The organism is Scardovia inopinata JCM 12537 (genome assembly GCF_001042695.1).
In the GTDB taxonomy this organism is placed as follows: domain Bacteria; phylum Actinomycetota; class Actinomycetes; order Actinomycetales; family Bifidobacteriaceae; genus Scardovia; species Scardovia inopinata.
In genome coordinates this window covers 288,358-403,700 of sequence record NZ_AP012334.1, presented here as the reverse complement: position 1 = coordinate 403,700, position 115,343 = coordinate 288,358, and the positions used below count along the sequence as shown (strand labels likewise).

General features: G+C 49.6%; 82 protein-coding genes and 4 tRNA genes (1 of these 86 running past the window's edge). 21 read left to right on the top strand and 65 right to left on the bottom strand.

Going from position 1 to position 115,343, the window contains the following annotated elements; translation table 11 throughout:
* The 12 genes from SCIP_RS01575 to SCIP_RS01520 all read right to left on the bottom strand — a co-directional run.
* On the bottom strand, nt 1–870 hold the 5' portion of the coding sequence (locus SCIP_RS01575; RefSeq protein WP_040590445.1) for a glycoside hydrolase family 5 protein. Its footprint begins 261 nt before the window's first position; the window shows 870 of its 1,131 coding nt (coding positions 1–870); its start codon is at nt 868–870; its stop codon lies off the left edge, out of view.
* A gap of 48 nt (nt 871–918) precedes the next feature.
* Nucleotides 919–4,482 (bottom strand): DNA polymerase III subunit alpha, encoded by a 3,564-nt coding sequence (gene dnaE, locus SCIP_RS01570; protein ID WP_006292762.1) that lies wholly within the window; start codon nt 4,480–4,482, stop codon nt 919–921.
* A gap of 42 nt (nt 4,483–4,524) precedes the next feature.
* A complete protein-coding gene (locus tag SCIP_RS01565; RefSeq protein ID WP_006292761.1) occupies nt 4,525–5,460 on the bottom strand; it encodes an RluA family pseudouridine synthase in 936 nt (311 codons plus the stop codon).
* The gene (locus SCIP_RS01560; protein ID WP_048349315.1) at nt 5,453–5,980 is read right to left on the bottom strand and encodes a signal peptidase II; all 528 of its coding nucleotides are present in this window, start codon (nt 5,978–5,980) and stop codon (nt 5,453–5,455) included. Before SCIP_RS01560 ends, SCIP_RS01565 begins: the two co-directional genes overlap by 8 nt.
* A 42-nt stretch (nt 5,981–6,022) precedes the next feature.
* Nucleotides 6,023–7,480, bottom strand: a complete 1,458-nt coding sequence (locus SCIP_RS01555; protein ID WP_006292759.1) for a DivIVA domain-containing protein — start codon at nt 7,478–7,480, stop codon at nt 6,023–6,025.
* 94 nt (nt 7,481–7,574) lie between these two features.
* Nucleotides 7,575–7,859, bottom strand: coding sequence for a YggT family protein (locus SCIP_RS01550; RefSeq protein WP_006292758.1), 285 nt, complete (start codon nt 7,857–7,859; stop codon nt 7,575–7,577).
* Between the two features lie 32 nt (nt 7,860–7,891).
* Nucleotides 7,892–8,368: a cell division protein SepF gene (locus SCIP_RS01545; protein WP_006292757.1), complete on the bottom strand. Its 477-nt coding sequence runs from the start codon at nt 8,366–8,368 to the stop codon at nt 7,892–7,894.
* Nucleotides 8,369–8,435: 67 nt separating this feature from the next.
* Nucleotides 8,436–9,767: a cell division protein FtsZ gene (ftsZ, locus tag SCIP_RS01540; protein WP_006292756.1), complete on the bottom strand. Its 1,332-nt coding sequence runs from the start codon at nt 9,765–9,767 to the stop codon at nt 8,436–8,438.
* Nucleotides 9,768–9,930: 163 nt separating this feature from the next.
* Nucleotides 9,931–11,103: a tRNA dihydrouridine synthase DusB gene (gene dusB / locus SCIP_RS01535; protein ID WP_231287953.1), complete on the bottom strand. Its 1,173-nt coding sequence runs from the start codon at nt 11,101–11,103 to the stop codon at nt 9,931–9,933.
* 81 nt (nt 11,104–11,184) lie between these two features.
* Entirely contained in the window at nt 11,185–12,618 is a 1,434-nt protein-coding gene (locus SCIP_RS01530) for a glycine--tRNA ligase (RefSeq protein WP_040590442.1), read from the bottom strand.
* Nucleotides 12,619–12,770: 152 nt separating this feature from the next.
* Nucleotides 12,771–13,850: an ATP-binding protein gene (locus SCIP_RS01525; protein ID WP_006292753.1), complete on the bottom strand. Its 1,080-nt coding sequence runs from the start codon at nt 13,848–13,850 to the stop codon at nt 12,771–12,773.
* Between the two features lie 224 nt (nt 13,851–14,074).
* Nucleotides 14,075–15,409: a glutamate-cysteine ligase family protein gene (locus SCIP_RS01520; protein WP_006292752.1), complete on the bottom strand. Its 1,335-nt coding sequence runs from the start codon at nt 15,407–15,409 to the stop codon at nt 14,075–14,077.
* A gap of 98 nt (nt 15,410–15,507) precedes the next feature.
* On the opposite strand from SCIP_RS01520, the gene SCIP_RS01515 reads away from it, so the two are divergent.
* Nucleotides 15,508–17,502, top strand: a complete 1,995-nt coding sequence (locus tag SCIP_RS01515) for an aryl-sulfate sulfotransferase (RefSeq protein ID WP_006292751.1) — start codon at nt 15,508–15,510, stop codon at nt 17,500–17,502.
* 66 nt (nt 17,503–17,568) lie between these two features.
* Here SCIP_RS01515 and SCIP_RS01510 read toward each other — a convergent pair whose 3' ends face one another.
* From SCIP_RS01510 to SCIP_RS01465, 10 genes are all read right to left on the bottom strand, one after another.
* Nucleotides 17,569–18,261 carry a peptide deformylase gene (locus tag SCIP_RS01510; RefSeq protein WP_006292750.1) on the bottom strand — a complete coding sequence of 231 codons (693 nt, stop codon included), beginning with the start codon at nt 18,259–18,261 and terminating at the stop codon, nt 17,569–17,571.
* A gap of 23 nt (nt 18,262–18,284) precedes the next feature.
* Nucleotides 18,285–19,697: a phosphoglucosamine mutase gene (glmM, locus tag SCIP_RS01505; protein WP_006292749.1), complete on the bottom strand. Its 1,413-nt coding sequence runs from the start codon at nt 19,695–19,697 to the stop codon at nt 18,285–18,287.
* 50 nt (nt 19,698–19,747) lie between these two features.
* Complete coding sequence (pepN, locus tag SCIP_RS01500; protein ID WP_006292748.1) at nt 19,748–22,369, bottom strand: aminopeptidase N; 2,622 nt, start codon at nt 22,367–22,369, stop codon at nt 19,748–19,750.
* Nucleotides 22,370–22,528: 159 nt separating this feature from the next.
* Nucleotides 22,529–24,358: a ribonuclease J gene (locus SCIP_RS01495; RefSeq protein ID WP_040590439.1), complete on the bottom strand. Its 1,830-nt coding sequence runs from the start codon at nt 24,356–24,358 to the stop codon at nt 22,529–22,531.
* A gap of 128 nt (nt 24,359–24,486) precedes the next feature.
* Entirely contained in the window at nt 24,487–25,803 is a 1,317-nt protein-coding gene (locus tag SCIP_RS01490; RefSeq protein ID WP_006292746.1) for an MFS transporter, read from the bottom strand.
* A gap of 18 nt (nt 25,804–25,821) precedes the next feature.
* Nucleotides 25,822–26,619, bottom strand: coding sequence for a GNAT family N-acetyltransferase (locus SCIP_RS01485; protein WP_115672896.1), 798 nt, complete (start codon nt 26,617–26,619; stop codon nt 25,822–25,824).
* A gap of 186 nt (nt 26,620–26,805) precedes the next feature.
* Complete coding sequence (locus SCIP_RS01480; RefSeq protein ID WP_006292744.1) at nt 26,806–31,542, bottom strand: ATP-dependent DNA helicase; 4,737 nt, start codon at nt 31,540–31,542, stop codon at nt 26,806–26,808.
* A 32-nt stretch (nt 31,543–31,574) separates the two neighbouring features.
* Entirely contained in the window at nt 31,575–36,287 is a 4,713-nt protein-coding gene (locus tag SCIP_RS01475; RefSeq protein WP_050752357.1) for a PD-(D/E)XK nuclease family protein, read from the bottom strand.
* A 130-nt stretch (nt 36,288–36,417) separates the two neighbouring features.
* Nucleotides 36,418–37,140 carry an ABC transporter permease gene (locus SCIP_RS01470; RefSeq protein WP_231287952.1) on the bottom strand — a complete coding sequence of 241 codons (723 nt, stop codon included), beginning with the start codon at nt 37,138–37,140 and terminating at the stop codon, nt 36,418–36,420.
* Between the two features lie 27 nt (nt 37,141–37,167).
* Complete coding sequence (locus SCIP_RS01465) at nt 37,168–38,133, bottom strand: ABC transporter ATP-binding protein (RefSeq protein ID WP_048349252.1); 966 nt, start codon at nt 38,131–38,133, stop codon at nt 37,168–37,170.
* 376 nt (nt 38,134–38,509) lie between these two features.
* On the opposite strand from SCIP_RS01465, the gene SCIP_RS01460 reads away from it, so the two are divergent.
* The 3 genes from SCIP_RS01460 to SCIP_RS01450 all read left to right on the top strand — a co-directional run bounded on the left by SCIP_RS01460 (nt 38,510) and on the right by SCIP_RS01450 (nt 41,861).
* Nucleotides 38,510–39,151 (top strand): response regulator transcription factor, encoded by a 642-nt coding sequence (locus SCIP_RS01460; RefSeq protein WP_006292740.1) that lies wholly within the window; start codon nt 38,510–38,512, stop codon nt 39,149–39,151.
* Nucleotides 39,148–40,335: a sensor histidine kinase gene (locus SCIP_RS01455; protein WP_006292739.1), complete on the top strand. Its 1,188-nt coding sequence runs from the start codon at nt 39,148–39,150 to the stop codon at nt 40,333–40,335. The genes SCIP_RS01460 and SCIP_RS01455 overlap by 4 nt, the downstream gene beginning before the upstream one ends.
* 242 nt (nt 40,336–40,577) lie before the next feature.
* On the top strand, nt 40,578–41,861 hold the full coding sequence (locus tag SCIP_RS01450) for a PucR family transcriptional regulator (protein WP_081442794.1): 1,284 nt from the start codon (nt 40,578–40,580) through the stop codon (nt 41,859–41,861).
* Here SCIP_RS01450 and gmk read toward each other — a convergent pair.
* The 7 genes from gmk to SCIP_RS01415 form a co-directional block, all read right to left on the bottom strand.
* Entirely contained in the window at nt 41,836–42,483 is a 648-nt protein-coding gene (gmk, locus tag SCIP_RS01445) for a guanylate kinase (RefSeq protein WP_006292737.1), read from the bottom strand. The two genes, SCIP_RS01450 and gmk, sit on opposite strands and share 26 nt — an antisense overlap.
* Nucleotides 42,480–43,547, bottom strand: a complete 1,068-nt coding sequence (pyrF, locus tag SCIP_RS01440) for an orotidine-5'-phosphate decarboxylase (protein ID WP_006292736.1) — start codon at nt 43,545–43,547, stop codon at nt 42,480–42,482. The genes gmk and pyrF overlap by 4 nt, the downstream gene beginning before the upstream one ends.
* 46 nt (nt 43,548–43,593) lie before the next feature.
* Nucleotides 43,594–44,124, bottom strand: a complete 531-nt coding sequence (gene nusB / locus SCIP_RS01435; RefSeq protein WP_006292735.1) for a transcription antitermination factor NusB — start codon at nt 44,122–44,124, stop codon at nt 43,594–43,596.
* Between the two features lie 14 nt (nt 44,125–44,138).
* Nucleotides 44,139–44,702 (bottom strand): elongation factor P, encoded by a 564-nt coding sequence (gene efp / locus SCIP_RS01430; RefSeq protein WP_006292734.1) that lies wholly within the window; start codon nt 44,700–44,702, stop codon nt 44,139–44,141.
* A 180-nt stretch (nt 44,703–44,882) separates the two neighbouring features.
* Nucleotides 44,883–45,482, bottom strand: coding sequence for a methionine ABC transporter permease (locus SCIP_RS01425; RefSeq protein WP_231288010.1), 600 nt, complete (start codon nt 45,480–45,482; stop codon nt 44,883–44,885).
* 110 nt (nt 45,483–45,592) lie between these two features.
* The gene (locus tag SCIP_RS01420; protein WP_006292732.1) at nt 45,593–46,840 is read right to left on the bottom strand and encodes a methionine ABC transporter ATP-binding protein; all 1,248 of its coding nucleotides are present in this window, start codon (nt 46,838–46,840) and stop codon (nt 45,593–45,595) included.
* A 71-nt stretch (nt 46,841–46,911) separates the two neighbouring features.
* A complete protein-coding gene (locus tag SCIP_RS01415; protein WP_006292730.1) occupies nt 46,912–47,943 on the bottom strand; it encodes a MetQ/NlpA family ABC transporter substrate-binding protein in 1,032 nt (343 codons plus the stop codon).
* Between the two features lie 328 nt (nt 47,944–48,271).
* Here SCIP_RS01415 and SCIP_RS01410 point away from each other — a divergent pair, with 328 nt between their 5' ends.
* Complete coding sequence (locus tag SCIP_RS01410) at nt 48,272–49,414, top strand: C40 family peptidase (protein ID WP_081442829.1); 1,143 nt, start codon at nt 48,272–48,274, stop codon at nt 49,412–49,414.
* 160 nt (nt 49,415–49,574) lie between these two features.
* Here SCIP_RS01410 and ribF read toward each other — a convergent pair whose 3' ends face one another.
* Entirely contained in the window at nt 49,575–50,747 is a 1,173-nt protein-coding gene (ribF, locus tag SCIP_RS01405; RefSeq protein ID WP_048349251.1) for a bifunctional riboflavin kinase/FMN adenylyltransferase, read from the bottom strand.
* A gap of 295 nt (nt 50,748–51,042) precedes the next feature.
* Here ribF and SCIP_RS01400 point away from each other — a divergent pair.
* The 4 genes from SCIP_RS01400 (at nt 51,043) to SCIP_RS01385 (ending at nt 52,756) form a co-directional block, all read left to right on the top strand.
* A tRNA-Ser gene (locus tag SCIP_RS01400) sits at nt 51,043–51,129 on the top strand.
* A gap of 543 nt (nt 51,130–51,672) precedes the next feature.
* Entirely contained in the window at nt 51,673–51,912 is a 240-nt protein-coding gene (locus SCIP_RS01395; RefSeq protein WP_006292727.1) for a type II toxin-antitoxin system HicA family toxin, read from the top strand.
* 8 nt (nt 51,913–51,920) lie between these two features.
* Nucleotides 51,921–52,259 carry a type II toxin-antitoxin system HicB family antitoxin gene (locus SCIP_RS01390; protein WP_006292726.1) on the top strand — a complete coding sequence of 113 codons (339 nt, stop codon included), beginning with the start codon at nt 51,921–51,923 and terminating at the stop codon, nt 52,257–52,259.
* Complete coding sequence (locus tag SCIP_RS01385; RefSeq protein ID WP_006292725.1) at nt 52,259–52,756, top strand: hypothetical protein; 498 nt, start codon at nt 52,259–52,261, stop codon at nt 52,754–52,756. Before SCIP_RS01390 ends, SCIP_RS01385 begins: the two co-directional genes overlap by 1 nt.
* A 598-nt stretch (nt 52,757–53,354) precedes the next feature.
* On the opposite strand, the gene SCIP_RS01380 is transcribed toward SCIP_RS01385, so the two are convergent.
* From SCIP_RS01380 to SCIP_RS07480, 6 genes are all read right to left on the bottom strand, one after another.
* Nucleotides 53,355–54,080 (bottom strand): 3'-5' exonuclease, encoded by a 726-nt coding sequence (locus SCIP_RS01380; protein WP_006292722.1) that lies wholly within the window; start codon nt 54,078–54,080, stop codon nt 53,355–53,357.
* Between the two features lie 517 nt (nt 54,081–54,597).
* Nucleotides 54,598–55,110 carry a holo-ACP synthase gene (locus SCIP_RS01375; RefSeq protein WP_006292721.1) on the bottom strand — a complete coding sequence of 171 codons (513 nt, stop codon included), beginning with the start codon at nt 55,108–55,110 and terminating at the stop codon, nt 54,598–54,600.
* Between the two features lie 201 nt (nt 55,111–55,311).
* On the bottom strand, nt 55,312–64,803 hold the full coding sequence (locus SCIP_RS01370) for a type I polyketide synthase (RefSeq protein WP_006292720.1): 9,492 nt from the start codon (nt 64,801–64,803) through the stop codon (nt 55,312–55,314).
* Nucleotides 64,804–64,991: 188 nt separating this feature from the next.
* Nucleotides 64,992–66,569: an acyl-CoA carboxylase subunit beta gene (locus SCIP_RS01365; RefSeq protein WP_006292719.1), complete on the bottom strand. Its 1,578-nt coding sequence runs from the start codon at nt 66,567–66,569 to the stop codon at nt 64,992–64,994.
* Nucleotides 66,570–66,679: 110 nt separating this feature from the next.
* Nucleotides 66,680–68,599 carry an ATP-binding protein gene (locus SCIP_RS01360; RefSeq protein ID WP_006292718.1) on the bottom strand — a complete coding sequence of 640 codons (1,920 nt, stop codon included), beginning with the start codon at nt 68,597–68,599 and terminating at the stop codon, nt 66,680–66,682.
* Between the two features lie 17 nt (nt 68,600–68,616).
* Nucleotides 68,617–69,645, bottom strand: a complete 1,029-nt coding sequence (locus SCIP_RS07480) for a biotin--[acetyl-CoA-carboxylase] ligase (RefSeq protein ID WP_006292717.1) — start codon at nt 69,643–69,645, stop codon at nt 68,617–68,619.
* Nucleotides 69,646–69,926: 281 nt separating this feature from the next.
* Between SCIP_RS07480 and dinB the strand changes: the two genes are divergently transcribed.
* A complete protein-coding gene (gene dinB, locus SCIP_RS01350) occupies nt 69,927–71,318 on the top strand; it encodes a DNA polymerase IV (protein ID WP_006292716.1) in 1,392 nt (463 codons plus the stop codon).
* Between the two features lie 147 nt (nt 71,319–71,465).
* Here dinB and fdxA read toward each other — a convergent pair whose 3' ends face one another.
* On the bottom strand, nt 71,466–71,801 hold the full coding sequence (fdxA, locus tag SCIP_RS01345) for a ferredoxin (RefSeq protein WP_006292715.1): 336 nt from the start codon (nt 71,799–71,801) through the stop codon (nt 71,466–71,468).
* A gap of 522 nt (nt 71,802–72,323) precedes the next feature.
* Here fdxA and SCIP_RS07925 point away from each other — a divergent pair.
* Nucleotides 72,324–72,572, top strand: coding sequence for a hypothetical protein (locus tag SCIP_RS07925; RefSeq protein ID WP_144427344.1), 249 nt, complete (start codon nt 72,324–72,326; stop codon nt 72,570–72,572).
* Nucleotides 72,573–72,657: 85 nt separating this feature from the next.
* Entirely contained in the window at nt 72,658–73,089 is a 432-nt protein-coding gene (locus SCIP_RS01340) for a hypothetical protein (RefSeq protein ID WP_115672864.1), read from the top strand.
* A gap of 16 nt (nt 73,090–73,105) precedes the next feature.
* On the opposite strand, the gene SCIP_RS01335 is transcribed toward SCIP_RS01340, so the two are convergent.
* Nucleotides 73,106–74,332 (bottom strand): FAD-binding protein, encoded by a 1,227-nt coding sequence (locus SCIP_RS01335; RefSeq protein WP_006292713.1) that lies wholly within the window; start codon nt 74,330–74,332, stop codon nt 73,106–73,108.
* Nucleotides 74,333–74,629: 297 nt separating this feature from the next.
* On the opposite strand from SCIP_RS01335, the gene SCIP_RS01330 reads away from it, so the two are divergent.
* Both SCIP_RS01330 and SCIP_RS01325 read left to right on the top strand, forming a co-directional pair.
* A complete protein-coding gene (locus tag SCIP_RS01330; protein ID WP_006292712.1) occupies nt 74,630–75,241 on the top strand; it encodes a DUF4854 domain-containing protein in 612 nt (203 codons plus the stop codon).
* Between the two features lie 81 nt (nt 75,242–75,322).
* The gene (locus SCIP_RS01325) at nt 75,323–75,799 is read left to right on the top strand and encodes a GNAT family N-acetyltransferase (RefSeq protein WP_196792685.1); all 477 of its coding nucleotides are present in this window, start codon (nt 75,323–75,325) and stop codon (nt 75,797–75,799) included.
* A 2-nt stretch (nt 75,800–75,801) separates the two neighbouring features.
* On the opposite strand, the gene SCIP_RS01320 is transcribed toward SCIP_RS01325, so the two are convergent.
* The 5 genes from SCIP_RS01320 to SCIP_RS01300 form a co-directional block, all read right to left on the bottom strand.
* A complete protein-coding gene (locus SCIP_RS01320; RefSeq protein ID WP_006292710.1) occupies nt 75,802–76,860 on the bottom strand; it encodes a LacI family DNA-binding transcriptional regulator in 1,059 nt (352 codons plus the stop codon).
* A 126-nt stretch (nt 76,861–76,986) separates the two neighbouring features.
* Entirely contained in the window at nt 76,987–79,284 is a 2,298-nt protein-coding gene (locus tag SCIP_RS01315) for a beta-galactosidase (protein WP_081442791.1), read from the bottom strand.
* Between the two features lie 38 nt (nt 79,285–79,322).
* Nucleotides 79,323–80,282: a carbohydrate ABC transporter permease gene (locus SCIP_RS01310; RefSeq protein WP_006292708.1), complete on the bottom strand. Its 960-nt coding sequence runs from the start codon at nt 80,280–80,282 to the stop codon at nt 79,323–79,325.
* A gap of 46 nt (nt 80,283–80,328) precedes the next feature.
* Nucleotides 80,329–81,258, bottom strand: coding sequence for a carbohydrate ABC transporter permease (locus SCIP_RS01305; RefSeq protein ID WP_006292707.1), 930 nt, complete (start codon nt 81,256–81,258; stop codon nt 80,329–80,331).
* A 50-nt stretch (nt 81,259–81,308) separates the two neighbouring features.
* A complete protein-coding gene (locus SCIP_RS01300; RefSeq protein ID WP_006292706.1) occupies nt 81,309–82,664 on the bottom strand; it encodes an ABC transporter substrate-binding protein in 1,356 nt (451 codons plus the stop codon).
* 943 nt (nt 82,665–83,607) lie between these two features.
* On the opposite strand from SCIP_RS01300, the gene SCIP_RS01295 reads away from it, so the two are divergent.
* Nucleotides 83,608–84,651: a zinc-dependent alcohol dehydrogenase family protein gene (locus SCIP_RS01295; protein ID WP_006292705.1), complete on the top strand. Its 1,044-nt coding sequence runs from the start codon at nt 83,608–83,610 to the stop codon at nt 84,649–84,651.
* A gap of 169 nt (nt 84,652–84,820) precedes the next feature.
* Here the strand turns inward: SCIP_RS01295 and rpmG are convergent, their stop codons facing one another.
* The 8 genes from rpmG to SCIP_RS01255 form a co-directional block, all read right to left on the bottom strand.
* The gene (gene rpmG / locus SCIP_RS01290) at nt 84,821–84,991 is read right to left on the bottom strand and encodes a 50S ribosomal protein L33 (RefSeq protein ID WP_006292704.1); all 171 of its coding nucleotides are present in this window, start codon (nt 84,989–84,991) and stop codon (nt 84,821–84,823) included.
* Between the two features lie 81 nt (nt 84,992–85,072).
* A tRNA-Met gene (locus SCIP_RS01285) sits at nt 85,073–85,146 on the bottom strand.
* Between the two features lie 4 nt (nt 85,147–85,150).
* Nucleotides 85,151–85,222: transfer RNA gene (locus SCIP_RS01280), tRNA-Thr, on the bottom strand.
* Between the two features lies 1 nt (nt 85,223).
* Nucleotides 85,224–85,306: transfer RNA gene (locus SCIP_RS01275), tRNA-Tyr, on the bottom strand.
* Nucleotides 85,307–85,492: 186 nt separating this feature from the next.
* A complete protein-coding gene (gene hisC, locus SCIP_RS01270; protein ID WP_006292703.1) occupies nt 85,493–86,587 on the bottom strand; it encodes a histidinol-phosphate transaminase in 1,095 nt (364 codons plus the stop codon).
* Nucleotides 86,588–86,834: 247 nt separating this feature from the next.
* Nucleotides 86,835–87,128 carry a co-chaperone GroES gene (gene groES, locus SCIP_RS01265; protein WP_006292702.1) on the bottom strand — a complete coding sequence of 98 codons (294 nt, stop codon included), beginning with the start codon at nt 87,126–87,128 and terminating at the stop codon, nt 86,835–86,837.
* Nucleotides 87,129–87,325: 197 nt separating this feature from the next.
* Entirely contained in the window at nt 87,326–88,426 is a 1,101-nt protein-coding gene (locus tag SCIP_RS01260; RefSeq protein WP_006292700.1) for a hypothetical protein, read from the bottom strand.
* Nucleotides 88,427–88,460: 34 nt separating this feature from the next.
* Entirely contained in the window at nt 88,461–89,285 is an 825-nt protein-coding gene (locus SCIP_RS01255) for a GNAT family N-acetyltransferase (protein WP_040590432.1), read from the bottom strand.
* Nucleotides 89,286–89,307: 22 nt separating this feature from the next.
* On the opposite strand from SCIP_RS01255, the gene SCIP_RS07475 reads away from it, so the two are divergent.
* Complete coding sequence (locus tag SCIP_RS07475; RefSeq protein WP_050752356.1) at nt 89,308–90,057, top strand: 5-formyltetrahydrofolate cyclo-ligase; 750 nt, start codon at nt 89,308–89,310, stop codon at nt 90,055–90,057.
* A gap of 160 nt (nt 90,058–90,217) precedes the next feature.
* Nucleotides 90,218–90,427, top strand: coding sequence for an FmdB family zinc ribbon protein (locus SCIP_RS01245; protein WP_006292694.1), 210 nt, complete (start codon nt 90,218–90,220; stop codon nt 90,425–90,427).
* 363 nt (nt 90,428–90,790) lie between these two features.
* Here SCIP_RS01245 and SCIP_RS08025 read toward each other — a convergent pair whose 3' ends face one another.
* On the bottom strand, nt 90,791–90,970 hold the full coding sequence (locus SCIP_RS08025; RefSeq protein WP_171821025.1) for a hypothetical protein: 180 nt from the start codon (nt 90,968–90,970) through the stop codon (nt 90,791–90,793).
* A gap of 1 nt (nt 90,971) precedes the next feature.
* Between SCIP_RS08025 and SCIP_RS01240 the strand changes: the two genes are divergently transcribed.
* Nucleotides 90,972–91,571 (top strand): SAF domain-containing protein, encoded by a 600-nt coding sequence (locus SCIP_RS01240; protein ID WP_040590430.1) that lies wholly within the window; start codon nt 90,972–90,974, stop codon nt 91,569–91,571.
* Between the two features lie 21 nt (nt 91,572–91,592).
* Here SCIP_RS01240 and SCIP_RS01235 read toward each other — a convergent pair whose 3' ends face one another.
* The 12 genes from SCIP_RS01235 to SCIP_RS01180 all read right to left on the bottom strand — a co-directional run bounded on the left by SCIP_RS01235 (nt 91,593) and on the right by SCIP_RS01180 (nt 106,086).
* On the bottom strand, nt 91,593–91,874 hold the full coding sequence (locus SCIP_RS01235; RefSeq protein WP_006292690.1) for a hypothetical protein: 282 nt from the start codon (nt 91,872–91,874) through the stop codon (nt 91,593–91,595).
* Nucleotides 91,874–95,473: a helicase gene (locus tag SCIP_RS01230; protein WP_231288008.1), complete on the bottom strand. Its 3,600-nt coding sequence runs from the start codon at nt 95,471–95,473 to the stop codon at nt 91,874–91,876. The genes SCIP_RS01235 and SCIP_RS01230 overlap by 1 nt, the downstream gene beginning before the upstream one ends.
* 276 nt (nt 95,474–95,749) lie before the next feature.
* The gene (locus SCIP_RS01225; RefSeq protein WP_006292685.1) at nt 95,750–96,916 is read right to left on the bottom strand and encodes an FHA domain-containing protein; all 1,167 of its coding nucleotides are present in this window, start codon (nt 96,914–96,916) and stop codon (nt 95,750–95,752) included.
* Nucleotides 96,917–97,108: 192 nt separating this feature from the next.
* Nucleotides 97,109–97,489: a 50S ribosomal protein L7/L12 gene (rplL, locus tag SCIP_RS01220; protein ID WP_006292683.1), complete on the bottom strand. Its 381-nt coding sequence runs from the start codon at nt 97,487–97,489 to the stop codon at nt 97,109–97,111.
* Nucleotides 97,490–97,655: 166 nt separating this feature from the next.
* Entirely contained in the window at nt 97,656–98,177 is a 522-nt protein-coding gene (gene rplJ, locus SCIP_RS01215; RefSeq protein WP_006292681.1) for a 50S ribosomal protein L10, read from the bottom strand.
* A gap of 339 nt (nt 98,178–98,516) precedes the next feature.
* Nucleotides 98,517–99,278: a 5'-methylthioadenosine/S-adenosylhomocysteine nucleosidase gene (gene mtnN / locus SCIP_RS01210; protein WP_006292673.1), complete on the bottom strand. Its 762-nt coding sequence runs from the start codon at nt 99,276–99,278 to the stop codon at nt 98,517–98,519.
* A complete protein-coding gene (locus SCIP_RS01205) occupies nt 99,275–100,438 on the bottom strand; it encodes a 3-deoxy-7-phosphoheptulonate synthase (RefSeq protein ID WP_006292671.1) in 1,164 nt (387 codons plus the stop codon). Before SCIP_RS01205 ends, mtnN begins: the two co-directional genes overlap by 4 nt.
* A 41-nt stretch (nt 100,439–100,479) precedes the next feature.
* Nucleotides 100,480–101,811 carry a C1 family peptidase gene (locus SCIP_RS01200; RefSeq protein WP_040590853.1) on the bottom strand — a complete coding sequence of 444 codons (1,332 nt, stop codon included), beginning with the start codon at nt 101,809–101,811 and terminating at the stop codon, nt 100,480–100,482.
* A gap of 247 nt (nt 101,812–102,058) precedes the next feature.
* Entirely contained in the window at nt 102,059–103,420 is a 1,362-nt protein-coding gene (locus SCIP_RS01195) for a coiled-coil domain-containing protein (protein ID WP_006292667.1), read from the bottom strand.
* A 119-nt stretch (nt 103,421–103,539) separates the two neighbouring features.
* A complete protein-coding gene (locus tag SCIP_RS01190; RefSeq protein WP_006292665.1) occupies nt 103,540–104,199 on the bottom strand; it encodes a pyroglutamyl-peptidase I in 660 nt (219 codons plus the stop codon).
* A 6-nt stretch (nt 104,200–104,205) separates the two neighbouring features.
* Nucleotides 104,206–105,144, bottom strand: coding sequence for a polyphenol oxidase family protein (locus tag SCIP_RS01185; protein ID WP_006292664.1), 939 nt, complete (start codon nt 105,142–105,144; stop codon nt 104,206–104,208).
* Between the two features lie 72 nt (nt 105,145–105,216).
* Nucleotides 105,217–106,086, bottom strand: coding sequence for an aldo/keto reductase (locus SCIP_RS01180; RefSeq protein ID WP_006292663.1), 870 nt, complete (start codon nt 106,084–106,086; stop codon nt 105,217–105,219).
* A gap of 224 nt (nt 106,087–106,310) precedes the next feature.
* On the opposite strand from SCIP_RS01180, the gene SCIP_RS07920 reads away from it, so the two are divergent.
* The 3 genes from SCIP_RS07920 to SCIP_RS01165 are packed head-to-tail and all read left to right on the top strand — an operon-like array spanning nt 106,311 to nt 109,373.
* Entirely contained in the window at nt 106,311–107,123 is an 813-nt protein-coding gene (locus SCIP_RS07920) for a MarR family winged helix-turn-helix transcriptional regulator (protein WP_006292662.1), read from the top strand.
* Nucleotides 107,116–107,853: an ABC transporter ATP-binding protein gene (locus tag SCIP_RS01170; protein WP_006292661.1), complete on the top strand. Its 738-nt coding sequence runs from the start codon at nt 107,116–107,118 to the stop codon at nt 107,851–107,853. The genes SCIP_RS07920 and SCIP_RS01170 overlap by 8 nt, the downstream gene beginning before the upstream one ends.
* A complete protein-coding gene (locus SCIP_RS01165) occupies nt 107,850–109,373 on the top strand; it encodes an ABC transporter permease/substrate-binding protein (protein WP_006292660.1) in 1,524 nt (507 codons plus the stop codon). Before SCIP_RS01170 ends, SCIP_RS01165 begins: the two co-directional genes overlap by 4 nt.
* 239 nt (nt 109,374–109,612) lie before the next feature.
* Here the strand turns inward: SCIP_RS01165 and pulA are convergent, their stop codons facing one another.
* A complete protein-coding gene (gene pulA, locus SCIP_RS01160) occupies nt 109,613–115,057 on the bottom strand; it encodes a type I pullulanase (RefSeq protein ID WP_048349249.1) in 5,445 nt (1,814 codons plus the stop codon).
* Nucleotides 115,058–115,343: the final 286 nt, after the last annotated feature.

Sequence of the window (115,343 nt, the reverse complement as noted above, 5' to 3'; positions counted from 1 at the left end):
CCGGTGATCAACCAGGCGGATAAAGGCGCCGGCCAAACGAATTCCCCAGGAATAAAAAAGCCTCCGCCTGCGCAGGCTGGGTTGATGCCGGTCAGGGGTATGCCTAAAAGCTTTTTCCAGACCCTGCTCAGCAAAAGTTAAGTAGAGATGAGTATCCAGATAAACGTTGGTCATGGAACGCATACGGGGATGGAGAGCAAAGATCCATGCCATGCCAAGCAGATTAAACCCGTCATGAAAAACCAGGGCCTTATCGGCTGGCAGACGGCGGCGCAGACGTCTGTAAGCGGTCAGGTAGAAGCGCTCAAGAAAGGACAGGGGGAGCTTGGGCTCATTGAGGACTTCTATCCCAAAGAGGGCGGGATTATTCCCATACCGGTCGGCCAAACGCTCCAAAACCGAGAGGGCAAACGATATCTGCGAGGCGGATTTATGCCAGGCAACAGGCCCAATCCTGCCGCTGGAATCATAACCGTTCTGACTGCCCGGGACCGTATGAAGATCCAGAAGAATTGTCATCTTATGCTCGCCAGCCCAGGAAAAAGCCTTATCTACATACTCAATGCAGCCGATAAAAGGAGGGCAGTCGCCAAAGACAAAATGAGGAACCGGCAAACGAACCATGTTTATTCCCTGCCGGGCCATATAGGCAAAATCTTCCTCAGTCAGATAAGTCTGCCTGTGCTCCTGAAGCCTGCGAGCCAACTGGTGGCTGGGGAGGGTATGAGCCAGGGTGTATTCGTCCTGACTGCCGCTCGAATGGGCAAAAAGTCCGGGCTCCATCCACTTTTCCAGCACCAGCCAGTTGCCCAGGTTGACTCCAACGATGGAATCAACCGGAGCAGGGCTGCCAGAACGTTTCTGCTGCATATGCGCCCTTCCCAGGTAAAGACTATCTTATGGACACTTTAGCACTTCTCAGTTTTCAATACAGCGGGGGCCAAAAAGAGACTTGATTTCCCCAAAGAGAGAGGTATCGCGGGCGACCCGGAATTTATCTCCCACATAGATGGTGCTGACCTTATTCCCCGGCTGGCTGATGATCAGGCGAACTTCGCAGTAGCCTGGGTGCCGGCTCAGGATAGAAGACAGGCTCTGCATCCGGCCCCGGTCTAAGGCCCGGCCAGGCAGGCTGATCAGCACCGGCTGTACGTCTGCCGAGTCCACAGAAGGAACCTCAACCTCGCGGCCATAAATGCTGACCCCGTCATCACGGACAGACACACTCCCCTTAACCTGAACGACCGTATCCACCACCAGCTTGTCCTGGTTGCTGGTATAAGCCTTGCCAAAGAAAAGGCATTGAATGCTGCCTTCCAAATCCTCCAGGGTAACAATGGCCCAGGGCTTGCCCTGCTTGGAAACCCTGCGATCAACTGCGGTAATAAGGGCGGCGATGGTTACCTGATTGCGGTCAGGCATGGTGGATGCCTTGTTCAGAAGCTGTGGAATGGACATATCGCTCAGGTTGGCCAAAACAGAAGCTAAGCCGCTCAGAGGATGGTCAGACACATAGAGCCCCAACATTTCCCGCTCAAAATTGAGTTTGGTTTTCTTGTCCCATTCATCAATCTGAGGAACACTGATATTGGCATCTCCCAAGGCATCGGCAGAAGATGATGAAGGGTCACCGGCATCGGCAAAAAGGTCAAACTGGCCTTCTGCTTCCTTCCGCTTGAGTGGAACCACCTGATCAATGGCTGCCTCATGAATAGTGAAAAGAGCTCGGCGATTGGGATCGATGCTGTCAAAGGCTCCGCCCTTGATCAAGGACTCCACCGTCCTCTTGTTCAAAACCGACACCGGCATCCGGTTGATCCAGTCCAGGAAACTGAGGAACTTCCCCTTGCCCCCGCTCTTTTCCCTCTCGTGTACAATAGCGTCAACAATCTTGTCTCCCACGTTGCGAACGGCTCCCAGGCCAAAACGGATGTCGTTGCCCACAGCTGAGTAGTGAGAAACAGACTCATTCACATCAGGAGGCAGGACCTGAATATTCATTCGCCTGCATTCGCCCAGGTAGAGGGCTGTCTTGTCTTTATTCGTCCGTTCACCCTGAAGGAGGGCAGCCATAAATTCTACCGGGTAATGAGTTTTCAGATAGGCGGTCCAATAAGAAATCAGCCCATAAGCAGCAGAATGAGCCTTGTTGAAAGCATAACCGGCAAAAGGAACCAGCACATCCCAAACTGCCTGGGCAGCTTCCTGCGAGTATCCATGCTCTTTCATGCCTTCAAAGAAGGGCACCTTTTCCTTAGCCAGAACCTCGGGCTTCTTCTTTCCCATAGCCCTTCGCAAAACGTCTGCCCTGCCCAGGGAATATCCGGCTAAAATACGGGCAGCAGACTGAACCTGCTCCTGATAGACAATAAGGCCATAGGTTTCGTCCAGAACAGACGCCAAGGGCTTCTCCAACTCAGGATGAATGGGTTTTATCTCCTGAAGTCCGTTCTTGCGCTTGGCATAATTGTTATGGGAATCCACATCCATAGGACCAGGCCTATAGAGGGCGATCAGAGCCGAAATATCGTTGAAATTGTCAGGCTTCAGTTGTTTGAGCAGGCTCTGCATGCCGTCAGAATCCAGCTGGAAGACGCCCAGGGTATGGCCGGAAGACAGCAGATCATATGTAGGCTTATCATCAATGGGAATTTTCTCCAGATCTACTGCCGGTTTGCCGTTGGCTTTAATGTTGTTCAAGGTCTCTTTAATGACTGTCAAGTTAGCCAAACCCAGGAAATCCATTTTAACGAGGCCTAAGGTTTCACATGTATGATATTCAAAGGTCGTGGTAATGGTTCCATCAGTGCGCTTGAGCAGGGGGGAGGTGTTGGCGATGGGCTGGGAAGCCATGATAGTGGCACAGGCATGCACTCCAGTCTGCCGGATCAGACCTTCAATACCCTTGGCTTCCTCGGTGATTTTCTGAACATCGGGATTATCATTATACAGATCGCGGAATTCCTGAGCTTCCGCATACCGTTTGGCATGAGGATCAAAAATATCATGGAGACTGATGTCTTTGCCGCCCACAGAACCTGGGAGGGCTTTGGTAATCGTCTCCCCCATCTGGAATTCATAATCCAGAATGCGGGCTGAATCTTTTAGGGCCTGCTTAGTTTTGATGGTCCCATAAGTGACACATTGGGCCACCTTGTCTGCCCCATACTTGTGGGTAACATACTGAAGAACTTTTTCACGGCCTGCGGGATCGAAATCCACATCAATATCTGGCAGGGAAACTCGCTCAGGATTAAGAAAACGCTCAAAAATAAGCCCATGCTTGAGCGGGTCCAGCTCAGTGATCCCCATAGCGTAGGAAACCATACTTCCTGCTGCGGAACCACGTCCGGGACCGACCATGACCCCATGGGTTTTTGCCCAGTTGATATAGTCAGCAACCACCAAAAAGTAGCCGCAGAACTGCATCTGGCAAATTACGCCACATTCATAGTCAGCTTGACGGGCAACCTGGGCAGGAACTCCGTCCGGATACCGGCGCTCCAGGCCCTGCTCTACATCATGCAAAAAGAGTGATGTAGCATCCCAGCCCTGGGGGCAGTCAAACTCAGGCATGAAAGCTCCGTCTTCATGATCATCAAACATAACATTGCAGCGTTCTGCAATTTCCAGGGTGTTGTCGCAGGCCTGGGGAAAGTCCTTGAACAATTCCCTCATTTGCTGGGCAGACTTAATGTAGTAACCACTGCCATCAAAATGGAAACGGTTGGGGTCAGTCAGGCGGGAACCGGAGTTAATACACAGGAGGGCATCCTGAGCCTTAGCATCCTCCTCCAAACCGTAATGGGAATCGTTTGTAGCCACCAGAGGAGCCCCTATATTGTCAGCAATCCTGATGAGGTCATTGATAACCCGCTTTTCAATTGTCAGGCCATGATCCATGATCTCCACATAAAAGTTTTCTTTTCCATAAATGTCCTGCAGTTCCCTGGCTTCCCGCAGAGCCTGCTCATACTGCCCCAAACGCAAACGGGTCTGGACGGCTCCTGAGGGACATCCAGTTGTAGCAATAATCCCCTGGTGGTAGGTATTCAGCACATCCCTGTCCATTCGGGGATTGCGGCCCATCAGTCCTTCCAGATTGGCAACCGACGAAGCCTTGAGCAGGTTAACCAGGCCTTGGTCATTCTGAGCCCACAAGGTCATGTGGGTATAGGATCCATTAGCGGAAACATCATCGGCATGCTGCTCCTTGGTACCCCAGTGAACCCTGGTCTTATCCCCCCGGGCAGTACCAGGGGTTATATAGGCTTCAATGCCAATAATAGGTTTAATTCCCTGGTCTACTGCTGTTCTCCATAGTTCATAGGCACCATGCATATTACCGTGATCGGTAATGCCCACTGCTTTCTGCCCCTGGTCCTTAACTACCTGGACCAGCTTTTTAACGGGAACAGCTCCGTCCAGAGTGGAATAATCAGTATGATTATGCAGATGCACAAAATCTGAGGAGGAAGTCATGCCTTCCAATCTAACGCCACACCTGGTCCGGTTGTCTCTCAGCTAATCCTGCTTATCTCTCTTTGCCGTCCTCAGACGGAGTGTCTCCAAAGCTGTAGCTAAATCTGTTGGCAGGGTGGATTCCAGATGGACCGGGCAGTGAGTACGGGGATGGCGGAAATCCAACTTCATGGAGTGCAGCCACTGCCGGGACAGGCCCAGCTGCTCAGCCAGAACCGGATTAGCCCCGTACATGCTGTCTCCTACCAAAGGATGCCCCAAGGAAGACATATGGACCCGAATCTGATGAGTCCGTCCAGTCTCCAGATTGACGCTGATATACGTAGCCTGACCGAAACGTTCTATCACATCCCAATGAGTGATAGCCGGTTTGCCTGCAGGAGTGATAGTAAAGCGAAAGTCAGCAGCTGAATCCCTGCCAATTGGAGCATCAACCGTAGCCTTGTCCTCTTTCAGATTGCCCTGGGCCAGGGCATAATAGGTTTTTTTAACTTCATGCTGGGAAAATTGCCGCCTCATCTCTTTATAAGCCATCTGCGACTTACAAACTAGCATAAGACCGCTGGTGCCCACATCCAGACGGGAAACAATCCCCTGTCGGCCCTGGGGACCGTAATCAGTAATATGCACTCCCCTGGCTTTCAAACTGCCCAAAACGGTGGATCCGGTCCATCCCACCGACTGGTGGGCTGCCATGCCCACAGGTTTGTCTACCACAACCAGATCACCATCTTCATAGACAATTCCCATGTCGTAGTCAATGGGTTCTGGGGCCTTCTCACTTGTAGTCAGACTAACCCGAATGGAATCTCCTGACTGCAACTTCTCAGACTTCAGGCCGCAGCGACCGATCAGGGAAATCTGCCCCTGATCAATCAGATTGGCCGCCTTTGAGCGGGACAGACCCATCATTCGGGAAACAGCAAGATCAAAGCGGACACCAACCAGATCCTCCGGGACCATGGTTACCTTATTCATGGCGGGCACTTTCTGCAGGGGGTGTACGCAGAGGATGGCCGCTGACAATGAGGACCACAAAGACAAGAGCGGCAAGGGTAAGGAACACATCGGCCACGTTGCCAATGGACCAGCCATAATCAATGAAGTCTACCACTTTCCCATTCATGAAGCCGGTGGAATAGATCAGACGGTCAATCAGATTTCCGTCTGCCCCGGCAAATGCCAGGCCCAGAGCCAGGGACCACCAAGGAGAGTCAGTCCGGATAGCAGCCACAACCAGGGCTGCACAGGCAAGGAGGGCCAGGATCGCTATTGCTGACGTTGCTGCGGATGCGAAGCCCAGGGAAGCGCCGGAATTTCGGTAAAGCTGCAAAAATATAGCCCCATCCAGAACAGGGATTCTCCTCCCATCCGACAGATATTTTAGAGCCACAGCCTTGGTGAGCTGGTCGATAATCAGACCAGCAACTGATACAGATACAAAGACGGCTATACAGCCCCAAGAGCCATATAACCGTCTATTTTTCGTCTCTTTCACGGGTTCAAACACCTAATAATTAATGCAAACTTACCTGAGACTTTACTGCTGGTTGCTCTGACCGTTGCCAGATCCATTCTGGCCCTGTCCCTGCTGAGCACCGGGTAAGGTTACAGTGTTGTTGATCTGATCTGTCAACTGTTTAAGGAAGGTAGTCAGGCGGCCGCGGTAATCAGACTCAAACTGCTTGAGGTTGTCAATATTGCCCTCAATAACCTTGGAATCTGCATAGAGCTTATCCTTGACCTGACGGGAGTAAGTGTCAGCATCTTCCCGGGTTTTGCTGCTATAGGCATCAGCATTTGTCCTTACCTGGTCGGCGTAGGATTCGCCTTCTGCCTTCTTCTGACGGCTGTATTCGTCTGCTTCACTGCGGGTAACGGAAGAATAGTTGTCAGCATCGTTGCGGGTTTTAGCAGAATAGGCGTCAGCAGAGTCGTGAGCTTCCTTGGAATACTTATCTGCCTCATTCCGAGTTTGTGCCGAGTAGGCATCAGCAGAATCATGGACCTGCTTGGAATACTGGTCGGCCTCGGTGCGAGTCTGCTCAGAATAGGCATCAGCTTCCTGCACTTTTTTATCGTGCTGAGCCTGGCCATCGCTGACCAGCTGGGCTGCCTCATCTTTGCCCTTGTTCACATACTTGTCATGCAGCTCCATGGCCATAGCAAGCATTTGGGCTGCCTTCTCAGACGTGGTCTTGCGCTCATCCCCGCCCGCACTGGCAATCTTCTCCAGACTTCCGGTCTCTGTACTGGGCTCATTAGCAGCCACCTGCTGGCGGAGGGTTTCCTCGCGCTGAGACGAAGCGGTCAGCTCACCCTGGACTTTTTCCAGTTCAGCGCGAAGGTCCTGAACCTGAGACTGTGATTCTTGGGCCTGCTTTTCAGCATCGGCCAGCTTTTCCTTGGTTTCCTGCAGGGCCAGCTCGGAATTCTGCAGTTCCTGGGTCAGTTTTTCACCCCGATTCAGATACTCATCACGCTCGTTGCGCAAACCGGTCAACTGCTGCTGCAGGGCTTCAGAAGCAGAATCACCCTGAGCAGCCTGAGCAGTCAGCTGGTTCAGCTGCTCATTGAGCTGATCCACCTGAGACTTAAGCTGTTCGTTCTGCTGATTTATGGTATCCATCTGGATTTTGGCCTGATCGGCCTGGGAAGTAAGGGCCTTCACCTTTTCATTGGCTGCGTCCAGATCTTCCTTGGCAGATGCGTTTTCTCCAGCTTTGGCAGAAGCCTGCTGAATCTGTTCCTGAGCGGAACTAAGCTCGTTACGGAGCTTTGTGTTTTCACTTGTCAGCTGAGAGACCTTGGTATTCAAGGTCGCAATATCTGGGCCTAAAGACTGCGTCTGGTTTGCATACTGCTTGCCTAACTCATCAACAGTCTGAGCACATTCCTCCAGGAAATCATCAACCTCATTGAGGTTGTATCCCTGCTGGAAGCGGCCGGCAAGCGGGATCTGCTTATGGCGAATATCGCCAGGTGTCAAAAGTGCCATAATATCTCCGATTTGTAATCGTTCGGTAAACACTGCCGCTACTCATGGTAGCACAGTTGCGGTAAAACAACGCTTTCAAGGGTTCACGAAGGGCTCAAGGAAGAATCGCAATCAAAAAAGAGACTGCAAAGTACAGGACCATGAATCCCAGATCCAGAGCCACTAATCCCATCCTCAAAGGAGGAATAATCTTTCTCATCAGGCGTAGAGGAGGCTCAGTCACCGTATACACAGCATTGACCAGGGGATACATGATTTTGCCTGGCTGCCAGCGGGTTAAAAGAGCTACCCAGTCCAGAATCATCCGGACTGTGAGAATAAAGAGGAAAGCAGACAGGAAAATCCGCAGGATTCTTAAGATAACGGTTACCAGAAGCATAGTAGCCTATTATATATCACCTCAAGCCTGATTTAGTCGAAAAGGCCGGCAGCTGAATTTTCAGGAGCTGACTGTTCTACTTTGATGTTGACCTGGGCGGGAGAAAGGAGGAAAACGCGGGGAGTTACCCTCTCGATGGATCCGCGTACCCCAAAAACAACGCCAGCAGAAAAATCAACAATCCTATAAGCAGTCGCCTCAGGAACTCCAGTCAGATTAAGAACAACAGGAACTCCGTCCCGGATAGCTCTGCCAACCAGCTGGGCTTCTTCATAAGACTTAGGATGAATGGTAGTAATTCTGTTCATGCGTGACCTCACCGGAGCTGAGGATGGTGATGCTGCTGAAAGACTCGCAGAAGTGAAAGCAGGCTGAGGAGCTACGGCTTCATCATCGTCGAAAGTGGACGACTGGGAAGAGGAATCGTCATATTCCTCGATGTCCTGGTCTTCCTCATCTGTACTAGACAATCCGAAGAATGACATAGCCCCCTTAAATGGATTCGCCATGGTAACTCCTTATCTTAAAGTTTTGTCTCAGCTGTCAGTCGGGCTTCTTCTGCATAGAGGCTTTCCCTTAGCGCAGGAAGTCAGGAATAATCAGTCCGTCATCGGGATCTGCCGGCGGAATCTCCGGCTGCACGGACTGGCGGGTCGGCTGGGACTGGGCAGGCTGTACCTGAGGTTGCTGTTGCTGTGAAGGCTGAACCTGGGGGGAGGGGGAAGTCTCCGGGCCCTGCTCCTCCTGGGAAACCCGGCGGCTTTGACCGGTGGCATCAGATGCCTCCTGTCTTCCGGCAGATCCGTTCTGCCGGGTCACTACTGCCTGCTCCGAGGTGCTGTCAGCAGCGGCCTCTTCTGCTGCTTGCGCAGCCTCCTGGTCCTGAGTCTGGTCGGCAATCAGTTTGCCCGAAACCACCGATTCGTCAGAATCCTGCCGGCGAGCATTGCCATCAAAACCAGTAGCTATTACAGATACGACAACTTCATCCCCGTAAGCGTCATCATTCACCAGACCGATGATGATGTTGGCTCCCTTGGCAGCATAGCGGTTAACCAGATCGGATGCCTGGGTGAACTCTTCAAAGCCCATGTCTGTAGGGCCAGCAATATTGACCAGGAGACTGGTCGCTCCATCGATGGGGGTATCGAGCAGAGGAGAATTGACAGCGATTTCTGCTGCTTGAACGGCCCTATCCTCACCCCTGGCCCGGCCAATACCAAACATGGCAGTTCCGGCGTTTTGCAAAACAGAGCTGACATCCTGAAAATCTACGTTAATGGTGGGATTGGTGCTGGAAATCAGGTCGGTAATGCAGCGGACTCCCGACATAAGGGAGGTATCTGCCATCTGGAAAACTTCCCGGATATTCATTCCCTTAATATCCATGTTCCGCAGACGATCATTGGGAATAACAATCAGGGCATCAACTTCTTTGCGCAACTTTTCAATGCCGTCTTCAGCTGAAGCAGCTCGGCGGCCGCCTTCAAAGCTGAAAGGCTTGGTAACCACGCCAATAGTTACAGCTCCTTGCTGGCGGGCCGCCCTGGCCACAATGGGGCTGGCTCCCGTTCCGGTGCCGCCCCCTTCGCCTGCTGTGACGAAAACCATATCGGCCCCTTTAAGGACCTGCTCAATTTCACTTTGATGATCCTGGGCAGCTTTAGCCCCCCGCTCGGGATCAGCTCCGGCCCCCAGTCCGCGGCTGGAAGAATCTGTCAGTGCAATGCGGACATCGGCGTCACTTTTGTTTAGATCCTTCATATCGGTGTTGACTGCTACGAATTCGACGCCGGCGATACCTTCGTCAATCATGCGGTTCACAGCATTGCCGCCGCCGCCACCAACGCCAACAACCTTAATGATTGTCTTGCTGTTTATCTCTTCGTTCGGGTCGAGGTCGGTCATATCGCTCCTGTCGTTATGCATTTTCATGCTATACACAACTGTAACGCAAAAAAGTAATTACACCTATGATACTTGCAAAAAATATAGACATTTTGTGAAATTTGTGTGTCTGGAACGTGAAACAGGGGTAAGAAGGGAAGGTGTCCAGAATATCAAAGGAAAATCAGTAGGAAGCGTCTTCAACATCACTTTCATAAAGACTTTGTCTTTCCTGATTGTTTAGCCTCCGCGAATCCAGCCATCCATAGGGCAGATGAACTTTTTTCGCATAGCGGGTCCGGCCCCGAGGCTTGTCTGATAGGGCATCAGGGAAGGGGATCTGGGGGTCTAAAGCATCCAGCTGCCGCTGAAGATCAGCCAAATTCTGGCAAGACATGAAGGCAGCCCTGGTATGGCCTCCCACGGGGAAACCCTTCAGATACCAAGCAATATGCTTGCGCAGATCATGAACCGCCATGGTTTCATCTCCATCATAAAAATCAACCAGAAGGCGGGCATGACGCATGATGACTTGGCATACCTGGCCCAGGGAAGGACTGACCCGCTGGCAACTGCCGGCGAAGGCATTCTTCAGGTCAGCAAAGAGCCAGGGCCGGCCCTGACAGCCACGACCCACTGCTACCCCATCACAGCCTGTCTGCTCAACCATGGCAAGGGCATCTTCGGCTGACCAGATGTCCCCGTTGCCAATCACAGGAATAGATACCAGCTGTTTCAACTCGGCAATCTTGCTCCAGTCAGAATGACCCCCGTAATACTGGGCCGTTGTCCTGGCATGGAGAGTCACACAGGCACATCCTTCCCCCTCTATGATCGTAGCTGCCTCCCTCATGGTGCTGTGATCATCATCAATACCTGTACGGATTTTGGCAGTCACCGGAATTCCTGCCGGCTGGCAGACTGCAACTACTCGATGAATAATGTCCTGCAGGAGATCAGTCTTCCAGGGGAGGGCCGACCCTCCTCCCCGCCTAGTTACCTTGGGAACAGGGCAGCCAAAGTTGAGATCCAGGTGGTCGGCCAGGTTGCCATCCACTATCATGGCAGCAGCCTGCTGAACAATAGCTGGATTTACCCCATAGAGCTGCAAAGAACGAAATTTTTCTGAAGGAGCAAAGCGGGTCAGACGGAAAGCCTTGGGATTCCCAGCAACCAGAGCCCGGGCGGTGATCATCTCAGCCACATAGAGACCATCGGGGCCATAATCTTCGCACAAGACCCTAAAAGGCCAGTTGGTTACTCCAGCCATTGGCGAAAGAATAACCGGGGTGGTTACCCGGTGATTGCCCAGCATAAAACCGGACAGGATGGGAGTGTGATGGTCCTGGTTCATCATGGCTAGAAGTTTACCTGTATACACATATTTGTATACATATACTATTGATTGATATAAATATAAGCACGAGCAGGAGCAGCACTAGGCCTGGCTGGCAGCACGAGCTGCCTGGGGGGTACGGGGGTAAGTATTGCGTTTATCTTTGATAAAAGAGCCTACATAAGAGGCAACCTGATCCAGGGCAACACGGTCCTGCTTCATAGTATCCCTCTCTCTAATGGTAACCGCCTGGTCATCCAGAGTATCGAAATCAACGGTCACACACAAGGGGGTGCCAATTTCATCCTGACGGCGATACCGGCGGCCAATGGCACCGGCCTCGTCATAGTCCACATCCCAATCATCCTCACGCAGCTCATCAGCAAGATTGTGAGCTATGGTCTGCAACTGGGGTTTCTTCGACAGGGGCAGTACTGCTGCTTTCACCGGGGCCAGGCGGGGATCAAGCCGTAACACTGTTCGGGTATCCACGCCCCCCTTAGTGTTAGGGGCTTCATCCACATCATACGCATCCACCAAAAAAGCCATCAGGGACCTGGTCAAACCGGCAGCGGGCTCAATTACGTAAGGAGTATACCGTTCACCGCTGGCCTGATCAAAATAACTCAAGTCTTTGCCTGAATGCCGGGAATGAGCACTGAGATCATAATCTGTCCGGTTGGCAATGCCTTCCAGCTCTCCCCAGTCAGATCCCTGGAAACCAAATTTATATTCAATATCAACCGTTCGCTTGGAGTAGTGAGACAGTTTTTCCTTGGGATGCTCGTACAGGCGCAGATTATCGGGGTTGACTCCCAGATCTACATACCACTGGCGGCGGGCATCAATCCAATACTGATGCCAGTCTTCATCCTCCCCGGGCTTGACAAAGAACTCCATCTCCATCTGCTCGAATTCGCGGGTGCGAAAAATAAAGTTGCCGGGAGTAATCTCATTGCGGAAGGATTTGCCCATATTGGCAATGCCAAAAGGAGGTTTCTGCCGAGAAGTAGTGAGGACTTCAGCAAAATCAACGAAAATTCCCTGGGCTGTTTCAGGACGCAGATAATGCAGAGAATTCTCATCTTCTACCGGACCCAGATGGGTTCTGAGCATCATATTGAAGTCACGGGGTTCGGTCCACTTTCCCACTGTTCCGCAATCAGGGCAGGGAATGTCACTCATTCCCTCAGGCTTCCGCCCATGTTTGGCCTCGAAATGCTCCTCCAGATGATCTGCCCGGAAACGCTTATGGCAGTTCAGGCACTCCACTAAAGGATCGTTGAAAACAGTCACATGTCCGGAAGCAACCCACACCTGGCTGGGAAGGATAACCGATGTATCAACACCGACCACATCTCCCCTGGTGGTGACCATGGATCTCCACCATTCATGCTTGATATTATCTTTCAGAGCGACTCCCAAAGGACCGTAATCCCAAGCAGACCTGGTTCCACCGTAAATCTCACCTGCCGGGAATACAAAACCACGGCGCTTAGCCAATTGGGTAACAGCTTCAAGCTTTGATACAGACACGACTGATCTCCTAACATCCTGCAGGCAAGATTCCTGGTCTTCGCCCGGCAAGGCTGATTATCAAACATTACCAAGATAGCCAAGGCCCCCGATATAAGGGCCATGTCACTTCTGAGGATGTGCTGCGGGTCAGAAGGAAAAGAGTCATAATGCTATATATCGAGGCTATCAGGATCCTTTAAGAACTGCCTGATTCCCATGGTAAGTATTCCATTGCTGTCTCTGACAGGTTTTGTATACGTTCCCACAATGATAATTTTTTTAAAAGAATCATCAATCTTCAGTAAAGGTTTTATTTCCTGTTGCCGTTTTGCCCTGTCGGGAATAACAAAAGCAGATTGAATATAATATTTTTTACTGCCTTTGGTTGCTATAAAATCAATCTCCAACCGTTTACGTTCATATTTTGATTGGTAGCCTTCCTTTTCCTTGTCTCCGGCTGATAATTCACGAATATCCACCACCCCTACATCAACCGAAAAGCTTCGCCTCTTGAGCTCAGTAAAAATAATATTTTCCATAAGATGAGTCTCCTCGATCTGCCTAAAACCTAAGCGGGCATTGCGCAGGCCAGGATCAACAAAATAATATTTGAGAGGAGATCCAATATAGTGTTTCCCCTTAATGTCATAGCGTGAAGCGGATTCTATAAGAAAAGAGTCTTCCAGGTAATCAAGATAAGTCTTAATGGTCTTGTCACTAATATCGCTGTGCAGCCTGGTGCGGAAAGTTCGTTGTAATTTGGCAGGATTTGTTAAAGAGCCAACCGAAGATGCCAAAACGTTAACCAGATCTTCCAGCTCAGAAGTGTTGCGAATATGGTTGTGCTCAATAATATCCTTCAGGTAGGTCTCAGCAAAAAGAGCAGACAGATAGGCAGCTTTCCTATCATCGCCGGGGAAAGAAAGAATTCTGGGCAATCCCCCATAAATCATATAGTCATTAAAAGCATCTTCCTCTGACCCTTTGAAAGCAGATAAATACTCGGAAAAAGACAAAGGATAGACACGTATTTCGTCTCCCCTGCCTCTGAACTCAGTCACCATGTCAGAAGACAGAAATTTCGAGTTGCTCCCGGTAACATAAATATCGACATTATTCAAGCGCAGTAAACTATTCAGGACTTCAGGGAAACGATCAACAAACTGAATTTCATCCAGGAAAACATAATACTGGTCTGAATCCTTAATTTCGCTGCGGATAAAATTATAGAGAGTATGGGGGTCACGCAGGTAGTCATTCCTGCACCGATAATTCGTCCATATTCCTATTAAAAAATCTATTACGAGAAAATGGTAATTTTACCAGTTTCCCGTAATAGAGCATAGCACAGTATTTATAATCATTGCAATTTAGCCATTCTTTCTATTACGAGAAATTGGTAATTTTACCACTTTCTCGTAATAGAAAAAGTAAAGGATTTCAGTTGAATCCCAATTGACTAAAAATCCTGTCCTTACTCCTGAAAAATATCAGGATGAAGGCTGTCGCCTGGGATTGCACAGGTTGCAGAGGGCAAAGGACTATCAGGATCGTAGGGGCCCATAACCTGCTTGCAGCCCAGGAATTCCCACCAAAAATCAAGGGGACGGCCATAGGGATGAGACTGTCTTCCATAGACCTGCATATTCAGCTTGGCCTCTTCCACATCCAGCCGGGACAGGCCGGAAAAATACCTGGAGCAATCAGCAAGCTTAGATGGGTTATAGAAAAGCCCCTGAACCAGGTCGACCAGATGGGCTACCCGACCGATGGGGAGAGAATCCCAATGCCTCAGTTCCAGGAAATTCTTCAGGCGCACATCGTTGAAATGAGTTGAAATAATATGAGTAATTTCATACTTATTAAGCGGGCGGTCGGGGTAAATATCAGCGGCATTGGCAAAAGAAGCCATGAAGACCTGGCTGTCATGAGGACAGTCAGCATCCGGGGTATGAGTCAGGTCTGCCACCATTAAGGGAGAAGCCAACACATTATAGGCAGCCTGCTCAAAGCCAAAATCATCATCATACAAGCCAGGTGTAATTCCTGTCCTGTTCTGGTCCAGCTGCCCCCACAAATGTTGTCTCAGCAGTGGGTAGGGATTTTTCTTCCCCTCAAAATAAGGAGAATTCCTGAAAAAGAATCCCAGAATGGGATCGACAGCAGTCGCAACCCGCATCTTAGTCACAGCATCAGCCTGACTTGCATAATCGATACTGATCTGAGTAGAAGCCGAAGCTCTCATCATATTCCAACCAAAACTGGAGATACGGCCAAAGAACCGGTTCATACAGTCATATCGGCGCTCAGGAATAATTTCTATATCTCGCGCCTTACTGACTGGCTGATAGCCATAAGTAATCAGGCGGATTCCATGTCTGGCCAGGACAGGATCCACATCCGCCCGGAAAATCCTATACAGATCTGCCAATTCCTGGGAGGTATGAACCGGATCCAAAGAAAATTCCAACTGTCCCCCCGGTTCCAGAGAAAGCGTTCCCCCCGGCCGGCCCAAACCCAGTAAAGATTCCTTGTCCCAGAACTCTCTGTCAGGATCAAAAAGCGGCCGCAGATCATGCAAAACATCCTTCATGCCATGCTCTTCCCCATAGGTCACAGCCTGGCCTGCCGGAGCTGACAGGGAATTATCCTTTGTCCGAACTGTCAGATGTTCTATCTCCACTCCAAAAGCTGGCTGATAACCTGGACTGCTTTTGATTCCAGACCTATGAAAGTCAAGAATCGATTCCAGATGCCGAGGATTAACCTGCCTGTCTTGATGCCAAAATTCGAAGTCATTGATAACCATAGTCTCAGTGTAGCGGGAAGCAGAAACGAGAACAGAAAAAGCAGGACACCGTTTATCCCGGCCTGGATACCCGATAGAATGGCAGGAAGAGGTAGTTTATGACCACAAAAGACAAAAAACCATCAGCAGGCAAGAAGAGGAGCACAGTAGTTGTTGCTCCCGACCGCGGAACCAGGGCCAGGGGAACTAATCAGGCATTTGCCCGGGCCCAGAGCGTGCGCGCCCGTCAAAAAGAGCTGATTGCCAACAGTCCCCGCCACACAAGAGCCAAGTGGGTCATTATCCTTGTCATCATTGCCCTCCTGGCCTGCCTGGGAATCTGGACTACCCGCCTGTATTACCAGGCTAAAAACAACCTGCAAACCACCACTGTTCTTGCCGACAAAATCAAGCAAATCTACAGTACGGATTATCAGGATTCAGCCCAGAAAAAAATTGACAAGAAAAAGAAGGCAAAAGCCTATAGTCCGGACAAAATGCTGCTCATGGACAATCCTTACGGGACCAACACTATGTCCCTCTATGCCTATTTCACTACCAGTTCTCCAGCAGCAGTGACCTATTCCATCAGCACTCCTGATGACAAATCCTACCCTACCTTTACCCGGGCAGTCCATCAAAATCAAAGCTACCAGACCAGTCATGAATTCAGCATTATTGGGCTGATACCGGCGACAAAGAATCTGATTACCTTTACCATTTCTTACGAAGATGGGCACAGAGAAACCCACACCTACACCCAAATCATGGGAAATCTGTGGGGAACAGAGCCCAGCCGCCTGTCCACCACAGTCACCCGCAGAATGACGGCAGAATCGAAATCCCTGTCAGGACAGCTAGATCAAGGCCTGTATTTTGTATCAGGAACCGGGGTCAATGCGAGAAATTATACCTATCTCTACGATTCCTCGGGCGTGCTCAGAGCTGAACTTCCTATGCCCAACAATCATGGAACATCCCTGAAAATACGAAATGGTCTCCTTTACTTTGTCAGCGATTACACCCAGGTATGCGCTATGAACAATCTGGGGAAACTAGTGTCTATTTCGACTACTCCCAGTACGTACCAGATCAATAATGATTTTGATTTCGACAATCAGGGCAACATCCTGGTAATCGCTTCAGATAAATCCCAAGCGGACACCAACAATCTGATCCTGAAAATTAATCCGGTTACAGGGGTAAGCAGGGAATATATAAATTTCAGCACTCTCTTGAAAGACTACCGCAAGAATGCGCGGTCATACTCTCTTTCCGACGGCAGCAGCAAAAATTCCACTTCTGCTTCCGAGAACCTGTGGTCGTGGCTGGAGCTCAATTCCATCCAGTATATTCCAGGCGGATCTTTGCTGGTCAGTTCGCGGGAAACATCGACCATTATGAAAATTTCTCTGGGAAAGGGGCAGAAAGACAATTCGGCTCATCTGCTCTACCTTCTCGGCCCTCATCAGATATGGGACACCACTACCTACGCCGATTTTGTCTATTCCCGGGACGGATCTTTCAGCTCTCATGCCGGACAACACAGCGTCTTTCAGATGGATGACGGATGGGCCAAGGCATGGATCAGCAATCAGAATACAAGCGCAGCCTCGGCAGATAAAAAAATCAAATCTCTGTCCAACTCTGACCATCTGGTAGGCATGTTCAACAACAATTATGGTTACAGCCCCACAATTCCAGACCTGGATTGGGCTGAAACTGTTCCTGGTGTCTCTACGGCTTCAAAGGGGAATTTCAGCAAATACAGATCGTACTTCACCCTCTACCGGGTTAGCGAGAAAGCAAAAACCTACAGCCAAATCATGCGCTTTTCTGTTCCCTACTCCCCCCTCTACTCTAACGCTCAGATTATTACACTCGATACGGCCCAGCGGGCATCCTCCAACACAGGCACAGTTTCCAGCACAGTAAGTGACTCCAGTGGTCCGCTGGTTATTCTCATGAACTCTGCCCAGCAGAAGACCTGGGGTCTGTATGATTCCAGGGGCAGACTCCTGCAGCGGTTTACAGCTGGTGGAGATATAAAAATGACCGGTGAAGTTACTTTCTTCACCGGTAACAATTTCTATTTTGATCTGCACGAAGGCTGAAGGCTAACAAGTCTGAAGGCTAACGAGTCAAAAGCATGACAGTCAGAAAACCCGAAAATCTCTGTATCAGATCTTAAACCCCAGAACTTTGGAAGCTTCCTGGGGAACTGGATCATAAGCCCAGTACTCATCCAGATTATCGTAGGAGGTCAAGCTGCGAATTTCTGCTTTGTCGATGTAGACTTCACCCTTGAGATGATCAGTCTCATGCTGAAAAATACGGGCGGGCCACTGATGCAGTTCAGCCTCATGCTCTACCGCATCTTCATCAAACCAGTGGGCCTTAATGTTGAGCCACCGCTTGCGAACAGCCTGATATCCGTCAAAAGACAGACAGCCTTCAAAAAAGCTGGCACTCGCATCATCCATAGGTTCATACCAGGGATTGATAATAATGTGGAAAGGGAAGTCGGCAATACCCCGGGGATCTGCACTGGCAGCCGCTTCATCCGCCTCTGCCTGCTCATCATCGGACAGATCACGAATATGATCTTCCACCACAGCTAAGGAAAGGCCGAGTCCAATCTGAGGACCCGCCAGCCCAACGCCGGGAGCATTTAGCATGGTCCTGCGCATTACTTTTTTCAGCTGCTCCAGAGTTTTGGGCTTAAGCTGGCCACAGTAGGCAACTGTTTTCAGCCGCAAAACCGGCTCTCCCATCTGGACTATAGGCAAGGTGCCATCTCCATCAACCTGAGAGAGGAGTTCCCTCACCTCAGCATCCAGGTGAGAATCAAAATTTTTTTCGTCCCATGCCATCTGAGAATCTCCTTAGAGCTGGTTTACAGAGCCAGTTGAGAAGCCACTACATCAGCCAAGCGGCGGCACACCTGATTGGCCTGTTCCTGGGTAGTCGCCTCTACCATAACCCTGACCAGGGGCTCAGTGCCAGAAGCACGCAGAAGCACCCGGCCCGTATCTCCCAGGACCTTTTCTTCCCGCTTGACAGCTGCCTGAACCGTAGGATCAGTGCCGACCGCAAGCTTATCAACATGAGGAACATTAATCAGCTGTTGAGGCAGCTGGGGGAAATCGGCAGCCAGCTGCTTAAGGCTGCGGCCGGACTGAACAACTTCGTAGCAGAGACGGAGGGCAGTCAAAGTACCGTCCCCTGTTGTGGCGAATTCCCGATTAATCACATGGCCTGACTGTTCTCCTCCCAGAGTGTAATCGCCCTTGAGCATTTCCTCCAGAACATAACGGTCTCCCACGCCTGTCTGTACGGTTTTAATTCCCATATCTTTCAAAGCCAGGATGAGACCCAGATTGCTCATAACAGTGATGACCAGGGTGTCATTCTTCAGCTTGCCTTCACGCTTGTAGGCCCGAGCCAGAATACCCATAATCTGGTCCCCGTTTACCATGTTCCCGTCTTCATCCACAGCCAGGCAGCGGTCAGCATCACCATCAAAGGCAACCCCCATCTGGGCGTCTGAGGCCTTGACCATAGCCTGCAACTGTTCCGGATGAGTGGATCCAGCATGATCATTGATGTTATAACCATCCGGGGATGCATTAATGACCACCACATCAGCCCCGGCCTGACGCAGGGCCTCTGGAGCCACAACTGAGGTTGCTCCATTTGCGCAGTCCATTACCAGGCGGAGACCTTTTAAGGGCTGGGGACGGCCATTGTCAGGTCCTACCGGGGCTATGGAGCTGACCAGATGATCGATGTACATGGTGGTTGCAGTCACCGTATCATGAGAAATCCTGCCGACTCCGACCCCGGTTGGATGATCCCAGTCAGTGCCCATAATGGCTTCAATCTCATCTTCTTTAGCATCAGGCAGCTTAAAACCACCGCGGGCAAAGAATTTAATTCCATTGTCAGGCATGGGATTATGGGAAGCAGAGATAACAGCTCCCATCTCTACGTTCAAAACAGAAGTCAGGTAGGCAACACCAGGAGTAGGAATAATCCCCACATCCAGCACGTCGAATCCAGCTGAACTCATACCTGCTGACAGGGCAGCTGCCAGGAAGTCGCCGGACACACGGGTATCTCTGCCTACCAGAGCCCTGCGACGGCCATGCCTATCAGATGTATCAGATGAGGAACGATTCTCTTCCTGATGGTCAGCTGTGCTGCCCAGCACTCTGGCCGCTGCGTCACCCATATCCAAGGCCAGCTTCGGGGTCAGAAAATCATTGGCTAAGCCTCGAGCACCATCAGTTCCAAAAAGACGCGGCATATGTTCTCCTTACCTATTGCTGCTTGTTTCTGTTTTCAGTTTATGTCAGCTTATTTCTGCAGACTGGCGTTATAATTCTGAACGCGCAGAGTACGCTGAGATGAATCCACGTTAGCCTGAATCAAGTGGCGCAGAGCCTTGTCAGCATCCGGGTGGGAATCCAGCCAGGCTTGCCCGGCTTCAACCAGGTCTGCTGCTTTAGCGTAAACAGGGTACAGACCATAGCCGCTCAGGGATCCCAAGAGGGTTTCACTCATATGGAAGGTCTTATTCTTCCAAATCCAATCAATCATGTCGAAGAAGCGGGCCACATAGCCGGCAAAAAGCTCGGGTCTGTTGTTGGAACTAAAGCCGTTAGCTACTGCCTCAATTTGAGAATTAGTCAGGTTATTATTGTGCAGAGCCTGATCAAAAGCCCACTGTTTGGCATCAGTAGTAGGAATAGACGCCTTGGCCATATAAGAGAATTCCCGGTTTTCCGTAGTTTCCCTCTTGGCAAGTTCGGCATCAATCTCAGCATTTCCAATGACCCCAGCCCTGGCCCGGTCAATAGTGACAACCCAGCGAAGGTTATTATCCATATCAAGCCCCGGCAAAACCACGCTGCCATCCAGCAGACCCGCAGTCCGGCGGGCATACTCAGATCCAACTCCATAGTGCAGGTAAGCAGTCAGAAGCTGATACTGCTCATCAGACCCGGGAGCAGCTGACTGAGCCAGGTGCCAGAGCGTATCAGAGATATGATTAATTACAGTCTGCCTGCGGCTGGGAGCTACATACAGATTGGCGCTGGTCTGAACCTGACCGAGAGCATAACGGAAGGTGGTCGACTCCTCTTCTGTTGCCAGTGCCTTCAGAGACGTCTCAATAAAGGACTCAGCCGGAAGCTCTGCACTCCGGGTCATATCCCACAGGCTCAGCCAAGTGATGGCTCGGGCCAAAGGATCGACAAAGTGATCTAAATTCTCCAAGGCAAAAGCCAGAGACTTGCTATCCAAGCGAATCTTGGTATAGGTCAGATCATTATCATTTATCAGAATGAAGTCAGGGCGTGCCTTGCCCCTGGCCTCTTCCACCACGGTGTTTTCCCCGTCAACATCCAGCTCGAAGGAGTCAGTGCGGACAACCTTCCCATTTTCATCACTGGAATAAAAACCAACAGCCAAACGGTGAGGACGCATAACCGGGTGCTCTGCAGGCGCTGTCTGTTTCAAGACCAGGTTAGAAATTGTTCCATCTTCGCCCTCCTGCACATCAGCAGCTATAGTGTTAATGCCTGATTGTTCCAGCCAGAGGGAAGACCAGGTCTTCATATCCCGACCGGAAGTGGCTTCCAATTCAGACAGGAGGCCATCCAGAGTAGCATTACCATACTTATTCTTCTCCAGGTAGTTGTGAATGCCCTGGAAGAACCGTTCACGGCCCACATAGGCAACCAGCTGCTTGAGAACAGAAGCGCCCTTCGCATATGTGATGCCATCAAAATTGACGTAGGTGTCGTTCAGATCGTTGATAGGGGCAACAATAGGATGAGTGGTAGGCTTTTCATCTTCAGCCTGACCCCAGCTCTTTTCTCCTGAGCAGAAGGTAGCCCAGGCATCTTTCCATTCTGTTACCTCAGCTGTTGCCAGAGTAGAGGTAAACTCAGCGAAGGATTCATTCAGCCACAAATCGTTCCACCACTTCATCGTGACCAAATCACCAAACCACATGTGGGCGAGCTCATGCAAAACCGTGACAACCCGGCGCTCCTTGTTGGCGTCAGTTGTCTTGGATTCATAAATATAAGAGTCGCGGATAGTCACGCAGCCAATATTTTCCATGGCTCCGGCATTATATTCAGGAACAAATACCTGATCGTATTTCTCATACGGATATTCAACGCCCCAGGTCTGATTGTAAAAATCCATCCCTTTGGCTGTGATGTCAAAAAGATAGTCCACATCGGCGGAAGCAGCATCCTTCAAGGCCTGACGGGTATAAATCCCCAGAGGAACCTGACGGCCGGAAGCCAGGGTGTGGCTGCTGGTCCACTGGGCATAGGGACCGGCACAGAAAGCAGTTAAGTAGGAAGACATCACAGGAGTAGGCTTAAACTTCCATATCCGGACTTCCTCATCATCGGCCTGGACCTGAGGCTGCTCAGCAGTCGGTTGATTAGAAATGACAACCCAATCTTTGGGAGCGGACAGGCTGAAATCAAAAACAGCCTTGATATCGGGCTGATCAAAGACAGCATAGACCCTGCGGGCATCTGGAACCTCAAACTGAAAGTAGAGGTAAATGTTGCCGTCTGAAGGATCCAGACTGCGATGCAGGCCTTCGCCCGTGTGCGAATACTGGCAGAGTGCCTCAACGGTAACAGTATTATGCTCCTGCAGGTTGTCCAGCTGAACCCGAGAATCAGAATAGACCTGGGCAGGATCTACCTGATTGTCATTGATCGTGACTGACACAACCTTGTTGGCAATCAAATCCAGGTAAGTGGATGAACCAGACTGGGCATCAAAAGTAACGGTGCTGACTGACAGGAAATTATTCTGGTCTCCCTTATCAGCTGATGCATGCGAAGGAATATTCCCAGTCAGATCAAGATGAACCTGATAGTGGGTCTGCCCTATTACGGCCTTGCGGTCAGCTGCTTCCTGGCGGGTAAGATTAGCTCCCGGCATTGTACCTCCATTATTTTGTGGAACATATGACGGTAACGATTTGGCTATGTTCCTGATTTTCTTTTATTGTGCTTATATCTGCATGGTATACAAAAGGTGCATTTTCAGCAATTTTCAGTGGTTTTCAGCGATTTTTCCCCAGCGAATTATGAGCTGCTCTCAAACCTGGGGAGCTACGTCTGTTGCCAGGTCGGCAACAACCGGAACAATCATGGGGCGGCGGCGTCTGAGCTTGCGGCCAATCCAGCTGCCCAAGGTTCTGCGCATTCTCTGCTGAAGCTGATAAGAATCTTTAGTTCCTTCCAGCATAGCGTTTTCCAGATCGCGAACAATCTGAACTTGGACTTCAGCAAAGTCGCTTTCAGCCTCAGCAACGGCATTAAGGAATATCTTGGGCCCGGACACCACCTCATTCTTACTGCTGTCAACCACCACAAAGCTGGATACGAAGCCTTCCTCACTGAGAATCCGGCGCTTTTCCAACTCATCCTCGGTGATTTCACCTACGGACGTTCCATCCACATAAACATATCCGCAGGGAACAGAGCCTACAATGGCAGCCTGACCGTGATAGAGATCCACCACATCTCCATCTTCAGCAAGGACCACATTGGCAGGGTCTACCCCAGTTTTAACGGCAATCAGGCCATTGGCAATCAGGTGCCTGTTTTCACCATGAATCGGCATGGCTGCCTTGGGCTGAACAATGTTGTAGAAGTAAAGGAGCTCGCCCTCATTGCTGTGACCGGACACATGAATAGCGGCATTATCCCGGTTGACCACCCGGGCTCCCAGCCTGGCCAGCTTGTTGATGACCTTGTAAACCTCGTGCTCATTGCCGGGGATCAGGGAGCTGGCCAAAATCACCGTATCAAACTCATGAATGGTGATATCCTGATGATTTCCATCGGCAATGCGGCCCAGGGCTGCCATAGGCTCTCCCTGGGAACCAGTGCACATATAAACCAGCTTGTCATCCTGGATATCGCGGGCTTCCTTCAGATCCACTACAGTGTTCTCGGGAAGATGCAGATAACCCAGATCAGCAGCAATTCCCATGTTGCGAACCATGGACCTGCCTACAAAAACCACCTTGCGGCCATACTTATGAGCTGCATCCACCACCTGCTGAACCCGATGAACATGGCTGGAGAAGCTGGCAACAATAATTTTGCGCTTAGCTTCAGCAAAGGCCTTATCCAAGGCGGGGCCAATGGTTGTTTCCGGCTTGACAAAACCGGGGACCTCGGCGTTGGTAGAATCTGCCATCAGGAGGTCTACCCCCTGCTCACCCAGGCGGGCGAATTCTCTGAGGTCAGTGATTTTATGATCCAGAGGAAGCTGATCCAGCTTCATATCTCCGGTATCAATAATGTGACCCGCCGGAGTTTTCACTGACACAGCCAGGGCATCAGGAATGGAGTGGGTAACGGTAATAAATTCCAGGTTAAAGGGGCCGACTTTCATTTTGTCCCTGCCCTGAACCGGATTCATAATGGGATCAATATGATGTTCCCGGCACTTTGCTTCCACAAAAGCTAAAGTCAGCTTAGAACCAATCAGGGGAATATCCGGCCTCTCCCGCAACAAATATGGAACAGCTCCAATATGATCCTCATGACCGTGGGTTAAGACCAGAGCCTCGACCTTATCAAGCCGGCTGCGGATATAGGAGAAATCGGGGAGGATTAAATCAACCCCCGGCTGCTCTTCTTCCGGGAAAAGAACACCGCAGTCAATCAGAAGGATGTGACCGTTGTACTCAATAACGTTCATATTACGGCCAATTTCGCCCAGACCTCCTAGGGGAACAATCCTCATGGATCCCTTGTGATACTTGGGAGGAGCTACGAGTTTACCCTCTTGGGCCACTGTCTGTGCAGCAGCTGGGGCCGTTTTGCGGCCACCATGGGAACGGCCATTCCCCTTACGGGAACGGCCGGCAGAAGTAGAGGACTTCTTGCTTGTACGTCTTGCTGTTTGTTCCATTATTATCAGTCTTTATTATCCTTAACATTATCCTTAACACTATATTCATGGTGAGCTCAGGGCCTTGGATCCGCCAGCAGCGCTCACTATCCGTCTCTATTCTACTCACTCCCCAAGCTTTTATGCTGTCAGGGTGTGTGCCCTCCCATACCTGACCTGACCAACCAGAATGAGCAGGCAGGCAACTGCAACCAAAATCCACAAGGATGACAGACCCCAAACGCTCCCCAGGAATCCAGAATTCGTCCGCTGAAAGCCGACCCCAGGGCTGATCCGATGGTACCCGCAGTGGACAGCCAGGACAAGCCCTCAGTCAAAGAAGACGCGGGAACGATTTGCTTAACCATCAGGTTTCCTGTGGCAAAAAGCGGAGCAATACTCAACCCGGACACTAGTTCCACCACCCCTATAGCCGCCAGGCTGTGCATCTGAGAAAAGAGAGCAATGAGGAGGAAGCCGGCAGCAAGATAGGTCATAAGGATGATGAGCCGTCTCCAAGGGTTCCCCCTATGAGGGCGGGAGCCGAAGATCAAAGCCCCTATACAGGAACCTACAGCAAACAGAGCCAGCTGAAGACCCAGAAGACTGTCTTTTTCCATGGACCGCATGAGGGCAGTCATGGTCACATCGAAAGCAGAAAAGCTGGCGTTAAAAAAGACGAAAATCAGGCAGAGGATAATCATTCCCGGGTAGAGGAAAGCTAATCTCTTGGCATGATCAGTCTGGCTGACCGAGCTCAGATCATTTTCCTGCTTGCTTTCCCCTTCTACTGGCTGGTCTGTTGACAGGTTGATGGAAGTCAGGGTATGAATGGCTCTGCCGTGGGCAGAAGGCAAACAGAAGAAAATCAGTCCTCCGATTCCCTCCAAGAGGGCACACACATAAAAAGGCAGGACCGGAGAGGCTGCTGTTGCCAGAGAAGCCACCAGAATAGGGCCAAAAATAAAAGCGATTTCATCGATGGCAGATTCCAAGGAATAGGCGGTGTCCAGGAGGGATCCGTCTTCCCCTCCGTCAGCCATTGCCCGAGCCCAGCGAGTTCTGACCAGGGCACCAACAGAGAAAGAAGTCAGTCCCAGGAAAATGGCCAAGGCATACAGAAAGACCAGGGAAACATGAGCCTGGGCGCAGAGCGCTAAAGAAACAAAGCCTACAGCTTGCAAAATAATCAGAGGAAGACCTACTGTTCTTTGCCCATAACGATCGAAAAGACGGGCATAGACAGGAGTAACGGCAGCAGAAGCCAGCACATAAGCGGCAGTCATAAAGCCGGGAGTGGTCCAGTCCCCATAAATATGGTTAAGGGTAAGAACCATACCTAGACTGACCATTGCCATGGGCATACGGGTCACAGCTGCGGATGAAGAAAATGCCAGAGCCCCAGGTAGGGTAAAAATTCTGACGTATGGAGACGGTGCGCCGGCAGAAGAGGGAGCGCCTGTCATGGGTTTGTTTCCTTTCGACTATTTCTCCTGCTGTGAATTTTCAGGTTGGAAATTTTTTCTCAGCCTCGGTTCCCCAGCAGACCCTTGATAAATAAACTTATCCAGGGGCTCCCCTACAGGACCGGAAGCATTCAGCTGTTCAGTCACCCGGGTCAGACCCTGATACTCATAAAACATAAAATTACATTCTGTATCGGTATAGAGGTAATAATTATCCACACCGTGCGTGGACAAAAACTGTATCATTGCCTGCCAGAGAGTTTTGCCCACGCCCTGGCCTCTGACAGTGTCATCGACAATAAAAAGAACGATTTCAGCCTGACTGTCTCGACGAACAGCTTCCGCCAGGTGGTTGGTTTTGAGATCATCCTCCTGGATGCTTGTCGCAATCTTGCTCCCATCGGGCACAGCAGTTTTTATCCACTTATCGTACTGTTCAAAAAGCCTGTCCTGCCCGCTCAGCGCCTGGATCCCATCTTCATGACCGGCAAAAAGGTCCGTCAGAATGACCCCGCTGACCCTGCCGGCAATATCGGCCACCAGGGCATGTGTGCACTTGTTAAGATACCAAAGAAAGTCATACTTTGCAGCAAAAAATCTCCGGTGGCCCTGGGCATCCTGCCAGCCTTCGTCCGCTCTGTGGCCATTCACCAGGCTGCTGGGTATGCGGGGTTTGAACCAGGCCTTCTGCGTAATCGCAGCCAGGCGGTCAATGTCTGTTTCCCTCAAAGAGCGCAGAGTGATAGGGCTTGCAAAAGCAGTCGGTAGGCTGATGCTGTCGATTACCGGCCTATCCAGGGCTTGCGCGGTCCGCATGGTCTGTTCACTCCGTCCATTGTGTCTATTATCGCTCTGTCCATTTTGCATAATAATCCAGCATAATATAACCTCTTCCTTTAGTAAAATTGCTTATAGATAAGCGCATAATCGCGGAATGAAAGGGCAAGTATCAAGCAAATTAATATTGTATATTTATACTATGCTTATAGTCCTTCAGCCGCTTTACTCTTCTTCATCTGACCAGTCTTCATCTGACCAGGTTTTCAGGTTGGAATCGGGATCAACCATATCGTCAGCATCATCCAAAATTCCAGTGGCAAGTCTGTCTTTCAGAGTTTGCTGGAGAGAAGAAAGAATGAGATTTCGAGACCGCATAGGGCAGGTGATGGGCCGGTCTTCCTGCCTATCTTCATCCAGGTAGTAGAGCTGAGCCTCAATCTGATCGATGCCAATTCCCAGCAAATCACTGAGCATGAGGCGGTAAATATCAAGCTGGGCCAGCTTCTCCGCCTTCTCAGCCGGCCTGCCGGGTTTATGCCCTGTCTTCCAGTCAACGATTGTATAAAAATTCTCAGTAGGATTATTGGGATCATCATTAAGACGGCCATAAAAGACCGCGTCCAGGGAACCTCGAAGATGATAAATGCTGCCGTCCCCTCCTTCAATCGTATCGGTGATAGACTGCTCCGCAGCCCATGCCTCCCTGCCGGCCCAGACCGAATGAAGAAGGTTATTTTTCCACCGTAGAAGCTGAGGCACATCTGTCTGTCCACCCTCGGCAGGGGCCGACATTAGATTTGTTATCCGGCTTACCTCCTGTGCAACCTCGCGGCTTATTTTCTGCCTGTATTCCTTCCAGGCTTGTCCGCTGAGGTGCTCTCCTTGCGAAGACAAGGATGAAGGCAGGATGAACTCCTGTGCCCATTCATGAAATTCTGTTCCATGCTGCGCTTGCAAGGAGCTGGCTCGGGGCATGGGCCGGTAAATCAGATCGTGGCTGGACTGATAAGACTGCCCCGAAGTCTGCTTCTTCTTTTTCTGAGCAGATCCAGATCCTAGGCTCATGCTGCTCCTCAGGCTCTTCTGGTCCTTGCCCCCGTCTGACTGTGTCTGAAGATGAGCAGCAAAGCTTTTCTGAATAGCAGTCACATAGACGATTCCTGTCTGCTGTGCAGAGGTGAAGATCTGACCGGCTGGCGAAACCCGATTGGGCTGGAGAGACCTTGCCCGGGTCTGAGCCCGGTCAGCAACAAGACGTCGTGCTGCAGCTGTCAGTGTCTGCTCCTGCCGACTCTGCCGATCATCCGGAACCTGGTCAGCGGAATTCGCATTTGTCAGTTCCCTTATCCTCTGCTGGACCAGGCCAGCGCTGGCCGCCAGGACCTTATCAACCAAGTCGTCAGAGGCTGATCCCTGAGGCCATACCACATCAGGATCTTTAATCCGAGCTTGTTCAGACTCCCTGAGAGCCTGGTCCACTACCTGCGAGCGAAAAAGTTCGGCCCGGCCGCCAAGAAACAGTCCCATAGGCAACTGGCTATAGGAATCATTGCTATAAAAAGGATCCTCAGCCGGACACACCGCATAATCTTCTGGACAGGTTTCAGGATTGGAATACCTGCTGAAAAGTTCCAGCCAGAATACCGAGGCTGTCGACTCCAGTTTCAGGGCCTGATTATCAACCCACTTGCGCATGGAAGAGATGGAAGCACCATCCCCCAGAGCCTGGCCGGCCTGGGCAAAATGAACCCGATCGTACTCGTGAGGATCGAAAGGATCAGTCTGGTGCTCAGAAAAAGTCAGAAAGAGATCATGCTCAGTCCTGGTGAGAGCTACATAAGCCAGGCGGCGCTCATCTTCCAAAAGCTGACCGGAGATTTCCCTTGCCAGGCTCATTCTCTCCCCCTTGTTCTCTGAGGAGCTGGTTTCTTCCCTCCCCCGACCGTATAAGGCGCTCAAAGCTTCAGCTACTGCCCCTTCAGCCACAGTCAAGGTATCTTTTGTCGGTTTCTTCTTCCCGGCTTCATCCCTGTTCAGAATAAAGTTCACAGCATCTGTGTCTTTCCTGGCTACCGCCTGATAGAGGTTATCAACAACGGCCCTATAGCTCTGTTTTCCTTTAGACAAAGCCTGGTTTGCCTTTTTCACCTGCTGGGCCTGGGAAGAATCAAAAACAGCTCTTTCTAAATCTGTCCAGGTGGGAAAGGCTTCAGCCAGATTAGCAGCATCAGGAAAAGCAGGAAGAAGATCCCGGTCAGATCTGACCGGGGCAGGAACAGCCGTGGCAGCAGTCAGCCAGGTGTAGGATTGAGTAAAGTAGTCAGGATCCCTGTAGGCCCTGGTAGCCCTGTCATAAGTTTTTTGCCTGCCGGTCATAAAAGATCCATCCCAAACCCCAGGCTTAAGAACATAATCTGAAGACTGCCTGCTGCTGGTGACCAACTCAGATGCATAATCACAATCAGTCGGTTTGCCCTGAGAGTCACAGTGAGGAAGGAGACTGACCGCCAACCTGTCTCCCTGGTTGGAGGGAAAAGTCTGAGCCCCCATGCCTCCCACGGCAACTGCATCCCATTGCAGACCTTTCGCCTGATGGACGGTCATCACAACCACATCAGGATTGTCACTGAGAACAGATCCGCCGACAAACTCATCGGTTGGATTCTCCTTATTGGCCGTCAGCCAGGCAACGAAACCGGTCAAAGTGGCAGATTGTCCGTCTGCAATCTCCCGGGCGTAAGTCTGGGCCAGATCCTGGAAAGCTGATAGGCAGGATCGGGAGGGAGTATCGGCAGCCCAACCCTGTGCTATGGCCTGACTAACTGAAGCATCAATATCCAGAGTCAGAAGTTTGCTGGCATACGAGACGACATCTTCGATAGGTTGGTCCAGATGGGCATCAAGATCACGGATCATAGCCGATGCTTTGGCAATTTGCTGAAGCCCCACCTGGCTGATGGCTTGTGTCTCCCGATGACTGTCGGCCCACTGCCGGTAAGAGTCAGGAAAATCGTCCCATTCCAGCAGATCTGTCAGGTAAACTCCTGTCGGCAGCTGTCCCCGAAGCTGGCGAAACTCCCTGTCACTAACCTCCTGACCTGTCCCGTTTCCTTCCTGTCTTTTCTGGTCTGTCAGCTGCTGCAGGGCCTGACGTTTATAATCATTATCCAGGCTTTGGGCCATATAAGACAGGACTGACAAATCATTCTTAGACAGGCCGAACCTATCGGTAGCCAACAGCCTCAGGGCTGAGGCCGAATCAGTATGATCGGTTACCAGGCTGAGCAGGGCCAGCAAATCCTGCGAATCCGGCCGGTCCCATAATGACTGATCACCGGCAATCTCATAGGTCAGTCCCAGGCGGGACAGGGCCTGGCAGTAAATATTTCGATGAGTTTTAGCCCTCAAGAGAAGGGCCACATGCGTCTTGCCATATTCAGCCCAATACTCTTCTTCGTTCTTGAACCCGTGTGCTGCCTTCCTGGCATCCACCCGCTGATGAGCCTGCTTGATTGCCTCGTGTGCAAAACGGGCAATACCATCTGCCTCCTGGGCAACAGTAGGATAGCCCATGAGGCCCACAGTGGCATCATCTTTGCTGTCAATGTAAGACAACTGATCTACCGATACTTCTTGACGGGTAATAGCTGACGCCTGCCTTAAGGGATCTGCCTGGTCCGACCGAATGGGATTGGTCAGCCGGTTGGCAGCATCCAGGACCAGGGCAGGATTTCTCCAGGTATAGCTCATCCTTTCGATCTCTTCCTCCTTCATCCCATAATCTTTCAGGAAAAGGCTGAATGCGCCAGGACTGGCCCCCCGCCAGGCATAAATAGACTGATAAGGATCCCCCACAGCCGTCACATAGGTAGGTGCAGATTCAGCGCCGGGAAGAGGATCATGAAAGAGGAGGGTCAGAAGTTTGGCCTGCGTGGTGGACGTATCCTGGTATTCATCAAGAAAAACATGGGAAAATTTCTCCCTGTATTCTGACCGAATCCAAGGGTAACGCAGGGCCAACTGAAAGGCTGCTATGGTAAAGTCACTGAATTCAGCCAAAGATTGGTCTTTCTTTGCCTGATCATATGCCAAGACCATTTCCAGCAGCATCTGCCGCCGCCGGGTGGCCTTCTGCATGTCGAGCAGGCGGGAGTCAAGCGGTTTTTTATCTTCCTCCCGGCCAGTCCCCGAGTCAGCCTCCGAGTCAGCCTGGGCTGCATACCGGTCTACAAGATCCAGAAAAGCCTGATCCCACCTGCTAACCTGGTCCACAGCCTCCTTTATTCCAGGACAATCAGGGCTGATCATAGAGTTGGACAGCTCGGCAGAGAGGGCAAGCACATCCTTAACGAGGGCGGCGTAAGATCCCTGGTCATCAGCCTGAGAAGAGTCAGCTTCCTGCCCCTGACCGCCTGAAGAGGATGAAGCCGAAGAAGAGGCATCATTGTCATTGTCTTCGGCAATCATATCGGCAATATACGGTCTGATATGAGTGCTGACAACCTCAGATGCCAGCTGGTAGCGACCGGCCTGACTCAGAGGAACAATGTCCGAGCTCATACCTACCAAAGCCCCGTACTGACGGACGATGGACTGGAAAAAAGCATCATAGGTAAAAACCTGAGGATGCATAAAACCCCGGTCAACTGAGCTGTCATAAGGATCTGCCGCAGCGGCAACTTCCTTGGTAACCCTGGAAAGCAGTTCTGCCGCCGCTTTGCGGGTAAAAGTCAGCCCTAGAATCCGGTTGGGATCTATGTGATCCCTCTTAATAAGAGTGATAATTCTTTCAGTCATGGCATGAGTTTTGCCTGATCCGGCCCCGGCGACAATCAGCAAATCTTGATTGGCGGGAGCGAAAATAATCCTGTTTTGCTGCTGACTGGCCTCATCTTTCCGGGCCTTATTTTTCGCGGTCTTAGTCTGTCTTTCCGATGATGATTCAGATCCGGCAGGCATTGATAATTCCCCCTGTAGCAACTTCACAGATCTCACCTATCCCTTCTCATAACTGTCTCCATCTCTGCTGCGCACAAGGGGCAGAGGGTCTGATGACCGGCTGAACCATCCTTATACCTGCAGTATGCAAGATGATCCTTATTAGGTACCAGAGCACCAAGATGGACAGAATCTGTCAAAGACAGGGAAGCGGCAAAGAAAATCCTCGATATCATAGACAGGGCCCAGGTAGTGGCCGGTCCATTGCTGCTGTGGTTAGCATAGGATTTATCAGGGTGGCTGATGGACTGTTCCCGCTTGATTCGCTCCCACTCCTGGTCGCTGGCCGAGCTGGGACGAACCAGGCTGACAGGATTACGCTGATTACTGGTAAACAGTTTGTCCCAGTTGGTCAGGTAGGGCCTGGCCGGCCCACCGCTCAGGGAGAAAGTCTTCTTCCCCTTGACAGATGTTCCCTGCCAGGAAGTAATATGGCCCTGCTCAAACAAAGGACTTTGATAATAAAGCTCAGGAATTAGCGATGTGGCTGACCGACTTGCAGCCACATCCAAGACTCCCTGGTCCCCTATCACTTCTTTTCCGCGGGCAGCTGGCAAAGGCGAGGTCATCAGGGTAAAAAGACTGGCCTCAGAAATCTGGGGAGCCTGACCGAAAAGAAGCTGACGGTCAGCGTCAGTTCTGTTAGCTGCCCGGCGGGCACTATCCTCCTCAGAATTCCCTGACTGCTTAGGATCTTCACAGGGATCTTCAAAGATGAGTCCCAGCTGGTAGCAGGCCAACTGCAGATCAGTAAATGTACTGGAAGCCTTAAGACTGCGACCGGTTTTATAGTCAATAATCCGCTGATACTCCTTAATCTGGCCATTCTGGTTGAAACGTCGTGTTTCCAACCGATCGATGCTTCCTTTAAGGGCTATGACACAGTGATAGAAATCATCCTGGCTAATCTCCTGGGGAAAGCCTCCTGCCAGCTGATCCATCATATGGAAGAAGGTTGTTTGACTGACCGGAGCAGCCTCATCAATCCTGTTATAAGCGTACCGAATGTCTTCCATAGTGAAATGGGAGCTGAACTCATATTCTGCCTGAGTCTTGACCAAAGTCCCCATAGGAGGAGTGAAATCCAGCCCCGTTTTGCCGCCGGCCTGAGCATAATCATGCCGTTGGGATTCCAGGAAATAAAAAGCCAAACGCTGAAGAACCAGGTCGGTTTGAGAGTCATTCCTTACAGCCCTGTACACATCTTCAGTCATGATGCTGGTATCGATTTCTATTTTTTTCTGCCCGTATATTTCCTTCAGCTTGCCCGTCAGACTGACCAGGATTTCCTGCTGTTTGCTGTCAGCAGCCTGGGCGTATTCCTGTCCGTACAGCAGGTCCAAGCCTTGTTCTGTCGCTTCCTGGGCGACGGCATGAATGAGGGTTCCATAGCTGGTAGCTAAGGAGGAATCCGAAGGACCGTGGAGTTTGCGGTCCAAAAGATAACAAATAGGGCAATCCCAGGCGGCATCTACAGCTGAGGGAGACAGGGTGATTGTCCGATTGCTCTGGGCTGATTTGTCAGGTAGATCCTGATTCTGCTGCATAGGATTGGCTTTGTCCTGATAAAAAGCCCAATGATCCGGCTGGGCTATATCAAGACCATCCCGGGCAAGAAGGGCCAGGCAATCTACAGCATCCTGAGACCTGGCAGATAAATTCTGATAGGAAACTTGGCTGTCAGCCTGATCCTGATGATCGTCCCTTTTATCCGTCTTGCCGGCCGTCTGAACGGGGCTGGTGCCAGGAGCACCAGGAGCGCCAGAAGCACCGGAGACAAGACGCTGTGCCAGCTCGGCAGAAACCAAACTGCGAGCGCGGGCCACCAGGCCGCGATCAGAAACTGGACAATCAGAGACCGGATAGGACACACTGTCGGCTTCTGACCCTGCCTTTTCGCTTCTTTGGGAACTTTCTGATCTGTGGGCAGGGACGATTCCTTGTGGCATATAGACTGCAAAGAAATCCGACGGGCTGTCCTTGTCGTTGGCTACAGCGCTGATGGACAAAGCCTTCCTGGCTCTGGTAACGGCAATAAGGAAACTCTTCTTTTCATTCTGTAAAACAGCAGAAACATGCTCCCTGTAGCGCTGATCCTGCTCAAAAATTCGCCCTTGAAGCATGGCATCAGTCAAATCATCAGCAGCAAAAAGCTGATCACGCAGGGTCAGATTAGGCCAGATCCCATCCTGAACGTGAACCAGCCAGACATAATCCCAGTGTTCTCCGGCAGCTGCAGCCGGAGTTAAGACGGTGACCGCGTTCTCTACAGGAGCTTTCCTTGCCAGGGAGTCGGCAGCAATGTCCTGTCCACTGACGTGATCCATGAAATCATCGATCGAGGTTAGAGACTTCTGCGTAGCCTCAGCCTCAGTAAAGAGACGAACCAAAGTGTCCAGCCACTCATTGGCTCCGGCTCTGGCAGTCTGTTCTTCCGACTGCCGGGCCAGATTTTTCCACCGATCTGCCTGACCGGATTGAGTCCAAGCTGACTGCACAATATCTATCACTCTCAGGCGTGGATTCAGGGAAATTCTTCTGCAGCGGTCAATTAAATCAAGGAAATCACTGCAACTGTGCTTGGCTGTACGACTGCTGGTATTGCGAATAAAGGAAGAGAGGGCTGTGAATTCTTTCTGCCCTGTTGTTAGCAAAATCAGCAAAAGAAGGGAAGGGTCAGAATCCACGGAGGTCTCTGAGGAGCTGCTGGGGTCGACAGTTTCAGACAAGGCTGTGTACCCCAGAGAAGACTGTTTTTGCGCTCGAATCGGTGCCAATTGATTGGATAAATCAGACAAGGTTTTTACTTGCTCCTGTATCCAGTCCAAGGGATTCGAGACAAGATCAGCCTGACGGTAATCAGATGTCTGGCGCTCTGAAGTCTCATGAGTCTCATGGCTTAAAGCAGTGCTATCTGTCCCAGCCTGCCGGCTATGACTGGCGAAATTCACCATATCACTGACAGCAGTAAGCACAGTACACACCGATCCAGCCCGAATTTTTCTTCCAGAAGATCCAGCCGCATAGGCATACGGTCCATCCAGGAGAGCAGTTGCCAGAGACTGCACCCGACGTGACAAACGGTTCAGGGAAAGTGCAGACAATTGTTCTTCCATAGGCTTTTTGCTAATCTGGCAAAGACGAATCATGGAAAACAAACCATTGACTGCCGGACTTTGAGCCAGCGGGGTTCCCACCTGGGTCACACGGGCAGCAACTCCCCTCTGCCTAAGGGCGGCCGCATAAGTATCAACGTCTGCACTGTCATGGGCAATAATGGCCATATTGTCATAGGGGATTTTGTCCCGGCCCAGATGCCGTTCCATGAGAGAATCAATAACAGCCTGACTTTCATCTTCAGCTGTTGGGTACCACAAAGCAGCAAAAGAGGAATCCGGCACAGGAAGAGGGCAGTCAGGATCCCTGCTTATTTTCCAGGGTCTGGATGCCACTGATTCCTCCAACTGCACTGGCGAGATGATAGACAAGCTGATGGCTGCCGCCAGGGCATCAAGAGACCGGTTGGACTGGCTGCCGCCGACAGAGGGAGTGGTCAGAGTCTGTTCTTGAGCAAAGAAGGGCTCTTTTTTAAGGATTGTGCTCAAGTATTCAGGATACGAGCCACGGAAGGTTTGGGCAGCCTCATCCGGACATGTTAGCAGAATCAGGCTGGCCCCAGACGCCTGTAGCTGCCCCAGGAAGGCGGCAGCTGCCAGGGTTAAATCCTGGGCGTCATCCACAATCACGACCTGAGGAAGAAACTGTTGAATCCTATCCAACTGACCAGCTTCCTGCAGGCGCATCAGAGATCGCTGAGCTTGAATCAGCAGATAGGAGCTGTCAACATTGAATTTTCCCCGGCGCTCATTTAACTCTTCCACTGCCTGGGCATACTCCTGTCTGAGGGCAAAAGCCACTTCCCAAGCATAGCGCAGGCGCAGATTGGAGCCGTTTCCAGCCAAATTCACAATCGTTTTCTGGACTCCATGATGAGCACCGACTTCATTCATACGGGCAAAAAGAGAGCGGAGAGCATCAGCAAAATCATCATTAAGCTGGCGGGAAAAAAGGTCACTCGTTGTTTGGCCGGAATCCGTGTAGGCTAAATTTGCGTCTGTTGGACTCACAGAATCAGCAAAGTCACCAAAACCGTCTGCCTGCACTCCTGACTGGTAGGATGTTTCCTTCAGAAATTCCTGCAAAAGCATGCAGGTAGAGCATAAATCGCCACTCTGCGCATGTGATTTATGTACCTCCATGAGATGGTGCAGAAGAGCATCCTGATCCGCCGCATCCAGGTACTTGGGAGGAGTAAGACCCTGGCTGGAACGAACAGCAGACAGCAGACCAAAGGCTAAAGCATTGATAGTCTGAGCAATTCTGGGTTTAGCAGAAACAGCAATGTTATCCAGGAGAACTTGGTTGGCTTCCTTGGTATGTCGGCCTGTTGACGTGACCAGGGCCACAGACTGGGCGTGACGGGAGGACACTGCTAACCGTTCCTGCTGTCCCCTTCCCTCCTGACTGCTGAGAATTTTCAGCGCATCCAGGGAAAGCCTCAGAGCAAGGCTGGTTTTTGAACTGTTGGGAGGGCCATAAATTACCAGAGCTTGTCCTGATTCGCTTCCCGGCTGCCGGGAGCAGGCATCCTGAATCAGGGCATAAGCATCCTGATATGCCTGCCCCTGAGTGACTTTTATACCCACAGCCGCCCCTTTGCCTCAATTTTCCAGTCCGGTCATCTTTCCTTCCGGAACAGAAAAGCATATCACGGTAAAGATACAAGGCAGCTGCCCGTAGTCAGAGAATAGTCACAGTCACAGGCACACACGGCCTTCATTTTCTCCTGTACAGTCCGGCCATGCAAATAGAGAAGCAGAGCAGGAACCAGAGGGCAACAATCAGGCAGTCCATTCTCTGAACAGTTCCCGTTTCCGGAAAAGCGAGTGCACTAATAATCCTATGCATAGGAACAAAAGGAAGACAGTTATGAAATTTCACAATCGCCGGGGGAAGCTTATCCGCCGAATAAAGAATAGGGGAGAAAAGCATTGCTATGAACATGATGGCCTGGCCTAGAATCGTTACTGTATCTTTGGAAAACCATAAAGCAACTGTATAACCAAAGGCAAGGTTGCTGATCATACAGCAGATCAGGGCCACTGCAAGAAGAAAAATATGATGAGGAACAAGACGGAACCTCAGCCATCCAGCCAAAATTGCCACCACAACTCCTGGTGCAGAAACCAGTGTCCAAATAACCCAATCAGATAGGAGAATTCCCAGTCTGGATACCGGCAGATTCCTTTGATACTCCATAAAACCTTCCTCTATAGAGCCTGCCATCATCTGAGGAGCAAGATTACAGCCAATAGTTATAAGACAAAGCTGCCATACCCCGGTATTGATGTCTGCCATAGAATTACTTCCGGTCATGTCAATCATAATGGTCAGCCCGTAAACGATCGCCAGGGCAAACATAGTCTGCAAAAGAGTGAAAGACACAAAAAGAAACCTATGCCTAAGAAAACTCCATCTGGTCAGTGACCAACTTCTCATTAACCGCATTGCACATCTCCCTTCAATTTATACCATTAATTTATTTATATTACTTTCGGTTTCTTTCCCGACAAGCTGTTCATAAGCTTCTTGAATGGTTCCTTGAGAGACAGAGAAAGTCAGCGATTTGTCTTCTCTGAAGGCCTCAGCTAAATGCTGCATTATTATTCCTCCCTCGCTCTTGGGACAGCTGAGAACCATATCATTCCCGTTATGCTGAATATTCACCAAGGGCAAACGAAGCAGTCGTTCACGAGGATAATTCCCATTGACCGTAAAATAAGTCAGTTCAGATAAGGCAGCAAAATCCTGCGGAGTTGAGTTTACCAATAAATGGCCTTGATCAAACACGAGAAGAGTATCTGCAACTGCCTGTATTTCTTCAAGGTTATGAGTAACAACAAGTATAGAACTCCCCTGATCTGCAAGCTGCCTGAGCAAAGTCCACAACAACTTTCTGCGAATGGGATCCACATCATTGGTAGGTTCGTCCAGGAGAATTACTTTGGAGTGCTGGACAACCGCCATTCCCAGAGACACCAGCCTGTGGCACCCTCCAGACAGCTTGTCGCCAGGGATATCCATGTATTCAGAAATATCGAGAGCTTCCATAAACTCGTGCACATAGGCTTCCCCTCTGGAAGAAGGCAGTCCCCTCATACCGGTCACACAGCTTAATGCTTCTGCAGGAGTAACCCCCGTCAGAGGAACATATGACTGCGGCATAAAAGCGCATATCTCTCTTGCACGTCGGGGAGACTCAGTGAGATTTTCACCACCATAGTCAACCCTGCCGGAAGATACTTTTACACTGCCTACAATCGAGCCCAAAAGTGTAGATTTACCAGCTCCATTATGGCCCAGAACCCCTGTTATGGTACCTGGGGAAAGCGAAAAAGTGACATCCTCCAAAGCATATTTTTTACTACCTCTATAACGTTTATACAGAGATGAAACAGATAAATTATTCAGGCTTGTAGCTCTCGTTGCCATTATTTCACATTCTTTTTCTATCGTTATAATAATTAAAGATCTCCCAGTCGTGATAGTTTCCATTTCCACTTCATAGGAAATCTAGAACTTATTATTTTAGTAATCCCTAAAATACAGCCCATGAAACGTGAGCAGCATCAATTGGGACACGTTGTACTTGTACGTTCATTTCATCTCCTTTCATAAATGAATACTTTCACGCCTTACAGCATGTTCTTGTAGTATAACTAGGATTATTTTTTATGTATATCTTTATCCTCAAAAGTGAGGATAACGCACTCTTCTTATCTTCTTGCTGAGTAGAATAAGCAGTATGGCTAAGGACGCGAATTAAAAGGAATCTACTGATATGAGTCTTAACAAGACAATCCTGATTATGGATAACGATCATCTCGCCTTAGCAATACTTTCTGCCGGATTACAAAAAATTCTTGATAAGTTTGAAATTCTTAAACCAGTCGACTCAGGTTCTTCAGCAATAAAATTATGCACTTCTCACCACCCGCCTTCTGTACTCCTGGCAGATATTTCCATGACAGACATCAATGGTTTGACTGTTTGCAAAGAAATTCGTCAAGAAAATTTTACGACCACCATTATTATGATGAGCTCGTTTCCCATTGATCGTTTCATGCGTCCTGCCTATTATTCAGGAGCTCAGGGCCTGATTCATAAAAACAGTCTGCAGGAAATAGCAAGGGCGATAGAATCAGTTTCCTCAGGAAGGCCCCTACCCTGTAGTTTCGCAGATAATAAGAATGAACACTTCCTCACGGCTTCGCAGGCTTTCCACTTATTAAAAGAGAATCAAGCAAGTGATTTGTCTCCGCGTGAAGCAGAAGTTGTTGATCTGTGGTCACAGGGCATACCGATGTCTGCTATTGCCGATCAGCTTGATATCAGTCGTACTACGGTCCGTACTCATTTGTTACATGCTGCAGACAAGTTGAAAGCACCAAATAATAGGGCTCTTATTGCTGCCTGGCTATCCTACAAACAAGGGGATTTCCCTCTATGACTATGCATCATTTCAAAACAATATTTATTGAAAAATATACACAGCATAATTGGGTTATCACTTTATCTATCCTGTCAATCATTCTTTCCGTCATTGAAATTATACAAATTGCATCACCGTATATCATTTTCTGGTGCCTCTATCCTTGTTATTTTCTTGCTCTTTTATTCCTTCCTGCTTTCCCCAGACAGGCTTCATGGATAATTCTGGTCCTGGCCTGTATGGCACCTTTTGCTGAAGGCAATAACCAGCCATTCCTTCTGTCTGCAGAAATGGTTGCCCTGGGAATTCTTGCCTACATGTGCTCTCTGGCCGAATCAGCTTTTGCCCTTGCTGCAACTGTTCTGGCTCACAGCGGCATCGAGTTGATTACTCAAAGATGGGAATTTATATACTGGATTACAGCAGTCATTCTGTGCATAACTTGTTTCCTTTCCGGCATTGCTCTTAAACAGCATCAGGAAGCAATTGCAGCTCAGCAGCGCAGGAGCAGAGAGTTACTCGACCTGGAAAGACTCAAAAATCTGGAAACACGCAATAAATTTGCCATTCGCCTTCATGACTCCCTGACAAACGCTCTCTCTGATATTTCTCTTCTGGCAAATAGTCACATTACCGGCGACAAAGGAGGACCAGAGATTAACCACACCGACCGGTCTGTATCTGATTGGCAGTTAGTGGCTTCACGGACAGATGACGCTTTTCGCCATATCCACGAAATTATTTCCCTCCTTTCTCACACAGATTCGCAAAAAGAATCGGACAATAGTGAAAAACCACCATGCGGCAATGATTTAAAAACCTATCTTGCTTGCCTGCAGGCACATCATGCGAAGCTGGGATATAAGGGAAATATTCAGATTACAGAGCTGGAGCCGTCATTCCGGAAAGAAACATACGACGCTCTTCAATCACTGCTGGCAGAAATATTTACAAACATTCAGAGGCATGCAGTGCCAGGGCCTCACTCCTTCGATTTATTTGTGACTTTTGACGAGCAGGGGGTCCAAATCCGCCAGCTAAACGATGCCCACGAAACCGTAGCTCTGCCTGAGCCTGAGATTTCAGGGAAGGGACTGACCATGCACCGGCAGCTGATCACAAGCCTGGGAGGTTCTCTTAGCTGGAGCAGAGAAGGGGGCCAATGGCTTTTATATGCTTTTCTGCCCTGCAAAGACCGTTAGCTACTAATTAGCAAATATGTTAAAATCTACAAAATTAAATTTATTATAACGATAAATATGCACAATTTTGTGCATTATCTCAATATTGCCAACTAAAAATCCGCTTCTGTAGTGAATTTCCTCACCTAGTAATACTGTAGAACAATAAGAATAAGTCTATAAGAGAAAGGACTTTTGTAGATTTCTACAAATTAATAGTTTCTGCACTGTAGTGAGTGCCTACCAGCAATGAACGGAGCAAGATGACACAGACCACAACGAGAACCAACCAATCTGTACACCAATCAGGCACTGCAGATGACGAGCATCTGACTAAATTAGCCCAAAAGCTCTTACTCATGAGCAAAAACCGGATGAATAAGCTTGCGCACTGGTATCCCGTTCTGGGAAATCAGGAAAGAGAATTCCTGGATATCATTATTCTTTCGGCAATCAACGATTATTTGGACTGGGCTAATTTACCTGAGCCTATAGAGAAGAGGGAGAAAATCAGCGCCGATCATCTCTTCTCCATAGCACCCATTGAAACCGCCCGGGCTATCAGCCTGGCTAATGTGCTGGAAGCCACCAGAATTGTGGTAGACATTATTACCGAAAATATTGATATTGTCGCCCCAAAGGGGAAAGAACGCGACTATTACGAAGCCGCTCTCTACTATTCCCGTGAAGTTTCCTTCTCAGCGGCCAGTGTGTATGCCGAAGTCGCTGAAACTCGCAGCAGGTGGATGGCTCGCGAGGAAAGTTTGGCACTCAATGCGCTGCTGTCAGGAAACCTGGACCTGTCCCTGCAGTCCCGCATGAGCGCCTACGACTGGGATGACTCAACCATTTTCTTTGCAGCAGTAGGCAGAATCAAAGCTGATACTCATTCAGAGATGAAGGCTGGGTTTCACCAGGCCCAGGCTCACCTGGCAGTTCAAAATTTAGGTGCTGAGGTAATTATGGGTTCTCATTCTAATTCCATTTTTACCGTTGTAGTAGGCGGACCCAGCGATGAAAATTTTGAGACCATTCTTCACACCATCACCCCCCTCTTCTGTGAGTCAGCCTGCCTGTGCGTAGGACCGCGAGCGCAGGGGTATACAGGAGCTTCTCATAGCCTAAGAGCTGCGTACAACGGCTTTTTTGCCAGTGTCATGGAAATCGACCCTCCCCACCCTCTCTACGCCGATGATATTGTTGCCGATCGGGTACTTTTTGGGGATTCAGTCGCTTCAGATCAGCTATACAACATCTATAAGATTCTGAAGAATTCTGGTAAGAGGAATGAGATCCTTCCCACTGTGGAACATTTTCTCTTGAAAAACAGCTCTCTGGATAGAACAGCGCAAGATCTGGTTATTCATCCTAATACAGTTCGTTACCGTCTGAGACGGGCAACTGAGCTGACCGGGTGGGACCCCATGAATCCTGACGAGGCTTATTCTCTCCGCATTGCCTTAAAAATCGGCCGTTACAGGGAAAGTCAGGAAGATGCGGCAGATACTGTGGATTCTGTTCCTAAACTTGATACTCGCCTTCAATAACATCCCAGAGAGCCCGGGCTGCTTTATCTACCTGATCATTAACAATAACAATGTCAAATTCGCCTTCCTGGGCCAGCTCTTTCCTGGCTGTTTCCAACCGGCGCTCCTGCTGGTCCGGAGTTTCCGTGTGCCTCTGCTGAAGCCGCTTCTTTAGATCATCAAAACTGGGCGGGGCAAGAAAAACATACACTGGGTTAAGACCCAATTCCTTGGCCCGTGCCTTCACCCGATGAACTCCCTGAACATCGATCTCCAGCAAAGATGGAAGATTCTTTTTCAAGTGCTCTAAGACCGGTTTAAGGGGAGTTCCGTAGTAGTCTGTTCCGTGAACCAGGGCAAATTCCAGGAGCTGGCCCTCGCGCTCCATCCGTTCGAATTCCTCTGTAGATACAAAATGGTAGTCTACCCCATCTGTCTCTCCTGGCCGAGGCTGGCGAGTGGTAGCAGAGACAGAAATCCACAGCTGAGGATGCGCAGCCCTCACGGCTTTTTCCACTGTTCCCTTACCTACGGCAGTAGGACCAGCCAAAATTACCAAGCGGCGTTGAGCACCATGGTCAGTCTCAGAGGTATCAATCTCAGAGGTATCAATCTCGCGGGTATCAGTATTGTCAGATATCATTTTCCTCCATGTGCACTGGTGTTTGAAGAATCAGTATTGGAATCAGTATTGTTGTCAGTGGGATTAGAAGCCGCAGCCGAATTAGGAGCCTCGACTGCGGTACTGCCGTCGTCAGACAGATCCTGGACAATCTGGCCAACTGTCTCCCCTTTTTCAATTCTGGCATCCATATCATCGAAAGACCGCTGAATATCTGCCTTGTACTCATCAATCTTCTTCTTCAGCGATGAAATATCAGGCCCATAAGCAGCGATGGCCCGGGCAGCTGTAACCAGAACATTATGATGAGTACCGGCAAAAACGACCTCCAGGTCCTTGCCCCGGGCTCCCTGCCAGCCATAACCAGGAGAGAGGATAGGACCGGTGAAAGCAGAAGGATCAATTCCATTAATATCCATCTGCCGGCCAACAGTCGCTCCAATAACAAGACCTACAGATCCCATGCCAGAGAAGCCCTTATTATAGTTCTGAGCCCCCTGAGCAACCCCATAAGCCACTGTATGACCCTTGTACTCACCCCTCTGGCGAATGGCAGTCTGCAGGTTGGAAGCTTCAGGGTTCGAGGTGAGGGAGGCAATAAAAACCCCGTGCCCCCGGTTGAGGGCATCTTCAATCAAACCATTCAAGGAATGAAAACCATAGTATGGAATAAGGGTTATAGCATCGGTATAGAGGGGACCGCCGGATTTAAGATAGGCATCGGCTATAGATGACAGGGTGGTTGACAGACCTCCCCTCATGCAATCCACTATGGTGATCAAGCCCATCTGATGGGCTGCATACAGAGCACGCTCCAAGGCAGCAATTCCCTTTGACCCATAACGTTCAAACATGGGCATCATAAATTTAACAGCTGCAGCCCTGCCTTCAGCCGCCTGAAGCATACGCATAGCAAAAAGCTCAGCACCCTGAGGATCAACAGAATAGCCCCAGTCCCACAGATTTTTGCGGTGAGGATCTATACCAACACAGATGTGCCCATGCCTCTTCATAGAGTCACTGAGCCGAAAACCAAATTCCTGTCTGATGGGATCAGTCGACAAAGTACCGGATGATGTAGCCATACTTTCTATTGTAGTGACTTTCAACAGTAAAGGGGGTCACAAAACACTATTCGGCTGAATTCTTAGGAGTTTGAGGCGAGTCCGGCGATTCGGATGTTTCGCCAGCGTCGGCCTCCTCAGCCTGAGCTGCCAACGAAGCCCTGTATTCCTGCCATTCCTGTTCCTCAGTTCGGATGGACTCAGCGTCACGTTCAATGGCGCTGAGAAGTCCATGAAGAAAATTAGGAGCTTCTCCGTCACTGTATATTTTAGCCAGTCCCAGAGCCTCATCAATGGCTACCTTGGCCAGGACTTCATCATTATAGACAATTTCCCAGGCGGCAATACGGGCAATATTGCGGTCCAGTACATGCATCCGCTTCACATCCCAACCTGTGGAATGCTCATTGATAGCCCTGTCAATAGTTCGCCTATGAGAGGCAACTCCGCGGATAATATCCTGAGCGTAAGCAGGCAAGGGGGTCTGGGCCCCGGGAAAAGCCAGACGTTCATCAAGAAGGGGCAGGATTTCCTGTCCCTTCTCGTCTGCCTCATACAAAGTATTAAGAGCGCGTTTACGCGCAGTAGACCGTGCCATAAAACCGACAACTCTTAGTTTTCGCGGCCCAGGTAGGAACCGTCGCGGGTATCTACCTTGACCTTTTCCCCTTCGGAGATGAACAGGGGGACCTGAATCTCTGCACCGGTTTCAACAGTTGCCGGCTTAGTGCCAGCAGATGACCGATTGCCCTGGAGACCAGGTTCAGTGTGAGAAACAGTCAGAATAACGGAAGCGGGCAGTTCCACTGCCAGGGGCTCATCATCATGGAAAGAAACGATGCAGTCCGTACCTTCCAGAAGGAACTTCTGCTGATCACCAACTAAGGTCTCAGGAATGAAAATCTGATCATAGGTCTGCATATCCATGAAAACAAAGTTGTCTCCGTCACGATAGGAATACTGAAGATTCCTGTTGTCAACAGTTTCAAAGTCCAGTTTGACGCCGGCATTAAAGGTCTTATCAACAATCTTTCCGGTTAGCACTTCCTGCATGGTCGTGCGAACAAAAGCAGGCCCCTTACCCGGCTTCACATGCTGAAACTTAATGACTTTCCACAGTTTGCCGTCCAGATTGATAACGGATCCGTTCTTAATATCATTTGACGTTTGCGCCATAATTAACCCTCAAAAAATTTTCCTGTTGGATTTCTGCTAGTAAAATTCTCATTAATTATGCCACAGGGGATAAACGAGTACAATCCGGTCCGACTCCGGCTGCGCCGACTACTCTTTACTTATCCCCGCCTTCCGCCGGCTGCCGCCGTGAATTCACCTCCTCATCACCGCCAGCATACCTTACCGCCTGAGAAGACGCTTAGCAAAGGCGTTGGCAATCCCCTGCACAATCTGAACCAGAATAATCATGATAATGACAGCCGCCCAGGTTACATAAGGGTTGAATTTCTGATAACCGTATGCGATGGCAAAATTACCGATTCCGCCGCCGCCAATGTAACCGGCCATAGCTGACATGTCTAAAACTGAAATAAAGAGGAAGGCATAGGCCAGAATCAGAGGAGCCAGGGATTCAGGAATCAAGACCGTAGTAATAATGCCAAATTTGGACACTCCCATAGATCGGGCTGCCTCAATTACACCCGGATCAGTGGATACTAGGTTTTGTTCCACCAGGCGGGATGAGGCTACAGTACACATGATAATCATGGGGAACATGGCGGCAGCCGTTCCAATAGAGGTACCGATGACGGCAATAGTTACCGGCTGCATGGCAGCGAGAAAGATGATAAAAGGTATAGGCCTGATCAAATTAATAATAACGTCCAGTATTTTATAGACAACAGCATTGCCAAAAAGATTGCCTGGCCTGGTTCCCCAGAGAACTACTCCCAAAATCAGTCCCAGAATACCGCCGATGAGCAGGGTCAGAAAAACCATCTCCAGTGTTTCCGCAATCGCAGTGCCTAAAGACCCGTCATGTATATAAGAGGTAAAATCCAACCATTTTTCGTTGGCAGCGGCAGAAACTATACCTGTCAGTCCCATCTTTATTCTCCTTCCTGATTTGTTGATTTCTCTTCCACGTACTGATCATAATTCAACTGCCAATTCTGATTGCGGACAGCCTGCAGCCTGTCCTCTTCATTATGCTCATAAGCAGCCAGGGCCTGGTCATAATCAATAGGATTATCTAAGCTGCCAAAATCAACAATGCAGTTAGCCAAACGAAGCTGCTGAATGTATGTGTCCAGCTTCCCATCATCGCTGTGGAAAATATAGGTGAAAGCACCCAGAGATTTTTGGGCTACTTCCTGAACTCCCCCAACCAGAATGGTATTGGTAATTCCCCTGTGGGTAAGCATGGAAGAAATCCTCTGCCCGGAAGGCGTGATTTCCAGGGAAGGATCAGGGTTCCGCATAATAACGGTAACCAGTCTGTCTTCTCTGTCGGAAAGATGGGACCGAAGCTTGGCAACTTCTTCCTGGCTGGGAATGGAGTTGATAGCTGTCGCTACAAAATCTCGGGTAATCTTTTGCCGGGGATGAGCAAAAACCCGGTACAGCGGTCCTTCTTCTACTGCCTTGCCCTGGCTCATAACCAGAACCCGGTCAGCAATGCGGGTGACTACATCCATTTGATGAGTAATGAGAACAATAGTAACCCCAAAATCATGATTAGCTCTTTGGAGCAACTCCAGAACTTCCCCGGTAGTCTGCGGGTCCAAAGCGCTGGTGGCCTCATCCGCCAGGAGAATATCAGGATGAGTGGCCAGGGCCCGGGCAATGCCTACACGCTGTTTTTGTCCGCCTGAAAGTTGGCTGGGATATTTCCTGGACTGATTGGTCAGCCCCACAAAATCCAGCAATTCAGCTACCCGAGCCTGACGGTAATCCTTCCTCCACTGATCCTGAATGAGGGGATACTCAATATTTCCGGCAACAGTCTTGGAGGCAAAAAGATTGAACTGTTGAAAAACCATTCCGATCTTCTGACGAATAGGCCGCATCTTTGACTCAGATAAAGCAGTGACTTCCTGTCCAAAAACCTGCACCTTCCCCTGACTGGGACGTTCCAGCTGATTGATCAGACGGATCAGTGTGGATTTTCCCGCGCCAGAATAGCCTATGATGCCAAAGATCTCGCCCTTCCTGACAGTAAAGGAAATATCATCAACTGCCAGGTGAGAAGGATCTTTCCTGCCGGTACCGGGGAATTTTTTGGTCACATGGTCAAAAACAATAATGTCCCTTTTATCTGAGTCACTGCCAATCTGATCTGTCCTATCAGCTGCCACTGCTTTATCCTTTCGCTCTGTACTTACCGTATGTACAGCATGGTCTGCCTTTATGGTCTGTGCTTCGTTCCCTACTTTTTGCCTGCTGTTTCTTGCTCTCCTGCCTGTCGGGCCTGCTTTTCCACAGTGCTAAGGATCTTTTGCAGGTCTGCGGCTGAATCGTAATTAAGGGTGCCCTGATTGCCGGACTGCCTCATCAAAGCGTCAGTGACAGTTTTCTTGTGGAAAATCTTCACCAGCTTCAGGTACAGAGGATTCTTAGCATCGGCCTTGCGGGCGACCCATACGTTGATGTAGGGTTTGGAAGATTCGGATGCGGCACTGTCCTGGTAAATGGCATCTGTCGGATTTATTCCTGCGTCCTTGACGTAGTCATTATTTACCACTCCGGCAGCTATAGACGGATCGCTGAGGGAATTAGCCACCTTAGCAGCCTCCACAGCCTTAACCTTGACCTTGGATTTGGCTGTGTCTACATCGTTCGGAGAGCTGAAAGCAGTCCAGCCGCCCTTGAGCGTGATTAAACCGGCGCTCTTGAGAACCCCTAGAGCCCGAGCCTGATTTGTTTCATCATTAGGAATGGCAATGGTAGAACCGGCCGGAATCTGGCTCACCTTTTTGTAATTCTTGGAGTAGAGGCCCAGGGGGAAGACTGCCGTGCCTCCAATAGGCTGCAGATTCTGGTTATTCTTGACGTTGTAGTTTGCCAGATAAAGAATATGCTGGAACTCATTTAAATCCAAGCTCCCCTGAGCAAGGGCAGGGTTCTCCGATGTGTAATCGGTAAAATTCTTCAACTCAACATAGATTCCCTCTTTTTGAGCTTCTGCTTTGAAAACTTTCCACTGCTCATTATTAGCACCGACAACGCCAATAAGAACAGGGTTGGATTTCGATCCCTTAGCTGCTGATTCATGGCCACTCCTGCTTACCCGAATGCCAAAGAAAGCAGCCAGAACCACTGCTATAACAAGAATGCCGGCAATCAGCAGGTTACGAAGCCTGTGATTGACTCTGACTGGTTCCGCTGATGATGCAGCCTGAGATGACAATGGTGTTTGATCTGCCTGACCTTCCTGAGGTTCCTGATCTGGAGCTGACATACTTATTCCTGCCTTTCAATTCTATCTGTATTGTCTATCTGTATGTTTCTATTACTTTTGCGCCTGGCTACAAATTTTGAGAGCATGGTCTGTCCGATCCTGCCAATTCCCCTAATCTGAACAGCGCACGGTTACTACCATAAAACATAAATTCTCATACATAAGCAAAAACTCATAATCAACTTATACGTGTTATTTATTACTGCTTCCAATTCCCTTGATTTTAGAGGGCTTTTCAGGCTAGTTACCATCTCAGGGCTTCTAGCTCAGAGAAAAATAAATGCATAAATTCTTATTTTTCTGGCCTTTGTTCTGGTGTGTCGATATTATGGAGAAAACACATGAAGTCAACAGTAAGGATTGCGTTTTGTCTAAAGGTCGCCACGCACCAGAACATACAGGATTCTTTGCCTCACTCAGGGGCCAATCTTCCTCCTCAGCTAAGAGTGTTCTTTCTGTGCCCTCCCATGCCAAAGCCCTTCGTCTGGGAACCATTGTGCCTAGTATTGCGGTTTTGGCAGCGCTGGCAGGGTCTACTGCCCCAGCTATTGCCTCCAACAATGGAATTTTGAGCGCTGACGCTTCTTCCAGTTCATCAGTTTCCCGTTCTACAGACAGGAACGAGCTTCTGGATGAGTCAAGCTCTGTTACCACAGCCAAGAACGCTTCCTGGTCCTTGAGCGACAACAGCTCCAACACCCACGTTCCTTACTCTCCTACTAAAGATCAGCAGACTGCCCGTACCAATCTCGAATCTTTGGTCAGCACAGCCACAACTATTTATAATTCTTCGCCCAAGGCTGATTCTGCTAAAAAGGCAAGTTTGAAATCAGCTCTGAATACAGCTGCTGATCGCCTGAAGAATACTGAAACCAGTACGGCTGATCTTAATTCAGCTGGTGTTGCCCTAAGCTCGGCGGCCACGTCTGTCAAATCCAGCCAAGCGGCAGCAGATGCAGCTGAGAATGCCAATCAGGCTGGCACAACTAACGGGAACACAAGGACTACCACAAACAGCCAGACTGGGAATACAGCTACTCGTTCTACAAGAACAACTACCACCCAGCAAGCTACAGTACCAAGTATTACAACTCCCAGCACAGTGACCGGCTCCGGTACCGGGGCTAAGGTAGCTGCTCTGGCTGTCAGCTATGCAGGCCGCGCTCCCTATCGCTGGGGAGGATCTACTCCGGCAGGCTGGGATTGCTCTGGTATGGTGATGTGGGTTTATGCCCGCTTTGGAGTAGGACTCCCCCATTCCTCCGGCGCTCAGGCAGGGGCAGGAACCGCAGTCCCCTCTTTGGCACAAGCCAAGCCAGGAGATATTCTGGCTAATGGAAGCCACGCCGCTATTTATATTGGAAATGGCAAGATTATCAACGCCCTGAACCCTTCCCGCGGCACCCAGGTAACCCCTATTTCTTGGGGCTTCCCCGGCGGCAACTACGCCATTCGCCGGATCTTCAACTAGAGTTTTGCCGGATTCTCAACCAGACCTGGTAGATCTGGCGAATCCAGAGATCCTGGCACATCCGGCAATCTCGGCAGTCTCGGCGAATCCCGGCAAAAGGTGGTAGACCCTGCTGGAAGATTTATAGCTTCGCTTATCTATAGGTTTGTCAGGCGGCTTTCTAGGCGGCTTTCTGACTAAGGTATGATTCTGCCCAAGTCCTGGTCTCCTTTTCATCGTTCTTCAGCTGGTCAACCAGAGCCTGAGCATCCTTAAAACGGACTTGAGGCCGCATATAAAGACCAAATTCAACCTTAATATGGTGATTATAAATATCAATGCCGTCCTGATCCACCAGGTAAGATTCCACGACTCTTTTCAGATGTTCCTGACCGATCTCATCAACAAACGTTTCCTTAGTCCCAATGGAAATTGCGGCGGGTATTCGATGAGGATTTGAATCATCCTGATCAGTCACAAAGCCGGCATAAACCCCATCTACTGGAATAAAACCTTCAATCAGGCCGCCCAGGTTAGCTGTGGGATATCCCAGGGTCCGTCCGCGCTGTTCGCCATGTACAACAAGGCCGCGGATCTGAGGAAATCGGCTCAAGACAGAGGCGGCATCCCCCATACGGCCGGTAGACAAGGCATAACGCACGAATGATGAACTCCAGCGACGGGCCCGTTTCATCCCATGCTTTTTAGTCCAAGCACGGCGTTCAGACTTGGTCATACCCTCCAAAGGATCGGCAGGCTCACCATGCCCCTGAGGAACCTCGTAGACAATCTTTTGGGGAATCCATACGTCCTCCTGCCCTTGGTCGTCAACGGATTCAACCTCGAAAACACCGGTAGCAGAAGCCAGATTCTTCATAGCCTTCATATCTCCCGCAAGCCCCCGGCCCAGACGAGCGTCATGGCCCAAAACCAGGGTTCGCATACCCAGTTTGCCCACCAGCTGACCTAGGAAATTGACATAGGTTTGATTGGCAAAAGGAAGGGTATAGGTCACGATTATCAGATAATCCACTCCCATGCCTTCAATCCATTCACACCGCTGGCTCACGCTGGACAGAGCCTGATCGTCCCGGCTGGCGGTCGAATCCTGGCCCTGCCCAGCTATTCGTGCTTTTTCCCGGGCATGAACATAAGAAGGGCGGGGGTCGAACATAATGATTACCGAGAAACTGCCTTGCTGGCGGGCTAAATCAGCGACTCGGGAGATAATGGCCTGATGCCCCTTGTGTACTCCATCGAAACTGCCGATGGTCACCACAGACCGTTTTTCCTTATCCAAAAGAGGCCACTCAACCGAGCCATCGGCATGTGGGGCAAGAGTAATGATTTTCACAGTTTCCAGTTCCTCGCAACAAAACTAAATCAACAGCCACTAATCTATAACCTGTACAATACGGGCAGACTCCTTGACAAATTTTCTGTCTGCACAGTTCTTGTACCTGTTCGACAACCTAAGGAATTATAGCGGCTGCCTGCAACGTTTTGCTAAAAGGAAGCTTTCCCTGCCTGAATGTGAAAGAAGATATGTTAAGACAAGACTCGACAGTCACGTTCGTCCATGTAGTTTCATAAACTACTTACGTTGCCATTTTTTAATGAATGCAGAGGAACAACCTCTGTGCAGCATTGGAGACATGCCTGAGTGGCCGAAAGGGGCACCCTGCTAAGGTGTTAACTGCGTAAGCGGTTCGAGGGTTCGAATCCCTCTGTCTCCGCTTCTAGGCTCTGCTAGGTATACTAGCGGAGCTCTTTTTTTATGCGGTTTTTGGCTTGTATGCTAGGTTTCCTGCCGATTAATATCCACTACCCTACCATGCTAGTTTTCATGCTGAAACGTGCTGAAACGTGATATAATTGTTGGGTAAAATGTTAGGTACAGTAAACAAGCCAGAAGAAAATACCCAACATCCTATTAAACGGCAGAAAACTATGAGCAGACGATCATACGGGAACATCACCAGTAGCACGTCATGCACACACTCGACAGTTTGCTAACCGGCAGGACACCCCCCACCAGCAGCAGATGATAGTAAAAACAGTCTCACCGCTTGCATACGCCCTTACCGGAGGAAGAACGCGATCAGATTCTTATCAGCCTACCATTAGAACAAATAATCCACATTATCAATAAACTCCTTACTACACAATGATTATGATTTTTCTTATCTTATTTAAAACGACATGACATATAGTGAGATTTCCATAAATCAGAAAACTATGATTTAATGGGTATGAAGAATGTTACATGGAGGAATAGTATGACAATTAATTACCCCTCTATGAATCCTAAAAAATTAAGCAAGATTCTTCAAGATCTTGGATATAAAGAAATAAGGCAAAGGACTGGTTCACATCGACATTTATCATCACCGGAACATCCATCGTTAACCTTAGCATTACATACTAAAGAAATACCACCCGGTTTAGTTAAGAAAATTCTTAAAAAAGATATTGGCTTAACCGAGGATGAAATAAAAAATATTCTTAACCAAAAATAAGGGGCATTATGGCAGTTATTAAATTAATCTTTCACCATGAAGATGGTATTTGGTGGGTAGAATCTCCTGATATGCCAGGATATACTGCTAGCAGTGATACTTTCAATGATGTTCATAAGCTGGCACAAGAAGGTATTTCCATGTTCGCTAAGGAACAGAAAATGAATGAAAAGTATGATGTTCATGAGTCTCTTGATAATGGTGTTCCCCTGCTTCAGAGCAATACTATGAGTTTTGTTGTCCCTCAACAAAAAGAAGATCGCAAACAACCATTTTTTGTTTCAACACCACAAACAGGCGATACTTTAAATCGTGTGTGCCATGATTCGCAATTAATTGGAGCATAATGAGTATTGCCTCGCAAAATGCCACAATCAAGATTCTCATGGCAGATTATGCTAGTAATGATTCATCTGGGAAAATGAATATTCTTGGAGAAGGTATTAATATATTATTCTATCCAGTACAGGGAGCACCTGTTACTAGCAGATTTTCTGTTATTTTTATTTTCGCAGTTCCAGGTAAATATTGTCCCATTGAAATGACAATTGAATATTCACTTCGTGATAGTAATGATAAGATTGTTGAAATCCCTGGCGCTACTGGGCCTCAACCATTACGAGTAGCAAATGTTATTACTTTAGATACTGAGTCAACAAATCTTGACCTTGGTACAAAAAAATTTTTAACATCGCAATATCATACAGTTATAGATTTTGGTACTGGTATTCCTTTAGCTTCTGGGCAATATAAGTGGACAGCAATGATAGATGGTGATGATGAACGGTCTGTTGATTACCGATTCTGCATCCCAGACACTCCTGCACCGCCAGTATTAGGATAGTTTATTTTAGGGTACTTCACTGAAAAATGGGAGAGACGTTTAAAGCCTTTTACTTGCGAGAAGAGTCTCATAATCTGTAAGAACCTGGCTTGTAATATTTAATGCTACTGCCATCTGCCATTTATTATTCTCATACGCCCTGGCAGTCATCTTATACTCTGTCGGGTTGACGAGTTTCACTGCTGTCAGCCGTACTGTAAAGACTATCAACAGTAACCATAATAATAATTATTACTAGTTCCGCTCTGGCATTTGTAATCTCACTTGATATCTTCCTAGACTCTTATCATTTGCAGAATCTCTAATACGGGCAATCATAACTGCACCTTCAGGCGGAACCTGCCCTTGATGATACTAGTATATAGTCGACGTCAAATTTCCAATCAGCTCACCATCAAGATAAACATCATAAGTAGGCTCACCCTTATACTTACCTCGTTTAATAACACCTGGTATAACATATACCCACAGCCAATCATCATAACCATAATGAGCCAATATCTCCTGGTGATTTTTCCACCCTGTTAGATTTTCACCCCTGTCATAAGATATAATCTCTCTACCTGAAGGTTTCTGATTTATTGGATCACTTGAATTATCAAGATACCTGCTTAAAAGAACATGCTTTGTTTTTATCATTTCGTATTTTGCTATTACGTTGTGATACTGTCGTTACCTGTTCTTGTGAAAGAATAATTTGTTTATTATTCATGCTTTCCATTTTTTGCCAACACTTCCATGTGAGTATGGCATCATCTAATGCACGATGCTTTTCAGTATCACTAACATTAAGTAATATAGCAACTTGTTCGAGTGAATAACTTGGCGAATTTGGTAACGATTGACGTGCAATATCAATAACATCAATAACATTGCTTACAGATATTCCACTCATTCCAAGCCTATTTGCTTCCTCATTGAGAGCATTAATATCAAAGTTAACATTGTACCCTACAATGGTAAGGTTTTGAATAGAGTTAATAAACCATGGTATTACAGTGCTTGCTGGTGGCTCATTAGCAATCATTGCATCATTAATGCCTGATAAATGTTGTGAAAAATGGGTAATATTCACACCCGGGTTGATAAGTTGCTGCCACTCGCCTATCGGTACACCTTTTCTAAGGAAAAGTCCTCCTATCTCAATGATTCTTTGATCAGAAAAATTTCCTGTTGTTTCTGTGTCAAAGATAATTGTGTCCGCTTCCATGCTCAACGTTTGAAGTTTAGCATTATTGGGCAGCGTATTTATCTTTGAGGTTTGCTGTGTATTATTATGAAAACTTAATTTTATACGTTTGATAGCTTTGTCTATGATTCTCATTTTCTATTCTCCTTGATTATCAATTGATAACTTGTCATTCATCAGGTATTTACGCTCCAAGAAGTTTATTCAGATCCCTATCAGCAACAAGAACATAAGATTGTATTTTACTATTTTGTCTCTGACGTATCTCATCTAACATGTCTAAAGCTGAAGCGTAATGCCATGTTTAGCAAAAAAGTCGAGCTCATCTGTGTCTCAACTCTGTAAGCCACTCATTCTTATACTTATATAGCCGGTTGATCTATTAAGATCTTGGGAAATTTTCTTACCAGTATCATTATGCTTTATAGATAAATATCTGATGCCATCGGCTATCTGTCTAGTGAAGTCAGTGACTGATCGTAAATCATCTTTTTAACCATCGATAAATGCTATCGCATTTGCGAAAGGATTGTAATTAAACGGGACACGACGTTTCCATTCGCGAATTGACATGTCTCTTTCATTTTTTAATATAATCATTCGCGAATGCGAAACAAGTTTATAGCCTTAAGCCCGGCTTGCGGCTTAAGGCTTACAAGCTTGGGTCCTGCTCATTTTTTCTTGGCTGAGCTTGAATAATTGCTACTGCCGAAGCAATAGGATCATCGTGGCTAAGAGAAACACTAAAAATTGCCTGCTCTTCCACAATCTCCAGGCTTTCTGCCAGTTTCCTCCTCATCTGAGCAGATAGATACAGGTTGGGCACACCGTGGGCATCATCGAGAATTTCTACTTCTTTCCAGGGAAAATTCTCGATAGTGTAGGGATAATTCTCATTCTGAGATGGAAGCTCCCTTTCCTCCTGAGATTCAGCAAAAGACAAGGCCTGACACCAGGCTTTAATAAAGGCCTCCTTACCAGCCCAGCGAGCAGCAAGATGAAGGGACAGATCATCATTTTTGACAAGACTGCGCCGTCGGGCTTGACGGATCTCTGTGGCTGAAAAGAAATTCCGGATAAAATGCGGGTTCTGTCCGCATTGAGTCGAAAAATCATGAATATTAACCACATCATGCCCAATGCCCTGAATTGTTGCCTGAATCATGGTATATATATTATCATTTTTTGGAATATACGGAATGAAGCAGATGACATATTGCATGGGGGGGGACAGTGTTCTGACTAAAAGGGTCGGTCGTCACAAGGACAACCGACCCAAAATCACAGCTAGCAGACATGCCATGCAAGGCTACTGATACCTGTGAGACATGCGCTGCCTGTCGAGGCCTGGAAAATGTGGAAAAAGTTATGCCTGGTAGAAGCCATCTGCACCAAGCCGGGCCTGAGGATTCATCAGCATAGCCTTCTCCACTTCGTGAGAATCGTATGTGTGCGAATCCTCATGGAATCGCCGGTTCTCAATCTGCTGGAAGAGGGGTTCCCTCCCCAACATGCCATCATGGAAGTGACGGTTACCGTCAGCCAGACGCTGGTTAGCCCTGGCCCGCCAGGTTTCCAGAGCTTCCTGACCATCGGTTTGTGCAATAGCAGCCTCAAAAGCGCCAGGATGGACCAGAGCAACGAGGCCGGAAACATGGCCGAATCCCAGGGAAGTCACCAGGCCAGCCTTAACTGTTCGGCCAGCTGCGGCAATATTGAGCGGGCGACGGAACCAAACCATCAGGTCATCCCCTGCAAGCTCAGGATCCACACAATCCAGAGAAGCATTTGCCGGGATTAAACCAGTAGAAAAGACCTGAGTCAGGCCATTCAGCTGGAATACTGCTGCCCCTCCCTTGGCATGTCCGGTCAGACTCTTCTGAGAGATGACATACAGCGGGTTGCCAGGCGTGCGGCCAATGGCGTGCTGCAGGGTGTTGTGCAGTTCAGATTCATTGGGATCATTGGCATTAGTAGAAGTATCATGCTTGGAAACCAAGGTAATATCATCAACAGTCAGGCCTAGTTTTCTCAACTCACCGGCAAGAACAGAGTCCTGGCCACCCTGAGCTGCAGCAAGAGCTCCCAGCCCCGGAGCGGGAATTGATGTATGAGCTCCATCAGCGAAAGAATTAGCATACGCAACCACAGCCGCCACTGGCAGACCAAGCTTTTCGGCCAAATCGCCCCTGGTAATCAGGATAGTTCCACCACCCTGAGCCTCCAAGAAGCCTCCACGGCGACGGTCATTAGCCCGGGAGAAGAATCGGCTAGAAATACCCTTGGCGTACATTTCATCAGAGTTAGCCGTAGCATTCATGTCGCCAAAGCCATTAACTGATTCCACCCCAATATCATCGATAGCTCCAGTGACCACAAAATCAGCCTTGCCCAGGCGGATCTTGTCAACGCCTTCCTCCAGAGATACAGCCGCAGTGGCGCAGGCAGACACAGGCTGGATCATGTTGCCATAACCGCCAATGTAAGACTGCATCACATGAGCAGCCACCACATTTGGCAGGGCTTCCTGGAGGATGTCAGTCGGATAGGGCTGAGACAGATAACGGTTCACATAAAGCTGACGCATGGAGTGCATGCCGCCAAAACCAGTTCCCTGCGTAGATGCCAACTTGGATGGATGAATAGCCTGAAGAATCTCAGACGGAGAGAATCCGGCAGAAATAAAGGCATCGACTGTAGTCACTATGTTCCAGAGGGCAATGGGATCGACCTCTCCCACCATGGACGCAGGAATTCCCCACTTTTGAGGGTCAAATCCCCGAGGGAACTGGCCTCCCACCTGCCGGGACATGACTGCCCTCCTGGGTACATGGGCACTGGCACCCTTTGTCCGGGTAACCAGCCATTCATCAGCCTGGTCATCATACTGAATAACAGTATGGGCCTCGTCTGCATCGTAATATTCTTTGGCAATTTCCTCGCTGGCCACACTGAAAGTAATATCATGGTCAAGGAAAACTTCAGCTGCCCGTTCGTCAGTTCCATGTTGATAATCAGATCCCATGCCGTCGTCAAAGGGACGAATTCCACTTCGAGCAACGACTTCATCATGGAAATGATCATAGATGTCAGACTCTTCAATCAGATTTCCCTCGGCATCTGTCCAGCCAGGCTGAGGAGAGTCCTGCCAAGAAATCAGACCCATATTCCAGGCTAATTCCAGCACACCCTCAGCGCTCAGATCGACTTGGCCGTCAGGTCTGATTCCCAGCTCTGCATCATGCCGGGTTCGGCCAGAACCCCAGGGACCCATCTCACCTATGGAAACGATAACAATCTCATCTTCAGGACGGGCGGTTACCGCTGTCCAGTCAGACAGGTTTACCGAGGCCTGCTGAGGAATGTGGAGAGTAGGCAAAGCCTTAATGAGGGTATGGTCTGCTGAAGTTACAGAAGAAGCATCTGTCGACGATGGATCAGATGCGGCCTCCTCCTTGGCCTGGCGGGTGGCTTCCTGCCTCAGCTCTGACATATCGAGGCTGACGGATCCCATACCACCGGTCAGATCAACTTCCAGAGGACCGGCCAAAGCCTGCTTCCGGGACTGAGCAGAGGACAGCTTGATCAGCTCCTGGGCAATTTCTTCAGTGCTGTACGTACGAACACCCATTTTTTCCACTGTAGAAACCAGAGGATCATTGCCTCCCATTAAACCAGTCCCTCTGACCCAGCCGATACGGGGATGAGCAAAAGTAACATTGGCAGACCAGTCTTTTTCAACCCGGGACCGGTTAACAATAGCGTCCAAGGCACTCTTGATCTCACCGTAGGCACCGTCTCCGCCCAAGGTTCCCCGGTTGGGAGAACCAGGCAGAACCACATGCAGCTGATGATTAACATCAGTTTCCACGCCTAGAGGAGACAGCTTGGCTATCAGTCTCTCCACTCCCCACAGCATAAGCCGTGCCTGCGATTCAAAGAGCTCCCCCGTATCCGCCATAGTTCCATACATGGCAGGAGCAGCGAAGGGATAAAGGAGAGTGGGAGCATAAGCAGGTTTGATAACAGTCGTTGTTGCGCCGTGTGTCTCCTTTTGCTCAGAGCCCACCCAGGCTGCGAGCGCATCCACATCCCTGTAACTGGACAGGTTGGCTGGCACCAGCCAGAGCTTCGCAGAACCTGCTGCATGAGTGCGGTAGGTTTCTTTTGCCCATTGAATGAAGTCAGGATCAAAGCTGTAACTGGCAGCAATAACGGTAGCACCTTGAGCCAGCAATCCTGCCATAACCTGACCGGCTATTGAGGTCTGCGAAACTCCAGTGACTACAGCAATATCAGCTGACTTAACGCTGGAATCTTCAGCCAGCTTGCTTATCTGCCGGAAAATTTGGACCAAATCCTGACGGCCGGCCTGATTGGCCTGATCGGCATACCAGTCAGCTTGATCAGCTACTGCCTGCCCTGCCCCAGTGAAGGAAGACAGAGAGGAGTTGGCCGGCTGAGTGTGATCGGGTGAAGCAGCAAGAGACTCATAGTAGAGATGAGCCAGATCTTCTCTGGCGCTTGCCCAGCGATCATCCAAAAGTATAGCCTTACGCTGATCAAAGCGAGGGGCTACCAGCTTAGGCCACTTGGGTCCCAGCTCTGCAGTAACCACATCGATGATGGATTCATCAGTGGATTCGCTCTCCCCGCCATCTGCATCCACATCATCAGGATTAAAGCCCTGCTGGGCAGGAGTTCCCAGACCCAGCTTATCCAGCAGATAGCGAGCAGTAGAAGCAAGGAGACCATTGTCGCCGGTTATTCCTGAAGCAAACTCCTTGAGAGCAGCGGAATCGACCATAGCGCCGGATGCAGAAGGTGAAGCAGACTGCAGGGCTATGGTAACGCCGTGAGCTGCGGCCACATCCTGAACTGCCTTATCAATCAGGGCATCTGCTTCAGAAACATTGGAAACAGCTGCGGTTGGCAGGGTAGCCAGATCTCCCCCACGGGTGCTGGCTCCTTCACGAGTGCCCAAAAGAAGCTCAGCTGTGGTAAAGGCAGCCCAGCCATCTCCCAAGCCCCAGGCGTCAGACAAACGCTGTGCGATGTGGGACTGCTTAACTCCAGCAGATCCAAAAAGCTGATGGAGACGTTCCCGGATGGCATCAGAAAGAACGTGGCCAAAGGGCTTGTAGCGAGGGGCAGCCTTGATGACTGTCGGCTTGAGAGCACTGACAGTGGCCTCGGCAGCACCTTCTATGCTGGGAACTGCGAGCTCAGAACTCATATCCATCAGCAGCTGGTTGCGGCGGGAAGAAACACCATTCGTCAGGGTGTCTGTAGTGTCCTGATCTCCAATCTGTTCAGGCCTGATCTTGGCGCTGAAAGCGATCAGAGTCCTGATCCCATCCCAAGCGGTGAAAGGAATATCCTCTGTGGAGACCGGGCCTGACACTGTGGAAGCAGCAGGAGGGGCCGGAACTGCTGGAGCAGCCTGAGCCTGGGAACCCTGAGACCCAGCGGAAGTTTGGTTCTGAGCCTGATCCTGAGAATCATCGTCCAGATTGTCATCCAAATCTTCATCCTGAGGAACCAAGGAATCCGGGTCATCATCGGTCATATAAACCCGGGTTTCATCCCTGCCTACATTGAAAACATTCACCTGAACCCCATCAAACTCAGGCAGAAGAAGGGTCTTCGCCCCCAGATTAGCCAAAGTTGGTGAATTTCCCAAACCAACTTCTACATAGGTGTCAAGGCCCAGACCGCCCTGCTCGCGAGGAGTGAAGAGCAGGCTCTGAGTCTCAATCCAGCGGACTGGGGAGGCAAACTGCCAGGATAGGAGCTCAACGAGGAGCAAACGGCCCAGCTTGCTTTCATCAGCGGCGTACTCGTTCCACAAATCCTCATTTTCTGTCACAGCCTTCAGCCGTTCAGATGGAACTACCTCCAGGATGGAACGGGCAAAATCTCGAGTCAACTCAAAGGGGCGGGCAACCAGATTAGGAATATAGCGGCCAACCAAGCGCTGATAATCAATATTTTCGGGCAAAAGTGAATCCAGCTTTTCCCGGAACTCCGGAACCCCCTTGCGCAGGAGGGTAGAGTGGAAGGGAACATCAATGCCAGGAACCAGCATGAAGGGCTTTTTGCCCCCGGCTTCCTGAGCCCGCCGGGAAGAATCAACATCCAGGGCCTTCAAACCTGCAATAGTGCCAGCCACAGCGTACTGAGATCCTGCCAGATTATAGTTCACAATCTGCAGGAATTCTCCTGATTCCTGAGAAACCTGATCAATATAGGCCTTGACGTGAGCGTCATCCACCCCGAACTGATTGGGTCTCAAGGCGCCCATTCGGTAATTGGACCGTCCCTTAGCATCGCGCTCGATCAAATGATGCATAGTGGAACCCCGGTGGAAAACAAGCTCCAACTCTGTTTCCAGAGGGATGATCTGAGCAAAGGCCGACAGGGCATTGTATTCACCCAGAGAGTGTCCGGCAAAATACGCAGGTTCATAGGTCATGCCGGCTTCGCGCAGACGGGCGGTTTGAGCCTGGGCCACTGTGGCCAGCGCGACCTGAGTAAACTGAGTCAGGTTGAGCAGACCTTCAGGATGGCGATAGGTTATCCCGTTGGCTGTCAGCTCCTTGGGGTTATCCCTGACCACAGCCAGGATGGAGAAGCCCAGCTTGGACCGGGTTAGCTTATCAGCCCGTTCCCATATACGGCGAGCAGCCGGAGAAGCAGAACGCTCATCCAGAGTCATACCCTGCTTCTGAATACCCTGACCTGGGTAAACATAGGCAGAAACAGCCGGACGGCAGACGGCAGTAGCCCGGGAGACGACTTCCTTATTATCCCGGCAGGTTATTTCCAGAACAAGACCGGCTCCCCTGACCTTGCCGACCCGCTCCACGCTAATCTCCACTGTATCTGACAGCTGAACCATCCCATACATGGTGTAAGTCCAGCCAGCCAACTCATAGGAGGCACCCTTTGTGTCCAAAGCCTGAACAATATGCTGGGCCGTTGCTGACAGCCACATTCCATGAACCAGAGGAGCCTTGAGCCCGGAAACACGGGCTGCCCGCACCGATGTATGAATAGGATTGAAATCTCCGGAGACACGGGCAAAGGCGGTCATATTGTCAGGAGCCTGAACCCGGACTCTTCTCAGCAAGCGGCGGGAGGTAGGAACCATGTCGATATTCATGCCGCCATAGTCGGGAGCATCTACCGGCAGTTGAGAGGAATATACCCGGCCACGAATGGCAAAACGCTCCGTTTCATTAGCCAGAACTTTTCCATCTTCAGCCCTGTGTTCCACATGGATAGTCACCACCCGGCCGGCTGATGATTCAGCATAATTTTCAGCCCAACTAACTACATTGATTTTCTGCCCATAGTAGGATTTGAGATTAGCCTCATCACCATTCAAGGCAATGGAATGATCCAGGTGGACAGCATTGAGCAGGCCTTCAATAATAGGGGTTTTCCCTACATAGACAGATCCCAGGGCAGTATAAATAGCAGGCCAAACAGGGCCGACCAAAGCATCAGGAACAATATCAGAAGGCTGCAGGGCCTGAGGCAGGTGGCCCCCAGTTACAGACTCGTGATTCATCCCCAGATCAGAGCTGAAAGTGTAGCTGCTGTGGGCCAGGCCGAAAGGATGATCATCGTCTACCGTTGATGGATCAATAACCGGCATGGCGGTCAACTGATCCCCGGTAATAGCCGTATTCCCTATGCCGGCAGTTTGCTCGAGCATAGTATAAATATGCGCACTCAGCCTATCCTTATCTACAATTGGCATCCGGAAGGGGTGAGCGTGGTCAACCATCAGGGGGATAACAATGTGACGGACAGCATGAGGAGCTTTCTGAACAGAAGAGGAGGGGAAGTCATCCCAGAAAGTATCCAGATGAATATCCAGATCATACAGCTGGCATGATCCCGTGCTCCCCTGAGGAGCAAGGGTGTAATTCTGATCATCATTCCTGCTTCCATATGCAGGATTATCCATTACATGCCCTACCCAGGAAATGGTAGGAGACTGACGGATGAACTCTTCATCGCTGGCAGAACCAGATCTGACAGATATGCTGGTTTCAGGAGAATATCCGGTAGCCTGATCTTCCTGGCGAACTCGGTCGGTTACAGCCTGATCAAAACGGGTCAGAATGTCAACTACAGGCTCATCCATAGTAGTGATTCCTGCCACAGACAGGGGTCCCGGAATAATGCGGACAGAATCGGCACTGTAGCGGTCATCTTCTGACTGCCAGAGCTGATCGCGGCCCCACCAGCGCAGCAGGTCTCCGTCGATCACAGGAACGAAAGGCAGAGGCTTGGGATATTCCTGAGACAGTTGAGGGAACCAGGCCGCATCGGTTGGCGATACCCGCAGCTCTTGAGCCGCAGGATATGCCTGAGCGAGGGCATCCAGGGCCTGCTGAGGCTCTTCTACGATCTGCTGGTCAGACAGTACAGACTGGAACTGCCCCCTGTCCTGCTGGCAGACACGGGCTTCAATCCGGTGGAGCAGGTGCTGATACCGCAGTCCGAAAGTAGTATCTGCCCAGGGATAAGTCAGCTCAATGAAGCGCTGTGCCCACTGATAATAGGTCATATCCTCCAGATCGCCAAAATAAGGCTTGGCTGTTTGGTCCAGGGCCTCAATAATTTCCTGCTTGTGCGCAGGGATTTCCTGAGGATTCTTCTCCATGGCAACCAGAAGACGGCCGGCCCGGGCAGAAGCATTCTCAATCTCATAAATATCAGCATGCAGATGACTCAAACCGGAAGACATGCCCCCAGCAACACCTCCACTGGGGACCCAGCTCTCCCCCAGGGGAGCAAAAGGATCATCTGAAGGGCGGTCAGCTGTAATCCCAGGGGTTTCCACCAAGAATTTCTTAACCTGAGGACTGGTGTGAGCTTCCTTGGCTGTCATCAAGGCTGTACCTACCATGACACCGTCAACCGGCATCTTGGGCAGATCATACCGTTGAGACCACTGGCCTGAAATATAATCAGCAGCCCGATCAGGAGTGCCAATACCGCCGCCGGCAACCAAAACCACATTTGCCATCTGGCGAATCTGGGCATAAGTGGAAATTAGAAGATCGTCCAGGCTTTCCCAGGAGTGATGGCCACCTGCGGAACCGCCTTCCACCTCCATAATAATGGTGCTCTCTGCCGCCTGCTTTGCTATGGTCAGCACCTGCTTAATCTGAGCTACGGTTCCTGGCTTAAAGACCACATAGGGGAAACCATCCTCGTGCAGGCGGCTGATCAGAGTCAGAGCCTCATCCACTTCAGGTACACCGGCAGAAACAATGACCCCATCAATAGGAGCGCCGGAAACCCGAGCCTTGGGAACAATGTGCTTGCTACCGAACTGCAGATTCCACAGGTAGCGGTCCATAAACATGGCGTTGAATTCTACCGATGTACCTTCATCCAGGAGCTCTTTCAGACGGACAACATTCTGATCGAACACTTCCTCAGTGACCTGGCCGCCTCCTGCAAGCTCGGCCCAATACCCGGCATTAGCCGCAGCCGCAGGCAGATCAGGCTCCACCGTAGTAGGAGTCATTGCAGCAACCATAATGGAAGAGCGGCCAGTCAGACGGGTAAAGGCTGTGCTGACCTTGTCGCCGGCTGCTGTGTGAACCAGGTGAGGGGCAAACTGGGACCAGTCCTGACCAGACTCATAAGTCTTGCCAGGAGTGGCCAAATCAAGGCGCTTATCGGAATCAGCCGCGCTGACAATACCAATTCCCTTTCCTTCAACCAGGGCTTCGGTCAGCTTGTGAGCAACCAGGCCAGGCCCGTAATCAATAAACCAGAGCCGCCTGTCGTCCCCGGAACCTGTCTTCCCAAAATTCGCGGGGTCTGTTTCGACTGTTCCCTGAGGATTTTTCCCCTTCCACTCTTCAAAATCCGCAACGATCTGACCGATCTGCTGATCCCAGTCAACTGGATCCACCAGCACACCTTGAGCCAGACGCTGGGCCAGATCTCCATCAAGACCGCAAGAAAGAGCCCATTGCTGAACTAAATCAACAGCCGGAGCCAGAACCTGTGAATGGAAAGGTATAGATACTTCCAGATACTCCACTGTGGGGTTAAATACGCTGCCGCCGCGAACTTTCTGATCGCGCAGCTTCTGCTGGTGCTTATGCTCGGCTTCAATGGTTGCGGTCAGCTTAGCCAAATCCTGGGGATAGCCGGACACCACATAATTGTCGCGGGAATTCTTCACCCCAATGGTCAGCTCTCCTTTAGTCTGAGGAATCCTGGAGATGAGCACCTGAAGCTGCCTGCTGGTAGCACCTTTAACAGCCAGCATTGGGGAAGACTGATTACCGGGAACAATGCCATTTTCCTGGCTTACCTTGCTTCCTGCAGCCCCAATCAGGCGGGCGATGGCAAGAATAGCAGCAATTTGATCATCGGCCTGATCCTGGCTGATTCTTCCTCCCGCCTGTTCTACCAGAACTTTGACAGCGTCAATGGAGAGAAGTCCTTGAGAATGCCCGGCATAAGAAACAAAAGTATGAGCATCAAAAGGCATACCCAGGGCACGGGAGTCCAGAAGGGCAGCCAGCTGGGCCAGAACAACTCCGGGAACGCTGGCCTCGGCATATTTGGCCTGGCCCAGGACCAGGCTGCTGGACGCATAAGAGAAAAGATCCAGGCGATGGCCGTAGATGGTCAGGAGATCGGTGGCAACAGGTTGGAGAAGAGTCTGAGAAGAAGAATCATACTTTTTCAGCTGTTCCATGACTTCTTCATTGTTTTTCACATCGTTGAGCGCGGCAGCCCAAGGAGTGGATTGGCCGGCAAAGAGGAAAGCGTGGGCCTGATCAGTCATAGAGGAGAAGAAGGAGTTATCCATTGTATACCTTTTTCTTGTATATTTATTGATGTTTTATTCTGAGTTTTGAGTTTTGAGTTTTCAGCTTACTTTACGGATCTATTTTTATGTGTTTCATGTCTTGTTGATCGCTGATTTTCATATTTATAACTATTTTTATATCTAGAGTGGTTTTGGGGGTTTGCCGGCAGTTTCTGATTTTTCGGAAATTACAAAGGCTGATTTCCATGCCTCCTCGGGTATTTGGGCGGAGCTTTTTTATCTTTCAGCAGTTCCAGGGAGTGAGAGATGGCATCTCTGGTATCTTCCGGATCAATCATGCTGTCAATCTGGCCAATTTCCAAAGAAAGATTGGCGTTAACCGTAGTTTTCTCATAGTCTTCAATCAATTTTGACCTCAGAGCAGCCACATCCTGCCCGTCATCAGCAGCCCGGCGCAATTCTTTACGGTGGATAATATTGACAGCTCCCTGAGCGCCAAGTACGGCAATCTGAGAATTAGGCCAGGCCAGGTTGATATCTGCCCCCATAGCCTTGGACCCCATGACAATGTAAGCACCGCCAAAGGCTTTGCGAAGAATAACCGTAACCAGGGGAACCTGAGCGCTGGCATAGGCATAAATGACCTTGGCTCCCCTGCGGATAATTCCTGCATGTTCCTGGTCGCTGCCCGGCTTGTAGCCAGGCACATCTACCAGGGTAACCACAGGCAGGTTGAAGGCATCACACAGGCGGACGAAACGAGCCACCTTCTCCGAGGACTCCACATCCAGGCTTCCTGCCCTTACGCAAGGTTGATTAGCAACAATTCCCACACTGCGGCCATTGATACAGGCAAATCCAGCTACAACACTCTGAGCAAAAAGTTCATGGACCTGCACAAATTCCCCGTAGTCAACAATGCAGCGGATGACTTCTACTACATCGTAAGGCTGACGGTCATTTTCAGGAACAATATGGCCAATACGCTGGGCAGCAATATCTTCTGCTCTTCCCTGAGCATAGGCATAGGACGGAGGCTTATCCTGGCAGCTGGATGGCAAATAAGCCAGGATAGTCCTTGCGTAATCTATGGCATCAGCTTCGTTTTCTCCTAGATAGTGAGCTACTCCAGAGACCTGATTGTGGATCTGGCCTCCCCCCAAATCATCCATGGAAATGTGCTCTCCGGTTGCTGCCTTAACCACATCGGGGCCAGTCACAAACATGTAGGAATTTTCCTTGGTCATGATGACTATGTCAGTCAAAGCTGGGCAGTAAACTGCCCCACCGGCGCAGGGACCCAGAATCAGGGAGATTTGAGGAATAAAGCCTGAGGCCTGGCAGGTCTTTTTAAAGATCCGCCCATACTGAGTCAGGGCTTCAACCCCCTCCTGGATGCGGGCTCCGCCAGAATCGATAATGGACACCACGGGCACCGCCAACTCCAGCGCCATATCCATGAGGTGGCAAATTTTCTCTCCCTCGGCCTGGCCCATGGTGCCGCCGCGAACAGAGAAATCCTGCGCATACACGCCAACAGTTCGTCCCATTATCTGCCCAAAGCCGGTGACCACGGCTGACCCGGGAATATCCTTGTTAATATTGCCCCCGCTGAAGCGGCCAATCTCATGAAAGGTACCGTCGTCAAAAAGCAGATCCAGACGCTCCCTGGCCGTATATTTACCTTTAGGATGCTGACGGTCCCGGGCTTTCTGCTCTGCAGCCGTAGCCAAAGCGGCCGCATGAACAATTTCAGCCCTGATGGGCTGATGGCCAGCTGTAGTAATAACGGATGATGATGCCATTGCCGGTAGGGGAAGCTGAATCCCAGTCTGGCTCGCCTGGTCGGATTCTTTGCTGTTTCCTGTTGGCTCTGCTGTCTGACTCACCGCTTGAGCTGATGCCTGGTCAAGAGTCATGATCTGCCTCCTTTTTCTTCCTGCCCATCAGCTTGTTCATCTGCCTTTTCCGCAGGCTGAGAGTTTGCCTTCTCCTCCTCTATAGACTGAGAATGTCCTTCCTCCTGGCTGATAATCACCAGCGGATCCCCTGCATCCACGCTGTCGGAAGGCCCCACCATGATGTCGGTGATTATGCCAGACAAGGGAGCATACACATAGTTTTCCATTTTCATAGATTCAAGAACCACCAAAAGATCACCTTTAGCAACCTTTTGCTTGGTGGCAACATTAACTCTGGTGACCACAGCCTGCATGGGAGCGCTGATCTGCCCATGGCTGTCTGCTAAAGATGTATCCTCAGACTGAGTTTGTGCCGTACTCAAACCATTGCCGCGCAAAGGCTGGGCAGCCCGACGCTGCTGGCGGATCCGTCCCTGAGTCAGGAGGCTGACAAAATCATTAGGCACATTTAGACGGACCCGTTTGCCATTAACCTCAATTGTGAAAGATTGAGGAGCGACATTGCCCAGAATCTGCCCAGATGAAGGTATCTGGGTAAGACTCTGAGGAATTCCAGCCTTGCTGGAAGCTGGATTCTTGCTCAAATACTTATGCTCCAACCAGCGAGTAGTAACGGTAAATTTGCCATCCGGGGCTGTAAAATCCTCGTCCTGGAAAATCTGCCTGTATAAGCTGCAGGGAGTGGTTATACCGGTAATTTCAAATTCATCCAAGGCCCTGAGGACCCGTGCCACTGCCTCCTGCCGGGTGCGGGCAGTAATCACGATCTTGCCCATCATGGAATCAAACTTCGGAGAAACCGTGTTCCCCTCCTGGACGCCAAAATCGATCCTGATTCCCGGCCCCGAGGGGAAACGCAGGTGGTCAATAGTTCCGGACCCAGGAGTCAAATTTTTATCAGGATCCTCACTGGTGATTCTGAGCTCAAAACTATGTCCTCTGGGCTGACCAGCAGGTATAAGACTGCCTCCGTCAGCTATATTCAGCTGTTCACGTACCAGATCGATTCCGCAAACCTCTTCGGAAACTGTGTGCTCAACCTGCAGACGGGGGTTAACCTCCAGAAAATAGACATCACTGGTGGGTGTAACCATAAATTCGCACGTTCCTAAGCCCACATAGCCTACTGAATCAAATAGTCTGCGGGAGTATGTCTTGAGCTTGGCCTCCACCTTCTCATTTATAAAGGGAGCAGGAGCCTCCTCTATCAGCTTTTGATTGCGGCGCTGAACCGAGCAGTCGCGGGTGGAATAGACAGTAAAATTCCCCTGAGAATCACGACCGCACTGAGTTTCCACATGTCTGGCACGGGGAACAAACTTCTCAATAAAATATTTACTTAAATCACTGCCCTGGAGAGAATCGTGAGCACTATAAAACGCCCGGAGCTCATCCTCATCGCGAATCACTGTAATTCCGCGACCTCCGCCCCCGTCTGTCCTCTTCATCATGACTGGATATCCATAATCAGTAGCAAAAGTTACCAGAGTATGAACATTATCCACTGGCTCACTGATTCCAGGAACAGGAGGAACCTGAGCGACACGGGCCACCCGTCTGGCGCTGATTTTATCTCCCAGATCCTCCAAAACCTGCGGGTTAGGGCCTACCCATATCAGGCCAGCATCCTGAACAGCTGATGCGAAGGAATCAGACTCCGACAGGAATCCATACCCGGGGTGAATAGCGTCTGCCCCGCTGCGGCGGGCTATGTCAAGAATGGCATCTTGATTGAGATAAGTCTCGTTATAGGTGTCTCCAGGTAGATAATAAGCCTCTGACGCCTGGTCAACATAGGGAGCGGTCCGGTCAGGCTCGGAATAGATAGCTACGGTTTCAATCCCCATCTCTTTAGCTGTACGGATTACACGGAGGGCAATCTCTGACCGGTTGGCAATCAATAATTTATGCATACTTCCTCGATTATTTCCTACCTATTTTCAACGATTTCCACAGATCGCGCCTCTACTGCTTGAGAATCACCAGTCGGTACGTCTTCCAGCTGGGCATCTCCCCAGTCGATATGTCTCAAACTGCCATCATCAAGCTCAACAATCAAAGAAGCATCAGGGCCAATCCCCCGGCATACTCCCTCAATCACCTGGCCTGAGGCTGTGGAGACTTCTACCCGTCTGCCCGACACGATATCTTTCTCCTGCATTTGTTTGGCTAATTTCCGACAGGTTTGTTCTGGATTTTTGCTAAAAGCATCCAAAAGATCCGATATTTTTCCCCCAATACGGATCAGTAATTCATTGGCTACATCCGATTGATCAGGAGCTCCAGACTGGTTGGGAGTTCCATGCTGATTGGGCAGGCTAGACTGGTTGGGCAGGCTAGACTGGTCAAGTAGATCAACTAAAGATATGGCCTGCAGCCCCGCTTCCTGGAATCGGATGTGAGGAATAGCAAGATTCAAGCCCAGGCCCATAATGACTGGAACCCGCAGATCAGCTTGTTCAGATGAGGAAAGATCTTCGCTGCCATCTTCCCCGGCCCTCTTGACTCCCCCGACGCTCAACGGCCGGTCAGTTGCCAAGCGAATCAAAATTCCTCCCAGCTTCTTCCCTTGCGCATAAATATCATTCGGCCATTTCAAACCGATGACCGGGCCTCCCCCTTCGCCCTTATCAACCAGCTGAGAGTTTTTAGATGCACGGCAAGCCTGGTCCACATAATCCTGGATGCAACTGGCAGCCGCTACTCCGGCAACTGCTGTCAGCCAACCGGCGAGATCTGACTGTATGAGTGAAGAGGGAACAGAACCAATAAAAGAGACGGTAAGGGATTCCCCCGGGACAGAGACCCACGATCGTCCCAGTCTGCCTTTGCCCTTCGTCTGCTCGCCAGAAACGATTGCCACAAGGTTTTTTGCCGATCCGGATAAGAAACGATTTTCTCCAGACAGGGACTGATACGCATAGTCATTCGTAGAATCGACAGTATCAAGAAAAATCACTCTTATATGTTCAGAACAATTCCATTCCCGGCGTCTACTATGTGGCATAGCTCTTAAACTACTACTATTTCAACGATTTTGCTTTATAAAATTATATAAAAAATAAGCGTGTTTTTTGTAGAATAATACAAATATGTGTTTTGCCGATAGGCTCGGGATGTCAGATGGAAAACAGGATTTCGCATCATTCAGCCATTATTCTTTTTGTATCTCCCCTTCCGGTCCTGCCATTTACTTTCCCCCGATAGAATGCCTTCGATAGAATGCCTTAAAATAAAAATATGAGTACCGCACCCCGCCTTGCAGCAGCCAAGCACAGCTGGGGCAACGATTTTCACGGATGTACCATACTCCACATCGATATGGATGCTTTTTATGCCTCCTGCGAAATCGTGCGCCACCCTGAATTGCGGGGTAAACCGGTCATTATTGGAACTGGCCATCGTGCAGTCGTTTCAGCCGCCAGCTATGAAGCCCGCAAATTCGGCGTTAACTCTGCCATGCCGGCTGCAACTGCCCATCGGCTGTGCCCTCAAGGGATTTTTCTGCCCGTAGACATGGCTTATTACCGATCCATGAGCCATCAGGTTTTTGAGATTTTTCATCAGATTACCGACCAGATTGAACCTGTGTCTGTTGATGAATGTTACATGGATGTTTCCGGGGCTCTTCTTCAGTGGAAGGATCCGCGAAAGATTGGTGCCTGGATTAGGCAGACCGTTCACGACCAGATTGGAGTCACCTGTTCTGTGGGAATTGCCTCCAACAAGCTGATTGCAAAGCTGGCTTCAACCAATGCCAAGCCAAACGGTATGCTGCTGATTCCCCTGGCTCGTCAGGCTGAATTCATTCAGATGATGCCGGTCCGGTCTATCCCTGGAGTTGGGCCATCGACAGAAAAAATCCTGACCAATTGGGGGATCACCACCGTGAAGCAGCTTTCTGCCATGAGTCTGTCTGATTTAACCGCTGCCCTGCACTCACCTGCTCAGGCAAGACATCTCTACCAGGCCTCCCACGGTTGGGGATCACCAAAAGTCGTCACTTCTGCCTCGGATAAATCTATTGGAGCTGAGCGAACGTTTGCAGAAGATACCCGGTCATGGAAACAAGTAACAGCCCTCCTACGCAGGTGCTGCGATGACGTTGCCACTACCCTGCGCAGCCGCAGACTCTACGCTCGGACGGTCACAGTTAAGCTGCGGCTGGCAAACCTGTCGCACATTTCCAAGTCATTGACTGTGCAGGAACCCATGAATTCCGAAGCTCAACTGTACCCCGTAGCAAAGGAACTCCTGGCCCGGCTGATGAAGGTAGAGCAACCGCAAGCCGGTGATCTGATTTTGCCTGCCATGATTCGCCTGGCGGGTGTCAGCACTTCTCACTTCTCCAGCGCCAGCTCAGCCTCTTACCAGCCTTCCTTTGATCAAATTCTGGAAAATGAGAATTCGATTGACAGCGAAAGCGCAAAAGAGAACGCAAAAAACTCGCCCGAGACCAAAGAAACAACAAAAACATCAAAAATAACATCGGCGAAAGCATCCACAATCGAATCGCCGACCAATCATGCGCGCACTGCCAGCCAGGCTGCAAAAGCGCGCAAAAACATTGAACCCATCATAGATGAAATCCGCAAAAAATATGGAAAGCATTCGGCGAATCTGGGAATTTAGAAGTTCATAGATCGAGTAAACCCCATACCGGAGCACTACCCACAGCGTGGTGCATCCGGTACATCCGGTACACCCGCAAGCGCAGATGGAAAACGAAGATTTTTCTTAGAAAAACCTTCTTAGAAGAGCCTTCTTATTTCTCGTTGTTTATTCGTCCCAATCGGCATTAATGTCTGCCGGAAGTTTGGCAACGGTAGGTTCATCGTGATCAATCGGACCGAAAGCCTGGGCCCCACCCTGGTCGCCAACTTCATTGAAAAAATTAACCGCAGCATCCTTATACCATGCCCAATCATCCGGCAGATCATCTTCATAGAAAATGGCCTCAGTCGGGCAGACAGGCTCACAGGCACCGCAGTCTACACATTCATTTGGGTTAATATACAAAGTTCGAGGGCCCTCGTAAATGCAATCGACTGGGCATTCTTCCACGCATGCCTTATCTTTCACATCCACGCACGGTTCAGCAATGACATATGCCATAATTCCCCCAATTCTGGAATGTATATTCCTGACCAGCCCACCCAGCCTACCTACCAGCTTGCCTTGGCTATGGCTTGTGGCCAGCCTGCAAAGCCCTGGTTGGCTCTGGTCTGATCACTGGTTTTTAGTTTACCGCACTTGGTGAAAAATATAAAGAGTGTGTCGAAGCAGAGTTTTCTACCTCGATTTCACTTGCATTTGGCTGAAGTACAATTCAGACTTCACTGATTTCAAGGATTTGGATATACAACTACACCTAACAGTATTAAGCACAAATATATAAATACTGATGTAAATAATGATGTGCGGGAGCAGCGCCTGAGACTTATATTCCAGTCCTATGGCTGGTCGCTCAGGGACTCCCACACAAGTGGCAGTATACCACATTCGTAAGCATTCGTAAGATAGAGCGCTTCCCTCTTTCATCTTTTATACGATACTTCGCATATTCTTTTCTATGATATAATAAATAAAATCTCATTTTCATCTGTCACGGCCGACAGGAGAGAAAGGACATAATCGATGATCGACCAATTAGAAGCCAGAGTTACCTACACCAATCCAACAAACTCTGCAAATAAATCTGCAAATAAATTAGCAGCTATGGCCAAAAAATCAGGATTTTTGCCAATATCTATTTCACAAATCAGAGCACAGTTCTTTCGACTTTTATGTTTATTTTTATGCATTCCATTAGCTGCCAGTCTGGGATCCTGCGGTGTCGAAGCACCTAGAGCAAAGAAAACCAGCCATCTATCTCTACCCCGCTAAAACTACCGAAGTCACAGTTAAACTGAAATTCAAGGGAACGCTAACTACCACTTATCCGGCCTATGACGCAGGAAGTGGTTGGAAGGTGACGGCACATCCAGATGGCACATTGGTTGATAAATCTAACAAAACCTACTCCTACCTCTTTTGGGAGGGACTTAGCAAGACCCATTATGATATGAGTCATGGCTTCGTAATTAAGGGAAAAGATACAGCCTCGTTCCTGGAGAAAACCCTGTCCACCATAGGGCTGGATTCCAAGCAACGCAACGATTTTATCACCTTCTGGCTGCCGCAGATGCAGAACAATCCTTATAATCTTATTTCTTTCCAATCCAAAGCATATACAGATTCAGCCGTACTGAAAATCAGCCCTAAGCCAGACAGCATCCTGCGCGTTTTCATGGCATATAAACGGCTGGAGCAGCCTATATCAGTTCCACAGCAAACCATTAAGCCCTTTGTCCACAAAGGATTCACCGTCATTGAATGGGGTGGAACCAATCTTACAGAATAGCAGGATGAGCAGGATACTAATCAGAAAAACCCACAAAAACAGGCTCCGGGACCAGGTCAATCCCAAAGTTTTTACGAACCTCTTCCTGAATGGTTTGAGCAAGCTCGACCATATCTTTCGATGAGGCCTTACCCCTGTTGGTCAAAGCCAAGGTGTGTCGGCTTGATACGGCAGCCCTCCCGTTGAGAGTGAAGCCCTTATGAAATCCGGCATGGTCGATCAGCCAGGCAGCAGACGTCTTGATGCCAGCCCCCCCATCAGGCAAAGCAGCAGGGAAGCGGGGGGCATCTGCTGGAAGCTGGGAATCAGCGAGTTTAGCTGGAATGACAGGGTTGACAAAGAAACTCCCGCAACTCCACTGGTCGTGGACCAGGGCTGAATCAGGTTCGAACTCAGAACCAGAATCACCCAGATTTTCAGTCATCTTAGTCCCCCGCATCCAAGGATTTCTGTAACGGGCAGGGTCCTCCACCATACCCTTGGACGCACGGATTGACAGCACAGTGTTGCGAATCTCCTGAGTCCCCATGCGCTCACCCAGATCAACCCCCAGAGCCTTAGCCAGCTGAGACATGCCCACAACCCCAGTTTGGCTATGAGTCAGGGCAAAAGTGACCGATAAAACCACGTATTGGGGAGTGGGAAAATAGGGGGAAGGAATTCTTTGGTTGGTTCCTTCAGCCTGGTCACGGTACATGGTCTTTTTCAATAGAGACGTGCGGTATCCAAAACTCAAATCAGTCCCAACAAAATTACGGACTTTCTTATCCTGCCGGTCCCAGACCTGAACGCTGTCAACGCTGGTTGCCACCTCTTGACCGTAAGCGCCAATATTCTGAACAACACTGGCCCCTACAGTTCCAGGAATCCCCGACAGCCCTTCAACTCCAGCCAGGCCCATTCTGACCGTATAAGATACAAAATCATCCCAATTGACCCCAGCTTCCGCTTCCACATGAACAATTTTAGGCTTACCAGGCTCAGCCGGTGTGGCCTCGTCTAGAATCGACACAGAACGGCGGGCATCACGGATTACTGTCCCCTCGAAATCGCTGTCGCTAACCAGCATGTTGGATCCGCCCCCGATCACGCACAAAGGCTGACCGGTCGAGTCAGCATCAATTAAGGCTGAAATCAGGTCTGCCCGGCTACGGGGCTGAATAAATTTTTTGATTCGCCCCCCAATATGTATGGTGGTGATGTCAGCGAAAGAAGGAGTTTGACCTTCATCAGCGTTTTTCATAATTATACTCCCCTGTCACGGTGCGCTCCAGCGAGGCAGCGGCTTCAGCTTTTCAGTACAATCTGGTCCTATCGTATCTTTTTCACCATACGAAAAGGATTGGAAGAAAGACTCAGGAAAAGCCTGAAAAGAACGCTCAAGGAAAAACCACAGGAAACCTCACATAGCAGTTTAAGGCAGGAAAGATTCGGCAGAGAGACTAGAGACTATCCTATCGCTCAGCCTCAGGCCAGCTTTTCCGGTCAGTATCTGCCTGGTACAATACTGATAAGCAGCAATTGATGATTGGAGATTTTTATGCAGCATAAGTATCAGATCAGCCGGAAAGCTGCAGGCAGAACAGGTTTAACAAAAACTGGTCTGACAGTTATCCTCTCTTTGAGCTTGGGACTAGGTGTGGGGCTGAGCTTAGGGGCATGCGGGAACGGATCTGTCTCTGCGCCAAAGACTACGTCTCAGTCTGTCAGCCCTCAAACTTCGACCTCGAGCCCATCAGAGGCTCAGAAAAAAGCTGCGGAAGTACGCATCCTTGCACGATATCTGTCCTCAGCAAAGATGACCCAGCAAATTGATACCGCCAACAAACAGATGGGAAAAAATGGATCGGTAACCATGACCTCCAAAGATAAGACCGTGGTCATGACCGTCACTTTGAATAACTCACTCTTTGGCGGTGAAAGCACGGAAACTGTCAAGAAAAATCTCAAAGCAAAGAAGGATCTTTTCACTGATCAGTACGCTACCATTGGAGCACAGATCGTCAAGCAGATTGAAAAAGAGACCAAGCTGACTCACATCAAGCTGCAGCTGAATATTAAAACTCAGGACGGGCAAACAGTCATCACTAAAACATATACAGAGAAATCCTTTAGCAAGGCTTTGAAGAATTCGCAGAACCAGTCTGAATAATTATGATAATTTCAATAATTATGATAATTATGCCGTAAAACGACCCTGAGACGATGCGGGGCATCAGACAGGAGGGTAAGCATGGGACACATCCACATCCGAGAATTGACAGATCCTGGAGAAAAACAGGAAGCTGTCCGAACAATTCTCGAAGATCTGCCTGAATGGTTTGGCATACCACAAGCTCGGGAAGAATATATACAAGACAGCGCTTCTCAGACCTGTTTCGCTGCTTTCCCCGCAGAGAACCGGTTGGCAGGCGTTCTCTGCCTGTCTAAAACGGGGAAAGACACCGTCCAGATAGCAGTTATGGGGGTGCTCAAACAGTACCATCGGCGGGGCATCGGCCGGCAGCTGTGTGAACAGGCTCAGCAGTGGGCAGCAAGGAAAGGCTACTCATTTCTGCAGGTTAAGACGGTTGAGCAGGGAAAATACCAGGTCTATGATAAAACAAATCTTTTTTATCAAAGCCTAGGTTTCAAGGATTTTGAGGTTTTCCGCGATCTGTGGAGTCCGGAAAATCCCTGCCAGGTATATGTTATGAGTCTGAAGAAATAACTTCAGTTGCGGGTAGTGCTCCTCGCAACTACCGAAGACTGAGCAGTGAAATTTTCAGGGACAAGATTTCCGGTGTTAATCCGTTCCAGTAGACGATTTACTGCTGTGGGAGCCGTCCAGGTTAGCCGGGAGTCCATAGAAGTAAGAGGAATCTGCAGATAAGCAGCTTCCTCAATATTATCGAAACCAATCACCTGGACCTGACCAGGAACGTCAATGCCCTTCTCCCGCAAAGCAAAAAGGGCACCAATGGCGAGCTGATCATTCAGAGCAACAATACCATCGAAGGGCAAACCGCTGGCGATAAGTCTCTGAGTTACACGGGCACCGGAACCAATTGTCCAGTCATAACCCGTGTTTCCAATGAGGCGAGGGTCTAAAAAGACCTGCGAGCGCTGGCACTCTTCAATTATCCCGCGCAGACGAAGCTGGGCATTGCCCTCAACAGCCTTCATAAGACTGTCACGATCAAAATCCTGCCGACTCCCTATTACAGCCAGGTGTTGGCTTCCCCGCTCGATCAGGTAGCGAGTTGCCTGAGCTGCAGCATCAACATCATCAGGAGCAACATGATCAGCTAATCCCCAAGTAGTGCGGGCCCCCAGGGTTACCAGAGGATAGGAGACCTCCAGATCATCCTGAGAAAAATCTTCCATTTCACTCATGGACAGAATCATGCCATCGCAAATGGTGGGATTAAAAGACTTGAGAAGGGCTCTTGCCCCTCGGGCCGATCCTTCTGCATAAGTTGTTGCATATACTGAATAATTATGCAGCCTTGCTGCATCGATAGTTCTATTTGCCAGCTCAGCCAGGTAGGGAGGAGTCAGGGAGGGGACAGCCAACATAATAAAACCAGTCTTATTGCGGCTCAAATTCCGTGCAGCAACATTAATCTGGTATCCTAATTCTCTTATGGCATCTTGCACCTTCTGCCTGGTGTCATCCGTCATCCGGCCGGTTTTATTAATAACATTCGAGGCGGTTTTCAGTGATACCCCTGCCCGATCGGCAACGTCACGCAAGGTAACGCGTCTGCCTCTTGTTATCTTATTGTCCATAGAGCCACCGCAGTTTCGTAAGGAATCTTTCTCGTAAGATTCTTATCCTTATTTTAAAGAGACCTGGGAAGAACAATTGTTACCAGTTTCCAGAGAAGACCATTTCTACCAAGGACTGGTTCTCCTTCAGGAATTCAGCAAAACTACAAACCCGTTTGGCCCCAAAACTGCTGACTGCTCTGGTGAAGAATGCTCTTGAATACTGATAGCAGTGGCTTTATCGCATGCAAGGATTGTACCGGCTGGAAGATTCAGCTGAACGGAACGGCGGCCACGATTAAAATAAAAATGAAAAGTTTTCCTGCTCCCTCGTCGAACCAAATGCACAAATCCAGCGGATTCTTCTGAATCATGCGTCTGAGCTTGCCCATAATCAGCAGCTAACTCCTCTACCTCGTCGCGGTCATTCTTTTCCAGAAAACCTGCGGGATTGAGAAAACCTTCATTTATCTCCCTCAACAAGAATAACGACAATGCCTGCCTGCCAAGGTCACAACCCAGATAGTAAGCACAGCCCCGGCCATACGGTTTTCTGGTAATTGCAGGAAGCCCCGACAGCCCCCAATAGTCCGCTTCGGAGCCAGAATAACGGGCTAGAACTTCTATAGATGAATCAAGATCTTCCGGTCCAGCAATAATACTTTGCCAATAGGAAGATTCCATCGTGTACGCAGAAGCAAGCTTTACTACAGAATGCCTCCCACCAGGAAGGGAATCAGATATATTGAACTCTTCTACTCTTACTCCCACAAGGTCTCTTAGACTGGAGGGATACCCTCCCAGTCCTACCTGCATATTCCGATTGAATAAACCAGTCGCATGGTTGATGATGACAGTTCCTCCTTCCTGAGCAAACGCCTTGATTCGCTCTGAATCCTGATCGGACAGTGCAAGTACGGTGGGAAGAACAAGAATCTTATAAGGGTGTAAATCAGAAGAAAAGGTAATAATATCGGCATTAATACCTCGATCTGCAAAAGCTTGGTGCCAAGCAAGCACATCTTTCCAATGACTAAGCCGTCTGCTGGGAAGCGTGTTCAGATGGCTGGCCCATTCACTGTCTGCATCAAAAATTATGGCAACCGGGGAAGAAACAAGCCGGGTATCTGTCAAGTCTGCGGCTGATAAGCATTCTAAAACTTTCCCCAGATCACATATCTGTCGGAAAACTGAAGAATTTTCCCCAGCGTGTGGAACCATTCCACTATGGAACGCCTCGGCCCCACTCTGCGACTGCCGAAACTGGAAGAAATTGATAGCGTCTGCCCCCATAGCAATATGGGCTAGGGCATCACGGGTTAGCTGTTGACCCTGTTTACGGGCGTTCTCCCCCCTCCATTGAACTGCTGACGGTGAGTGCTCCATCAAATACCAGGGACCCCCATCAGACAGAGAGCGCACCAGACTGTCAGAGCAAAGCAGCTCATCTACATGATCAGGGCCAGGAAAGAAATAATGATCGTTGGAAACAAAATCAACTTCCTTACTCCACCGTGCATAATTCATAGCACATTGATCAGTGGAGATCATAAAATTCGTGGTGCAAGGCTTCTCTGGGCAAATTTCTGTAATACAATTCCTTTCTGCCCTATAAAATGCCAGTAGGGCATCCGAACTATAACGTTGAAAATCCAGTTCCTGAGCAGGATTAACCATGGAATCATCACCCATATGATAAGGCAAAAGGATCTGATCAAAATTTGCCACCTGCTGAGACCAGACAGCCGTCCCCCAGGCCTCATTCAATCTGCTCACTGACCCATATTTTTCCCTGCACCAGAGCCTGAAACCCCGTAAAGCATCATCTGAATAATCAAGCCGGTTATTCCATCCATACTCATTTCCCACATGCCAGGCTGTGACGGTGGGATTGTCTCCATACCGTTCTGCTAGCCGACGGCAAAGTTCTAAAGCAAATTTTCGATAAATCATGCTTTCCGGTCTCCAGGATTGCCGGGAACCGGGGCCTACTACAATTCCATCTTTTTGGACGGGCAGGATCTGAGGATATTTTTCATATAACCATAAGGGGGCTGAAGCAGTAGCTGTACCCAAATCGACAGAGATCCCGGCAGAACCCAGCTTGTCAATAACGGTGTCCAGCCAATCAAGATCCCATTCATCCTCAGCTGGCTGAATTCTACCCCAGCTGAAGACACCTACGGCAACAGTATTAATTCCTGCCTTAACCATCAGCCGAATATCTTCATCCCATGATTCTTCAGGCCATTGATCTGGATTATAATCCCCTCCGTAAGCAATGCTTTTTACTTCGCGCGACTTATCGCAAATCAGGTTGGGCCACAGCCTGCGTGAGGACTGGGGGGATGGGGATGAGTAGGAAGAACGAAAATTGCAGTCCGTGCAATGATACTCTGGTGTAGGCAGATCCGTAGACGACAGTGGTATATGAGAGCTAGACATGATTCTCCTCTGAAAATTCAGTAGATTTCTATTTCTTCTTATTCCTTGACAGCTCCGGCAGCAAGACCTGCCTGCCAGTAACGCTGCAAAAGAAGGAAAGCAATAACCAGAGGGATAATAGTAATCAAACTCCCGGTAATTACCAGGTTTTGAATTGCCTGCCCACCGGCGGTTCCCGCCTGATCCTTCCACTGATTAAGGCCTATAGTCAATGGATACCAATTAGCATCTTTGATCATGATTAAAGGAAGAAAATAATTATTCCATGTTGCCACAATGGTAAATAAAGCTGTTGTCACAATTCCTGGAGCCAACAATGGCAGAGAAATCTGGAAGAAAGTCCTCATTTCTCCTGCTCCGTCAACACGGGCTGCTTCTAATAGCTCATCAGGGACTGCCTGATCAGAAAAAATCCACATTAAATAGAGGCCAAAAGTACTGACCAAACTGGGAATTATCATGGCCCAAGGTGTATTTGTCAGCCCTAGTTGGGCGAAAAGGAGGAACTGAGGAACAGCCAGAGCTATCCCAGGAACAGAAATTGCCCCAATAATCACAGCAAAGCAAATTTTTCTTCCGGGAAAACGAAATTTAGCTAAAGCGTATCCGCCCATAATCGCCAACAAGGTTGCTCCACCAGCGCCAAGGAGAACATAGATAATTGTATTCAGGAACCAACGGCCAAAAATCCCTCCCTGATAGGCAAAAACAGTTTGTATATTTTCCCAGAGAGCAAAACTATGACCAAGACCCAACCCAAAAGTAGAGGTAAAGTCCGCCTGTGTTTTTGTTGAATTAACTAAAAGATAGAAGAAGGGAAAAAGGCAGTAGAGGGCAAAGAGCGCACACACTATAGTAAGACCGATACTCCTGGTTGGATTAACCGGATTAGAAAATCCATTTTTTGCAGCTCTCCTGCGTTCCGCCTTCTCGTCTCTGCGTACCCTCTGCTCCCGTACTTTCTCTGCCCTAAGGGCTTCTTTTTCATAATTATCCATCGTAACTGCTCCTGAATTGATTATCCTGTTTCCTTTTAATTCTTTATTACTTCATCTGTTCTTTCATACTCTTCAGCTGCACTATATAAGCAATGGCCATAGTGATGATTGCCATAACTATGGCAAGGGCAGCCGCATAGTTGCTTTGATTGGCAGTGAAAGACAAATTATAGGCATACATATTGGGGGTGTAGTAGGTGGCAATAGTGTTGCCAGGAACCATATTCTTCAGAACAGAAGGCTCATTAAAGAGCTGGAAGGAGCCAATAATAGAGAAAATTACGGTAATAGCAAGAGAACCACGTAGCTCCGGGAGCTTAATTCGTCGAATAATACTCCACTCACTTGCTCCGTCAATAGCGGCAGCCTCGTAGAGCGAGTGAGGAATAGTGGATAATGACGAATAGAAAATAAGCATATTGTAGCCGGTAAATTCCCAGGTATTGATATTTCCTATGGCAGCCAAAAGTACTTTAGGCTGCAGAACATCAATATGGGTGCCTAAAAAATTGTTGAGAGATCCCACTAGCCCATATTTAGCCCCATACATAAATCCCCATACCATAGTGGACACCACAGCAGGAACCGCATAGGGAAGGAAGGTAGATATTCGGAAGAACTTCATTCCATGCAACTTCATGGAATCAAGAGCCAAAGCCATAGCCGCAGCAAGGAAAAGCATCACAGGCACCTGAATAAGAGTAAAGAGGGCTACCCTGCCCACAGATCCCCAGAATAAGGGATCATGCAGCAAATCAGCGTAATTGCTGAATCCCACAAACCGGGTTCCGCCTATCATCCTCTTTTGAAAAAGGGAAATATAAATAGCATAAAAAATCGGAATGATAAAAACGAAAATGAAAACCAGCGCAAAAGGCCACATAAATTTCCATCCCCGCCAATCCGGCCTATGCTTGTTGACAGGTATTGTCTCTTCTATCTGTATTTTGGCAGACTCTTCATGTAGTGATGTCATGATGCTTTCCTTGTATGCTGAACGCGGCGACCTACTCAACCGGTTCCGGATTACTTAACTGTTACTGTATAACCCTGTTCCTTGCCATGCTTGGCCAGATTCTTAGCATAAGAATTCATTGCCTGCTCCACTGTGATTTTCTTGGTGTAGGCGGGTGCAATATCATCTCCGTAAACAGTCTGGGCATAGGCATTGAAGGGAAGATATTGAAAGGGCTTTACTGGACGCTGGGCAGCCTGAGACAGAGCCTTGTTAACATTTTGCCCGCCAAAATAGGCATTGGTCTTCTTATTTGCAGCTGTAGAAGGATCTGTGAAAGACGAAGAATTGAGAATTCTCTTCAAGCTAGGGAAAGTACCAGTATCAGCCATAGTTTGAGCACCTTCACCATGCGTCAAATACTCAATGAATTTATATGCTGCTGCCTTGTTCTTAGATTGAGAAGGAATAGCCAGAGCTGATCCACCATCTTCGGCTGAAACAGTGTCTCCCTCCTTCCACTGAGGAAGAGTACCAACCCTCCAATTACCTTTTTGATTGGGAGCGGAAGTAATAAGGTTGATAGGCATCCATGCTCCAATAGTTAATGATGCAATAGTCCCATCGTTGAGACCGCGATTCCAATCATCAGTCCAGTTTGCAGTTTTGGTATCTATCAGATCCTGATCAATCAGCTTCTGACGCAGATTAATATATCGTTTCATGCCAGCATCATGCGTCATATTAATGGTGATCTTATCACCATTTACTACCCATGGTTTGGCACCTGCCTGCCAGATTTGAGCAGTAAAGGGTTGGTAATCACCACTGGCTCCTGACGAGTTGGTAATATAGGAGCCAATTTTCCGGATTTTCTTTGCAGCCTGATAATAATCATCCCACGTTTTGATCTTGCTGGCGTCTACCCCAGCCTTATCAAAAATGGCCTTATTATAAAAGAAGCACTCAGGGCCGGAGTCAATCGGCAAAGCATAAGGTTTATTATTGTATTGCAGCTTGTTCCACGGTCCAGGCGTAAAATCATTTTTGTATTTTTGAGCCCCCAAAGAGGACAAATCAACCAAATCATTGGTAACAGCAAATTGCGTCACCGTTGGATCTTCCAACATGACCACATCAGGCGCACCCTTACCAGCGGCAATAGCATTTGATAAACCAGTGGCCGTATCTTCCGCTTTGCCTGTATTGTTGAATTTAACTGTAATTCCCGGATTCTTTTTTTCAAAAGCAGAAATAAGGGATTTCATAGTATTACCGGTGTCCCAGCCCCAAAAAACAATCTGACCTTTCGCATTTTTAAGGTCAGACTGAGAAACCGTGGCAGAACCAGAGCTCCCGCAGGCAGCAGTTCCCATTAAAGCGCAAGCAGAAACAACCAGTGCTAAGGCTTTTCTTATTCGTGACATTTTATCTCCTTGGCCATGCCAACTTTATAAGCAGAGGGATTATCAAAGCGGAATCCCTTTATTCTGCATTGGTACACCTGTGTACCAATACCTTCATGATACACCGTTGTACCATATGTGCAAATTGTTCCTGGCGTGTCGCCTTTATTCTTCTAACATCAGTTTACTACGCCGTATTCGTCCGGTCTCTATCACTCACTTCGACCTTCGAAGGGAAAGTTTGACAAGAAATTATTTTACTTCTTCTAAGGGCGGCGTACATGCGCCAGGAACTTCCCGTCATGCTGCATATGCAATCTGCTGCATACACCCTTACTTTGGTCATCGTGATCTATCGATCCTTACCTTACCATTCTTATGCCTCCCCTATGCCTCATACTTCCCTGCGAACCTCCATGATCTCCTATGATCCATTGCTTCAGATATATCAAAGTACAGATTAAGCAAAATCTCAGCTTTCTCAGACAGTACTCAGCGACACACCGGACAGGCGCCAAGCTTATCGGTCTTTAATAATAACTACCGGCACAAAGACGGAGCAAATCTTCATCTTCACCGGCCAGGGATAATCTCCTTGATAACTGAATCCTTATAACTGAACCTTTCTTCTCTCTCCTTCTCTGAAAAAGCCCGGCTACGACCGGGCTTCTTTCTTTTTCCTTTTTCTTCCCTTTTCTTTTTCCCCTTTGTCTGCGAATTACTAAGGCAAGTTAATTAAAAATAGACCGTAGATAGACATTATTGCCAATAAAAAACATTATCTCTGATAAAAAAATCAGAATCAGGCCACAAAAATAATTGCTAAACTTGGAGTAAAGGCAGTGAGTGGTGAGCAGATGAGCAAGCAAGCAACTGCGAGATATGAAACATGCGCAGGGCTTTACTGCACCTCGTAAACCACAGTCCTTAAATCCATACAGATAAACAGTCAGGAGATCTCACAATGAAATCAACTGTATTCGTAGAAAAAGGCAAGGTTGCCATCGGCGATGTTTCCAAACCAGAAATTACAGCAGATGACGATGTTATTATTCGGGTTGTCAGAGCATGCGTATGCGGTTCTGATCTGTGGGCATACCGGGGAGACGACAACAAGAAGCCCGGCTCAGTTAACACCGGTCATGAAGCAATAGGAGTGGTTGAACAAACAGGATCAGCCATCACAACCGTAAAAAAGGAAGATTTCGTTATTGCCCCCTTTACCCATGGCTGTGGGCACTGCGCCGCTTGTCGTGCAGGATTCGACGGCGACTGCCAGAGTCATACAGATAATTTCAGCAACGGGTGCCAAGCAGAATTTATCCGCTTCCAGCATGGGCAGTGGGCTTTGATCAAAATACCGGGGAAGCCGGAAGATTATAGTGAGGGGATGCTCGCTTCCCTGCTGACTCTATCCGATGTAATGGCCACCGGATATCACGCAGCTCGCGTTTCCCGTGTGCAGCCTGGCGACACAGTTGTTGTTATGGGTGATGGTGCTGTTGGACTATGCGGAGTGATTTCTGCCAAAATGATGGGGGCTGGTCACATCATTGCTATGAGCAGGCACGAAGACCGCCAAAAGCTGGCTCGGGAGTTTGGTGCCACCGATATTGTCCCCGAACGCGGAGATGAAGCTGTGGCTAAAGTCATGGAACTTACTGATGGAAATGGTGCAGATGCCGTTCTGGAATGCGTTGGAACAGCACAATCGACTGATACCGCAACCAAAGTTGGCCGCCCCGGTGCGGCAGTCGGCCGGGTTGGGCTTCCCCACAATGCAGTGCTGGATTCTGGTGCTCTGTTTAACCGCAATACCATTATTGCCGGAGGCCCTGCCTCGGTTACAACATATGTTAAGAATGGACTTCTGCAGGCAGTTTTGGACGGCCGGATTAATCCCGGGAAGGTCTTCACCCAGAGTTTCTCCCTGGACCAGATCGATCAGGCTTATCAGGCCATGGCAAAGCGAGAAGCCATAAAGTCTCTGGTTGTTGTCAGCGACTAAAAGCTACTAAAAGCTTATTAGAACACAAAAAGGCCCGGTTTCTACCGGGCCTTTACGCTCTTTATGCTTACTAACGTTATCTTTAATCTATCGTGATAAATTTACCTTTATATCTTATAGATTCCGCCTATCCTTTCAAAGACAGGCGGGAGATAGTCAGAGGCTTATCTTACCGAGTCTCACGGTGAAGTGTCTGCTTGCCACAACGGGAGCAGAACTTCTTCAGCTCAAGACGATCCGGGGTATTACGGCGATTTTTGGTTGTAATGTAGTTGCGTTCCTTGCAGACGGTGCAGGCCAGCGTAATGCCAGGACGAATTGCGGCACTCTTCTTTGCCATTGTTCACCTTTCATTATGTATTATTCTTCCAAGCACACTAAAGTATAGTGTCCTATGGACGAGCACAAACGATTTTCCTCGTAGCGAGAAGGAGACTCGAACTCCTGACCTTACGATTATGAGTCGTACGCTCTAGCCAGCTGAGCTATCCCGCCAGAGAGCCCCGAGCGAGAATTGGACTCGCGACCTCTTCCTTACCAAGGAAGTGCTCTACCACTGAGCTATCGGGGCGTGGCGGATAGTGGATTCGAACCACTGAAGCTAAGTAGCGGCTGATTTACAGTCAGCTCCCTTTGACCGCTTGGGAAATCCGCCATTGCTCTTGCTCCCGCAAAGGCAACTTTGCTAGTCTGCCACTTTTTTTAGCGATATGCAAGTGCAACATGCCGTATCCATCAAAATTTTTTTTAAATTCTTGTGAAGATACGGAAGCGAAGACAAGGGCTCGATCCTAATCGAACCTATCTAAACCGATAATAAAACGGTAATAAACCTGTAGTATCAAGCTTCAAAACCATCATTATACAATTCCTGGCAGAGGGCAAGTACTCTGTCGTTAGCTTCAGGCAAACCAACCGATACCCGGATCCCATCTCCGCTGAAAGCGCGCACAGCCAGGGCCTGCTGACGGAATCGCTCATATGCCTGATCTGTCTTCGGTCCTAATGGCAGCCAGAAATAGTTAGCCTGAGACTGAGGAATGGTCGTCCATCCTTGCTCTCTCAGGGCATTCATAAGACGGTCTCTCTCAGAGACAATAAGCTTAACCCTGTCCATGAGTTCATCTTCCAAATCGAGGCTTGTCAAAGCGGCTGTTTGAGCTAAATCAGACACGGCGAAAGGCAAGGCAGCTTTCATCATGGCATCGGCGATTTCCGGTCGGGCAATCCCATAGCCAATCCTCAAACCAGCCAAGCCATAAGCCTTGGAGAAAGTCTGCGCAATGACCATGTTGGGATAACGATCCCAGACCTGGCGGGCGATGCTCCGGTCCGGATCCTGATTGAATTGAAAATATGCCTCATCCATCAAGACCAGGACGTCGGGAGGAACTGCGGCCATCAGTTTCTCCACCTCCTGGCGGGAAACCGAAGTTGCAGTGGGATTATTGGGATTGTTGACAATAACCAAGCGAGTACGGTCAGTCAGAGCAGCAATCATAGCATCGATGTCGTGTCTGCAATCGGCCGTCAGAGGCACCTGCACACTGACAGCACCGGCATTAGCCACAATGATGGGATAGGCTTCAAAGCTGCGCCAGGGATAAACAATCTCATCGCCTGGGCCGGCCACAATGTTGATCAGCTGGGTGATAATTTCAGTGGATCCTGCCCCCAGGACTACATTCTCCAGCTTGACCTTGTATAAATCTGCAATCCGCTGACAAATCGCCGTCCCTCTCATATCAGGATACCGGTTAAAATGCTGCAGCGGACCCTCCTCCAGAACTTTCTGAACACCAGGCAAGGGCGGGTAGGGATTTTCGTTGCTGGACAGCTTATAGGGAGTCAGACCGCTGATTCGGGGAGCTGGCTTGCCCTGAACGTAGCTGGGAATCGTATCAATTATTGCTCTATGTTTGAATTCGGTAACCATATAGCCAGTCTAGTACATAACATGTATATACATAGAAAGGTCTATTATTGCATAATTTAAAAATTTAAGATATGGTAGGGGGTCCAGAAAGACAGTCAGATAGAAAATAATAAAACTAATAAAAATAATAAAAGGCTGGAGTCCCGACTTCAAGAATCAAAACTCCAGCCTTATAGTCCTGCTACAACCGTCTCAGAATACACTCAGTATACCCATAAGACCTGCTGCAAGAACAAAATTGCTGTTCCTACTGAAGGGTTGCCAAAATATCGCGAGCAGAAACAATCAAATAGTCTTCACCTTTGTAAGTAACTTCAGTGCCGCCATACTTGGAGTAAAGAACGCGGTCCCCTTCTTTAACATCCATGGGAACCCTCTCGCCCTTATCATCACGGCGACCGGGGCCAACGGCCAGGACTTCACCCTGCTGAGGCTTTTCCTTAGCAGTGTCCGGAATAACCAATCCAGATGCTGTTGTGGTCTCTGCCGGAGCCTGCTTGATAATAATCTTATCTTCCAATGGTTTGAGTGCTATTGCCACTATAACCATCCTTTCCACAAGTGTTTCGACTTTCAGCGCACGGGCAGGTGAGCAGCTGACGAACACCCATCCGCACAGAACGCTACTTACTATCATAGCGTGGAGGTTAGCACTCAGCCAACAAGAGTGCTAAATGCTAAGCTAAAAGCGTTACAAATATTGAGGAAACGCCGTATAGCACACTATGCAATTCTGGCTTATTCGGCTGAATGTACAGGCTGGGAGGATTCACGATTCTCTGCAAACTCTTCAGAGTTAAATTCTCCAGAGTTAAATTCTCCAGAGTCAGAAAGGCGACGGCTGAGAATGGCATCGATATCAGCTCCAAGAGTCTCGGACGGCTCATCTCCGCCTTCTGCTCGACTCCAGCCCGCTGCCATATCGGAAGAAGGAATAGCTGGAGGATTAGCGGGGGGAACAGCCTGAGAAACCTGACGATGGGAAACAATCTCCCTGCTGCTGACGGGAGTAGTAGTGTCAGCCACAGCCTGCTTTTCCTGCAGCGCCTGCATTCTCCTTTGAGCACGGCCGCGAACAGCCGCCGCCTGCTCCCGAATGGCCAAGGTCAATGTCTCTTGAATCTCTACCCTGCTCATGGTTCCTGTTTTATCGGCGGGATCTTCGACCTGGGCCAGAGAATCGATTAGGGAGCGGTCGGCATGAAAACGGTCATTGTTTCCGGATCGATGGCTGCTGCCAGCTCTGCTACTACCATGATGGTTCTGCCTTGAGGGAGAGGAAACCTTATCCGCGCTCCCCCCGGTACCCCGAGGAAAAGCCCTGCGGATTGTTCTTTCCCATTTTCTGGCCCGGGCTGTTGCTCTGGCGCCAAGGGCAAGAACAGCAATCAGGAGTACTGCCGGAATTGCCGCATACCAAGGGCTAATTGGAGTGAACAGGCTAAGCAGAATGAGAGCGACTCCCAGAAGCAGAAGAGAAAGAACAACCAGGCGACGACGGCGAATAGCTTTACGACGCTCATTGCGCACCCTATCAATATGATCCTGCACGGTGGAACGTGCGGCCCCGTTCATCGTGGAAACTGAGGGAGACTGACTCATAGTATTGTCTTTCTTGCCTGGATCCCTGCCTGGATCCGTTGTATGTGACGTTTTCTGCTTAACTGGCTCATCTGTTTGCGGGTCAAGCTCAACAAGGTGGAGGGATGAGGAATAGCGGTCCTCATCATGCCGGGCAGCGTTCATCATTCCCCTCTTGGTAAGCAGAGGGATCAGGGCAAAAAGCGCAACCAGGATGACAAGGGCAAAAACTATGCTGCTCATCGATCCAATGTCCATACCTCTAAGGGTAAATCACACACTTGTCATTTCTTCAGTTTAGTCTGTCGCAGATCTTATGCGGAAATTCATCAGATAAGAGAGAAAAAATTCGGTGATCTGTCCACTGTCCATTAATATACATATAACGTCTGCGCAAGCCTTCCTCAGTAAACCCCAGTTTTTGAGCGACCCGAACAGATCGGAAATTATCCGGTATCATATCGATCTCAATCCGATGCAGGCGGGGGCCTGTTTCATCAAAGAATGCCCAGTCACAGAGTTGGGCGGCTGCCCGGGGAATATACCCGTGTCCGGCCTGACCCTGATCTATCCAGTAGCCAATAATCCCGGATCTGATTGATCCATACACCATAGCCCCCAGCGAAATTTGTCCAATCATCACTCCCCGGTGAAAAATTGCAAAAATACTGCCAGTTCCGGCTGCTTCCGTTTTGCGAATATTCATAATCCAAGCATTAAAAGTAAGACCAGCGCTCTCTCTGCTTTCCTGATTTTTCAAGGGATTATCGGATTCCCAAGGTTTAAGCCAGTCGTCATTCCTCCACCGTAAATTAGTCCATTCATCCTGGAAATCCATCTGCATTGGCCGCAGAATCAGGGAATCAGTAGGTGTAGGGACAGGTGTGGAACCAGATGTGGGAACAGATTCTAAGCCTCCAGCAGGGCCGTTGTTTTGGGAATTGCCATTTTGTACATGTGGTGGATTCTTCTGGTCCATATTCACGCCACCCCGCGCATAATAGCGGCTGAGCACACCCCCCTGTATGGGACCGATGGCATCAGGAAGTATAAAATGACTGTCATCAACCAGACCGCGCCGCTTGGGAGCAAACAGATCCCGAAAAAAGCCTGACATATTAGTATGGTAAGCTCAAATCATGACCAGCAAGTCTGACGGCATTACCTTCGCAACCAAGAAAGATGTGAGATTGTGGGCCTCCCACAGAAGGGAATCTGTGAACAGACAGGACTGCTGGCGGGCTGGACAGAAACTGGCGCTCACCGTTCAGAATAGTATATGCAGTAAGGCTGATCCTGATTCGTTGCCTTTTACCCTGCTTCAGCAATCACAGCGACGGAAACCGAAACTTCAGGAACAGACAAAACTTTATTGTCAGAAAAAGAGTACGCATCATCTGACTGTTGCCGGTTTTCTCCCTATGCCTGGAGAGATTGATCTGCGGCCAGCTATGGACTTATTCTTGCGTTTAGGGGCATCAGTTATAGTTCCCAGATTAGGCAAGGATGGACGAGGATTAGCTTGGGGGGCCTATGCAGAAGGGGAGATTATTCACAGAAGCACGCTGTCCCATCTGCCGGACGATCCTTCCGGAGGCATTCTTTCGGCGCAAAAGCTCAGTCAGGCGGATCTAATTTTTGTCCCCTCCTTTGCTATTGATCAAGCAGGTTACCGGATCGGACGCGGGGCTGGCTGGTACGACCGCGCTCTGACCTATGCCAGTCCATCAGCAATTCTGGCTGGAGTCGTATGGCCAGAAGAGTTCTTGGGCAAAGGAGAGTCTCTCCCTCAATCCATCCCCCAATCTATCCCCCATGATTCCTGGGATATAGCCCTGACAGCCGCTCTCCTGCCAGATAAGTGGGTTTGGCTGGGGTCTGGAATTTGAAAAAGTTTACGGATGCAAACGATACCGGTTTTTTGCTCTGCGAGGCAACAGTCCAAGGCAACAGTCCAAGGGTTTACTAGGATAGGTTAGGTATTCATTGGAGGCTTAGCTTTGATGACATTGTCATGCGAGCCTGACTGTACAGATTTAACGAGGTACTATGCCGACTTATCATTACCGCTGCAAGAACTGCGGGTACGATTTCACCCAGGTACGTTCTTTTACCGATGCACCGCTGACAGTTTGCCCTCAATGCGGCCAAAAACAGGTTCACCAGGTTTATTCAGCAGTTCCCATTAGTTTTAAGGGCAGTGGTTTCTACAGAACAGACGGAAGATCTGGCTCGACCAAGTCAGGCAGTAAAAAATAAGCGCTGTCGCGGACGAAGAGTCAGATACACCATCGAAGAACAGATCGGGAAAAGACTGAACCCAGAACAGGACTTATAGACAGGGATACACAAGGATACATAAGGGTACCCAGGGATACACAAGACCGCAGAGTTTTCCACATACTTATTCACATCACGACACGCCTCAAACTAAGGCGTGTCTCACGTTTGACCACAAGTTCTTTTTCGTTTTACTTCGGCAGGTTTTTTAATCTATAACGGTGATATGACTCTATCACCGCACACTGTACCCAACGGAAGAAATGGAAGAGTATTAATGCCAGAGGATAGCCCTGTACCTGCGTCCTCTTCTTCCTTCAAACAGCACCCACCTGCCCATCATCACAATGACAGGCAGTATCGTCCGCGACGGCTAGCAAAGCCCAAAGCCCCAGCCAGGCGACGGGCCAGTACATACCGATCATCATGGCTGCCGGCATCATTATCTTCAGGCGACAGAGAAATTCCTGCCCCCATCAGACGCAGACAGCGACTCCTCTTACGCCGTATTCTGCTTGCCATCTTGTCGGGCCTCTTTGTCTGGTCTAGTCTGCAGTATCTGGCAGCCTTCCAGGCTCAGGCTTCGGTCATTACGGCTAAACACAGTATCTCGGCCGGGAGCACAATTGATTCATCTGACCTGGTTCTCTCTTTTCAAAGGACCAACTCACTGACTGGGACTACCGTCCGGTCAGAATCAGAAGCGGTGGGCAAGATTGCCCGAATTTCCTTCAACAAAGGGGATCCAATCCTGCCAGCAGGACTGTCTTCTGCTCCCACGTATCCAAAAGATTACACCACTTTGACTATCTCCCCAGCCAGTACCTCAGCAATCTTAAGAGCTGGTCAGAAAGTAGATTTGATCAGCAGCAGTCCCTGCCGGCATAACAATAGACATAACAATGAGCCATCGGAGAACTCCGAGTACAGGGACCAGGGCTGCCTTATTGCTCACAATGCAGTGATTCTCAGTGTCAACAGCAGCAGCCGACCCGGACTTTCCCTAACTGGAAGCGAAGAGAAACCGGCAACAATAACCGTAGCTTTGCCTGTTGCCAGTGCTTTAATCATTGTCCAGGCTGATGACCCACCGCCCTTGATTGTGACCAATATCCGTGATTAGATTAGCCGCCAGGAGGTGAGCTTATTTCTTCTCCGCATCAAAAATACCCCAGTGAGGAGGAAGCTCATTGAGGATTCTTTCTTCCTCATCAGCTTCACTCCTTCTAGCCGCAAGCTGGTCTGAGGGATCAAGCTTAATACCGTCAGCGTCAAACCATTCGGTACCCCTGCGAACTACCCGCTTATGAGCGCGTCTCTTGCCCGCGGGCGGTTTCGGGACAGACAGATCATGCTCGGAAGAGATCGGCTCACGGGAAGCCGTCGGTTCAGATGGCTGAGATAAAGCTGAATAAGATTCCTCCATCAGGACAGCCTCTCGTCATAAGCATTAGCGAGATAGGCCACAATACGGTCGACTTCCTTATCCGGATCAACAAACATGCCTACACTCCATACATACATCACCGACCATCCCAACATCTGGAGGTTTTCCACCTTAAAGCGATGCCTCTGCCTGGTAGAGGCTATCGACATGAAATTCCTGTCATCGGTGCAAACAGCCAGAGTATAAGGCTTATCAGGTAAGCCAACTACCAGGGGGATGCGGTCTCCGTGATTATATCCATAGTTCATACACACCTTCAAACCCCGTTGCCGAATGCGGCGGGCCAGGTCAGGAAGGAGGGCCTGTGCATCATCTTTGTGTTCCGCAGGCAGAGCATAGTCGGCAATATCAGCATCAGAAAGTCCCTGAGCCCAGGTCAGAAGACGCTTAAGCAGGAGAGGACCGTCCTGGTGTATCCGCTCAGGATTCATATCCGAAGCCTTAAAAGTCGCCACAATATCGAGGTTGTGTTCAGCCATGGCTAGCGCGTCCAAAAGCATAGTATTGCCTCTGGGACGTTCCAGAGCACCAAACTGCTGCAGGAGTACGCCCTGGTTATTCTTGCCAAAACTGACAGACAATATAACATCGGTAGCACTGACGCCGGCCACATGGTCAATATCAATAACCTGCATGTGTTTCATGAAGTTACGCAGGTCCTCATTGCCTGCACTTCGGGCTTTCAGCTCGGCTCCCAAACGGATGCGCTGAGTATCGGTCAGACATACTACCACTAACCGATACTGAACAGGAACCTGGCCTAACTTCTTAAAGTGCTGCTCAACAAGATCAGCAACGGCATCGATCTCCCGCCCAGTGCTTTCCACAGCCCCCGTTGTTGCGGAAGACAGACCATTAGCAGCAACGAAATGATACGAGACCGCTCCCCTGGCCTGGTCGGTAGCCAGAGCGGGAACATCATTGCCGTAACCATTATTGCGCAGAAAAGCATTAAGCCGCAGATCGCGAGCGCTGCTTTTACCATGTCCAGCTATAGAGGGAAGCAGCGATATCAGAGACTTTACCGAAGCAGAGGAAACGGTTGGCGTATGCGCCAGAACAATGACCGTTTGCGTTCTGGCTAAAACACTCAGCAACTCAAGGGGGTGAATATGAGCCGCAGCATCAATAATGGCAATATCAGCCAGTTTCTTCAAGGGAGCGGAGCTAGCAAGAGCAGCAGGAGTAGCAACCATAATAGGTTTAGCTGCGCTTACTATATCGCCAAATTCTTCTTGCAGGCGTTGAACGCTGACTGTATTTTTGCTTGCCAGAAGGGTATGAAGCTCATTCGCATCCTGGGTACGCGAATACAGGATTTCCGACAGCCGTTTAGTCAGTTCCTGGTTGACCATATCCCCTATGCTCCGCACATGCTCGGTATCGACCTGCATAAACCGTTCGGACACAGAGGACAGAGTGGCTCCATCTTGATTGGATATAACTGAGGACGACCTAACAATATCTTCAAAAACTGTCGTCCACCATGACAGGAGAAGCTCAGCAGGAGCGGACTGCGGTTCCAGCTCACGCTGCCGGAAATCAGAGATGAGCTCAGACAAGCCTAAGGCATCACATTCTTTCAGCAGACTGGCCCGCTCAGGCAAAGTATCCAGGGCACGATGATCCTCGAAAAGACCACGCAGACGCTCCTCCAAAGCAGCAAAATCAACCCGTTCCAGTCCTGCCTTCTCAGGAGTGGATGCAAGAACCGTATCAAGAGCAGTAATATCCTGCTCCAGATTGCCTTGTGTTTCAACAATCTCATCAAGCTTGTGCGGCAAGACCGGCCATCCGCCCCGGGGAACGAAGCGTCTCCATTGCTGGGCCTGGTCTGAAACCACCACCAGAGCATCATGCAGATTATCCACATGAGCACCAGGCCTCAGGAGTCCTTTGGCTTCTTTGGTCAGCCGCCGCCGATCCCAAAAGCTGAGCTTGGAGTCGCTGGCTTTGCGCTCCTCCTTAGACTCTGTAGCTTCAATCATGGAATCAATATCTCGCTCAAAAATTGCAGGCTGAAAAACATCCAAAACCCGCCTCAAATTGGACAAAACATTGACCTGGCGAGACCACTCCTGCACATTCTGAGCAATAGGGAAACCACAAGTCTCCACTGTTCTTTCAATCTGTTCCCGAGTTTGAGGAAGAGTGGTATCAAGCAACTCAACAACCCGTCGGTAAGCTTGTATTGCCTCATCTTCTGTGTAAAGAGCAGCCCCATACCAGGCAGTATCTTCAGGACCAATAATGTATCCGCCTAGTTTACCCAATCTGACCAGTTTTTCACACCACTGCTTTTCCTTCCCCACCATGGCAGCGGCTGTTCGCGTGGTCAGTCTGACATGGGTGGAAGGATGTGTTGGCAAGGCGGAAATTCGGGCAAGATTTTCCAACGTTTCAAAGGCAGATACGTTCCAGCGCTTGTTTTTTCCATGCAGATCACCTAAATAACGGCCCAGTCTGGCCCGAACTCCCACCAGTTCATCGGCGGTTTGTTCAAAATGAGAACTGGCAGAGCCAGCCTGGAAGCCAACAGCATTGATCAGCTGCTGGTCGATGGACTTGTTAAACGTGCTGCGGGAAATATCGACCACCAGATTGTTCACATGGTGAGCCGCTGCCTGGACTATGAACCTGGTTTTCTGTGTTGAGACTCCAGGAGCATAGAGCACAGTTTTCCCGCTCATAGCAGCCTGAGTAGCAATTGCCAGAGCCTGTTCGGTCGCATCCGTATTAGCCGGCAGCTCCAATACCATAGACTGCTCATTTTGGGCAGCTTGGGCAACATATCTGGTCTCGTTGTCAACATCGCCTGCGCCGACTTCATCATGAGGGTCGCCGTCGAACGGATTGAATTCAGGCAGGTGAAGGTCGCGCAAATCCTGTCTGGCAGACTCCACACCGGCAAGGGCATCCAGGATCTGGTTCCCTGAAGGACCACTGATCTCAGCGTTGATGATAGTGCGGGTATCATCCAGGACTAAGGTAGAGGTCTGAATAAAATTGCCGATAATCATACTTTTCTCAATAGAGAAATGAGGCAGTTTCTGCCCAACCTGCTGGCTGATGGTCTCATAAAGCCGGTTGGATTCTTCCAAAACACTGGAGTACTCAAAGCTATTGAGAATGTCTGCGATCTCGAGTCTAACTGATGCTGCCTTCAGGGCAGAAGAAAAAGTTTCATTGAGCTGAATAGGACCGGTAATCGCAATCTTGGCATGGGTTAAAGATTCACTGTTCTCATCATAAAATACCTCGATGGGATAGAGGGCTATAGGCATTCGGTGCCCGCTGTCCCAGGTTGCCACCCCCAGGCACATGGAGAGAAAAGCTGCCCCGCTGTTTTTCTGGTTTTCATCACGTTCATTGAGCACCCGCTCCAGCTTGCGGCGGCCGGCGGTAAGGGAGGCACTATCGCGGAAAAGACTGTCTACAGAAACACTCTTATTCACCAGGAACTGTGCCATACCGGCAGGGTGGGCATTGGATAAATCCAGTCGGTTGTTGAGACGGGTAATGTCTTCAACCGGCGTTGCCCCATGAATTGCGTGATAATCACGGTACCAAGAACGCATATCATTGAGAGCCTGTTTGCGTTCCTGGTTGACGGCCAGCTCACTCTTGTCCTCTGTTTGCCTGTCTGCCTCTTTGCTTCCCTCAGTCTTATTCCTCGCTGTGGGATTTGCTTCGGCAGCTGCATTCTGAATATCACGTTTTTTCTCGTTATCCATTGCGACTTCTTTCCGCTTACTGCTTCTTGAGTTACGCTGCTTTATTTCCTCTGCTTTTTTGCTGCTTGACTTTTTCAGGAAGTACACGGACCGCTCGGCTTATCTGCACAGCACACAGCATCAGTGGGAGTTTTCCTGCTTTTTCCACGTCTGATAGCCCTTGTTGCTTCTTAAGGCATCATCAATATCTGCGTTGCCTAAAGCTTCAAGCCAAGCATACAAATCTCCATACAAAGAAGGATTTAAAGCCAGGAAAGGCAGAAGTTTAGGGTGCCTGGCTATGGCAAACTGGTCATCAAATTCCCTGGTTTTCTTTGCATCTTCAGAGGTAAAGCCGCCGGACTCAATTACATCTTCTTTACGGTCAAATTCTCCTCGGGACAGGCGGTCAAACACAGACCCGGGTTCAAAGGCAGGCTGATAGGATGGAACAGGAGCCGGCTGGGTGTCCTCCTCCTTTGAAGAAGTTGGATGAGGACGGAACTTGTCAGTGGGATCATCAGTGGGATTATCAGTGGAGTCAGGAACTTTCTGCTCTGGAGCTGGTGTCTCATGCGTCGACCTGGATTCTGAAGGATCCTGCTCCGACTCAGCAGGTTCAGCTGAATTCCGATCGGGTTCGGAGGAAGCCTCGGACTGATCAGTGGCTACGCCCACATTGTGATTCAACTCATTCTTAATTACCCGGTCATGAATCTGACTAAAGGGGCTGCTGTCCTTCTTCATCGCATGAAATATATGCGTAGGTTCCCCCTGCCGGACATCCAAAATATCATCAACAGACATCCGAGAGCCCTGAGAATCCTGGGAACCCTCGCTGCGGATAGCGGATGCATAAGAAAAGAGATCAGAAACAGCCGCCATTGGCTGAGAAACAGGCTCAGGTTCCGCAGGTTTCCGAACTTTCGGGACCACTTCTACAGGCACATCTCCTAACTGTAGGCGGACTGACTCCTGAGGAAGATCAAAAGGCATATCAGCAGCAATTCGCCATAAATCATCGGTCTTAGTAACTACATATGTGCCATTAGTCGACTGCAAATCTTCAACGGTAGCATTTCCCTGGCCATCAGTGGTAAACAAGGCATGCCGTTTTGAAACAGATTTGGTATCATCAACAATATCCAGTCGCTCCCGGCCCTCTTCCTGGGGAAGAGGCCGGATAGGCTTGCGTCCGATGACCAAGGATTGACCTGGTTCTACATGAGCGACGCTGTGATTATCAACGCGAATTTCCCATTCAACCGGTTCAGTCATGCTGCGCCTTTCCATCGTTAAACTTTTCATCGTTAAAAGTCTGCTAGCTGCAATGATCCACTACAATTGTGGCACATCCTCCAGAAGATCTGTGTAATTATCCAAAAAAGTGCAAAGTCTGCATAATCCGCATAACCGGCATAACCGGCATAATAAAACAAAAAATAAAAATCCCTGATACCGATATCGGCATCAGGGAATGTAAACCTTATAAAGAAGAAACTACTTGAGTTCGACGGTTGCGCCGGCTTCCTCCAGGGATGCCTTAGCCTTGTCGGCGTCTTCCTTGCTGACGTTCTCCAGAACGTTGGCAGGAGCACCATCAACCAAAGCCTTAGCTTCAGCCAAGCCCAAGCTGGTCAGGGCGCGGACAGCCTTGATAACCTGGATCTTCTTGTCACCAATAGCGGACAGAACAACGGTGAACTCCGTCTGCTCTTCCTCAGCAGCACCTGCAGCAGCAGGAGCAGCAGCAACGGCAGCTACAGGAGCAGCAGCCTCAACATCAAATTCTTCTTCGAACTTCTTGACGAAGTCAGAAAGTTCAACAAGGGTCATTTCCTTGAAAGCATCAAGGAGCTCATCGGTAGAGAGCTTAGCCATAATCGGCTTCCTTTCTTTTCTGGCACCCGGGCCTGCCATACAATGTCAGCCCAATAAAATTCTGAGTAGTTCTTACTTTTCCTGGTGCCTACATTTTTTACGTTTTTATGCAGTGCTTAGTGCTTTCAGCCTCATCCTGGGCTCAGGACGGACATGAAGCAAGAAGTCAGGCGGCTTTCTCCTGCTTCTCGCGCAGGGCATCCACAGTGCGCACGGCCTTGGTAGGCAGAGCAACAAATGCGTATGCGGCCTTGGCCATGGTGCCTTTGAGGGCACCAGCCATCTTGGCGAGAAGAGTCTCGCGGGATTCGAGATCCGCGAGTTTGGAAACGCCTTCGGCGTCGTAAACGGTTCCGTCAGCGAAACCGCCCTTGACGACGAGCTGCTTATTGTCTTTAGCAAAGTCACGCAGGACCTTAGCGGCCTGTACGTAGTCACCTTTAACGAAGGTAACGGCAGAAGGACCCTTGAACAAATCATCAAGACCTTCAATGCCAGCTTCTTTAGCGGCGATACGAGCCAGCGTGTTCTTTGCCACGTTATAGGTAGTATCGGTGCCAAGCTTTTCACGCAGTTCAGTAATCTGCGGAACGCTCAGGCCTCGATACTCGGTGAGATAAATCGCGTCAGCATCACGGAACTTATCCGTAAGCTTAGAGATCATCTCTCCCTTTTCGGGCCTTCTCATTGGCATTTCCTTCCTATGTCACCGCTGCATCACAGCGAAGCCGGAAAGCTTACTTCCCAGGGCAATAAAAAAGCCCTGCACGCAGGCAGAGCATCAGAACGACTAAGTCGCTATCCATATTCTCAACCTGCGTTGGCCGCATCTGCGATTGTTGGAATTATGCACCATTCACATGCACCATCCAACCAACGGTCTGTGGTTTACATGGGCGAGTATACACAAAAGCATGGATAAGTAGCACAGGACACGCCGCAGACAGAGCCTGACCGCGCAAATCCCCGGGCCAGTATGCAGACCGAAGCAAGTCTGCATTTTTATAAGCTTAAACTAAGCTTAAAATCAGCGACTGTCTGAAGATTCCCTATGCCTGCCCAGTTCCCTGATTACCTCAACAACAATACGGGCAGCTGTATTGGCATACTCACTTATATCAAATTCTTTAAAGGTATCATATTCAGTGTCTGCATTGTCGCTTAAGGCACGAATAATAAGAGCAGGACAATCATTTTTCGCTGCTATATGGCAGACAGCGGCTCCTTCCATTTCAGCAGCATCGGCACCCGTCTGTTCTTTGACCTCGGCAATTGCCGTATCCCCCTGAATGAACCTGTTGCCGGAAGCAATAGTTCCCTTTTTATACATAATTCCCAGACTATCCAGAACAGCACTGGCGGCAGACAGGAGAACAGGATCTGAATGATATTCTGTCAATCCTGGGTATGCTTGCCCTATCAGGGACATATCGGAATCCAGATAGCGCACGGTCTGCCCTAGAACAATATCGTTGATATGGAGGCTGGGATTCAGATTCCCTGCAATTCCAGAGAAAATGACGGCATCGGGCTGGAAAGAGTCAAGAAGAAACTGCGTGGCAGCAGCAGCATTGACCAACCCCATGCCTGCAACGGTTGCAGCAAGATATATAGGCGGGCAATCTGACCCGGGGTCCATCTCTCCCTGGGTAACGGACAGTCCAGCCTTCTGAATCTGCCTTACTTTTGTTAAATTGTGAGCAATCAGATTAATCTCTTCATCGAGAGCCCCTAAGACAGCTATTCGCCGAAAACTTTGCTTCTCTTGTCTTTCCGAGACATGATTCATTCCTGCACCTCTGATACAGATCTGCGCCCCTGTCCCCTGCCTTGACGGACTGAATCAGCCAAGATCCTTAGCAGCTCTTCCGTTCTTTCCCACGATATGCACCGGTCCGTAATTGATTGACCGTACACAAGCTTGTTCAGGGGTGCGGGGGCCTGATTGCCTCCCACAATAAAACTTTCCATCATGATTCCCTTTATCCCCTGTTCCCCGTGAGCCAGCCGCCAAGCGATATTTTCCACCACCTGAGCCTGAACCTTTTCATCTTTCCCTGAATTTCCGTGGGAAGCATCAATGACCAACCCACTGGCAGCCAGTGAATCTTCAGGCATGAAATTGCGGACAGCAGTCAAAGCCTGGGCAACTGACTGAGCATCATAATTGGGTCCCTGGGCAGATCCCCTGAGCACAAGGTGACAATCAGGATTTCCCAGAGTCTCCACAGCAGCTGCCCTGCCCAAATGATCAATACCAAAAAAAGTATGGGGCTGAGCAGCAGTAAAACAGCCATCAATAGCAGCCTTGACACTGCCGTCTGTGGAATTTTTAAAACCGACCGGCATGGACAGGCCCGATGCCAGCTGCCGATGAACCTGGCTTTCCACGTTTCTGGCTCCAATTGCCCCCCAGGAGATGGCGTCAGAAATATACTGAGGGGAAGTTGGCTCCAGGAACTCGGTAGCCACAGGAAGACCAGATGACAGAACATCAATCAGAACCTGACGGGCCACTAGCAGACCTTTATGAATCTTGTTGCTCCCGTCCAGGTCCGGATCGTTGATTAGTCCCTTCCACCCAATGGTAGTCCTGGGCTTTTCAAAATATACACGCATAACAATGTATAAATCATCCTGCAACTGACGAGCAAGATGGGACAGGCGGTCTGCATAATCAGCAGCAGCCTGGGGATCATGGATAGAGCAAGGCCCCACCAGGACCAGGAGCCGGCCGTCCCTGCCACTGATGCACTCTCTGATTGTATTCCTGGAGGATTCAACCAGGGATTTAGCCTGTCCGTCAAGAGGATAGTCAGCAAGCACCTGAGCAGGTGTAGGCAAAGGAGCCAGCTCCCTAACCCTTCGGTTAAGAATATGCCCCAGGCCTACCCTATTTTCCCAACGCTGATCTTCCCCAGTGTTCTGGGAAGATTTTGCATTTTCCATGGGCGACCCCCCTCTTGACGGATTATCGGTAACAGACAGATTTATGCCAGGGCTCCCATAGGATCCCAGGCTGGAAGCATGATAGGCTCCTCTTCCAACGCCTTCTGATAATCAGCGGGGAGCATAGATTTGGGCACAGCCACCTCGTAAACATACTGGTCAAACCAGGGATCATCCATAGTGAAATAACCATTGTCGGCAATATCAGTTCCCCAAGAGTTTTCCACACGCCACCGACGGGGCTGCCCCTGATCATCAAGATCTACGCCGGCAAAAGCCATGGCATGGTTCATAGCAGACTCCCCATAGCGAACCCGCTCTTCCTTATCCATGGTGAAGTCGAAATCATAGACCCGGCCATACTCGAACATGTCAGTAGCCCAAGCTCCGGCTTCCCTATCCATCATAGGGCGGCAATCAGCTCCAAACCAGACAGGAATACCCTGTTCCGTAAGGATTTTCTTCACACAATCCTTCATGAATTGAGTGTCTACATTCACATAAGCAGTCGGTGTTCCTCCCACAACATTGCCCAAATGCTCAATGCCAATCATCTTCCCCTTAGGATGCTCCTGCCGGGGGTCATCAACCAGGCAGACATAATCTTCCAGACCAGCATCCACATACTTCTTCCAGAATTCCTGAGGAGTCAGGATGCCGTCACGATGGAAATTACCATCCTCGTCGGTCCATTCCCAGTCAAACTGGGTAGGGGGAGTTCCCAGATGAATAGTCAGAATTCTGTGAGCAGCTGCCAAAGCATTTCTGACAATATCGTCACTGCGATCAGGCTGCTCATACATGTGAGCTACAGCCTGGCGAAGAACAGAACGCAGCTGCGAATTCATCTCCCCCGTGTTCTGAGAAGATTCCGTTTCTGGGAAAAGATCCTGAGGGACGGCTCCATACTTAGTATAAATATTCATGGCCATGGTCCATTGACCGCCGTCGCCCATCACATCAGCAAGCAAAAACTGAATCAGCCGGGAATCATTTTCCTGTCCTTGAGCGACCAACGCCTGAACATCCTGCAGGAAGTAATTGACCCGCTCCAGCTTGTCAAAATACATGGCGTAGTTTTGAGAGAACTCAAACTTTTTCAGCCCCAAATTTTTCTTGGCTACAAAGCGTGCAACATTCAATGAGCTGAAGAGCCAGCAGCGGCCAGACCGTTTCTGACTGGTAGCAGGTCCGTTGTCAATGATGGTGGAAAAACGACGCTGAAGCAGGCGAGCGCGGTCATAATTCTTGGCTACCTTGTTAATGCCGGAAACAGTGACGGCATTCATAGCAAGACGGTTGGAAGGGCTGGCAGCGAAACGATCTTGAAGATCTGTCAGTTTCTGCGAATCCAGCGGTTTCAGATCAGACATGTCAGACATGATTTCCTTTCATGAAGGAGGAGCTAATACGTAAGTCAGTATAGCCGGACGGGGTCATGTGTGTCTGAAGCATATCTCAGCATTATCTCAGATGGTAAAAACCTCAGCATTGTCTCCATGGACCAATGAGCCTATGAATAATGAGCTCAGGGCTATGGGTAACAAGCCATGAGCTCATGAGTAATGAGTATTGAACCCGTCGAATTATCTCGACATCTGAGCCATGCAGCTTTTTGTATTACTTTTCCTGATCAGAATTCCCTTGATCGGAATTGTCCTGATCCTGATTTCCCTGATCGGGATTGTCCTGACTGGGATTATTGTCAGGCTGATCAGCCTGCCCCTGCCCTGAAATTGGCCCCAGCTGTCCAAAAGCCTGGGAGAAAATCGACCGAAGCTGATCAACCCGGGAGGTAATAGCCGCCTCCCTCTCCTGCAAATTCTTAATCTGCGCCTGGAGGCTGCTGATTTCTTTCTGAGCGGCAGCCCTCCTGTCTTCGACCAAGCCGGAAGCCTTCTTATTCGCTTCGTCCAGTATTTTCTTAGCCTCTTCATCCGCCCGTACCCGTTTGTCCTGAGCATAATCATCAGCCTGACTACGGGCTTCTCTGGCCTGTTCCAACAGCTTGGCAGCATCAGCTTCCACTTGAGTCCGGCGCTGATCCAATTGATCCAGCAAAGCCTTTACCTGAGCCGATGCCTCTTCCTGCTGTTTTTGAATTTTTTCCCGGGCTTCCTGCTCTTCCTGTGCCAAAGCATTATGAGACTGAGCTTTTTCGATGTTGGACTGATCTGCAATCTGCTGGGCATGCCCCTGAGCAGCATCGGTAATCTCTCCTGCCCGGCGCTGGGCATCGGATATCATGGTTGCTACTTGTTCGTTGGCCTGAGCCAGCTTCTTTTGAGCCTTATCGACTGCTGCCTGGATTTGATCATTGGCCTCAGTTTTTTTGGCAGTGATATCAGCATCAGCATCACGACGAGACTGGGCAATGTCTTCTGCTGCCTTTTGACGCATATCTGCAATCGCTTTTTCCTGAGCAGCTCTCTGAGCTTCCATCTGCTTTCTGCCCTCCTGGCTGGCATTTTCCAGCTGTATTCTAAGGGCATTCAGCTTGCTGTCGCTCTCCTGTTGGGCAGCAGCCACAGTATGATCCGCCTCTTCCTTGGCATTCGCCGTCAGAGAAGCTGCCTGATCCTGTGCCTTCTGAACAATGGTTTCAGCCTTCTTCTTTGCCTGGGCAAGGGTTTGAGCGGCATCGAGGCTGGCATTATTAACCAGGGTTTGTGCCTGAGACTGGGCATTAGCCCGGGCTGCTGCTGCATCCTGCTGGGCTCTCTGGATCAGCTCCATGCTGGTCTGTTCGGCAGAAGCCAGCAGCTGTTGGGCGTTGGCCCCGAGGGAAGCGAAGGAACTGCCAGAATTGTGAGCCTGCTTTTTCTTCTCCTCCTGTAGCTGGGCGTCAAGTTGCAGAATTCGTTCGTCATAAGCCTTGATTTGCTCCCGCAAACGTGCAATATTCTCATTCTGTCGGGCTATTGCTTCGTCTACACGATCTTTGTCATAACCACGCAGGGTAATAGGAAAATTCTCAGGCATGATGTCTCCGTTATCTCAGGCCGATACTAATGTACGGCACTTATTTTTCAGATTAGTCGTAAAAGGCCGGAAGGGGAAAAATTATCCCAGTGTTTAACTGAACCCACACACTCAGGCAGTCAGGCCCGCAAAATTTCCGGGGGCAAAGGACGGCGATAGTAATCAACAGCAGCCAGGACAACCTCCCGGGTAGCTTCAATCATGCGGTCCAGGGACATGCCCGGCATATAACCGTGAGCCTGATCTACCAAAGGAAGACTGACAAAACCAGCCAAAGTCCGATTATGCTCCTGACTCCAGTTCAGCAGCTGATAGAAAAGAGAGTTGCAGACAAAGGTACCGGCGTCAGAGCTTAAGGAAGCTGGAATGTCATGTTTGGCGAATCTACCCAAAATGGCGTGAAGAGGAAGATGAGTCCAATATGCCTCAGGGGCGTGCGGAATGATAGGCAGACGCCTGGGCTGCACATCATCAGCATCAGGCTTGGTAGCATCAATAAAGTTAGTGGCGCATCTTTCCAACATGACCGATTGGGCGTGAGTTTTTAACCCTGTAGCAATAACAATATCAGGATGGACCTTTTCTAGGGTTTCCTGCAGTTTCGGCCAAGCATTCTGAAAACTGAGGGGAAGGAGAGCTGAGGTCACCCCAATGGCAAGGTCAGACCGGTCGGCAGTCACCCCTTCCCGATCCAGGGCCAGGCATACTTCTCTAGAAGGATTGACTGTTATATTTTTATAGGGATCGAATCCGCAGACCACAACGGTGATAGTATCCATACTGTTCTATTCCTTTCTGACAATAATGCTCAGCTGCCGGCCTTCATGTTTTTTTCCAGCCCTGACTGCTCTTCGGTGAGAATACCAGAGGGGATTCTCCAGGGTGCACATGGGATCTGCCATTTCATCCAGACGAGCAGTCAAATCTGGCCCCTGGCCATCAACCTGGCAAAGCTGCTGGAATTCCGGGTCTGATTCCAAATAATAAGTCGCGGATTTTACACGAGGACTGGAGTCAACAATTTGCCGCCCGTGAATTCCCTCGTGGGCCAGAATCTGCAAGGCGGCCAGACTAATATCAATCCCCTGGCCCCCAAAACGGGAGTGAGTCACCGTTCCGGGAAATTGACGATCAAAATCTTCAGCAATATCATCTCCAACCTGATAGCACCTGCCACAAATCCGAGGCCCCAAAGTGGCAGTCAGATCAGATCGATGCGCCCCCAGAGCAATCATTGCCTCCACTAAGGTTTGCAGAACCCCGGCCTGCAAACCTTTCCGTCCGCAATGGGCGGCGCCAACTATGCCCTGACCAGGATCGGCAAGAAAAACAGGCAGGCAATCAGCCGTAAAAATCCCTACTGCCCTGTCAGCCTGACTGGTCACCTGCCCATCAGCCTGAATCTGGCCGAGAGCCTCTGCAGATTTCGTTTGCACAATAGCATCAGTATCATCGACTACTAGGGCTGAGTGAACCTGGGTGACCACATGAACAGGAGACCCAATTATCTTATTGACAGCCCGACGGTTAGCATGAACCTGGTTAGGTTCCTCTCCTACAGTTGCCCCCAGATTGCAGAAGGCCCAATCGTCTTCTGATCCTCCCCCCAGCCTGGTGCTGTAATAAACAGTAACCCTCTGGGTCAAAGCGATAGGGATAAGGGCGGGGATGGGGGCGGTTTCTGCCCTGTCTGCCCTGTCTATACTGGCTACGCTATCTGTCATCAATAAATCTTTCTGCTTTCCTGTCCAGGCTACCGCCAGTCCAGTTTCTGCTATTCCTAGCCCTTCCCTCTTTCAGCCTAGGTAAGCGAGTTCATCTTCGGTCAGCTCTACCTGATCCGCAGCCAGGGAATCCAGGAAGGTGGAGGCCCTGTGCGTGCCAGGAAGGACGAAAACGTGTGTGCCCCGGGCAAGTTCCCAAGCCAAGACAATCTGCTGGTAACTAACCTGGTGAGCAGCAGCAACCGTGCGGAAAGGATCAAAAAGAGCCTGATCATACGGTTTGCGGAACCCTCCCAGAGGGCTCCAGCAGACAAAAGCCAAACCCAGCTGAGCCGTATAATCCAGAGTATCCTGAGTTTCCCTGTAGATGGGCGAAAATTGATTTTGTACAGCCACCAGGGCCGGGCCCAGGATAGTGCGTGCAATATCAATCTGCTCACAGCTAACATTGGAAATGCCTATAGATGCAGTCAAGCCCTGATCGTAGATTTCCTTCATAGCCTGAATGGATTCCTCATATGGAACCTGAGGATCGGGGCGATGAAAATAGAGGAGATCAATGGTGTCAACCCCTAAAGTCTGCGCTGATTGCTTGGCGTAGCGGATCAGGGATTCAGGCCGGCCATCTACCGCCCAGGTAGGTTTGCCGTCAGTAAAATTCCGGTAGTGCCCAGCTTTAGTAGCCACTATGACTTCCTTTCGGGGCCCTTCCCAGCTGTCCAGTGCCTGACGGACTAACATCTCTGCCACTTCTTCCTGGCCGCCGGACTGATAATAGGCCCAGGCTGTATCTATATGCCTGCAGCCGGCATCCAAAGCCTGATGGATAATGTCAATCGACTCTTCAGCAGACGGTTTTCCTTCAATTGCCAACCCCATGGTTCCTAACCCCACTGCGCTTGTGGTATACGATCCAATTTGACGGGTTAATCGCTTAGTCATATGTCCCTCTAAACCTTGAAAATCACCAATATCGCGGTTCGCACGGAACCGTTTCTTACTTGCTATGATACTTGTCGATAGAGCCAAGTTATAATTAGTCAAATAATTTGACCATAAAAACATGTGACTATCTCTCCTGAGCGAGCGCTGTGTGCCACCATCCACTGTGCGCATGCTGCTGGGGCAGGTGACAGTCAAGGAAGGAAAACACAGAGGACCAGACCATGACAGGAACTCCAGTAAAGAATCCAGCCATAAAGAATGGTAAGAAGAGCCGGGCGGAAAGAGGATTTACAACTTCAGCCGGAGTGACAGCCAGGGCGGCAGCAAAACCTCCAACTGATCCTTCGAGGAAGAAGAATCCTGGTCAGGAGGTAGCAGGGCAAGAAGCTGAGCAAGAATCTCCTTCCCGAATTTTTATACGCCTTTTTGATTCTCAGACGTCCCTCTATGAATACTATTCCCGCAAGAATGGGCTCCAGGGCAAAGCCCTGGCCATCCTCCTGTGGATTTACTACTCACCCCGGGGGATTACCCAGAAAACCATAGCTAAGCGGACCCTGTCCACCAAACAGGTTGTCAACGCCACCATAAAAACCTGGCGGGAAAAGGGGTATATTGCCGATCTTGCCGACACAGCAGATGGAGGACCTCCGCCTGACCGTATTTTCAGCAGACCGGACCGGCGGCAAAAAAAGATTGCTCTGACAACCGCCGGAAGAATATTCGCCGCAGGAATTCTCGATCCTTTGCGACAGGCCGAAGACCGGGCTATGGCTAGTTTGACCCCGGTAGAACAAAACCAGCTTGTTGCCCTCTATGCAGCCTACAGTCAGGCTTTTACGGCAATTCTTACTGCCCTGCCTGCCTCAGCAAGAAGTTCCCAAGCAGAGGGAAAACCTATAGAAGCAGAAACACCCATAGAAACAGAAACTACTGCATTAACTACCGTATTTCCGAGCAAACAGAACGGTCAGGATCAGAAAAAATCTTTCAGAAAGAGAAACTCTCAGGAAGGAGAAAGAATCCATGATTGAATTTAAGAAAGTGTCCAAATATTACGGAGACAGCACAGTCATCGATGAGGAGACTTTTACCGTACAAACCGGTGAATTCTTTGTTTTAGTCGGCCCCAGCGGAGGAGGCAAAACCACCACCCTGAAAATGATCAACCGCCTGGTTGACCCCAGTTCGGGCCAAATTCTGCTGGATGGGGTGGATATAAGCACCATCCCCCTGCGACAGCTTCGGCTGGAAATGGGCTATGTGCTTCAGCAGATTGCCCTCTTCCCCAATATGACCGTAGGGCAAAATATTGTTCTTATCCCCGAAATGAAAGGGTGGGATAAAGACAAGCGGACAGCTAAAGCCAAAGAACTGCTGGAAACTGTAGGGCTAGACCCAAGCACCTACTTCGACCGGTACCCTTCTGAGTTGTCCGGAGGGGAGCAGCAGAGGATTGGAATCCTCCGCGCCATTATTGCCAATCCCAAAGTCCTCCTGATGGATGAGCCCTTCAGCGCCCTGGACCCCATAACCAGAGCCCAGCTCCAGGATGTTACTGTGGATCTGCACAACAAACTGAACATTACTATAATCTTCGTTACCCATGATATTAATGAAGCTCTCTATCTCGCTGACCGCATCTGTGTAGTGCAGGATGGTCGCATTGCCCAGACAGGAAGCCCGGATGACATTGAGAATCACCCAGCAAACCAATTCGTGTCTGACCTGTTTACCCACACTCATCGCAGGAGGAAAGCATGACCAACCTGATTAACACATTCACCTCTCGTTTTTCCGACTGGACAGCGGCCCTTCTCCAGCACCTGCAGATTTCCCTTCTCTCCCTCCTGCTGGCGATTGTGATTTCCATCCCCCTGGCTATCTGGCTTTACAACAAGAAAAAAGCCGCTGAAGCCATTTTGCAGGTAACCGGAATTTTCCAGACCATTCCTTCCCTGGCCCTTCTGGGCTTGCTTATCCCCTTCATGGGAATCGGTACTGTACCAGCAGTGACAGCACTGGTAATTTATGCTCTCTTCCCTATCGTTCAAGGAACCATCACCGGCCTGCAAGGAATTGATCCCAATCTGGTGGAAGCTGGTACTGCCTTTGGCATGACCTCCTGGGAACGGCTTCGAAAATATGAGCTTCCCCTGGCAATGCCGGTTATTATTGCCGGCGTGAGGACTTCTGCAGTCATGATTATTGGCACCGCTACCCTGGCTTCCCTCATTGGAGCCGGAGGTTTAGGAGACTTCATTCTGCTGGGAATCGACAGGAATAATAATTCGCTCATTCTAATTGGTGCCATCTCTTCAGCCCTTCTGGCTATTCTCTTCAGTGCCGTAATCCGCTGGCTGGAAAAGAAATCGCTGAAGAAAATCATGGCTGCCTTCCTGGTCCTGGTCCTTGGCCTGATCGGCTCCTTTACTCCTGCCATGATTACCCATGCCACCAGTTCCGATACCCTGGTCATAGCCGGGAAGCTGGGCCCCGAGCCGGAGATTCTCATGAATATGTATAAACAGCTGATTGAGGATGAGACCAATATTTCGGTGACCGTCAAGCCTAACTTTGGCAAAACAACCTTCCTCTACAAGGCTCTTCTGCGGGGCGATATAGATATCTACCCTGAATTCACCGGAACTGTTACCGAAAGCCTGCTCAAAACCAAGCCTCCTGTATCCACTCATCCCGCCACGGTTTACCGTCAAGCCAGGGATGGGATAAAAAAGCAGGATAGCCTGATCCTCCTGAAGCCTATGAAGTTTGAAGATACTTATGCCGTCGCTGTCAAGAAATCATATGCACACCAGTTTGGGCTGAAAGATATTTCCGATCTGAAAAAGGTCCAAGCCAGCGCCAAGGCGGCCTTTACTGCTGAGTTTAACGACAGGGATGATGGCAACCGTGGGCTTGCCAGCAAATATGGCCTCAAACTGTCGGTCATCACTATGGATCCCTCGCTGCGGTATACAGCCATTAAGGATAACACAGTTCAGATTGTTGATGCTTACTCTACCGATGCTGAAATTGCCCAGTATAATCTGGTAACTCTGACCGACAGCAAGCACCTGTTCCCTCCCTACCAGGGAGCACCTCTGATGAAGGCATCCCTTCTGAAAAAACACCCAGAGCTGGAAGGGATTCTGAATAAGCTGGCGGGCAAGATTACCGATGCTCAGATGAGCCAGATGAACTACCAGGTGAAGGTACAGGGCAAGTCTGCTTCCAGCGTAGCTCATGCTTACCTGCTCAAGGAGGGGCTGCTGAAAAAGTAGACCGAGGCAGATCGGCGACCACCATAGGCTGGAGAAGTCAAGAGCTGCTCAGGCTGCCCAGGCTGCTCAGATCTTGACTCCGGCAGGTAGTACCAGATAGCGCGATAGCGCGCTCTGTCACCGTCTCGGTGCTCAATAAACTAAGGGCTGTCTTCCCTTTATGGATAGACAGCCCTTAGCCACTATGTGATTAGTTTTTAGTTTTCCTTATTTTTATTTTTACTTTTACTTACTTTCTTTTACTTTTTGCTGTCAGCCTTCCTGCGAATAATCACTGCTCCAGCTGCGGCAGCAAGCAAGAGGAGGAAGACAGAGCTGACGGCCCCCAGGCCAGCGCCTGTTGCTGACAGGCGGGAAGTGCCTGGAGATGTTGTGGCAGGAGCAGCGGAAATCTTGCCTCCCTTCCGGTTCACACCGTTCTGGTTTTTATCACCAGCCGGATGCTGGGCAATCTTCCCATCTGCTGACCCATGAGACTGAGTGTTCTTACCGGACGGATTCTTTGAAGGAGACGGGGCAGACTTAGCCGGAGCTTTCACCTTCAGGGAGTCACTGGCAAGAGCCGGTGCCGTCTTATTCTTGTCGGTCACCACATCAGTCACCACAATAGTATGCTTCCCTGCTGGTGCCGAAGCAGGAATTGTCACCGTGACAGAGGCACTCCCCTTGCTGTCTGTGGTGACATTAGTCAGCCTGATCGGAGACGAGTGCAGCCAGAGCGTGTACTCGGTATGGGCCTTCAGACCAGAAATGAACACTGTCAGCCGACCGCCGGCAACAATCACATGGACACTGAGCTTCAAGGCAGGCTTGGAACTCTTACCATGATCCTTGTCCTGATCAGACTTGCCGCTGGAAGCCTTGAGCAGGCTGCCCTGGCGCAGAACCAGAGTTCCCAGGGCAGGCAGAATGTAGGTTCCATCAGAGTTTACCTCTGTGAACCGGGAGCCTTGTCCCTCCCTGCTGTCCATCTTTCCTGTCTTCACCAGTTTGGCGATGGCGGCAACAGCCTTGGTATCAACTGTGTTCCCAGAGGAAACTACCGTATAGGTGGACTTTTTCAGGCCGGACAGCTTCTTCTGGCTGGTGTTGGCATTGAAAGCCACCACATAGGTACCGGAAGAATCGGACAGCTCAAAAGCCAGAACTCCGTCAGATTGAGCCAAAACCTTGCTGTGAGCGTTCAAAGAAGCATAGCTCCTCTGCCTGAGGGCAGGAACAGCCTTGCGCAAGGCAATCAAACCCTTAACGTAATCAGCAGAAGCCTTATAGGTACTGAGCCGATCCCAATCAATAGCGTTGACCGAATCCCCGGCATTGTAGCTGTTGTCATTGCCGCCCTTAGTTCTTAGAAAAGCCTGACCCAGCTGAATTTCAGGAGTGCCCTGAGAGAGCAGAACCATGGAGTTGGCCAGCTCATCACGCTTGGTAATGGTGGCGTCACTCTCCTTGGGCATACTGGCCTTCAATTTGTCATATAAGGTCAGATTATCGTGAACCTCCACATACTGCACTACCTGAGAGGGGCCACTGTACTTCACGTTGGCATTCCCGTTAGTGCAGGCAGCAAATCCTTTCTGATTCTGGCAGCCCAAGAAGTTATTAGCCAGCAGGCTTTCATTCCCAAACTGTCCCTGAACAAATCCCTTGGCTTCAGCATTGAAAACGCTGCCCTTGATGGCATCGCGGTAGGAATCATTGAAGAAACCAATTGTGGACTTGTTCGTCGTCAACTGGTAGCCATTAGGCTGAATGGACATCTTGTCCTTGCCCATGGTGGTATTCATATCCCAGCCTTCACCAACGACCATGATGGAAGGATCAATCTTATCGAGGGCAGAACGGACGGCCTTCATGGTCTGCAGATCAAGCAGACCCATCAGGTCAAAGCGGAAGCCATCCAGGTTGTAATTCTTGGCCCAGTACGTCACTGAATCCACAATGTACTTACGAACCATAGATCTCTCCGAAGCCGTATCATTGCCGCATCCAGAGTTGCTGACCAGGTTTCCGCTGCTGTCATAGCGGAAGTAATAGCCAGGAACAATCTGATTGAAAACATGCTTGTTGGCATCATAAACATGGTTATAAACCACATCCATGATGACCCTGATTCCGGCCTTGTGCAAGCCCTGAATCATCTGCTTCATCTCAGTGATGCGGGTGGATGGGGTGGCCGGATTGCTGGAATATGACCCTTCAGGAACATTGTAGTTCATAGGATCGTAGCCCCAGTTATAGGCCACATTGTTGCCAATCTCTCCGTTGACATTGTTGAAATCGTAAGTAGGCATAATCTGAACGTGAGTGGTGCCGGACTCCTTCAGATAATCCAGACCCGTGGCCTGCCCCTTGGAATTCTTGGTCCCTTTCTCAACAACGCCCAGATACTTGCCTCGCTTGGACTGAGACACTCCAGAAGTAGAAGAGGCAGAGAAATCTCGGATGGACATCTCGGTGATCACCGCATCGGTCGGGTTGCTGAAGGCTGACATGCGCTTGCCCCAATTCGCCGGGGTCATTTCCTTGGCAGAAAGCACAACTGAACGGCCTCCGTTGACTGTAGAAGCCCGTCCATAAGGATCGGCAGCCTGATTGACTTTTCCGTCGGGGAAGGTCAGGGTGAAATCGTAGGCAGTATCCTTGCAGTCTCCCTTTACGGTTACTGTCCACACTCCCCTACCGGACAGGGTCATGTTGTAGGACTTGTCCAAGCCAGAATCAGATACGGTAGATCTGTAGGTATTGAGCTTGACAGACTGAGCAGTCGGTGCCCATACCTTGAAGGTAGTGCTCTTCTGAGAGTAAGTAGCGCCAAGATCGTTGCCACTGTATGAGTACTTGGCATCAAAAGCATTAGTCCTAACCATGGAACCGGCGATGGCAGTAGCATCATTGTAGCCGGTAATGGAAATCTTCACAGCTTCATTAGCCTTGATTTCATCACTAGTGGTGATAATGACCTTGGTGCCATCGACCTTATAGGACTTAATCTTTTTAGAGTCCAGGCTGATCTTCCCTTGTAGATTGTCAGCAGAAGCTGTGCGGTTGAGGGTTACAGTAATCTCATTCAAACCGCTGATTTCCGCATGGGTAATCTTGCTGGATAGGTCTATCACACTAGGGTTGGTATATACCGTAGTGTCTGCAGACACAATCCAGACTTCTGCCTTGCCCGTATTCTTCCCGGTTATGGTGATAGCTGACCAAGGAATAGACCTGCCGCCATCAGCATCCACGCCATTGCTCTCACGGCCAGTCCAGGCATCCCCGCCATAGCGGATGATGAATTTCGCTCCCGTTACTCCGCTGTCTGAGCTCAGACTGTAGGTGGCAATCTTGCCGAAGGAATCATGGGAGCTGAAGGTGGCCGGCAGGCCGTCAGCAATACCATCGGCCCACTTCCACACATCCCAGTTGTCGTAATTGCCATCGGGACGATGATAGTGAATGGTCACATCCAGCTTAGTAAGCTTGATTCCTGCCTGGGCAGGAGGTTCAGTATAGGTTGTTTCATCGCCTCCCAGGACCCAGATTTCTCCGGTTCCGCTGGACGTGTCGACCGTGCGGTCAGACTGACCGTCCTTGTTCCAATCGGTGGTGGTGACAATCACACCCAGGGACTTATACGCTCCATCGAAGTTCATGGAGAACACCTTGCCGAAGGAATCACTGGCCTGATTGAAGGCATAATTCTTTCCATCAAGGGTCTTCCCAGTCTTGCTGGTTCCCCACACATAGACTCCACGCTGATCAGCAGCTGTATCGCCGGACTTCGGCCGGTAATGGACAATCAGCTTGGTCGATGCTTTGTCGGTTACTGAGCAGGGAGCTGAGGCAGAAATTTTCCCGTTGGCAACGGTAACATCCTCCTGCTTGGAGATCGTGTAGTTCCCGCTGTCGGCCCCGTTGGGATGGTCCCAGGTACCATTGCCATCATTGAAAAGGAACTCCAAACTTCCATCCACCAGCTTGACTGATGCTGAATAGTAGCCATCGCAGGCCTTGGTCATTGCCTCCCCGGGAACATCAGTCCATCCGTCAGCGGTCTGATGATGAATATATGGAGTCTTCCAATCAGTCTTGAAGTAAATGGTAACCGTGTTATCGGTCTTCTGGGAAGACTTATTGTCTTCCTGAGAGATATCAGGATCCATAGGATCGGACTTCTGAGTCCCCTTCCACGAGGACTTGAGAGCCTTGGTATAGATAGCCAAGGCAGAATGCTTAGGAACAGTAGCCTTGAAGCTGCCGTCAGCCCCTACAGTAACCGTAGAAGAGCAGTCACCTGCAGCGTAAACGTTGCAGTATTCGCCAGCAGGCAGGGAGGTGGTAAAAGTCCTGCTTATGTCGCTGGATGAATTATTGATGGCAAGGTAGCCGGTCTTTGCCCGCTCAAATGCGATGGCATCCGAGCCATTAGACCACCAGTTGGTCACCGCCCCACTGACATTGTTATGGAAGCCCACCATGCCACGGATGGACGTCCAGCGCTGAACACAGAGCCAACCCGATTTAGGCGTGCAAGAAACGTCGGGGATGCTGGTCTGGGTGGCGCCTGGAGCACCGGCGTCATGGCCTGTAGCAGAGTTTTCAAACGTGTAGCCAGAATTGATGTAAGGGGTGCCGTACCCATAGGCCAGCATGAAGGCATTAGCCAACTGATACTTAGACCCGTTTCGATAAGTCAGTGTGCTGTTGTTGCGTTCGCTGTCCCAGTTTGAAACGAAAACAGAAGCATTCTCTGAGGGAAGCAGCTTGCTGGAAAAATTCTGCAGGCCGGCCAGACCGCCGTTATTCCCATTGAAAGCATTCTTCAGATCGTAAGCAAAATTCATCTCGTGAACTTCACCAGTGCTGGTGTAGTTCTCAGGCTGAATCTCTGCTGCCTCACTGGCATTGCCCAGGGTCTCCTGATTCCAATAGATCTTGTCTTCCGCAATGCCGGACTTTTGAGCCAGTTTCACCTTAATAGCACTTAAATCCTTGGGATCCATGTGTTTGGCTGCATCAACTCGGAAACCTGCCACACCCAGATCTAGGAGCTTCTTCATATAGGCCGCAATCTTGTCCTGGACAGAGCTGCTGGCTGTGTTCAGATCCTGCAGACCAGTTACCCGGCAGTTCCATACCTCATCAGCCTTGGTATAATCACTGACATTCTTAGTGCAGGTGTGGAAATCGGAGGATGTATAGGGGACAGCAGGGAAATTGCCATCAGAATAGGTACTCCCAGCAACACCGGTACCTGCCTGGCCCGTCCCTGCCATATGGTTGATGACAGCATCAGCAATAATTCCTACACCGGCAGCCTTGCAGGTAGCAATCATGCTTTTCAGCTCTGCCTCGGTCCCTAGCTTGGAGTCAAGTTTATAGCTGACCGGCTGATAGGAGGTCCACCATTGAGCACCCTTGATAGTTTCCTGAGGAGGAGAAATCTCTACATATCCCACTCCCTCGGGGCCATATGTATCAGTACATTCCTTGGCAATCGAATTCCAGTTTTGCTGAAAAGCGATAACCGTTACATTGCGGTTGGTGGTTGCAGCTGTTCCTGATGCAGTTGCCGTGTTTGCCGGCATTGTTGCATAGGCAGATGAGTCTATACCAACAAAGCTGACAATGATCATGGAAATCGCGGCAAGCAACGACCACACAATCTTGCTTATCTTTAATTTTTTCATCTCTTACCTTACTGCTAACAGGCCGCCGTATGGTCTCTTAACCTTGGTTATATCATCCGCACGCAGACTACTACGTCCGCGGAGCACAGTTGCCGTTATTAGACCGTTCAAATAGCGACTAATCGATTCTATAAAATTTCGTCCAAGAGGTCCACTCGATCCAGAGCGTGTCTTCTCCTGCGGACACGATTCCGGGGGATTTTCCCCCAGGACACCTGTGGTCATCTAGCCGAAGAAAAGAGCATCCAGCTATATTGATGAAAAAAGATTCTACATCTCTAAATAT

Bases quoted from the DNA above. Each gene is read 5' to 3' on its own strand.
- dnaE (WP_006292762.1), bottom strand. From the start codon at position 4,482: ATGACTTCCTCCTCAGATTTTGTGCATCTGCATAATCATACTGATTAT.
- SCIP_RS01565 (WP_006292761.1), bottom strand. From the start codon at position 5,460: ATGAATAAGGTAACCATGGTCCCGGAGGATCTGGTTGGTGTCCGCTTT.
- SCIP_RS01555 (WP_006292759.1), bottom strand. From the start codon at position 7,480: ATGGCACTTTTGACACCTGGCGATATTCGCCATAAGCAGATCCCGCTT.
- SCIP_RS01550 (WP_006292758.1), bottom strand. From the start codon at position 7,859: ATGCTTCTGGTAACCGTTATCTTAAGAATCCTGCGGATTTTCCTGTCT.
- SCIP_RS01545 (WP_006292757.1), bottom strand. From the start codon at position 8,368: ATGGCGAATCCATTTAAGGGGGCTATGTCATTCTTCGGATTGTCTAGT.
- ftsZ (WP_006292756.1), bottom strand. From the start codon at position 9,767: ATGACCGACCTCGACCCGAACGAAGAGATAAACAGCAAGACAATCATT.
- dusB (WP_231287953.1), bottom strand. From the start codon at position 11,103: ATGATGAACCAGGACCATCACACTCCCATCCTGTCCGGTTTTATGCTG.
- SCIP_RS01520 (WP_006292752.1), bottom strand. From the start codon at position 15,409: ATGGTTATCAATGACTTCGAATTTTGGCATCAAGACAGGCAGGTTAAT.
- SCIP_RS01515 (WP_006292751.1), top strand. From the start codon at position 15,508: ATGACCACAAAAGACAAAAAACCATCAGCAGGCAAGAAGAGGAGCACA.
- SCIP_RS01510 (WP_006292750.1), bottom strand. From the start codon at position 18,261: ATGGCATGGGACGAAAAAAATTTTGATTCTCACCTGGATGCTGAGGTG.
- glmM (WP_006292749.1), bottom strand. From the start codon at position 19,697: ATGCCGCGTCTTTTTGGAACTGATGGTGCTCGAGGCTTAGCCAATGAT.
- pepN (WP_006292748.1), bottom strand. From the start codon at position 22,369: ATGCCGGGAGCTAATCTTACCCGCCAGGAAGCAGCTGACCGCAAGGCC.
- SCIP_RS01495 (WP_040590439.1), bottom strand. From the start codon at position 24,358: ATGGAACAAACAGCAAGACGTACAAGCAAGAAGTCCTCTACTTCTGCC.
- SCIP_RS01490 (WP_006292746.1), bottom strand. From the start codon at position 25,803: ATGACAGGCGCTCCCTCTTCTGCCGGCGCACCGTCTCCATACGTCAGA.
- SCIP_RS01485 (WP_115672896.1), bottom strand. From the start codon at position 26,619: ATGCGGACCGCGCAAGCCCTGGATAGGCCGGTAATCGACAGCATCAGC.
- SCIP_RS01480 (WP_006292744.1), bottom strand. From the start codon at position 31,542: ATGCCTGCCGGATCTGAATCATCATCGGAAAGACAGACTAAGACCGCG.
- SCIP_RS01470 (WP_231287952.1), bottom strand. From the start codon at position 37,140: ATGAGAAGTTGGTCACTGACCAGATGGAGTTTTCTTAGGCATAGGTTT.
- SCIP_RS01465 (WP_048349252.1), bottom strand. From the start codon at position 38,133: ATGGCAACGAGAGCTACAAGCCTGAATAATTTATCTGTTTCATCTCTG.
- SCIP_RS01460 (WP_006292740.1), top strand. From the start codon at position 38,510: ATGGATAACGATCATCTCGCCTTAGCAATACTTTCTGCCGGATTACAA.
- SCIP_RS01455 (WP_006292739.1), top strand. From the start codon at position 39,148: ATGACTATGCATCATTTCAAAACAATATTTATTGAAAAATATACACAG.
- SCIP_RS01450 (WP_081442794.1), top strand. From the start codon at position 40,578: ATGACACAGACCACAACGAGAACCAACCAATCTGTACACCAATCAGGC.
- gmk (WP_006292737.1), bottom strand. From the start codon at position 42,483: ATGATATCTGACAATACTGATACCCGCGAGATTGATACCTCTGAGATT.
- pyrF (WP_006292736.1), bottom strand. From the start codon at position 43,547: ATGGCTACATCATCCGGTACTTTGTCGACTGATCCCATCAGACAGGAA.
- nusB (WP_006292735.1), bottom strand. From the start codon at position 44,124: ATGGCACGGTCTACTGCGCGTAAACGCGCTCTTAATACTTTGTATGAG.
- efp (WP_006292734.1), bottom strand. From the start codon at position 44,702: ATGGCGCAAACGTCAAATGATATTAAGAACGGATCCGTTATCAATCTG.
- SCIP_RS01425 (WP_231288010.1), bottom strand. From the start codon at position 45,482: ATGGTTTTTCTGACCCTGCTCATCGGCGGTATTCTGGGACTGATTTTG.
- SCIP_RS01415 (WP_006292730.1), bottom strand. From the start codon at position 47,943: ATGTCAGCTCCAGATCAGGAACCTCAGGAAGGTCAGGCAGATCAAACA.
- SCIP_RS01410 (WP_081442829.1), top strand. From the start codon at position 48,272: ATGGAGAAAACACATGAAGTCAACAGTAAGGATTGCGTTTTGTCTAAA.
- SCIP_RS01395 (WP_006292727.1), top strand. From the start codon at position 51,673: ATGACAATTAATTACCCCTCTATGAATCCTAAAAAATTAAGCAAGATT.
- SCIP_RS01390 (WP_006292726.1), top strand. From the start codon at position 51,921: ATGGCAGTTATTAAATTAATCTTTCACCATGAAGATGGTATTTGGTGG.
- SCIP_RS01385 (WP_006292725.1), top strand. From the start codon at position 52,259: ATGAGTATTGCCTCGCAAAATGCCACAATCAAGATTCTCATGGCAGAT.
- SCIP_RS01380 (WP_006292722.1), bottom strand. From the start codon at position 54,080: ATGAGAATCATAGACAAAGCTATCAAACGTATAAAATTAAGTTTTCAT.
- SCIP_RS01375 (WP_006292721.1), bottom strand. From the start codon at position 55,110: ATGATTCAGGCAACAATTCAGGGCATTGGGCATGATGTGGTTAATATT.
- SCIP_RS01370 (WP_006292720.1), bottom strand. From the start codon at position 64,803: ATGGATAACTCCTTCTTCTCCTCTATGACTGATCAGGCCCACGCTTTC.
- SCIP_RS01365 (WP_006292719.1), bottom strand. From the start codon at position 66,569: ATGGCATCATCATCCGTTATTACTACAGCTGGCCATCAGCCCATCAGG.
- SCIP_RS01360 (WP_006292718.1), bottom strand. From the start codon at position 68,599: ATGCATAAATTATTGATTGCCAACCGGTCAGAGATTGCCCTCCGTGTA.
- dinB (WP_006292716.1), top strand. From the start codon at position 69,927: ATGAGTACCGCACCCCGCCTTGCAGCAGCCAAGCACAGCTGGGGCAAC.
- fdxA (WP_006292715.1), bottom strand. From the start codon at position 71,801: ATGGCATATGTCATTGCTGAACCGTGCGTGGATGTGAAAGATAAGGCA.
- SCIP_RS07925 (WP_144427344.1), top strand. From the start codon at position 72,324: ATGATCGACCAATTAGAAGCCAGAGTTACCTACACCAATCCAACAAAC.
- SCIP_RS01335 (WP_006292713.1), bottom strand. From the start codon at position 74,332: ATGAAAAACGCTGATGAAGGTCAAACTCCTTCTTTCGCTGACATCACC.
- SCIP_RS01330 (WP_006292712.1), top strand. From the start codon at position 74,630: ATGCAGCATAAGTATCAGATCAGCCGGAAAGCTGCAGGCAGAACAGGT.
- SCIP_RS01325 (WP_196792685.1), top strand. From the start codon at position 75,323: ATGGGACACATCCACATCCGAGAATTGACAGATCCTGGAGAAAAACAG.
- SCIP_RS01320 (WP_006292710.1), bottom strand. From the start codon at position 76,860: ATGGACAATAAGATAACAAGAGGCAGACGCGTTACCTTGCGTGACGTT.
- SCIP_RS01315 (WP_081442791.1), bottom strand. From the start codon at position 79,284: ATGTCTAGCTCTCATATACCACTGTCGTCTACGGATCTGCCTACACCA.
- SCIP_RS01310 (WP_006292708.1), bottom strand. From the start codon at position 80,282: ATGGATAATTATGAAAAAGAAGCCCTTAGGGCAGAGAAAGTACGGGAG.
- SCIP_RS01305 (WP_006292707.1), bottom strand. From the start codon at position 81,258: ATGACATCACTACATGAAGAGTCTGCCAAAATACAGATAGAAGAGACA.
- SCIP_RS01300 (WP_006292706.1), bottom strand. From the start codon at position 82,664: ATGTCACGAATAAGAAAAGCCTTAGCACTGGTTGTTTCTGCTTGCGCT.
- SCIP_RS01295 (WP_006292705.1), top strand. From the start codon at position 83,608: ATGAAATCAACTGTATTCGTAGAAAAAGGCAAGGTTGCCATCGGCGAT.
- rpmG (WP_006292704.1), bottom strand. From the start codon at position 84,991: ATGGCAAAGAAGAGTGCCGCAATTCGTCCTGGCATTACGCTGGCCTGC.
- hisC (WP_006292703.1), bottom strand. From the start codon at position 86,587: ATGGTTACCGAATTCAAACATAGAGCAATAATTGATACGATTCCCAGC.
- SCIP_RS01260 (WP_006292700.1), bottom strand. From the start codon at position 88,426: ATGGACATTGGATCGATGAGCAGCATAGTTTTTGCCCTTGTCATCCTG.
- SCIP_RS01255 (WP_040590432.1), bottom strand. From the start codon at position 89,285: ATGTCAGGCTTTTTTCGGGATCTGTTTGCTCCCAAGCGGCGCGGTCTG.
- SCIP_RS07475 (WP_050752356.1), top strand. From the start codon at position 89,308: ATGACCAGCAAGTCTGACGGCATTACCTTCGCAACCAAGAAAGATGTG.
- SCIP_RS01245 (WP_006292694.1), top strand. From the start codon at position 90,218: ATGCCGACTTATCATTACCGCTGCAAGAACTGCGGGTACGATTTCACC.
- SCIP_RS08025 (WP_171821025.1), bottom strand. From the start codon at position 90,970: ATGGCAAGCAGAATACGGCGTAAGAGGAGTCGCTGTCTGCGTCTGATG.
- SCIP_RS01235 (WP_006292690.1), bottom strand. From the start codon at position 91,874: ATGGAGGAATCTTATTCAGCTTTATCTCAGCCATCTGAACCGACGGCT.
- SCIP_RS01230 (WP_231288008.1), bottom strand. From the start codon at position 95,473: ATGCGTTCTTGGTACCGTGATTATCACGCAATTCATGGGGCAACGCCG.
- SCIP_RS01225 (WP_006292685.1), bottom strand. From the start codon at position 96,916: ATGAAAAGTTTAACGATGGAAAGGCGCAGCATGACTGAACCGGTTGAA.
- rplL (WP_006292683.1), bottom strand. From the start codon at position 97,489: ATGGCTAAGCTCTCTACCGATGAGCTCCTTGATGCTTTCAAGGAAATG.
- rplJ (WP_006292681.1), bottom strand. From the start codon at position 98,177: ATGAGAAGGCCCGAAAAGGGAGAGATGATCTCTAAGCTTACGGATAAG.
- mtnN (WP_006292673.1), bottom strand. From the start codon at position 99,278: ATGAATCATGTCTCGGAAAGACAAGAGAAGCAAAGTTTTCGGCGAATA.
- SCIP_RS01205 (WP_006292671.1), bottom strand. From the start codon at position 100,438: ATGGAAAATGCAAAATCTTCCCAGAACACTGGGGAAGATCAGCGTTGG.
- SCIP_RS01200 (WP_040590853.1), bottom strand. From the start codon at position 101,811: ATGTCTGATCTGAAACCGCTGGATTCGCAGAAACTGACAGATCTTCAA.
- SCIP_RS01195 (WP_006292667.1), bottom strand. From the start codon at position 103,420: ATGCCTGAGAATTTTCCTATTACCCTGCGTGGTTATGACAAAGATCGT.
- SCIP_RS01190 (WP_006292665.1), bottom strand. From the start codon at position 104,199: ATGGATACTATCACCGTTGTGGTCTGCGGATTCGATCCCTATAAAAAT.
- SCIP_RS01185 (WP_006292664.1), bottom strand. From the start codon at position 105,144: ATGACAGATAGCGTAGCCAGTATAGACAGGGCAGACAGGGCAGAAACC.
- SCIP_RS01180 (WP_006292663.1), bottom strand. From the start codon at position 106,086: ATGACTAAGCGATTAACCCGTCAAATTGGATCGTATACCACAAGCGCA.
- SCIP_RS07920 (WP_006292662.1), top strand. From the start codon at position 106,311: ATGACAGGAACTCCAGTAAAGAATCCAGCCATAAAGAATGGTAAGAAG.
- SCIP_RS01170 (WP_006292661.1), top strand. From the start codon at position 107,116: ATGATTGAATTTAAGAAAGTGTCCAAATATTACGGAGACAGCACAGTC.
- SCIP_RS01165 (WP_006292660.1), top strand. From the start codon at position 107,850: ATGACCAACCTGATTAACACATTCACCTCTCGTTTTTCCGACTGGACA.
- pulA (WP_048349249.1), bottom strand. From the start codon at position 115,057: ATGAAAAAATTAAAGATAAGCAAGATTGTGTGGTCGTTGCTTGCCGCG.